The organism is Pseudomonas sp. C7.1 (assembly GCF_056312395.1).
Genome location: NZ_JBWDTL010000002.1, coordinates 255,001 through 366,620, shown reverse-complemented (window position 1 = coordinate 366,620; position 111,620 = coordinate 255,001). Strand labels below are relative to the sequence as shown.

Sequence of the window (111,620 nt, the reverse complement as noted above, 5' to 3'; positions counted from 1 at the left end):
GGCGTCTGATTTCATCCAGGGTCATGTCCAACGTGCGGCAGTTGCGAATAAAGATCAGCCGCTCCAGATGCTCACTGCTGTACAGGCGGTAGTTGCCCTCAGTGCGCGCCGGGGCCGGCAGCAGTCCCTCGCGCTCGTAGTAGCGCACCGTTTCAACGGGGCAATCGGCCAATTTGGCCAGCATTCCAATCTTCATGACGACCTCGCTCGCAGGTGCTTGACCCTGAAGTGGCTTCAGGGTGTTCACTCTACTCCATCGTGTAGCGAGGATACCTTTATGAATGACTGCTGCGGCCAGCATCCCCCGCCCAAAGCGGACGCAATAGACACTGCACCTGCCAGCGAAGGCGTGCTGGACGGCGCCCAGTTCAGCCAGTTTCGCATCGCGCAGATGGACTGCCCGACCGAGCAGACGCTGATTCAGGAGCGACTGCACAAGCTCGCCGGCGTCGAGCGCTTAGAGTTCAACCTGATCAACCGTATTCTTGGCGTCTGGCATCGTCTGCCCTCCACCACGCCAATCGAAGCGGCCATCAGCGCGCTGGGCATGCAAGCCGAACCGCTGAGCGGCGAGCCGACGCCGGCTCAAGAGCAGCCCAAGAAAGCCTGGTGGCCACTGGCGCTGTCCGGGCTGGCGGCGCTGAGCGCCGAGGTACTGCACTTTACCGCGCTGGCCCCGCAGTGGGTGGTTGCCGCCATGGCGCTGCTGGCGATTGTGTTATGCGGCCTGGGCACCTACAAGAAGGGCTGGATCGCTCTGAAGAATCGCAACCTGAACATCAATGCGCTGATGAGCATTGCCGTGACCGGCGCCGTGCTGATCGGCCAGTGGCCGGAAGCGGCCATGGTCATGTTCCTGTTTGCCGTGGCCGAGCTGATAGAGGCGAAATCCCTGGACCGCGCGCGCAACGCAATCCGTGGCCTGATGGACCTGACGCCCGAGCGCGCCACCGTGCAACAGGCCGACGGCAGCTGGCTCGACGTGGAGATCAACAGCGTCGCGCTCGGTGCCCGGGTCAGGGTGCGGCCTGGCGAGCGCATCGGCCTGGATGGCGAAGTGCTCGCCGGCGACTCCACCGTCGACCAGGCGCCGATCACCGGCGAAAGCCTGCCCGTGGAAAAGACCATCGGCGACCCGCTGTTTGCCGGCACCATCAACCAGGCTGGCGCGCTGGAATACCGTGTGCTGGCGGCCGCCGCCAATACCACGCTGGCACGCATCATTCACGCCGTTGAGCAGGCGCAGGGCTCACGCGCACCGACCCAGCGCTTTGTCGATCAGTTCGCCAAGGTCTATACCCCACTGGTGTTTCTACTGGCCCTGGCGGTTGCGCTGCTACCGCCGCTGCTGTTCGGCGAGCCCTGGTATGACTGGATCTACCGTGCGCTGGTGCTGCTGGTGGTGGCGTGCCCCTGCGCCCTGGTGATCTCGACCCCGGTGACCATCGTCAGCGGCCTGGCCGCCGCCGCGCGCAAAGGCATTCTGGTCAAGGGCGGGGTCTACCTGGAAAGCGCCGCCAAGTTGAGTTTCTTGGCGCTCGACAAGACCGGCACCATCACCCATGGCAAACCACTGCAAACCGACTACCTGCCGCTGCAGACGCTGGATGCCGAGCGCCACCGTAGCCACGCGGCGAGCCTGGCCAGCCGCTCGGACCACCCTGTATCCCAGGCGATTGCCAAGCAGGCGCTCGAACAGGGCCTGCCCACGCACAGGGTTGAGGGCTTTGCCGCCCTACCTGGGCGCGGTGTACAAGGCAGCATCGACGGCAACGCGTTCTACCTGGGCAATCACCGCCTGGTGGAGGAGCTGGGTCTGTGCTCAGCCGAGCTGGAAGCCACCCTCGAACGCCTCGAACGTCAGGGTAAAAGCGTGGTGGTGTTGTGTGATAGCAGCCAAGCGCTGGCCCTGTTCGCCGTGGCCGACACGGTCAAGGCGTCCAGCCGCGAGGCCATCGCACAGCTGCATGCCCTCGGGGTGAAAACCAGCATGCTGACCGGCGACAACCCGCACACCGCAGCCGCCATCGCCGAGCAGGTGGGCATCGACGAAGCGCGCGGCAACCTGTTACCGGTGGACAAACTGCAGGCCATCGAAGCGCTGCAAGCACGCGGCGTTGTCGTCGGCATGGTCGGTGACGGCATCAACGATGCGCCAGCGCTGGCCAAGGCGGACATCGGTTTCGCCATGGCCGCAGCAGGCACTGACACGGCCATCGAAACCGCCGATGTGGCGCTGATGGATGACGACCTGCGCAAGATCCCGGCCTTTATCCGCCTGTCGCAGCAGACTTCGACCATCCTCAAGCAGAACATTGTTCTGGCACTGGGGATCAAGGCGCTGTTTCTCGCCATCACCCTGACGGGCCAGGCCACCATGTGGATGGCGGTGTTTGCCGATATGGGCGTCAGCCTGCTGGTGGTGTTCAACGGCCTGCGGCTGCTGAAGAAATAGGAGAGTAACCATGCACATAACACTGCAACAGGCGATTGCCGAGGCGTTCCTGCAGGCCGAACAAGCCAGGCGCGAGCACAGCAGCGCGGCGGCTTTCGCCTGGCTGGAGCGGGCGCACATCCTCACCCAGCGCCTACCACTGCTACATGCCAGGAGCCACTGGCTGATGCTGACGCTCGGCTGGCAGACCGGCGATTACCGCGAGGTGGCCGGCCAGCTGCCACGGATTATCGCCGCTCTGCTGTTCTCGCGAATGTGGGTGCCCCTGGGCAATACCGGGCGGGCGCGGGTCAGCGCCTTGCGGCCAATGCCGGTGCCGGAGGAGTTACAGACACTGCTGACGCGTACTCATGCGACACCGCCCAAGCGCTGATCTTAAGCGGCCCAGGAAGCAGACCTTGGTCGCACTTGGCCAAAGCGGCCACAGGCCTTACCCTGCCGCCTCCACACCAACGAACGAAGCCCCATGTCAGTACCTGATCTACTGCTGCTGGTACTTGCCGGTTTTGCTGCCGGCGCAATGAACGCCCTAGCCGGTGGCGGCACCTTCTTCTCCTTCCCAGCCCTGCTCGCTGCCGGCCTGCCGCCGGTAACGGCCAATGCCACCAATGCCGTGGCGCTGTGGCCAGCCAGCCTTGCCGGAGCCTGGGCGGCGCGGGATTCGCTGCGACCGCTAGGGCGTTATTTGCTGCCTTTATTGGTGGCCGGACTGGCGGGCGGGCTGCTGGGCGGGCTACTGCTGCTGGTCGGCGGCGATGCGGTGTTTGCCAAGCTGATCCCCTGGCTGCTGCTGGCCGCCACCGCGCTGTTTGCCGCCAGCCCCTGGCTGAGTCGCTGGTTGGCCGCACACCGCGCCGAGGCCGCTCAACCGCCGCACGGCCCACTGTCGCTGGCCGCGCATATCGGCGTGTCGATCTATGGCGGTTACTTCGGCGCCGGCATGGGCATTCTGCAATTGGCGGCATTCTCCATCGAAGGCCATCCGCTGGCCCGCGCCAACGCCCTGAAGAACCTGATTTCGGCGGTGATCTACAGCGTAGCCACGGCGACCTTTATCATCGCCGGCCGAGTCAGTTGGTATGAGCTGGCAATTCTGCTGGTGGGTGCCACCGTGGGCGGCTATGTCGGCGGCGCGCTGGGTCAGCGCTTGCCGGCCACGTTCCTGCGGGTGCTGGTGATCAGCGTGGGCAGCGGCATGACGCTGTATTACTTCTGGACGACCTATTTCGCGCAGTAGCCTGCCTGAAAACGTGAGTGCGGCAGTCTGATTTGAAAAATGAGTGACCGCCGTTGGGCTTCGCTGCGCTTAGCGCCAACCTACGGACGGCAAGCAACCGTAGGTTGGGTTGAGGAGCCTGCGACAAAGCCCAACACGGTAGCCCCCATAGATGTTGGGCTTCGGCACGCACGCCCTACTCGGCTTGGCCGCCCTTGCCGCGCTTGCGAAACTCCACTGGCGTCTCACCAACCCAGCGCTTGAAGGCGCGGTAGAAGGTGCTCGGCTCAGAGAAGCCGGTGCGCTCGACTATCACTTCAATGCGCTCGTCGGTGTTGAGCAGCAGGTCCTTGGCCAAACGGCAGCGGTAGTCGGTGACCAGGTCATTGAAGCGCACCCCGGCCATGGCCAGGCGCTCGCGCAAGCGGCGCGCCGGCATGTTCAATCGCGCGGCGACCTGCTCCAGGGTGGCGCCGCTGTCGACCAGCAACTCGCCGATCAATTCGCGCACTTTTCGCACCAGGTCCAGCCGCTCGACCTCAGCCAACTGGCGGCGCGCCAACGACTCGTGCATGCGCAGCAGTTCCGGCGCGGCATGCCGTGAGGTTTTGTCCAGCACCGAGGCATTGAAGATCAGCGCATAGCGCTCGCCGCCCAGTTGCGCCGGGCAGCCGTAGACCTGCTGATAACGCTCGGCCGGCGCGCCATCGACGTGCATAAACTGCACTTCATGGGGGGTGAAATCGCCTTCGGTTAATGCATCGAACAGGCGAATCACTGCACCAGCGAGCATTTCCGGGAAGTGCCGTGGCGTACCCGGAATCAGCCCCAGCTCCAGCACCGCGCGCTCGCCTTGCACGTCCAGCTTGGCGTTCAGGGTGTCAGAGAGCAGGCGCACATAGCGCAGCGCATGGCGCAGGCCTTCACCGAAGGTTTCGCTGGAGAGGAACAGGTATTCCAGCAGCAGGCCGTGGAATGCCGGCAGGTGCTGAGCCAGGTAGAGACCAACATGCTCTTCGCCGCACTCATCGATGGCGGCTTTCCAGAACAGTGCCTGGGCCGCATGGGGAAAGCGCCCGGCAGGCAAGCCACCAGGCGGCAGGCCAACACGCGCCAGCACGCGATCGGGGTCGGTACCGCTGGCACGCAAGGCGTCGATCACCGGGCGCATCAGCGCCACGTCGTCAGTCAGGTCACGCATGTGGAGGAATTCTTATTGTGTGCGAGGCGCGGCCATCTTAGGCAGCTTTAGGCCATGCGCTCAAGGCGTGAATCATGCTGTTAAACGATTGACTGGCCTGCCGCGCTACCAGGCGATGCGGCCAATGCACGGCGGCGCTGGCCGACTAAGCTGCTGCCACCGTTCTGAGGAGTTTACCCATGGCCATCGACTGGCTCGACCTGCCCGCACCACCTGCCCTACCCGCGCTATTTCTACGTGCCGCACTGCGCCGCCGCGTGACTGGCCGCAGCCTGCCCGAGCTGGGCGTGCGCTGTCAGGTCACGGTCGACCCCAAACACCTGGCGCGCTATCGGCAGATCTGCGGCTTTGCCGATGATCATCTGCTGCCCGCACCCTACCCGCACATCCTGGCGTTTGCCCTGCAAATGCAGCTGCTCACCGACAAGCGCTTTCCCTTCCCGCTGCTCGGCCTGGTGCACCTGGAAAACCATATTCGCGTGCTGCGCCCGCTCGGCGGCCTGGGCCCGTTCACCGTCAGCGTGCAGGTGCAGGACCTGCAACCCCACGACAAGGGCGCAACCTTCAGCCTGATCACCCAGCTGCACGACCAGCTCGGCCTGCTCTGGGAGGGCGACAGCCGTATCCTCTGCCGTGCCCTTCGCCTGGACGGCCAGCCCGCCGAGCGCGCAGCCGAAGCCATGCTTGATCAAACCACCCTAGCGCACTGGCAAGCACCGGCGGATATCGGCCGGCGTTATGCGCGCATCGCTGGGGACTACAACCCGATCCATCTGTTTGCCGCCACCGCCAAGTTGTTCGGCTTTCCCCGCGCCATTGCTCACGGCCTGTGGAACAAGGGCCGCGCCCTGGCCGAACTGAGCACGCGCCTGCCCGCTGCGGGTTATGAAGTGAGTGTGCGCTTTCAGAAACCCGTGCTGTTGCCTGCCGAGGTGCGATTACTGGCCAGCGAACCGGCCAGCAGTGGTCAGTTCAGCCTGCTCGGTGAGGGCGAACTGGTGCATATGAGCGGCAGCTGGCGACCGCTCGACTGAAATCTCGCCATAAATAAAGCGGGCGGCTGCCGGTAACCATCCGGCAGCCGCTTGCACCGTGCAGGCGAACCCCCGAAGCTATGCGCTCTTTGCTGGAGTGCCCGATGAACCTCGCCGAACTGACCACCCGCATGCACGCCATTCGTGATCACAACGACTGGCAGCCATTCCACAGCCCGAAGAACCTGGCCATGGCGGCCAGCGTGGAAATGGCCGAGCTGGTGGAAATCTTCCAGTGGCTGACCGAGGCGCAGTCACACCAACTCAGCGCGGAACAACTTGAACATGCCGGCCAGGAAGTGGGCGATGTCGTCCTCTATCTGGTGCTGCTGTGCGCCGAGCTAGGCCTGGATATGCAGCAGGTGGTACGCGCCAAGCTGGCCGATAACGAGCGGCGCTTTCTTGGGGGCGCGCCATGACGGATCGCCACTTCGACGAGCTGGCCACGCGCTTTGCCGAGAAAATCTATGGCGGGGCCAAGGGCGCGATTCGCCTGGCCGTGCTCCAGGCCGACCTGGCCGAAGCCCTGCCCGAGCGCCCATTGCGGGTGCTGGATATTGGCGCGGGGCTTGGCCATATGTCGCTGTGGCTGGCCGAACGCGGCCATCAGGTGACCCTGACCGAACCTGCCGAACCCATGATCAATGGCGCCCGCGAGCGCTTTGCAGCAGCCGGCCAGCAAGCCACCTTTATCCAGGCGCCCTGGCAGGAGCTGCTCGGCCAGCTTGAGCAACCCTATGACCTGGTGATCTGCCATGCGGTGCTGGAATGGCTGGCCGAACCGCACAGCATCCTGCCGGTGCTGCATCAGCTGTGTACGCCCGGCGGCTGGCTGTCGCTGGCCTTCTACAACAAGGATGCGCTGATCTACCGCAACCTGCTCAAGGGGCATTTTCGTAAACTGCGCAAGGCCGAGTTCGCCGGAGAAAAACAAAGCCTGACCCCACAGATGCCGCTTGATCCGCGCGAGCTGGCGGCGCAACTTGAGGCTCATTGGCAGGTCGAAAGCCAGAGTGGCGTGCGGGTGTTTCACGACTACATGCCGCAGCCCTTCCAGGCCAAGGCCGAGCTGCTCGACCTGCTGGAAATGGAGCTGGCCTACCGCCGCCACCCCAGCTTTGCCGGCCTGGGCCGTTATCTACACTGGATATGCCGGCCACGCTGACAGGCCGTTGAAAAACCATGAACCAAGACTGTGTTGCCAGCCGCTTTTGTAGGGTGGGTTAGCGGCGCTGGGCTGGTTACAGGAGTTCCACGCAATTCGAGCGCCGCGTAACCCACCATTGCGGTTTGTCGGTAGACCGCCATGGTGGGTTACGGCGCATTGAGAGTCCGTGGAGTTTTCCTGATCCCGGTTCGCGCCTAACCCACGGATTACCGCACTTTATGCACCGTACAGCTGTGGGACGTTATTTACACTGGAGGCATGCAACGCGGTACAACAGGCCCTGGCGGCGCATCCGCTAAGCTAATTGCTGTATTAACGGTCATGCCGCCCTCATCCGGCGCTTCGCGCCACCTTGACCCACAGGGATGTGACGAATGCGACACTCCCGCCGGCGACCCCATGGATGGGGGAGGTAGGAAAAACGCCGGGAGCGTTTTCGAGAGCGGGAGCCGCCTCCCAGGGGAGAAGGACAAAGGTGGGCGCGGCTATGCGACCTTCACACTAATGGAGAGCCCCATGCGTGCATCATTACTGTTACTGCCCCTTCTGTTGATCCTCAGCGCCTGCCAGACAACGCAGCTGGAGCGCGACTTTGATCCCAGCCGGGATTTCGCCGCCTACCGCAGCTGGGGCTGGCAGGAGCCGGCTGTGCAATACAAACCCGATGACCCACGGATCAACAGCGACCTTACCGACCAGCGAATTCGAGCCGCCGTTGGCGAACAGCTCGACCAGCGCGGCTTGCGCGAGGCAGCCGCGAGCAGCGCGGGCGATCTCAAAGTGCAAGTGTGGATGATCGTCGACAACCGCCAGCAGCAGGTCAGCACCCAATTTGGTGGAGGTTGGGGCGAACCATGGAGTGGCGGTTTCTGGGGCGGCCCGAGTTATGTGGAAACCCGCACCCTGGACTATCAAGTCGGCACCTTGCAGATCGACTTGTTCGACGGCAAAGATGGCAAGCTGGTCTGGCGCGGCAGTGCCGAACAGGTGCTGCGCAGCCGCCAACCCAGCCCCGCTGAGCGCGAAGCATCGATTCGCACAACTGTGGCCGAGGTGCTAGGCCAGTATCCGCCACGCTGAGCGCGCGTCCCTCACTCAACAAGGATGTTGCATGACCCCACACCTCAACCATCGCCCCGCAGCGGCGGCCGACCTGGACGAGATTGTTGGCTTCCCGCAGAACGCCGATGAGCTGTTCTTCTGCTACCCCAAGGCCGACTGGCCGCTAAGTATCGGTCAGTTGGCCGCCGCCATGGCCGAGCGCCGCGACAGCACCGTGGCGCTGCTCGATGGCCGCGTGGCGGGCTTTGCCAACTTTTATCAATGGCACTACGACGACCACTGCGCCCTCGGCAACCTGATGGTCGCGCCCTGGGCTCGCGGCCATGGCGTGGCGCACTATCTGGTGGCGGTGATGGAGCAGCTGGCGCGCGAGCATTACCACGCCAAACGCATGCAGGTGTCGTGCTTTAACGCCAACAGCGCCGGTCTGCTGCTCTACCCCAAGCTTGGCTATGCGCTGAGTGGTGTGGTCGAACGGCGTAATCCTGCAGGGCAGCGAGTGGCGTTGATACAGTTCAGCAAAACGCTCTGAGCCCCTGCTACCTATCCCAATCCGGCCGATCCGCCAGCCGCTCGATCAGAAAATCCAGCAACACCCGTAGCGCCGGCGGCATTTGCCGGCGCGTGCCGTAGAGGGCGTGGATGCCCAGTTGCTGCGGCTCGTAATCGGGTAACAGTTGCACCAGCGCACCAGAGCGCATATGCGCGCTGACCGAATAACGCGGCTGCAGGCTGATGCCGATATTGGCCAGCACCGCCTCCAGCAGCACCATCGATTCATTGGCGCTGAGGTTGCCGCTGACCGCCACGGCATGCGGCTCGCCGGCACGGTTGAACTCCCAGATGCTACGGCCGAAATAGGCGTAACTCAGGCAATTGTGCTGCGCCAGCTCCTCGGGCCGCTGCGGCGTGCCGTGCTTGGCCAGATAGGCCGGGGTGGCGCACACCACCGAGCGGCACACCGCCAACTGGCGGGCGATCAGGTTGGGGTCTAGCTGATTGGTGATGCGCAGGGCCAGGTCGATACGCGCCTCCACCAGATTGACCGCCTGGCTACCTACCAGCAGATCGACGCTGACCTGCGGATACAGCCGGGTGAAATCATCCAGCGCACGCACCAGCCAGGCCTGGGCCAACGACTGGCTGCAGGCGATACGCAAGGTGCCACGCGGCGTTGCCTCATCCGTACGGCTGACGCTCTGCATGGCATCGGCCATGGCCAGCATCTCGCGGCATTGCCCCAGCAGCTGCTCGCCGGCACCGGTCAGGCTCAGCTTGCGCGTGGTGCGGTGCAGCAGGCGCGCGCCGACCCAGGCTTCCAGCTCGCCGAGGTAGCGCGAAACCATCGCCCGCGACATCTCCAGCGCTTCGGCCGCAGCAGTCTGGCTGCCACGCTCCACCACTTCGACAAATACCCGCGTAGCTATCAGCCGGTCCATAACTCGCTCGATTTACGCAACAAAGATGCGCAGATTAAGGGGCTTTTTGATCGATTTAAAGCAACTAAGATCACCTCACTTACCCAACAGGAGATCATCATGTCGATCCTCAATCACTTACGCGCCCTGCTCACCAGCGCCAGCCTGCTTACCCTTGCCACTACCGCGATTGCCCAACCGCTGACCCTGGATGTCTACAACCCAGGCGACAAGGCAGTTTTCCCGGTGACCTCGACGCTGATCAGCGGCGAGCGCGATGCCATTCTGGTTGATGCGCAGTTTTCCACCCGCGAGGCCCAGGAGCTGGTCGAGCGCATCCAGGCCAGCGGCAAGAACCTCACCACCATCTTTATCAGCCATGGCGACCCGGACTTCTACTTCGGCCTGGACACCCTGACCCGCGCCTTCCCCAAGGCCAAGGTGCTGGCCACGCCGCAGACCATCGCCTATATCGAAAAAAGCCGCGAGCCGAAGCTGGCCTACTGGGGGCCGATCCTCAAGGACAGCGCACCGGCCCGCACCCTGGTGCCGCAAGCCCTGCAAGGCGACCACCTGACGCTCGAAGGCCAGACCCTGCAACTGATCGGCCATGACCCTAAGCACACCAGCCTGTGGATTCCGAGCATCAAGGCGGTGGTCGGCGGCGTGCTGACCTACGCCAACATCCACCCCTGGATTGCCGATGCGCAAACCGCAGAAGCGCGGCAGAGCTGGCTGAAATCCCTGGATGAGCTGCAAGCGCTAGAGCCAAAAACCCTGGTGCCTGGGCACTTTATGGGCCAGCCGAAGCTGAACCTGGATGACCTGCGCTTTACCCGCAACTACCTCAATGACCTCGAAGCCGCGCTGCCCAACGCCAAGAACAGCCAGGCGCTGATCGACGTGATGAAGGCCAAGTACCCGGCCCTGCTCGACGCCAGCAGCCTGGAGCTGAGCGCCAAGGTGCTTAAGGGTGAGATGCAGTGGCCTTAAGCGCAGCCGCTGATTAGCAACACACCACACGCAAAAGACCTGGGTCAAAAACCCAGGCCTTTTTGCATGCGCTAAGCGGCAATCTGGCCTAGTTGAGACTGACGAGGCGGACAGCTTTTACGGCATACTCATCCGCCCTTGCCTCCCTGGAGATGCCCCATGCCCGCCCCAATCTGGTGGTTGATGGCCCTGCCATTCGTTGCCGGCGCTTGCTTGCCACTGCAAGCGGGGATCAACGGTCAACTGGCCAAACAGGTATCCAGTGTACTGGCCGCCGCTCTAGTGTCCTTCGCTGTGGGCACCCTGGCGCTGCTGATTCTGGTATTGGTCCAACGCGAGTTCCCCAGCCTTGGCACGCTAAAAGGTCTGACCTGGTGGCACTGGAGCGGCGGCCTACTGGGGGTAATGTTTATCGCCACTGCAGCCTTTGCCGGACCCAAGGTCGGCGCCGTGCTATTTATGGCTCTGGTGATCGCCGGGCAACTGAGCATGGCTCTGACCCTGGACCACTTCGGCTGGGCCGGCTTTCGCGAAGCACCGATTACTGCGGGCAAAGTCGGCGGCCTGCTGCTGATCGCCGCCGGCACCTGGCTGATCCGCCGCAGTTAAGCGCCTGATCGGTCTTCGTGCTTGAAGCGTTAGAACAGGTTGGGGTCAATGAGCAGATAGAGATTGCCCTGATCATCCAGGGTCAGGCCCTCGCCCTGCGGTACGCTGTCTTTCAGACCAGCGAAGCCACTGAGCAGCGAGCGCAAGCTGATCAGCTTGTCATCCGTGGTAGTACCGCGTTCCGCATCCGCTACTCGGGGAGCCACGGGGTGCGGCCGCCGGGGGCTTGTGTTAAGGTACCTGCCCTTTTCGCCCGAATGGATAGAGACAGGTCGCAATGACACTGGCCCAACCATCACGCTGGCTGCCTACGCCGCCATAGCGTTTCGCCCCCTCCCTGCATAGCCCGGCCGGCTCACCCGTTGCCGTAGCTCTGTTTATGCGCGCTGCCCGCAAGGCTGCGTTGCGCTGGTTGCATTCTGCTTTTTATTAGCTCCTCCGCACTGCCCTTGCGTGCATTTGCGGAGCCCAGCCCTTGGAACTCAACATGCTACAAAGCCTCAAGAACACCTGGTTTTTTAACATCCGCGGCGATGTGCTCGCCGGTCTGGTGGTGGCACTGGCGCTGATCCCGGAGGCCATTGCCTTCTCGATCATCGCCGGGGTTGACCCCAAAGTCGGCCTCTACGCCAGCTTCTGTATCGCCGTGGTGATTGCCTTTGTCGGCGGCCGCCCAGGCATGATCAGCGCCGCCACCGGGGCCATGGCCCTGTTGATGGTGACCCTGGTGAAAAACCACGGCCTGGAGTACCTGCTGGCAGCCACCCTGCTGACTGGCGTGCTGCAGATCGGCGCTGGCTACCTCAAGCTCGGCTCGCTGATGCGCTTTGTTTCGCGCTCGGTGGTCACCGGCTTCGTCAACGCCCTGGCGATTCTGATCTTTATGGCCCAGCTGCCGGAGCTGACCAACGTCACCTGGCATGTCTATGCCATGACAGCTGCAGGCCTGGGGATCATTTACTTGTTCCCTTATGTACCGAAGATCGGCCAGCTAATCCCCTCGCCCCTGGTGTGCATCGTCGTGCTGACCGGTGTATATATGTACACCGGCATGGATATCCGCAGCGTCGGTGATATGGGCGAACTACCGGACACCCTGCCGTTCTTCCTCTGGCCGGATGTGCCGCTGACCTTCGAAACCCTGGCGATCATCTTCCCTTACTCAGCCGCACTGGCCATCGTCGGCCTGCTGGAGTCGATGATGACTGCCACCATCGTCGATGACCTGACCGACACCAACAGCGACAAGAACCGCGAATGCAAAGGCCAGGGCGTGGCCAATATCGCCTCCGGCCTGCTCGGCGGCATGGCGGGTTGCGCGATGATCGGCCAGTCGATTATCAACGTGAAATCCGGTGGCCGTGGCCGCCTTTCCTCGCTGTCAGCCGGTGTATTTCTTCTGCTGATGGTGGTGTTTCTCGGCGAGTGGCTAAAACAGATTCCCATGGCCGCGCTGGTGGCAGTGATGATCATGGTATCGATTGGTACCTTTAGCTGGGACTCGCTGCGCAACCTGAAGAAACACCCGCTTTCCACCAATATCGTCATGGTGGCCACCGTTGTGGTGGTAGTCGCGACGCACAACCTGGCCTATGGCGTATTTGTCGGCGTACTGCTGGCGGCGATGTTCTTTGCCAACAAGATCGGCCACTTCCTCTATATCAACTCGCAAACCGACAGCGAGGGCAGCCAGCGCACCTACACGGTGGTGGGTCAGGTGTTCTTCAGCTCCGCCGACAAGTTCATCGGTGCCTTTGACTTCAAGGAAGCCATTGATAAGGTGGTGATCGACCTTTCCCGCGCGCACTTCTGGGACATCACCGCCGTCGCCGCCCTGGATAAGGTGGTGATCAAACTGCGTCGTGAAGGCACCGAAGTCGAGGTGCTGGGCCTTAACCAAGCCAGTGCCACCATCGTCGACCGCTTCGGTGTGCATGACAAAGAAAACGCCAGCGACCTGCTGTCGGGCCACTAAAAGGAAAACCCCATGACCCAAGTAATGGCATGCATTGACGGCTCACAATCCACCCGCGCCGTCTGCGACTACGCTGCCTGGGCCAGCGAGCGCCTGAGCGCGCCGCTGACTCTGCTGCACGTACTGGATGATGTGCAGTACCCGACTAGCCCGGACCTATCTGGCAATATCGGCCTGGGCAGCCGCGAGCACCTGCTCGACGAGCTGGCCAACCTTGATCAGCAGCGTCACAAGCTGGCCATGGAACAAGGCCGACTGATGCTCGAAGCGGCCCGCGAGCGGGTGCAGGCCGACGGCGTGGAGCCGGCGCAGCTGCGCCAACGCCATGGCGATCTGGTCGACTGCCTACACGAGCTGGAAGCTGATATCCGCCTGCTGGTGATCGGCCGTCAGGGCAAGACCAGCGACAGCCTTAGCCAACTGGTGGGCAGCCATTTGGAAAACGTCATTCGCACCCTGCACCGGCCGATTCTGGTCAGTTGCGGCGAGTTCAAGGCGCCGCAAAGCTACATGCTGGCCTATGACGGCAGCACCACGGTGCGCAAGAGCCTGGAAATGATCGCCGCCAGCCCGCTGCTTAAAGGCCTGCCCTGCCACCTGGTGATGATCGGTGCGGATACCAGCGATGCCTGGGAACAGCTCAAAGCCGCTGAACAGGTGGTGCAAGAGTCGGCCAGCGAAGTGCACCTGGCGATTCGCGCCGGAGAGGTGGAGCCCACCCTGCACGCCTATCAACTCGAACAAGGCATCGACCTGCTGGCCATGGGCGCTTACGGTCACTCGCGGATTCGCCAGTTTCTGGTAGGCAGCACCACCAGCCACCTGCTGCGCACCAGCACCACCGCACTACTGATCCTGCGCTGAGGGTTGAGCGATGGCGGCCGCCTCACGGTCGCCTAGCTTACTTTGGCCGACTGCGCCGCAAACAACAGCTCCAGCGGCACCGGCCGGCCGAAGTAGTAGCCCTGAAAACGCGTGCAGCCAAAACTGCTCAGCCGCTCGGACTGCTCCAGAGTTTCCACGCCCTCGGCAATCACATCCAGCTTCAGCGCATGAGCCAGCGAGACGATGGTGCGGGCGATGTCCGCATCCAGCGGATCGCTCAACAGGTCGCAGACAAAGGAGCGATCGATCTTCAGCTGATCCAGCGGCAGGGTCTTGAGGTAGGACAACGACGAGTAGCCAGTGCCGAAGTCGTCCAGGGAAAAGCGCACGCCGTGTGCCTTGAGCCGGCCCATCTTGGCAATCACCTCCGCGCGACCATCGAGCAGCATACTCTCGGTAATCTCCAGCTTTAACCGACTCGGGTCGCAACTGCTGCGCTGCACGATATGCAGCACTTGCTCGACAAAATCGGCTTGCTGCAACTGTTTCGCGCTGACGTTGACCGACAGGGTCAGATGCCGCGTATGCGCCCGCTGCCCCCATTGCGCCAGGGTCGCACAGGCTGTTTCCAGTACCCATTCACCCAGCGGCAGAATCAAGCCACTGCCCTCGGCCACCGGTATTATTTCCCCAGGTGCCAGCAGGCCACGCTCCGGATGCTGCCAGCGCAACAGCACTTCCGCCCCTTGCAGTCCCTCACGTTGGTCGATCTGCGCCTGGTAATAGAGCACAAACTCGCTTTTCAGCAGGCCTTGGCGCAGGTCGCTTTCCAGGCTGGCACGCTGTAATACCCGTTGCTGCATCTGCGGTTCGAAGAAGCAGCAGGTATTTCGCCCCAACGCCTTGGCCTGGTACATGGCCAGGTCAGCCTGTTTCATCAAATCGTCCAGCGGCTCACCGGTGCCGTTAAACATGGCGATGCCGATACTCAGAGTGCTGAAATGCTCAATTTCGCCTATGCGAAATGGCTGGCGCAAAGTCAGGAGAATTTTGCTGGCAATTGCCTCGGCTTGCTGCGCGGCATGCACCGGTTCCTGACCGAGGTTTTCCAGCAGGATGACAAACTCATCACCACCGATGCGCGCTACGCTGTCGCTTTGTCGCACGCAGCTGATCAGGCGCTCGGCGACCTGCTGCAACAGCAGATCACCTATATCGTGGCCACGGGCGTCGTTGAGCGTTTTGAAGTCGTCCAGGTCAATAAACAGAACCGCCCCGCGCTGCTCGCTGTCCTGGCTGGCCAGCAGGGCGCACTCCAAACGCTCACGCTGCAAACGGCGGTTGGGCAAATGGGTCAGCGGGTCGTAATAGGCCAACTGCTCAATGCGTTGTTCGGCCGCCTTGCGCTGCGTGGTATCGGTCAGGGTGATCACATAGTTGATGTGCTGGGCGTCTACGCCGTCGTGCACAACGGCGATACTGACCCATTGCGGGTACTCCTGACCGCTTTTGCGCCGGCCAGCCATCTCCCCCTGCCAGCTGCCCTGGTGAGCGAGCGCGGCCAGCATGGCCTCGCGGGCTACGGTAAAGCTGCCCTGTGCCAGCATGCAGTCGAGGGGCCGACCAATCACCTCATCCTCGCGGTAACCGGTCATGCGGGTAAACGCTGGGTTGGCCCTAAGCACCTTGTGCTCGGCATCGGTTACCACCATGCCTTCTGCTGACTCAAATACCGTGGCGGCGATGTGCAGGTCTTCGACCATTTTCTGCATCGCCGTGCCGACACGGTTGTATTCGTAGACCCCCGTTGGTTCAAAGCGCAAACCGCGCCCACCGGCCTGGGTGGCCTCGATAAACCCCAACAACTGACCAATCGCCCGGTCATGGCTGATACGCAGCAACCAGGCCGCGACAATCAACAGCAGCAGAAAGCCGCCACTGAGCAGCAGAAACGAATGCAGGTAGTTGTCGTAGATAGAGGCAAAGCGTTTATCCGACACGCCGAGCGCCAGCCACAACGGGGCCTCGACACCCGTTAGGCTGATGGCAAACCGTTTGACATAAAGCCCTTGCCCGTCACGCTGCGCAGCACCGAGGGTGGCGTAGCTTTCCGGCGCACGTTCACTCTCGCCCTGCCACACCAAGGCCCGCTCAGCGTGGCCGAGGATCAACAGATCCACCTCAGTGCCTGCAATCAACTCGCTGACAAAACTGCGGTTCTGCCCTAGCGCCAGGCCTACAAATAGGTATCCGCGAAGTTGCACCGTGGCCGGATCGAATATCGGCGTGGCTTTGAGCAAAACACTTTGGGTGGAGTTTTCCACGAGAGTCCAACCCTGCACATAGTGAATCGGTGAGCGCAGGGTGGTGAGTATCGGTTGAATATCAAACAGTGGCAGGCCAGCATCCATGACCAACTTACCGTTGGGTTCAAGCAGGAAAAACACCTCCAACCGAGCATCTATGTTGGCATCTTGAAACATAAAGGCCACGTCAGCGGCTATATCTTCCACCGGCATGGCATCTTCCGACAGCGCGCTGACCGTACGCCGCGCTGCCGCACTGTGCAGATACACCTCAAGCAGCTGTAGACGGTTATTGATCAGACTTACAGTGGTGCGCTGGTTTTGCGCCAGGCTGTTCTTGATTTCACTTTGCAGGTTGACCTCGGCCGTGCGCAGTGCATACACCATCACCACACTGATCGCTACCATACCGAGCATGCCAAACAGCAAGGCAATCCGCGTCGAGAATTTCAGATCCCAACGCGCCGCCTTCGGCATGTGATTCTTGCGGCTACTCATCCACCTTCGCGCCTCAGGGTCACAATACAGTCAGCCAATCCCTGTCGGTGCTTACTGCAATCCGATGTCATCAATCAGTGTTCGGTACTCGTGCATCTGCCTAACCAGCATAGGTTTGATCTCATCGCCGCGCATAAATACCATCGGCTGACGAATGCGCTGTTCGGTCACCTCGATAAAGCGCGGGTCATGGGCTGCGACGGCCAGAGCCTTGGCCAGTATCTCAACCTGTCCGGCCGGGGTATCGGCCGGCACCATGACGATGCGCATGGTATGCAGGCCAAGGCCGTACCCCAGCTCGCGCAGGGTCGGCGCGTCGGGATAACCCAGCAAGCGGGTATCGGCCAGGCTGGCCAGCACGCGCATTTCACCGGATTCGGTGTAACCGGTATGGGTGCCGCCGCTGTAGGCAAACACCGCATCGCCCGAGATCACCAGCGGGGCCATCCCCGCGCCACCCGAGGTGGGTACGGTGCGCAGTTCCAGCCCTTCACGCTTGGCCAGCGCGCGAATAATCAAGCGGTCCTCGGCCGCCTGGCTGACATAAATCTGCCCCGGCGTAGCGCGCAGATAGGCCAGCAAGCCGGGCCAATCCTGAATGCCATGCGGGGCACCAGTGACAAAGGCCGGCTGCTCCAGCGACAGCCCTGCCACATAGATAAAACTGTCCGGACCATAGGAGGCCGGCGATAACAGCGGCGCGAGGCTGACCACCGACGAACCGCCGAACAGGAACACATAACCCTGCTCGGTACTGCTGGCCAACATGGCCGCAGAGGCCGCGCCGCCGGCACCAGGGATATTGCTGACCGTGACCTTCTGTCCCAGCTGTTCCTCCAGCACGGTGGCCAGCACATGCCCCTGCAAATCGGTGCTGCCGCCAGCGGCATAACCGATGATCATGGTCAGCGGCCGCTCGGGAAAGGTCGCCGCCTGGCTGTTCAAGGCCAGCAATGAGCACAACAGCCAAAGACCACACCGACTCATCATCACCTCGCACTCCGGAAATACAACAACCAGGGGCCACAAAAAACTGCTGGCCCATCATTTGGTTTTAGCCCAAGAGCGCGAGATAGCAATCTGACAGCTTTTTCAAAAGCATTCAGCGGTGCCTGGTGTAGTCGGCATCAGCATACTTACCCTGCGGCCGGCCTAAGTGCGGCGACACGAGCGTGCCGCCGGGCATGCTTTACAGACGGAAGCTGCCCATCTGCTTGGCCAGATCATCCGCCAGGCCGCGTAAGGTTTGGCAGTCTTCTTTACACACCTGCACCTCACCGGCGGTGGCATGCGCCAGGTCGGCAATGCCCTGCACGTTGCGGTTAATCTCTTCGGTCACCGACGACTGCTCCTCGGTCGCAGCGGCGACCTGGGTGTTCATATCGCTGATGCGCTCGATCTGATCGGTAATAGCACTGAGTGACTGGCCGGTGCGCTGACTGGCCTCGACCCCAGTGCCGGTGGCCGCCTGGCCCGCATGCATGGAACTCACGGCGGTTTCCGCGCCCTGCTTGAGCCGCTGGATCATCTGCTGGATCTCATCGGTAGAGCTCTGCGTGCGGCTGGCCAAGGTGCGCACCTCGTCGGCCACCACGGCAAAACCACGGCCCATCTCCCCGGCACGCGCCGCTTCGATGGCGGCGTTGAGCGCCAGCAGGTTGGTCTGCTCGGAAATCCCGCGAATTACCGCCAGCACCTGATCAATCGAGGCGACCTGATTGGCCAGCTCGCTAACCGCAGACGCTGCGCTGCCAATATCTGCGGACATGCTCTCGATATGACTGATCGACTGGCCGACCACCTTGCGCGCCTGCTGCGCTTCATCGCGCGCCGATTGCGAGGCATGCGCGGCGCTGCTGGCATTACGGGCAATTTCCTGCACGGTCAAGCCCATTTCATGCACCGCAGTGGCGACCATATCGGTCATTTCCTGCTGCTGACTGGAACGCCCGGCGGTGTTATCGACCACCTGCGCCACCTGGCTGACCGAGGCGCGCAAACGCTCGCTGGTCGCCAGTACATCGCTGATCAGGCTGCGCTGGCCGCCGATAAAGCGGTTGAAGCCGCGCGCCAGATCGCCCAGCTCATCTTCGCGGGACTCATCCAGACGGCGAGTCAGATCGCCACCGCCGCCACCAATTTCCACCAGCGCGGTGGTCACCTGACGGATCGGCCGCACCAGGCCACGCGCCAACAGCACCACCAAACCAAGGAACAGCAAGGCCACGCCAACGCCGATAGCGCTGGTCATGAGCAGCGCCTGGCGTGCTTCGGCATAGATTTCCGCCTCAGGCACTTCGCTGACCAGCAACCAGTCCAGGCTGGAAAGCTTCTGCGCCACCGCAAGGTAGGCTTCACCGTCGCGTTCGAAACGCACCGCCTTGCCACCGCTGCCTAACAGCTCATCGGCCGGCGCCTTGCCAAACAGTTCAGCGAGGCGACCACTGCCGCTCAGTTCGGCCTGCGGATGCACCTTGATCTCGCCCTGGGCATCGATCAGAAACACCTGGCCGCGCTCACCAAAGCGAAAATTGCGGATCATTTCCGACATGGCCTTGAGGCTGAAACCCAGACCAGAAACCCCCAGGATTTTGCCGCCCTGCTTGATCCGCTGGTTGATAAATAGCGTCGGCAGGCGTGTGCCCTTATCAATATCAATTTCCAGCACCTGATCACGGCTACCGTCGACCAGCTTGTAGAACCACTGATTTTCCGGCTGATCACGACTGATCACCCGGGTCAGGCCCTCGCCAGTGAAGTAGTTACCGCTGTCCAGTACGGCAACCGAGGTGGTCATGGCGTTTTGTTGCGCACGCACGCCCTCCAAGTAACGAACCACCGCGCTGCGCTGGCCTTCATCTTCGCCTGCCGCCAGCCAATCCTGAATAAAGACGTTGCCGGCAATCCCGGCGTTGGCGGTAATCGGTGCGGTCAGTACCCGCTCCAGGTCGTTGCGAATCGCCAGCGCCCTGGCCGGCAAGGCCTCTTCAACCAGGAAGCGTTCGGTCAGGCGATTGACCACCGCCGAGTAAACGCCGACCACGATCAGAGTGCTGGCAAGCAGGGCGGCGCCCATACTGAGAATCAGCTGCCACTGAATGCTGCGCTTCCACAAGCCCATGAGGGTTACCTTCTAATTATTATTTGAACACGGCGATTGAATACAACTTTGTATACAAATTCAATTGCCCGGCGACGTATAACCACTATCGGCTCCCTGGCTGCCGACTTTAATCCGCACGGCAAGAGGCTCCAAACCTACCCATCTAGCGTAGCCCTCAGACGTACGCATCATCCAACAAACCTAATCGAAGAGGCTAAAGCTCAGCTTGGCAGTTTGCCCGCTCTCATCCAGCACGCTGAGCTGATATTGCCCGCTGCGTGCGAAGGCGTGATTGAACAGCGCATCGGCGCTGGTTTCGGCAATCGGCTGGCCGTCGACAAACCACCAGCGTCGGCCACTGCCGCCCAGTGCGGAGAGGCGCAAACGCAGTGGTTCGGCGCTGCCAGCCGGGCGGCGCAAACGATCACCTCCGCGCACCCCAACTATCGACAGCGGCGCAGCAACCGGCACATGCCGTGGCGGGCACTGCGGATCAGCCGCCGGCAGGCGCGCACTGCGGCGTTCACGGCGTGGTAGCCAGGGCTCCAACGGCGCCGGCCACAACGTCAAGTGCTGCGCCGCTGCGCCAGGGCAACTGGCATCGACGCGCAATCCGGCGGCATTGACCCAGATGCGTTCCTGCAGCCCCAAGCCCAGCGGCTGGTCCTGTGCCTGCAAAGTCGGCGGCGTGGTGCCATCCAGGGTCCAGGCGAAGCGCTGACGCCGGCAGTTGGGGTCACGGCTGTCGAGTGGCTGGCCCAGGGGCCAGCAGATTGCGGCCACGCCAACTGACAGCGGCTGAGGGTCGATCGGCAGAACGATACCGCGCTGGCTGTCACGGTTGACCAGCAGATCATGCACCTGCAGCAGCAGTGGCGCCGCCGAGGCCAGGCCGAACTGGCCGGACACCGGGGTGCCGTCGGGCCGGCCGATCCAGATGCCGATCAGGTAACGCGGCGCTACGCCAATCGCCCAGGCATCGCGAAAGCCGTAGCTGGTGCCGGTCTTCCAGGCGAGGGTCGGGCGCTGCACCAGTTGCGCGCGCGGGTCGCGATCAGGCCGCGCCTGGCCGCTAAGAATGCGCCGCACGACCCACGCCGAGCCAGGCGACAGCAAGCGCCGCTCATGCAGCCCATCCTGCGGCTGAAACCGCAGACGCGCGGCCATGCCGCCACGGGCAAAGGCGCTGTAACCGCTGACCAGTTCCTCCAGCCGGCTACCGGCACCGCCGAGAATCAGCGCCAGATTGGGCTCGGCCAACGGCGGCAGCAGCAAGGGCACGCCGGCGCTACGCAACTCGCCGGCAAAACGCTTCGGCCCGTAGGCCTCCAGCAGCTGCACGGCAGGCAGATTCAAGGAGGTGGCCAGCGCCTCGCTGGCCGACACCGCCCCACTGAAGCCGGCAGCAAAGTTGCCCGGCCGGTAGTCGCCATAACGCCGTGGCACATCCTGCAGCAGCGATTCGGAATGGATCAGCCCTTCATCCAGCGCCATGCCGTAGAGAAAGGGTTTCAGCGTCGAGCCGGGCGAGCGCACGGCGTTGATCATGTCGACATGGCCAAAGCGCTTGGCATCGCCGATATCCACTGAGCCCAGGTAGGCACGCACTGCCATGTTTGGCTGCTCGACCACCAGAATCGCCGCCGAGGTGCGTTCCGGCAGCCGCGCGCGCCAACCCAGCAGCAGGTCTTCGAGACGGCGCTGCAAGGCGGCGTCGAGGGTGGTGCGAATCAGTGGCGGGCTGCCGCGCGTATTCAGCCGCCGCGCCAGCAGCGGTGCCAGGCGCGGTTCCTGACGTGGCGCCAGCAGCACCGGCTCTTCCAGCGCATCGTTGATCGCCGACTGCGACCACACCTCGAAGCTGGCCAGGCGCTTGAGCACTTTGTCCCGTGCTGCCTGGGCGCGCTCGGGATGACGATCCGGGCGCAAACGACTGGGCGCTTGCGGCAGCACCGCCAACAACGCCGCTTCGGCGCGGGTCAGCTGGCTCGGTGACTTGCCCAGATAGGCCCAGCTGGCCGCCGCCACGCCCTGCAAGGTGCCGCCAAAGGGTGCGCGGTTGAGGTAGAGGGTGAGGATTTCATCCTTGGACAGGTGCCACTCCAGCTGCAGCGTGCGCCACAGCTGCTTGAGCTTGCCGCTGTAACTGCGCGCATGCGGATCGAGCAGCCGCGCCACCTGCATCGACAGGGTGCTGCCGCCCGAGAGCACGCGCCCGCCGCTGAGGTTCTGCCAGGCCGCGCGGCCCAGGGCCAACGGGTTAACTCCAGGGTGCTGGTAAAACCAGCGGTCCTCGTAGGTCAGTAGCGCGTCCAAATAATAAGGCGAGACCTCGTCCGGGCTGACGGGATAGCGCCATACACCATCATGGTCGGCAAACCGCCACAGCGGCGTACCGTCTTCGGCGAGCACCACACGGGCCAGGTCATCACCCGGTAAAGGCAGCGGAAATAGCCGGTCGGCCAGCACCAGAGTCAGCAGCAGGCACAGTGGAATAGCCAGCCAGGGGCGGCGCAAACACCTCAACAGAACGCCACGCGCTGCCCTCAGCTGACCCAACCCAGAACGCATAGCGCCTCACTCAACACACGCCCCTGAAGCGCCGCACTATACGCGGCGCTGTTCGATATTTCTGGCCAACGGTAGCAACTCGCAACCTAACGTACAGATGCTCGGCGCAAGGGAAGAACAGGCCATATCCGCCAGAACATACGAGCAAAAGTACCGTGCTAGAGCTGTTTGCGCCCATTGTTATCTTTTTGCGTCATTTTTTTGATATTCGTATTTTTGACGCCTATACCTTGGGTTCGCTGTTAACGCCTGGCTACCCGCCGCGCCAACAACAGTGAAAAACCGTTACCGCCATAAGGCAACGGGCTATTCACGGAGCCATCCTCCGCCTACCCAATGGAGCTACATCAATGCACAGGAAGATCTTCCCGAAAACCTTGCTACTCGCCGCACTGGTTTCCCCCGCCTGCACCTTCGCCGCAGAACTGATTGATCTCTCAACCCTGCCAACCCGCCCCGGCATTGCCGGCGCCGGCGCCGGCGACATCCATGATGACCTTGGGCTGCAGCCGGACGAGCTGAACGCCACCCTGAGCGCGCAATTGCCTGGTGGTGCCCAGGTCGTGCGCTATCAACAGTTCTATAAGGGCATCCGGGTGTGGGGCGAAGCGATCACCGAGTTTACCGACGGCAGCCAGCCACTGCGCAGTGGCCGCCTGGTGAGTGATATCAGCAGTGACCTGGTACGTGATGCAACACCAACGCTCAGCGCCAAACAAGCCCTGGAAATGGCCAAAAGCCTGAAAGCCAGCGGCCTGCCGAGCGAGAACGAACAGAGCGAACTGGTTGTGCGGCTCGATGCGCAGCAACGCGCACAGCTGGCGTACGTGGTGTCGTTCTTTATCCCTGGGGCCAAACCTTCACGCCCGTTCTTTATGATCGAAGCCAACAGCGGCGAGTTGCTCGATCAATGGGAAGGCCTTAACCATGCCCAGGCAACCGGACCTGGGGGCAATCTAAAGAGTGGCCGCTACCTGTATGGCACGGACTACGGGCATCTGTCAGTCAACAAAAAGTGCCAGATGGACAGCGGTAACGTCATCACCGTCAACCTCAACCACAGCCTGAACAACAGCAGCACCACGCCCTTTCAGTTCGCCTGTTCGTTCAACGACTTCAAGAGCATCAACGGCGCTTTCTCGCCGCTGAACGACGCGCACTATTTCGGCAATGTGGTGTTCCAGATGTATGGCAGCTGGTTTGGCGGCCTACGCCCGCTGCTCAACCGCAAGCTGTATATGAAGGTGCATTACGGCAACGGCTATGAAAATGCCTTCTGGGACGGTCAGGCGATGACCTTCGGCGATGGTCGTAATCGCTTCTACCCACTGGTATCGCTGGACGTTTCCGCCCACGAAGTCAGCCATGGATTTACCGAGCTGCATTCGGGGCTGGTCTACAGCAACCAGCCCGGCGGCATCAATGAGGCGTTCTCCGATATGGCGGGCGAAGCGGCCGAGTACTTTATGAAAGGCAAGAACGACTGGAAGGTCGGCTACGACATCTTCAAAGGTGACGGCGCCTTGCGCTATATGAACCAGCCCAGCCGTGACGGCCGCTCCATTGACCACGCCGAGCAGTACCGCGACGGTATGGATGTACACCACTCAAGCGGGGTCTACAACCGCGCGTTCTATCTGCTCAGCCAGAAAATCGGTTGGAATACCCGCAAGGCATTCGAAGTGTTTGTCGACGCCAACCGTTTCTATTGGACGGAAACTAGCGACTTCAACCGCGGCGCCTGCGGCGTGATCCAGTCGGCGCAGAACCGCAGCTATGGCTCTGCCGATGCTATTGCGGCCTTTGCCGCAGTGGGTGTCAGCTGTCCAACCCTGCTTAACTGAAGCGCGCTACACCACAAGCCCCTGCCTCAATGAGGCAGGGGCTTTTCTATGTCCAGTGCTGGCGAGTGGTGCTCTGTAACGCTGCCAATCTGCCAAATGCCTGGCACACTGGCGCGCGGCAGCAATCAACGCAGCGTCGAGTGGAACAGCAACTATGGGTGTAGAAGGTTTTTTTGAATCCCTGGGCGAGGCGGTCGGCTCGGTGATTCGCTTTATCATCGAAGGCTTAAGCGGCTTTTTCGGCATGCTCGGCGGGGCGGTCAGCAGCTTTATCACGGGCATGTCCAAGGCCTTGGGAGTGACGCCATCATTGCTCAGCATCGTGGTGCTGGTTGCCGGCTTGTGGTTGCTGTCTCTAGCGGTACGCGCCTTTATCCGCCGTTCGATCATTGCAGGGGTGGCCTGGCTGGTGCTGGGGTTGTGGCTGCTAAGCGGGCTGATTGGTTAGCTATGTCTATTTCCCCGGATTACATCCGGGCTACGCTCTGAAAACACCGCCGAATTGGAGACCTGCCCCTCTCCCCGGAGGGGCGAGGGGATGATCGCGTCCACCTGGTGCTTAAGTGAACGGCATTAGCCAATTTGGCGGGCCTTGTGCGTTCTAGGAGCCTGTCGGACTTTCTGACTCTTCCTTGCGCTGAAAGTATTCGCGACAATCAAGGCCCTGCAATCGAGAGCCCCGCTGATGAGCCGTTTTGTCCTTGCTGACCGAGACACTGCGTATTTACTACCGCCTTCGGTGAACGAGTGGTTGCCGGCGGATCACTTGGCGCGGTTCGTGGTCGAGGTCATCGAGCAACTCGATTTGAGCGAGCTGACTGGGCAGTATGCGGGGCGGGGTTCAGCTGCCCACCATCCGGCCGTGCTCCTGGGGCTGCTGATATACGGCTACGCCAATGGCGTGCACTCCAGCCGCAAGATCGAACGCGCGACCTATGACTCGGTAGCGTTCCGTTATCTGGCGGCCAACACCCACCCCGATCACGACACCTTGGCTACGTTCCGTCGACGTTTCCGGCAGCAGGTTGAATCGCTGTTCGTCCAGGTGCTGATGCTGGCGCGCGAGATGAAGCTGCTCAAGCTCGGTCATATCGCTCTCGACGGCACCAAGATCGAGGCCAACGCCAGTAAGCACAAGGCCTTGTCCTGGGCGCACGCCAACAAGATCGAGGCGCAGTTACGCCAGGAGGTCCAGCAGTTGCTGGCGCTGGCCGAGAACAGCGACTGCGCCGCCGTACCCGATGGCATGGATGTGCCGGCGGAGATTGCCCGGCGCGAAGATCGGCTCAGCGCGATAGCCCAGGCCAAAGCGAAGATCGAGCAACGTGCAGCTGAGCGACACGCCATTGAGCAACAGCAATTCGAGGCCAAGACGGCCAAGCGTGAGGCCCAGCGCAAGGCTGGAAAGAAACCACGCGGCAAGGATCCAGAACCGCCCGCAGCGGGCCCCAAAGACAGCGATCAAGTCAATCTGACCGATGAAGAGTCACGCATCATGCCCGTCTCCGGTGGCGGCTTCGAGCAGAGCTATAACGCTCAAGCCGGGGTCGACACCGAGACGATGCTGGTGGTCACACAGCATGTAACCCAGGCCTGCAACGACAAGCGCGAAGTGGTTCCCACGCTACAGCGCATAGCCACCTTGCCCGCCGAATTAGGCGAGGTGAAAAGCCTGATTGCGGACAGCGGCTTCTTCAGCCAGGCCAACGTGAGCGCCTGCCACGAAGCCAAGGTCGAACCGCTTCTGGCGCTCAAACGCGAGTCGCACCACACCCCGGTACTGGAGCGCTTTGCCACCGACTCGCCGCTACCACAGACGAGTAACCCAGTCGAACAGATGGCTCACCGACTGAGCACGCAAGAAGGTCGAGCGCTGTACAGGCTACGCAAACAGACGGTCGAACCGGTGTTTGGCATCATCAAGCGAGTGATGGGCTGGCGGCAGATGAGCATGCGCGGCCTGGCCAACGCCCAGGGCGAATGGAGCCTGGTGACCATGGCCTGGAACATCAAGCGTTTGCATGTGCTACGCGCGATGTAACGCGGCCGAAAAGTACGCCCACCCGCGTCCAGGCAGCTGCTCAGGTGCACGAACGGACCGCCTGGGTTCGCGATAGTCAACTCGGATGCTTAGAAAGAACGACCCCGAGCAATCAAAGACCTAAACCCGCGCTGTCATTCCTTTTCGGGTTAAGTCCGACAGGCTCCTAGCGCTCTTTAACTACCAGGCGCCCTGGCGTTGTGCCCAGTGCCTGCCAATTCGGTCGGTACATAGACTCCACTTGCGGTGGCGGCACGCGGTAGCTGCCGGGGGTAACGGCGCGGGCCAGGTACAGCAAGTGGGTGGTGTCGTAGCCGCTGACATCCAGCGCGGCGACGTAGCGATCACCCCGGAATTCCTGGTGTTTGATCGCCGCGTTCTGCATCGACTCACGCCACTTCTTCACTGCGCTGCTGGCATCGTCCAGGCTGGCCGAGCTTTGCGCCAGGTTCTGGTTTTCCAGCTCTAGGCCCGCCGGTAGCAAATCGACCACCAAAGCATCCGGCACCCGCTGCTTGGCGGATACGGCCAGGTGCACCAGCACCAGCTCGCCGCTTTGCAGATTGCTCAGATCCAGCGCCTGGCCGTCCATGCCCAAGTATTCGCGGTAGATGCTGAGATTTTCACCACCGGCCGCAGGGGCCTGACGCGGGTAGCCGGAGAGGGTCAGCTGCTGATACAGCGGCGTATCGCCCGGATTGCTTGCCGAATTGCGGATAGCCAGCGGCGCAGCCAGATCACTGCCATCAAGCTTCAGGCCTGGCTGGGCATTGCTCAGCTCGAAGGCCAGGCTGCCGCTTTGCAGGGCCGCGCTCCAGCTCGGCTCCGGCTTGCTCAGCAGATTGCGCCCGGCCAGGTACAGCGAGTTGCGTTCCTGGGTCGACAGCCACTGCTGCCCGGCCACTTCATCGGCCAGGTTGAACAGCCGCTCTTCACGACGACTGCCGGCCAGGTCGTGCTCTTCCAGCAGCGCTAGAATCAGCGCCTGGTCGCGCAACGGGCTGCCGTAGTCGGCCAGCCAGGTGTTGCTGTCACGACCACGGGCCAGGCCGGCGGTCAGTAGCTCATCGGCACGCGGCTGGTCGCCCATTTTCTGCAGGGCCACGGCCAGGTGCACCAGCGGCAAGCCGGACAGCGAGTCGCTGCGCCGCTCATACAGGCTGCGCAAGGCACCCAGCGGCGCCTGTTGGCTGCGCGCCAGCACATAACCGGCATAGGCCTGCACGGCAAAACGGCTGTGGTTGGCGTTGTCGCTGTAGTTGACCTCAATCAGCTGGCGCTCCTGCAGATAACGCAGCAGGCGTTCGTTGGCCTTTTTCAGCGCCTCTTGCGGCACACCAAAGCCCTGCTCGCGGGCGCGCAGGAGGAAGTCGCTGACGTAGGCGGTCAGCCAGTATTCCTCATCGCTGTCCGCGCCCCACAGGCCGAAGCTGCCGTTGTAGCGTTGCATGCTCAGCAGGCGCTCGATGCCCAGCTCGATAGAACGCTTGCGCTGCTCATCCGGCTCAGCTTCCACGCCCAGGCGTTTCAGCGTCGTGGCGTCGGCGTACAGCGACGGGTACAGGCCGCTGGTGGTCTGCTCCAGGCAGCCGTACGGATACGCCTTGAGCGCGCGGATCTGCTCACCCAGATTAAGCGGCGGCCGGCTGGAAATGGCCAGACGTGCTTCCAGCCCCGCCGTTTCGAAGGCGCTCAGCACATTGGCCGGCAGCAGCCAGGGCTCGTCTTTCAGCACCGCACGGAAGTGCTGCAGCTGCGCCGGGTAGGCCGGACGAATGCCCAGCGTCCACTCACGGCTAAACGGCGGCAGATCCTCACCCGGCAGGGCCAGGCCATTGACGCTGACCTTAAAGCGCCCTTGCCCGTAACCACCCAGTGCGGTGACTGGGATGCGCAGAATGGTCCGTTGACCATCCGCCAGGGTGATCGGCGCCACCGCCGCCCCTGGGTTCTGCGTCAGACGCAGCTGGCCTTCGGCGCTCAGTTGCACATCGAGTTTCTGCTCACGCCCGGACAGGTTGCTCAGGTCCAGGGCCAGGGTGGTTTTATCGCCCCCGGCGAGGAAGCGCGGTGCGGACAGTTCAGCAATCAGCGGCGCAGCGACCACCGTTTTGCCTTCGCCCATGCCGTAGTGCTCATCGGTCCAGGCTTGCGCCATCAGGCGCAGCTCGCCGTTGAAGTCGGGGATAGCCAGGCTGACTTCGCCTTCACCCTGCTCGTTCAGTTTCAGCGGCTGGCTCTGCAGGGCGACGATCAGCACGCTGGTGTCCGGGCGTTTGCCGCCACCGGCCAGCGCCGCGTCACCACCGAAGGCCAATTTGGCCACCCGGCCTTGGCCGGCTTCGATCAGTTGCCCGTAGATATCCAGCTGGTCCGCGCCATAGGCCTTACGGCCGAAGAAGTTGGCAAACGGATCGGGCGTGGCGTAGTCGGTGATATTGAGGATGCCGACATCCACCGCCGCCACCAGCACCTGCGCCTGTTTCGGGATGCTGCCGTCAGCGTTGCGCGCCTGCACCTTGACCTTGAGCGGCTGGTTGGGGCGCATTTTTTCCGCAGCAGTGAGGGTCAGCGCCAGTTTGCGCGGCGCACGTTCCAGCGGCAGATGCAGCAGGCCGACCGCGCGTTTAGGCGTGGCATTGCTTTTGCGCTCGCCGGGACGAATCACCAGAGCACTGACATACAGGTCATGCCGCGCCCAATCCTTGGCAATCGGGATGTCGAAGCTCTTGCCCTCAGCCGGCACCTCGATCTCTTCCCACCACAACGGCCCTTCGCTGGATTCCACCATCAGGTAGCCCTTGCCCGCAGAAGGCGGAGTGACGGTAACCTGAGCGGTGTCGCCATCGACGTACGCCGGTTTATCCAGCGCCAGCTTGACCTGATCAGGGCGCACGGCGCCGCCGTCGGCGTTGTCCTGCCAGCGGTAGCCGGCCCAGAAGCGCATGCTGCTGAGCATGCCGGTTTGCGCATCGATCACCTCAACGCGGTACGGGCCCCACTCTACGGGGAAGCTGATCTTGGCGGTGCCGCCGGCCGCGACCTTGAGGGTTTCCTCGTTGAGGGTCAGAAATTTCTCGGTGTAGTTATGGCTCCAGCCATCGCTTTCAGAGAAGTTCCAGAAGTAGTCACGGCGCTCACGAATCAAGCGCACGCTGAGTTGATCGGCTGTCAGCTTGTTGCCTTCGGCATCAGCCACCAGCACTTCGAACTCGGCCAGGCTGTCGGCGTCCACTTCTTCGCCGTCAAACAGACCGCGCACCCCCGGCAGACGCTCAGCCGGCCAGACCGGCTGGATAATCCGCCGGGTAATCGCACGGCCACCAGATTCCTGCAGGCTGGCCTGGAGAATCAAACGCAGCGGCGATTTGGCATCAGCCCAGCGGCTTTCGATATCCAGATTAGCCTTGCCCTGCTCGTCGAGGCTGGTTTCATCCAGCTCAATGTCCTCGCTCAGCTCTTCTTCGGTAACCGAGCCGAACTGATAGCCCGGCAGGCTGGCCACCGCCTCACGCAGCGGGCGTACATAAAGCTGGCCACTGAGGCGATTGCCGGCTGCCGGCGCGCCATACAGATAGCGCCCGGTGACTTCGAACTGGGCGTTTTCCGCTGGGGTATAGGGTTCTTCACTGCCCTTGAGTTCCAGCGCCATGCGTTCCGGCAGGAAGTCTTCCACGGAGAATTCATACAGTTGCTGACGGCCGTCACCCAGGTCGAACAGCAGCTGCCAGCGGCCGGTCGGGGCTTCGTCGGCCAGTTGCAGCTGGTATTGATAGAGGCCGGCGTCATCGGCCTGCCAGACGAATTTACGGCTGACCTGCTCATCCGGGCGGCGCACTTCGACATTTACCGGCTGGGCTTTTACTGAACGGCCATCGGCATCACGCAGCAGGCCGTTGAGCAGCACGGTTTCGCCTGGGCGATAAAGATCACGCGGGCCGAACACGAAGAACTGCAACGGATGGGCAACGGGACCTGCGATATCAAACTCGGCCAGGTCCAGCGCTGAGGTGTTCAGGCGTAGCAGGCTGGTCTGTTCGCCCTGATGGGCAAGCAGCACTTCGGCCTTGGGCGGCAACGGCAGTTCGCCATGGCCGGCGCCGTCGGTCTTGCCTTCGACCAGCACCTTGCCTTCAGCATCGAGGATTTCCAGGCGTACATCACCCAGGGCATCACCGCCGGCCAGGGCCTGGGTGAAGACATCGAGTCGGTTCTGGTAGCGCCGCGCGGACAGGCCGATATCACTCAGGGTGAACAGCGTGGCCGGCTGTGAATAGTTGTAGCTGCCGGCTTCACGCATCACCGCCAGGTACACGCCAGGCTCTTTGAACGGTTCCAGGCCGGCAATCGGCAGCAGCAGGGTTTCGCGGGTATTGCGTGCCGGATTCAGGTCGAAACGGCCGCCATAGACCAGATCGGCCATCGGCAGCAGGCTGCGGGCTTCCCAGTTATCCAGATTGCTCGAACGGCCCCAGCGATTGAGGAAGGCCGGCAGTGACTCGGGCTTGATGCGGAAGAATTCGACATTGATCTTGTCGACGTTCAGCGCGATCACCGGCAGGCCTTCGGCGAGGCGTGTGGGCAGCAAGGAGCCACGGCTGGCGAAGCCGACGCTGGCTTGCAGATCACGGGTTTCCAGGCGGGTCACCTGCTCGGCGGCGAGACTCTTGCCGTTCAGCCCGAGCAGACCGGCATCCACGGTCAGCACCAGTTTGCGCTGCGGCTCCAGATGGCGCAGACGCACTTCCATCAGGTTGTCGCTCAGCTCCCAGGCGCCGTCGACCTTGCCATCCTTGCTATCGACCAGGTGCAGGCGCTCGGCGAGTTTCTGCTCGGGGTCGAGCGGCACCGAGAAGCTAATCGACAGCGTGCTGGCGCCCTCCAGCTGCACTTCCGAGACATCCACCACGGTCAGTTCGCGGCCGGCGTAGCGTTCGGCCAGCGCCTTGCGGTCAATCGCTGGCTTGGCCGCCTCGCTGCTCACGGGGGAGGCTTGGGTCGCCGTCACTTCGGCAGGCCCAGGGGTGGATGAATCACAGGCGCTGAGCAGGCTCAGGACAAGTGCCAGAAGCAGTCCATTCTTCGGCATTGCGGGCTCCAACAAGGGTAGGTGCAGAGGGCTGACACTATAGTCGAGGCGATAACCGACGACTAAGGGGCATACACAAAATTGCTCAGCAGCGCACGTCAGTCGATCAGTGTTTAATAGCCGGCCTGTGACACGCGCCAGCGCATTTCGTTGCAGGTACCCAAAATCAAGTTTGAGAGTGCATGTGATAACCGCCGTACGCGATGCCTGGCAGCACAGGCCAACCCATCAACGGGTGTGGGCACTGGCTGCGCCGATGATCCTCTGCAACCTCTCGGTGCCGCTGGTGGCACTGGTCGACAGCGCGGTGATCGGCCATCTACCCTACGCCCACCAACTGGCCGCCGTGGCCGTGGGCGGCAGTCTGTACACGCTACTGACCTGGGCGGTGGGTTTTCTGCGTATGGGCACCACCGGCTTTGCAGCCCAGGCCGCCGGGCGTAATGATGGCGGCGCGCTACGTCAGGTGCTGCTGCAGGGGTTGCTGCTTGGCGTGCTAATGGCGGTGCTGCTGATCAGCCTGGCCATTCCCCTGAGCAGCGCCGCACTCGCGCTGATGCAACCCGCGGCGCAGCTCGATGAGCTGGCGCGTAGCTACCTGTATATCCGCCTGCTCGGCCTGCCCGCAGCGCTGGCCACCTACGCCCTGGTCGGCTGGCTGCTTGGCACACAGAACGCGCGCGGGCCGCTGGCGATTTTGCTGACCACCAACCTGCTAAATGTCGCCCTCGATCTGTTGTTTGTCCTCGGCCTGCACTGGGGCGTCGCCGGTGCAGCCTGGGCCTCGGTGATTGCCGAGTGGAGCGGCGCGTTGCTCGGCCTGTACCTGGCGCGCCGTGCCCTGCGCGCCTATGCCGGCACGCTGGACTGGCCGGCGCTGCGCCGCTGGCTGAGCTGGCGACCGCTGTTGGCGGTTAACCGCGACATTTTTATCCGCACCCTGGCGCTGCAGGCGGTGTTCTTTCTGATCACCGTGCAGGGCACGCGCCTGGGCGATGCCACTGTGGCGGCCAACGCCTTACTGCTCAACGGCCTGCTGCTCGCCGCCCACGCCCTTGATGGCCTGGCCCATGCGCTGGAGGCACTCTGCGGGCATGCGCTGGGCGCGCGTGATCGCAGTGCGCTGCGGCGTACGCTGATTGTCGCAGGCGGTTGGTCGCTGCTCGCCAGCCTGGGCTTTGCGCTGTTTTTCCTGCTCGGTGGGCACTGGTTTATCAGCCTGCAAACCAACATAGCGGTGGTGCGCGAGGCGGCGTTCGCCTACCTGCCGTACCTCGCCCTGCTGCCGCTGATTGCGGTGTGGAGCTACCTGCTCGACGGCCTGTTTATCGGCGCCACCCGCGCCCGCGAAATGCGCGACGCCATGCTCCTCGCCCTGCTGCTCAGTTTGCCGCTGGCCTGGGCCCTGCAACCGCTCGGCAACCAGGGGCTGTGGCTGGCATTTCTGTCCTTTATGGGGCTGCGCAGCCTGTGCCTGGGTGGCTATGCTTACCGCCTGACTAAGGCCGATCAATGGTTCGCCCCCACTCAATCAGGAGCTCCCTATGCTCAGCCCTGAAACACCCAGCGATGAAGAGCTGCGCCAGCACATCCTCGACGATAACGATTTACTCGACACCCCCGCCGACCCCTACTTGGATACCCTGGTGCGGGTGGTACGTGAGGTGTTCGCGGTCAAAACCGTATTGGTCAGCCTGATCGACCATGACCGCCAGTGGTTCAAGTCGCGCATCGGCCTGGATGCCGACCAAACACCCCGCGCGATCTCGTTCTGCGGCCACGCCATTCTCGGCACCCAGCCATTTATCATCGAAGATACCCATAGCGACCCGCGCTTTGACGATAATCCGCTGGTGATCAACAACCCACATATCCGCTTTTATGCCGGGCAACCATTGTTCTCCAAGGAAGGCGTTGCACTGGGCACGCTGTGCCTGATCGATCCGGTACCGCATAAGCTCACCGATAAGCAACAATCCTTATTTAGCGACATGGCCACACTGGTGGAAGGCTACCTGAAGCTACGCAACGACAGTGAGCAGACCGCACAATTGCGCGCCGCGCTGAGCCGCGAACAGCGCAAAGCCATGCTCGACCCGCTGACTCAGCTGTGGAACCGCGCCGGCCTCAACCACTTTCTCCCCAGACAACAGCAGCAGGCTGACGACCTGGGCCGGCAACTGGGCGTGCTGTTCTGCGACCTCGACTACTTCAAGGAGGTCAACGACAGCCACGGCCACGCCGCAGGCGATCAAGCGCTGTGGGAAACCGCGCGGCGCATCAGCGCCGCCGTACGCCCGCAGGACGTGGTGACACGCAGCGGCGGCGAGGAGTTCGTAGTGCTGCTGCCGGTGCATGATCAGCAGGAGCTGCTGCAAATTGCCGAGCGCATTCGCAGCGCATTGAACAAAGCACCCGTGACCATCGACGAGCTGCATCTCAACCTGACCATCAGCATCGGCGCGGCATTGGGCGCCCCTCAGGAACCGCCAACGGCCACCATGAACCGCGCCGATCAGGCGCTGTATCAGGCCAAGGGCAATGGCCGTAACCGAGTCGAATTCACCAACTGATTATCCACTCCAAAAAAGTGACGCCACTATGGGCCACGCCCTTATCGCTTACCTGCATTACCTGTCGATTTTCGTGCTATTCGCCCTGCTCAGTATCGAGCATGTGCAATTCAAATTGCCGCTGGACCTGCGCCGCGCGCGCAGCCTGATCATCACCGACATCGCCTACGGCATCTGCGCTGGCGTGGTGCTGTTCACCGGTCTGGCGCGGATGCTGTGGTACGGCAAAGGCCTGGACTACTACCTGGGCAACAGCCTGTTTCATGCCAAGGTCGGTCTGTTTATTCTGGTCGGGCTGATTTCCGTGGTGCCGACCTTTGTCTTCATCAACTGGCGAAACAGCCTCAAGGCCGGCGAAGTGCCGCAGGTCAGCCCAGCCAAGGCACGCCTGGTGATTACGGCGATTCGCCTAGGAGCCTGTCGGACTTAACCCGAAAAGGAATGACAGCGCGGGTTTAGGTCTTTGATTGCTCGGGGTCGTTCTTTCTAAGCATCCGAGTTGACTATCGCGAACCCAGGCGGTCCGTTCGTGCACCTGAGCAGCTGCCTGGACGCGGGTGGGCGTACTTTTCGGCCGCGTTACATCGCGCGTAGCACATGCAAACGCTTGATGTTCCAGGCCATGGTCACCAGGCTCCATTCGCCCTGGGCGTTGGCCAGGCCGCGCATGCTCATCTGCCGCCAGCCCATCACTCGCTTGATGATGCCAAACACCGGTTCGACCGTCTGTTTGCGTAGCCTGTACAGCGCTCGACCTTCTTGCGTGCTCAGTCGGTGAGCCATCTGTTCGACTGGGTTACTCGTCTGTGGTAGCGGCGAGTCGGTGGCAAAGCGCTCCAGTACCGGGGTGTGGTGCGACTCGCGTTTGAGCGCCAGAAGCGGTTCGACCTTGGCTTCGTGGCAGGCGCTCACGTTGGCCTGGCTGAAGAAGCCGCTGTCCGCAATCAGGCTTTTCACCTCGCCTAATTCGGCGGGCAAGGTGGCTATGCGCTGTAGCGTGGGAACCACTTCGCGCTTGTCGTTGCAGGCCTGGGTTACATGCTGTGTGACCACCAGCATCGTCTCGGTGTCGACCCCGGCTTGAGCGTTATAGCTCTGCTCGAAGCCGCCACCGGAGACGGGCATGATGCGTGACTCTTCATCGGTCAGATTGACTTGATCGCTGTCTTTGGGGCCCGCTGCGGGCGGTTCTGGATCCTTGCCGCGTGGTTTCTTTCCAGCCTTGCGCTGGGCCTCACGCTTGGCCGTCTTGGCCTCGAATTGCTGTTGCTCAATGGCGTGTCGCTCAGCTGCACGTTGCTCGATCTTCGCTTTGGCCTGGGCTATCGCGCTGAGCCGATCTTCGCGCCGGGCAATCTCCGCCGGCACATCCATGCCATCGGGTACGGCGGCGCAGTCGCTGTTCTCGGCCAGCGCCAGCAACTGCTGGACCTCCTGGCGTAACTGCGCCTCGATCTTGTTGGCGTGCGCCCAGGACAAGGCCTTGTGCTTACTGGCGTTGGCCTCGATCTTGGTGCCGTCGAGAGCGATATGACCGAGCTTGAGCAGCTTCATCTCGCGCGCCAGCATCAGCACCTGGACGAACAGCGATTCAACCTGCTGCCGGAAACGTCGACGGAACGTAGCCAAGGTGTCGTGATCGGGGTGGGTGTTGGCCGCCAGATAACGGAACGCTACCGAGTCATAGGTCGCGCGTTCGATCTTGCGGCTGGAGTGCACGCCATTGGCGTAGCCGTATATCAGCAGCCCCAGGAGCACGGCCGGATGGTGGGCAGCTGAACCCCGCCCCGCATACTGCCCAGTCAGCTCGCTCAAATCGAGTTGCTCGATGACCTCGACCACGAACCGCGCCAAGTGATCCGCCGGCAACCACTCGTTCACCGAAGGCGGTAGTAAATACGCAGTGTCTCGGTCAGCAAGGACAAAACGGCTCATCAGCGGGGCTCTCGATTGCAGGGCCTTGATTGTCGCGAATACTTTCAGCGCAAGGAAGAGTCAGAAAGTCCGACAGGCTCCTAGAGCTATTGCTGCTACTGGTCATCCCATTACTGGCGGTGCTGATGGCGCTGGGTTATGGCGTAATCGGCTGACAACCCGGCCCTAATTTGCCCACAGGGCATGGCTCTGCTAGTGTCGCGCCGGTTCCACTTCCCCGATCCACCCCGAGATATCCGCCATGGCCGCCCGCAAAAAAGCCGCGCTCGACTTCGAGCAATCCCTGACCGATCTGCAAAACCTGGTCGAGCGTCTGGAAAACGGCGAGCTGTCGCTGGAAGATTCGCTAACCGCCTTCGAGCAAGGCGTGCGCCTGACCCGCGACTGCCAAGCCGCCCTGGCCCAGGCCGAGCAGAAAGTGCAAATCCTGATGGAACGCGACGGCGAGCTGGAGGAAGCCCCCTTCGACGCGGACCAGCAGGCATGATTGCGGCCTACCAGAGCAGCTGCCAACGCCGCGTCGATGCAGCATTGGAAGCCCTCCTGAGCAGCCCACGCCCGGAGCTGGAACGCCTTTACGCCGCCATGCGCTACAGCCTGTTCAATGGCGGCAAACGAGTACGCCCGCTACTCGCCTACGCCGCCTGCGAAGCCCTCGGCGGTACGCCTGAGCGCGCCAATGCGGCAGCCTGTGCGGTGGAGCTGATCCACGCCTATTCCCTGGTGCATGACGATTTGCCGGCGATGGACGATGACGACCTGCGTCGCGGCCAGCCGACCACCCATATAGCCTTCGATGAAGCCTGTGCGATTCTCGCCGGCGATGGCTTGCAAAGCCTGGCGTTTGAAGTGCTCAGCGATGCCACGCACAACCCGCATGACGCTGAGCTACGCCTCGCCATGCTCAGCGCCCTGGCCCGCGCGGCTGGCCCGGCTGGCATGGTCGGCGGCCAGGCCATCGACCTCGGCTCAGTCGGCCAGACCCTCGACCAGCACGCCCTGGAAATCATGCACCGGCACAAGACCGGCGCCTTGATCGAAGCCAGCGTCCAGCTCGGCGCTCTCGCCAGCGGCCAGGCCGACGTCCACGCCCTCAAGGCCCTGCACAGCTACGCCCGCGCCATCGGCCTGGCCTTCCAGGTGCAGGACGATATCCTCGACGTGGAAAGCGACACCGCCACCCTGGGCAAGACCCAGGGCAAGGACCAGGCCCACGACAAACCCACCTACCCGGCCCTGCTCGGCCTCGACGCTGCCAAAGCCTACGCCCTGGAACTGCGCGATCAGGCCCTGCACGCCCTGCGCCCGTTCGACCAGGCCGCCGAACCACTGCGCGACCTGGCGCGTTATATCGTCGAACGACGCAGCTGATTCCCCTCTTCAGTAGGGCAAAGCCTGCGCAGCTTGCCGCTTGTTGCTTAAAGCTTGCGGCTACTTTCAGGTAAACTGCCGCATCTTTTACACCTATAACGACCCGCACGATGCCGACGACCTTCCACGAGATCCCCCGTGAACGCCCGCTGACGCCCCTGCTAGACCGCGCCAATACGCCGGACGAGCTGCGCCGTCTGGGCGAAGCCGAGCTGGAAACCCTGGCCGACGAGCTGCGTCAATACCTGCTGTATACGGTGGGGCAGACGGGCGGGCATTTCGGCGCGGGCCTGGGCGTAATTGAGCTGACCGTGGCCCTGCATTACGTGTTCGACACCCCGGATGACCGCTTGGTGTGGGATGTGGGCCATCAGGCCTACCCGCATAAAATCCTTACCGGCCGCCGCGAGCAGATGGGCAGCCTGCGGCAGAAGGATGGCATCGCCGCCTTCCCGCGCCGCTCGGAAAGCGAGTACGACACCTTTGGCGTCGGCCACTCCAGCACCAGTATCAGCGCGGCACTGGGCATGGCCATCGCCGCGCGCATCCAGGGTTCGCGGCGCAAGGCCGTGGCGGTGATCGGCGACGGCGCACTGACCGCCGGCATGGCCTTTGAAGCGCTCAATCACGCCAGCGACGTCAACGCCAATATGCTGGTGATCCTCAACGACAATGACATGTCGATCTCCAAGAACGTCGGCGGCCTGTCCAACTACCTGGCCAAGATTATCTCCAGCCGCACCTACACCAACATGCGCGAGGGCAGTAAGAAGATCCTCTCAAGCCTGCCCGGCGCCTGGGAGATCGCGCGTAAGGTCGAAGAACACGCCAAAGGCATGCTGGTGCCAGGCACCCTGTTCGAGGAGCTGGGCTGGAACTACGTCGGCCCCATTGACGGCCACGACCTGCCGACCCTGCTCGCCACCCTGCGCAATATGCGTGACCTCGACGGCCCGCAGTTTCTGCATGTGGTGACCAAGAAGGGCAAGGGCTTCGCGCCAGCCGAAGCCGACCCGATTGGCTATCACGCCATTACCAAGCTGGAGCCGATCAACGCGCCAGCCGCCCCCAAGCAAGCCAGCGGCCCGAAATACTCCAGCGTCTTTGGCCAGTGGCTGTGCGATATGGCCGCCGAAGATCCCCGCCTGGTCGGCATCACCCCGGCGATGAAGGAAGGCTCCGATCTGGTGGCCTTTAGCGAACGTTATCCCGAGCGCTATTTCGATGTAGCCATCGCTGAGCAGCATGCGGTAACCCTCGCCGCCGGCATGGCCTGCGATGGCGCCAAGCCGGTGGTGGCGATCTACTCGACTTTTCTGCAGCGCGCCTATGACCAGCTGATCCACGACGTGGCCGTGCAGCACCTCGATGTGCTGTTCGCCATCGACCGCGCCGGCCTGGTCGGCGAAGACGGTCCGACCCACGCCGGCAGCTTCGATATTGCCTACCTGCGCTGCATCCCCGGCATGCTGGTAATGACGCCCAGCGATGAAAACGAGTTGCGCCGCATGCTCACCACCGGGCACCTGTTCAATGGCCCGGCGGCAGTTCGCTACCCGCGTGGCAGCGGCCCGAATGCCGCCATTGAGCCAGGCCTGGAGCCACTGGAAATCGGTAAGGGCATCATTCGCCGCCAGGGCAGCAAAACGGCCCTACTGGTATTCGGCGTACAGCTGAGTGAGGCGCTTAAGGTTGGCGAAGCACTCGACGCCAGCGTAGTCGATATGCGCTTCGTCAAACCCCTCGACGCGGCCCTGGTGCGCCAACTGGCAGCCAGCCACGAACTGCTGGTCACCATCGAAGAGAACAGCGTGATGGGCGGTGCTGGCAGCGCGGTCAGCGAGTTCCTCGCCCAGGCCGGCATCCTCAAGCCGGTGCTGCATCTGGGCTTGCCTGACTACTACGTCGAACACGCAAAACCGGCGCAAATGCTCGCCGAATGCGGGCTGGATGCCGCCGGTATCGAAGCTGCCGTCCGCGCGCGCCTCGCCAGCCTTTGTGCATGAGCGCCGCTCATCCAGAGCTGAATCAGGCTTGCTTGTAATTCATCCACCCGCGCATTAAGGTGCGCGGCGTTTTACTTCCGCCAAGGTGCGCCCTTCCACAGTGAAGCGGCGTTAAACGGGAAGCCGGTGAGTCCATAACGGACCATTCCGGCGCTGCCCCCGCAACGGTAATCGACCGCAGACCCGTTCTGCACGCTGCCTCAACGCCACTGGGTTACCCCGGGAAGGCGAGGCGGCGCACGTCGAGAGCCCGGAGACCGGCCTTGCTGGATGTGACTGGTGTTGCGGAGGGCATCACCGTCAAGCTCAGGTTGCGTCCGCGCGCCCGTTCTTGCACCTGCCCTCCTCAAAAGTCGTTCGACCTTTTGAGGATTCTCTACGTGAAATTGTCCCGTATTGCCTTGGCTGTGGCGCTGCTGCCGCTGGCTGCTCATGCTGACCCACTCCAATTGCAGCCATTGGTTGTGACCTCCGGGCGGCACGCCGAACCAATCCAGCAGGCAACCGCAGCCACCACGGTTTTTACTCGCCAGGATATCGAACGCCTGCAAGTGCGCAGCGTTGCTGAGCTGCTTGAACGCGTGCCCGGCGTCAGCGTCAGCCGTACCGGCGGCGCGGGCAGCCAGACCGGCCTGTTTGTACGCGGCACCTCGACCGCGCAAACTCTGGTGCTGGTAGACGGCCAACGTATTGCCTCTGCCTCCAGCGGCACCAGCAGCCTGGAGTTCCTCAGCCCGGAGCAGATTGAGCGCGTTGAAGTCGTACGCGGCGCGCGTTCGGCGCTCTATGGCTCGGATGCCATCGGTGGCGTCGTGCAGATTTTCACCCGCCAAGGCAGCGGTGACGGGCTCAAGCCCTACGTCCGCCTTGGCGTCGGCAGCAACCAGACCTTCGAACGCAGCCTTGGCCTGTCCGGCGGCGATGCGCAAACTCGCTTCAATCTGGGCGCCGCACTCGACGAAAGCCAGGGGATCGACGCCACACGCGATAACTTCGGCGCCAACGGCGATGACGATGCCTATCGTAATAAATCGCTGAGTTTGAACCTCTCGCACCGCTTCAATGACGATCTGAAGATCGGCTTCAGCGCCCTCGACCAACGCGGCCAGGCCGAGTTCGAGGACCTCTTCAGCACCTCATTGCCCACTACGGACTTCCAGCTCAGCAGCCTGTCCAGCTACATCGATGGCAATCTCAACGAGACTTGGAATAGCCGCCTGGAAATCGGCCACAGCGAGGACAAGCGCGACACCGGCAACGACCAGCCAAACGCCAACGCATTTTCGTTCTACAGCTTTAATACCTACCGCGACTCGGCCAACTGGGTGAACACCCTGACCCTCAACGAGCGCCACCAAGTGCTGCTAGGTGCCGATTGGTATGAGGATCGTGTGAATGGCAGCGAGGACTTCAATGAGGACTCGCGCTGGAACCAAGCTGCATTTATTCAGCACCGCTACAACGCCGACTACTTCTCGACCGAGCTGGGGCTGCGCCATGACAAGAACCAGCAGTTCGGCAGTAAAAACACCTGGAACGCTGCGTTAACTGTGCCGCTCAATGACAACAATGATGTGATCCTGTCCTATAGCGAAGGCTTTCGCGCGCCGACCTTCAACGACTTGTATTACCCCGACTTCTGTTTCGGCGGTTTTTGCTCCGCCAGCGCGAACCCCGACCTCGAACCAGAAACATCTAAAAGCTACGAAGCCCAGTGGCGCAGCCGTTACAGCGAAAGCGGTGCGCTGGAACTATCGCTGTACCGCATTGATCTACAAGACGCGATTGTTCTCGACCAGAACTTTATTCCGCAGAACGTACAGACCGCGCGCATCAACGGCTTCGACGCTGCGCTAAAGCAGGAACTCTTCGGCTGGCAGGGCAGCCTGGCACTCGCCTTGATCGACCCAAGAGATCGCGGCACTGGCCACACCCTCGCCCGCCGTGCCAAACGCACGCTGAGCCTGGACCTGGATCGTCAATTGGGTGAGTTTGCCGTGGGTGCCAGTTGGCGCGTAGTCAGCGGCCGCTATGACGACGCCGCCAACACCCGTGAGCTGGGTGGTTACGGCCTGCTTAGCCTGCGCGGCACATGGCAAGCGACCAAAGAAGTGGCCCTCGACCTGAAACTGAACAACCTCTTCGACAAGGATTATGCCGAGGCGACTTACAGCACCAGCAACGGACGCTTCGGCTACAACAGCGAAGGACGTACCGCACTGTTTGCCGTGACCTGGACGCCTCAACTTTGAGTCATCAGCTAGGCGCTCAATAGACTGCCCCCAAGACAGAGCCCCGCCATAGTGCGGGGCTTCTTAGTGCGCGTCGCTCAACACCTCACACAACCGCTCGAGCGCCCCCAGCATCTGAAAACTCGGCCGCTCCAGGCCGGCATCCGGCACCAACCACAGCTGCTTACGTTCAACTGCCGCTACCCCAGGCCAGATGCGCCAGGCGTCCAGCTGCCCTTGCACGCCTGCCAGAATCACCTCGGGATTACGCTGCAGCACCGCTTCCACGCTGACCTGCGGTGCAGGCAAGGCAAGCTCGGCAAAGATATTCTCGGCCCCGCAGATACCTAGGGCGTCGCTGATAATCTGCTGGCCGCCGATGGTATACAGCGGTGCATCCCAGACTTGATAGAACAGGCGCAACGGCTGTTCACGCTGATAACGCTGACGTAACGCGGCCAGGCCGCGATTGAATTGCTGATGCAGTTGCTGGCCTTGCTCGGCGCGACCGATACGCGTGCCGATTTCAACGAAATTTTCTGCCAGATCAGCCAGTTTGCGCGGCGCCACAATCAGCAGGGGAATCCCCATACGCTGCAGCTGCTGGCGTTGCGCGCTGCTGATGCTATCGGGCCAGAGCAGCACCAGGTCGGGCTGCAGTTCGAGCAGGCTTTCCAGCTCCAGCTGGCCATAGCGACCGACCGAAGGCAGCTGCGCCACCGCTGCCGGGCGCTCACCACCATCAAGCAGGCCGACCAGCAGATCGCCCGCATCCAGCTCCAGCATGATTTCGGTCAGAGAAGGTGCCAGGGTCACCACCCGCTCAACTGCTGCTACCGGCCAAGCCAGCGCGAGCAGCAAGCAGAGGGGGAATAGGCGCATCAGCCGAGTTGGCGAGGAATGCGGTAGAGATACAGCAAGACGATGCTGGAAATCGCCAGAAGGATCAGCGGAATCGCTTCCAGGCCAGCGAATACCGCAATGGCGGCAATCCAGGCCGGCAGCGCCGCGCCGAGAAAGGCCAGGCGACGCACGCGCGCAAGCTCCAGCCAGGCATCGTGTTCATCTACGGTATCGAGGGCTTTTTCCGTGGCCACCAGTGCGCGTTTGTAGACGCTGAACAGCGGCAGGCTGACAAACATTGAGGCCAGGGCGACGATAAACAGTGGCATGGTCAGCAGGCCGGTTTTCTGCTCAGCGCCAAACAGCAGGTTGAGCACAAACAGCGGCACCAGAGTCACGGCCAATTGCCGCCACCACTCCAGCGCCAACCTCCGGCGCACTTCAGCGCGTGTCACAGGCTTTCCTCAACCTCGCCCTGGTGCAGGCTGCCGAGCATATGCCCAAGCTTGCCGGCCTTGGTGGCGAGGTATTTCTTGTTGTGCGGGTTGTGGTCGATCTGCAGCGGTACACGGATCGCCACATTGATACCCATATCACCCAGCGCCTTAACCTTGCGCGGGTTGTTGGTCATCAGCTTGAGCTGGCTGATGCCCAGATGATCGAGCATCGGCAGGCAGATCGCGTAGTCACGCTGGTCAGCGCCGAAGCCTAGGCGCTCATTGGCCTCCACGGTATCGGCGCCACCGTCCTGCAACTCATAGGCGCGGATCTTGTTCAGCAGGCCAATACCACGGCCTTCCTGACGCAGATACAGCAAAACGCCACGACCTTCACTGGCAATCGCACGCAGCGCCGCTTCGAGCTGGAAACCACAATCGCAGCGCAAGCTAAACAGCGCATCGCCAGTAAGGCATTCGGAGTGCAAACGGCCCAGTACGGGCGCGCCATCGGCCACATCACCAAAGGTCAGGGCTACATGTTCCTTGCCTGTGGCCGTTTCGAGAAAGCCATGCATGGTGAACACGCCAAACGGCGTAGGCAGTTGGGAGGCGGCGACAAACACTACGGACACCGGATGCTCCTAAAGAAAATGGGCAGGGGAAATCAGGCCGGCATTGTAACAGCAGGCCCTGGCAGCCGCTTAGCCTGAATTACTGATGATAAAGATCGAGCCAGCGCGAGGTTAGCCAGGCGCTAGTACTTGGACTCCAGCACCAGCACATCCTGCTCAACCCTCCAGCCAACGCGGCTAAGGAAGCTCATGCCAAGCAAGGCCTCGGTAGGCGAGCCGCCTTCCAGCACTACGGCCTCGACACCCAGCACTTCCAGTTCGCCGATCTTTACCCGGTCCAGCGTCACGCGCCAGCCGCGCGCGGTGCCACTGGCAGTGCTGACCTGCAAGGGCGCACCGATCACTCGGTAATCGATGCCCAGACGGCGCGCATGCTCGTCATTCAAGGCCACCGAGGTAGCCCCGGTATCCACCAGGAACTGGATGGACTGGCCATTCACCGAACCCGCTATCCAATAATGACCGCCGATGCCTTTGGCTACACTGAGCTGCTTCTTCTGCGCTTCGGCAAAGCCTTCGCTGTACTCGCGACTCAGGCTGTAGCTGCGCTCAACACCGTCGACACGTAGCACCGCGCCACGGCTACCGGCACTGACTACCACCACGCCGCCTGGGCCAACCTGGCCAACTTTGACCAGCTTGCGCTGCCCCTCGATATTCAACACCGCCGCACCAGGAAACAGGCCAACAACGCGCACCTGAGTGGCCGCCATCGCTCCACTGCCAAGCAACAGTGGCAGGCTCAATAACAGTATTTTCAAGGCGTACATGGAACGTCTCACACAGGTTAATCAAACGGGTAAGGTTGCTGCCAGTGCAGGAAAATCGGGCGCAGACTGCCGTCCGCCACCAGGCTATCCATACGCGTGTCGAACAGCTCAGCCAGGGTTCGGCCGCGCGGCGTATCGGCAAAGCCCAGGTAGATCGGCAGCTTGGTCAACGGGGTAATGCGATAGCGATCAGGCTGACTGGCCGTGCTCAGCGCAGCCTCAACCTCGCTCAGGGCATCGAGATAAAAATCCACATGGCCCAAATCCAACATGCCGAGGATACCGCTATTGCGCTGCACTTCGCGGTACTGGCGCAAATTTGGCAGATAACGCTGATATTCATAGCCGCGCATCCAAACCAGGCGGAACTCGCCGAGCGAATCCAGACTGGGGATCGGCTTGTCCAGCAGGCCCAGCACGACAATCTGGTCGGCGTCGTAGTTCCAACGCGGATAAAACACGCCCCGCTCGACTTCGTTAAGGTAAGAGCCAGCCCAGGCATCGGCATCGCCGCGCTGCACCAGGCCAATGGAGCGGGTGTAGGGCACACTCTGGATATCCAGCTGCACGCCGACAGGCTCGAATACCGTGCGAAAAATATCCCAGGCCAGGCCACTGCCATCGGCATGGGTGTGCCCTTCCCACACTTCACTGGCAATACGGACCTGCGCCGGCTCTGCGGCGTATACCAATCCACCGGCCAAGCTGATTACCGACCACAGCAACCACCGACAACAGCGGTCCATTAGCGATCCTTTTCTGATTACCAGCCCAACCCAGCGGCCAACCCATTAGCCCAGCCCCAGACGATCAGCTGCAGGGCTATCCAGGCGAAGACGCCGGCGAGCACATCATCGAGCATGATGCCGACACCGCCATGCACGTGCCGATCAATCCAGCGAATCGGCCAAGGCTTGAGGATGTCGAACACACGGAACAATAGAAAGCCTAGCAGCAACCAGCCCCAACCGTCCGGCACCAGCCAGAGGGTGATCCACATACCGACCATTTCGTCCCAGACAATGCCCTCATGGTCATGCACGCGCAGATCATCAGCCACCTTGCCGCACAGCCAAAAGCCAAACAGCATGGTGATGCCGAGCATCAGCCAGTAGCCCCAGTCCGGCAGCATCTGAAACAGCGGGATAAACGGCAGCGCCACCAGCGAACCCCAAGTACCGGGAGCTTTGGGCAAGGTGCCGGAGCCAAAGCCGAACGCGAGAAAATGCCAGGGGTTGCGCCAGACCGAAGGCGGCACGAACTCGGCGGGGACCTGCTTGGGATGATCAGTCACTGGCACTTCCAAAATGTTGATAGCCGCTGCGTGGCAGCTGCACGGGCTGGCCTTGCGAGTCCAACAGAGTAACGCCCTGGCCGGTCGCAACACGACCAATAACACGCACAGGCCAGCCAGCCTGCTGCAAATCCGCCAGATAGGCCACCGGTAGGGTAAAGGCCAGGCGGTAATCATCGCCACCACTTAAAGCACATTGGCGCGCCGCCGACTCTCCGGCAAATGCCAGCAAGGCGGCGGACAGCGGCACCTGAGCCTGTTCGATGATTAACGCCACATCAGAGGCGGCGGCGATATGCCCACAATCGGCCAGGAGCCCATCGGAAATATCCAACGCCGCAGTGGCTTTGCCCCGTAGCGCCAGGCCCAGCTCAAGCTGCGGCATGGGCGACCAGTAGCGCGCCAGCAACGGCTCGGCCACTGCCGGATCGGCTTGGCGCTGGCCAAGCACCAACGGCAAAGCGCCAGCGGCATCGCCCAGCTCACCGCCGACACAGAGCAGATCACCGACCTGCGCGCCCTGGCGGGTCAGCGCCATGCCCGTCGGCACACGGCCGAATACGCTCAGGGTGAGGCTCAAAGGACCACGGGTGGTATCGCCGCCGATCAGGCGAATCGTGCAATGCTGCGCCATTTGATCCAGGCCACGGGCAAACGCCTGCAGCCACTCTGGCTCGGCACTGGGCAGGGTCAAGGCAAGGGTAAAGCCGACAGGCGTCGCGCCCATGGCGGCCAGATCGCTGACCGATACAGCCAGCGCACGCTGCGCCAGCAGAAACGGGTCAGGCGATTCGGGGAAATGCACCCCGGCAACCAGGGTGTCAGTAGAAATGGCCAGCTGCTCGCCAGCCGGCACTTGCAACAGGGCGCAGTCGTCGCCAATGCCTAATGCCACACCTTCGCCAGCTTGCGCACAGGACGCAGCGGCGAAGTAGTGACGGATCAGCTCGAACTCACCCAAAACAGGCTTAACGCTTGTTGGCGCGAACTTCGTCCGCGCGCAGGCGCGGTGCCAGTTTGTCCAGCACGCCGTTGACGAACTTGTGCCCGTCAGTGGCGCCAAACACCTTGGCCAGCTCGATGCCTTCGTTGATCACCACGCGATAGGGGATATCGATGCGGTTTTTCAGCTCGTAGGTCGAAAGACGTAGGATAGACAGTTCAACCGGGTCGATTTCATCCAGTGGGCGGTCAAGCAGCGACTCGAACGCGCCATCGATCTCGGTTTTCTGACGCGGCACGCCATGCAGAATCTCGTGAAAGTAGGCACCGTCCACCGCAGTGAAATCGTTATCGACGCGAAACTGCGCTTCGATTTCGTTCAGCTGCTGCCCGGCCATATGCCAGGAGTACAGCGCCTGCATGGCCAGAGTGCGCGCCTGACGGCGCGCGAGGGTTTTGCTGCTGGGGCCTTTTTTCGGCGCTTGTGGCTGCTGCCCGTTACCGTCGGCCTGGCTCACTTGGCCTCCAACTGCGCCAGCAGGCTGACCATTTCCAGAGCGGACAGTGCAGCTTCCGCGCCTTTGTTGCCGGCTTTAGTGCCGGAACGCTCAATGGCTTGCTCGATGGAGTCAACAGTCAACACGCCGAAGGCAACCGGTACGCCGAACTCCATGGACACCTGGGCCAAGCCCTTGGTGCATTCACCAGCCACGTATTCGAAGTGCGGAGTGCCGCCACGAATCACCGCACCGAGGGCGATGATGGCGTCGAAATCGCCACGCTGGGCGATTTTCTGCGCGACCAACGGGATCTCGAAGGCACCCGGCGCGCGGATGATGGTGATGTCGCTTTCGCTCACGCCATGGCGAACCAGGGCGTCAACTGCGCCGCTTACCAGGCTTTCGACAACGAAGCTGTTAAAGCGGCCGACGACCAGTGCAAAGCGGCCCTTGGGGGCGATAAAAGTACCTTCGATGGTCTTCAGGGTCATAACGCGTCTCGTCTATTTAAAGAGCCGGGCCGCCAGTGGCGACCCTTGGGATTATTTGGAGGGCAGGTATTCTACAACTTCCAGGTCAAAACCGGATATCGCATTGAACTTCATCGGCGAACTCATCAGGCGCATTTTGCGCACCCCGAGGTCACGCAGGATCTGCGAGCCAGCGCCGACAGTGCTGTAGGTCGCCGGGCTGGCCGGTTGTTGCCGGTCCAAGAGGGCCAGCAGTTCAGGCCCGGTGAGCGGATTGCCGAGCAGCAGCACCACGCCGCTGCCATCCTTGGCCACTTCAGCCATGGCCGCACGCAGGCTCCAACGGCCCGGCTGATTGACCAGAAACAAATCGCGCAGCGGGTCCATGTTGTGAACCCGCACCAGGGTCGGCTCTTCAGCGCACACAGTGCCTAAGGTCAGGGCCATATGCGCCGTATCCTCGACGCCATCGCGATAGGTCACCAAATTGAACTGACCCAACTCGGTATCGAGCACCTGCTCGCTGACACGTTCAACCGTGCGCTCATGCATCAAGCGGTAATGAATAAGGTCTGCGATGGTACCGATCTTGATGCCGTGCTCGGCAGCGAATACTTCCAGCTCAGGGCGACGCGCCATGGTGCCGTCGTCGTTCATGATTTCGCAGATCACCCCGCTCGGCTCAAAACCACCCATACGTGCCAGGTCGCAGGCTGCTTCGGTGTGGCCGGCACGCGCCAGTACGCCGCCCGCTTGCGCCATCAGCGGGAAGATATGACCGGGGCTGACGATATCGTCGGCTTTGGCGTTTTTCGCCGCAGCGGCCTGCACAGTGCGCGCGCGGTCAGCGGCAGAAATGCCAGTGGTCACCCCTTCTGCCGCCTCGATGGAGACGGTGAACTTGGTGCCAAAACCGGAACCATTGCGCGGCGCCATCAGCGGCAACTTGAGGGTTTCGCAGCGCTCGCGGGTCATCGGCATGCAGATCAGGCCACGGGCAAAGCGCGCCATAAAGTTGATGTGCTCGGCAGTCACGCACTCGGAGGCGATGATCAGATCACCTTCGTTCTCGCGGTCTTCGTCATCCATGAGGATGACCATCTTGCCGGCGCGGATGTCTTCGACCAGTTCTTCGATACTGTTAAGAGCCATTCGGGCGATTCCTTATGTGTTCAGGTAGCCGTGTTCGGCGAGAAAACTTTCTGTCATGCCCGAGGCTTTCGGCTCGGCGGCCTTGTCACCGAGCAGTAAGCGCTCCAGGTAACGGGCAAGCAGATCCACCTCAAGGTTGACCTGCTGGCCAGGGCGGTAATCGACCATGATGGTTTCGGCCAGGGTGTGCGGCACGATGGTCAGCTCGAATTCGGCGCCGTTAACCGAGTTAACGGTCAGGCTGGTGCCATCAACCGTGATCGAGCCTTTGTGGGCGATGTACTTGGCCAACTCACGCGGCGCGCGAATGGTGAACTGCCAGGCACGGGCATTTTCCGACATGGCGACGATCTCGCCGACCCCGTCGACATGGCCACTGACCAGGTGACCACCGAGGCGACTGGTGGGCGTCAGGGCTTTTTCCAGATTGACCTTGCTGCCGGCTTTCAAACTGATAAAGGCGGTGTGCGCCAGGGTTTCGCGGCTGACATCAGCCCAGAAACCATCACCAGGCAACTCCACAGCAGTCAGGCATACGCCGTTGACCGCGATGCTGTCACCGAGTTTGACGTCAGCGAGGTCGAGCTTGCCGGTCGCCACATACACCCGCACGTCACCGCCCTTGGGCGTCAGTGCGCGAATGCTGCCAATGGCTTCGATTATTCCGGTAAACATGCCACCCCCTGTTTAGCGCCCACGACACAGCACCAGCAGATAACGCCAGAGATGCGCGGCACAAAATAAAAATCAGACATCTAGACCAACTCCTGTTTTATAAAAAAACAGGGCATATGATTGATAGGATCGATAGGGATTTCGAGGCATGCCTAGGCATACCTGATAGAGGCAATCCCGCTCTCTCTTTATCCGGACTTTAACCGTCGGCCCCGGAATCACACCGGGTCTGCTGACCTTGCCCCGTGCTTTACAGCACCAAGGCAAGCGCTCGCGGGCTAGGCATCACGCCATTACCGCCGGTGGGGAATTACACCCCGCCCTGAGAACGTTGCGGCCACTTGCGTAGCCGAGACGCGTTTTACCATAAATTGCCCGCACCATGCATGGCCAAGCGACCGCGTGAACAGCGGCCGATCAAACGGCCGGCTGCGGCACCGCGATAATTCGCCAGTCATCACCGACTGCGCGCATCTCGACAATTTTCAGCGCTGGGGCATCAGCCATCCGCGCCAACGGCAGGTCGAGTAATGGCCGCGCACTGGAGCCAAGCAGCTTGGGCGCCACAAACAACTGGTACTCATCCACTAACCCCAGGCGGGCAAAGGCCCCGGCCAGACGCGGCCCGGCTTCCACCAGCACTTCATTGGCGCCCCGGCTGGCCAGCTCAACCAGCAAGCGACGCAGGTCAACATGCCCGTTGCTGCCGGGCACGGCCAATAGTTCGTGTCCATCGTCCAGATAGCGATCACGCGCCGAAGCGGCCGCGCAGGTTGCCACCATGGCGGCACCGGCCTGGAAAAAGGCGGTGTTCAGCGGCACACGCAAGCGGCCATCCACCAGCACCCTCAGGGGCTGACGCGACAAGGCCATAAAGGTCTGTTCTGGATTCAAGCCCAGCTCACTTTCGCGCAGGGTCAAGCGCGCACCATCGGCCAGCACCGTGTCGGCGCCAGTGAGTACCACGCTGGAACGGGCGCGCAGGCGCTGCACTGCAGAGCGAGCTGCGGCCCCGGTAATCCACTGGCTTTCGCCGCTGGCCATGGCGGTGCGCCCATCCAGGCTCATCGCCAGTTTGACCCGCACAAACGGCAGGCCTTGCTCCATTCGCTTGATAAAGCCTGCGTTCAGCGCACGCGCCTCAGCCTCCAGCACACCGCTCTGCACCGCGATACCGGCGTGCATCAAACGCAGCAGGCCATCACCGCCGACCTGCGGATTAGGGTCCTGCATGGCCGCTACCACGCGGGTGACCCCGGCATTGATCAGCGCATCGGCGCACGGCGGCGTAAGGCCGTGGTGGCTGCAGGGCTCCAGGGTGACATAGGCGGTTGCGCCACGAGCCTGCTCGCCGGCCTGGCGCAGCGCGTGCACTTCGGCGTGGGGCTCGCCGGCACGGGCATGCCAGCCTTCGCCGACAATGAGCCCATCACGTACGATCACGCAGCCAACGCGCGGATTGGGATGGGTGGAGTACAGGCCTTTACGGGCCAGCTCCAGCGCGCGAGCCATAAAGGCGTGATCTGAATTCATCGTCAACCTTTGGCGGGTTCGCGGGACAGGCGGTCGATTTCCTCGCGGAATTCGTTGAGGTCTTGAAAGCGTTTGTACACCGAGGCGAAACGGATATAAGCCACTTCATCGAGCTTCTGCAGCTCGCCCATCACCAGCTCACCCAGCACCAGCGACTTGATCTCGCGCTCACCGGTGGCGCGCAGCTTGTGCTTGATATGGGCGATGGCCGCTTCCAGACGCTCGATGCTCACAGGGCGCTTCTCCAGCGCACGCTGCATGCCGGCGCGCAGCTTGTCCTCATCGAAGGGCTGGCGGCTGCCGTCCTGCTTGATCAGGCGTGGCATCACCAGCTCGGCAGTCTCAAAGGTGGTGAAGCGCTCTTCACAGGCCAGGCATTCACGCCGACGACGCACCTGCTCACCCTCGGCAACCAGGCGCGAGTCGATCACTTTGGTGTCATTGGCGCCGCAGAAGGGACAGTGCATAAATAAGGCCGGCGTTAGAACGAAGATAGCCATGGTAGCGCATCCCGCAGGCAAGACAAGCCGAGGGGTTTGCGGTATACAGGCGCCCATGCAAACCAGCGGAGTCGATACCCACAATGAAAGCCCCTAAGCCGTTACAACCGCTGATTCTAGTGAGCCTGCTTGCCCTGCTAACGGCCTGCGCCAGCGACAGCCCGCCGCCCGCAAAGCCCACCCCGCCCGCACCGATGCAGCGCCCGGCTGAAGCAGCGCCACTGCCGGCCTATCAGCGCGAGCTGAGCGGTAGCCTGTCGAATGTGCCCAACGAAGCGGATGTCGAGCTGGCCCTGCTGGCGGTCGATGAGCGCGGTCGGCCACAGGCGCTGCTGGGTAATATCCAGCTGAGCGGCACCGGCAGCCCGCTAGCGTTTCGCCTGCCGTTCAACCCGCAAACCTTTAACAAGCACAGCCGCATCGAATTGCATGGCCGCGCCAATCAGGCCGGCCGGCTGATTCTGCGTTTGCCGCCGCAGCCGATTGCCCGCGCTGAAACCCAGACCCTCGGTGAGCTGCACCTGGCTCCTGCGCCATGACGGCACCGGCCGCCTTGCAGGCCGCGCTCGGTGAGCGGCTGGGTGACGCCCAGCTCAGTGCGCAAACCCTGCCCGGCACTGCGATCAAACTATGGCTGATCGACCCGGCCAATATGGACCGCTGCTTCAGCCCGGAAGAAACCCGCCTGATCCTCGAAGAACCGCCCTACTGGTGCTTCTGCTGGGCCAGCGGCCTGGTGTTGGCGCGCTGGTTGGCCGAGCACCCCGAGTGGGTGCGCGGCAAGCGCGTGCTGGATTTCGGCGCAGGCTCAGGCGTGGCGGCGATTGCTGCGGCCAAAGCCGGCGCGCTGGAAGTGGTGGCCTGCGACCTTGACCCGCTGGCGATTGCCGCCTGCCAGGCCAATGCCGTACTGAATCATGTAGAACTGAGTTATTGCGCAGACTTTTTCGCCGAGGCCGATCGCTTCGACCTGATCATCGTCGCCGACGTACTCTACGACCGCGCCAACCTGCCGCTGCTCGATCAGTTTCTCAGCCGTGGCCATAAAGCGCTGGTGGCCGACTCGCGAGTACGCGATTTTCAGCACCCGCTGTACCAACGCCTTGGCGTACTCGAAGCCTGCACCTGGCCGGATCTGGCCGAGCCGGCGGAGTTTCGCCATGTCAGCCTGTACCACGCCGAACGCAGCTAAACGCCCTTGTATCCGCCGCGCCGCGCCCGCATTTATAGTTCATCCCATTTTTCGCACCACCGAGAGCGACCATGAGCAACTCCCCTTACATCGTTGATATCGCAGGCAGCGCCAGCTTCGAACAGCTGGTGATCGAGAACTCTTTCCAGAAACCGGTGCTGGTGGATTTCTGGGCCGAGTGGTGCGCGCCGTGCAAGGCGCTGATGCCACTGCTGGCGAAGATCACCGAGGAATATAACGGCGAGCTGCTGCTGGCCAAGGTTAACTGCGATATCGAGCAGGACATCGTCGCTCGCTTCGGCATCCGCAGCCTGCCTACCGTGGTGTTGTTCAAGGATGGCCAGCCGGTGGACGGCTTTGCCGGCGCACAACCCGAGTCGGCGATTCGCGAGATGCTCAAGCCGCATGTCGCCGAACCGGCACCGGCTGCCGCCGATCCGATGGAAGCAGCCCAGGCGCTGTTCAGCGAAGGCCGCTTTGCCGATGCCGAGGCGGTGCTCAAGGTGCTGCTGACGGAAAACAACGAACACTCTGCCGCGCTGATTCTCTACGCGCGCTGCCTGGCTGAGCGTGGTGAGCTGGGCGAAGCTGAAACGGTACTGGGCGCGGTAAAAGGCGATGAACATAAACAGGCCCTGGCCGGTGCCCGCGCGCAGCTGACGTTTCTACGCCAGGCCAGTGAGCTGCCCGATGTCGCCAGCCTGAAGACCCGCTTGGCGCAAAACGCCGAAGACGATGAAGCAAGCTACCAGCTGGCCATCCAGCAACTGGCGCGCCAGCACTACGAACCGGCGCTGGATGCCCTGCTCAAGCTGTTTGTCCGCAACCGTAGCTACGCCGACGGCTTGCCACACAAGACCCTGCTGCAAGTCTTCGACCTGCTCGGCAACGAGCACCCGCTGGTCACCGCCTACCGACGCAAGCTGTACCAGGCGATTTACTGACGCTGACTGTAGGCTGGGTTGAGCTCGCGAAGCCCAACATTGCGTTCGTTAGCCGAACGTCCTGAGCAGCGCGAAACCGAGCGCAACTACGAACCGCACTACCAGACCGTCGGGCGTAGCACTACGCGCTACCTGTTGCTTCGCAGGCTCAGCGCCAACCTACGCCTGCTCGCCAACCCAGTGATAGACCGGCGCATCAACCCCCGCCTCTACTCGCGCCTGCGCGCAATGACGCAGGCGCACCAGCAAGCGCTTGCCTGCGGCCTCGCCGCCCGCCAGAGCCGCCAGTTGTCCGAGCAATTGCGGCCCCTCGATCTGCCCGGCCTGACGCAGCAACTCCAACGTGGTCTGCCATAGCGCATCGTTGGCCACCGGCGCGGCAGCTGCTACCGGCGCAGCGGGCGCTTCAAGGCCCACATGCTGGGCCAACTGCGCCCAATCCTGCGCATCCAGTTCAACCGTCAAATCCACCGGCCAAGCGCCGATCTGCCCACGAATTCGCACCATTAGCCTGCCCTCAACTGATCAGCCGCCATGCTCCCACGTCCGTAGTTGGCCGCCAAGCAAGGCTGGCCAGGCAGACCATAAAGTTGTTATAACGTAACATGTAAATATTTCTGACCGGAGTTCACCATGCGCCGCCTGCTACTTGCCCTGCCGTTTGCCCTGCTGCCCCTTGCCGCTAGCGCTGCCGAACACAGCCATAAACACGACCACGAGCATGATCACGCCGAGCACAGCAGCCTGGATGCCCATGAACATGGTTCGGCGCAACTGAATGTGGTGCTTGAAGGCAAAGTGCTGGAATTGCAGCTGGAAAGCCCGGCGATGAACCTGGTGGGCTTCGAGCACGCTGCCAAGAGCGACGACGATAAAGCCAAGATCGCCGCCGCACGCAGCCAGCTGACGCAACCACAAACACTGTTCGGCCTGAACGCAGGCGACTGCAATATCAGCAAACAAGAGCTGGAAAGCCCGCTGTTTGCTGAACATAAGCACGAAGAGCATGAACATGAAGAACACCATGAGCACGCCGACGACAGCGAGCACAGCGATATCCACGCGCACTACAGCCTCGACTGCCAAAAGCCTGAAGAATTGAAACAACTTAACCTCGGCGAACTGTTCAAGCGCTTCCCCGCCACCGAGAAAATTCAGGTACAACTGATCGGCCCGAATGGCCAGCAGGGCCTGGAGCTGACGCCCGCGCAGCCGACTCTGAGCTTCTAATCACTACTTTGCAGCAGAACGGCCGGGGTAACCCGGCCGCTTACTTTATGAGTTCAGCCCTGATCCAATTGTCCAATCTCGGCTTTGCCTGGCCCGGCCAGCCCGAGCTGCTGGACATCGACACGTTCACTCTGCAGCGCGGCGAAAGCCTGTTTCTCAAAGGCCCCAGCGGCAGCGGCAAGACCACCTTGCTGGGCTTGCTCGGCGGTGTACAGAAACCTAATCGCGGCAGCATCCAGCTGCTTGAACAGGACTTGAGTACGCTGTCCGCCAGCGCCCGCGACCGCTTTCGCGTCGATCACACCGGCTACATCTTTCAGCAATTCAACCTGCTGCCGTTTCTCTCGGTACGTGAGAACGTCGAGCTGCCCTGCCATTTCTCCACACTGCGCGCCAGCCGCGCCGTGCAGCGCCATGGCAGCGTGAGCAAGGCCACCAGCGCCCTGCTCGCCCACCTCGGCTTGCACCAGCCGGAGCTGCTGCAGCGCCGCGCCGGCGATCTATCAATCGGTCAACAGCAGCGCGTCGCCGCCGCCCGTGCGCTGATCGGCCAACCGGAGCTGGTGATCGCTGACGAACCCACCTCGGCACTGGACGCCGACGCCCGCGAAGCCTTTCTCGAATTGCTGTTCGCCGAATGCCGCGCCGCCGGCTCCAGCCTGCTATTTGTCAGCCACGACCAAAGCCTGGCGCGCTTGTTCGACCGCAGCCTGTCGCTGGCCGAGCTAAACCGTGCCACCCGCCTGGCGGAGATTTAACGATGTATCTACTGCGTCTCGCCCTGGCCAGCCTGGGCAACCGCCGCTTTACCGCCTGGCTGACGGTATTCGCCATCGCCCTCTCGGTGTGTTTGCTGCTCGCGGTCGAGCGGGTGCGTACCGAGGCCCGCGCCAGCTTTGCCAACACCATCAGCGGTACTGACCTGATCGTCGGCGCCCGGTCGGGTAGCGTGAACCTGCTGCTGTACTCGGTGTTCCGCATCGGCAACGCGACCAACAATATCCGCTGGGACAGCTTCGAGCAGTTCGCCAAGCACCGTCAGGTTAAGTGGGCCATCCCGATTTCGTTGGGCGATTCGCATCGCGGCTACCGGGTGATGGGCACCAGCCCGGCGTATTTCGAGCACTACCGCTACGCCCGCACCCAGCCGCTGCAACTGAGCAGCGGCCGCGCCTTTGCCGATGACCCGTTTGAAGTGGTGCTCGGCGCGGAAGTGGCCCAGGCGCTCAACTACAAGCTCGATCAGGAGTTGGTACTGGCCCATGGCGTGGCCACCATCAGCCTGGTCAAACATGACGACAAACCGTTCAAGGTAGTCGGCATCCTCAAACGCACCGGTACGCCGGTGGACCGTACCCTGCATATTTCCCTGGCCGGCATGGAAGCCCTGCATGTTGACTGGCAAAACGGCATGCCGGCGCGTGGCGCGGCCAAGGTCAGCGCCGAACAAGCGCGGGCCATGGACCTGCAGCCCAAACAGATCACTGCAGTGCTGCTCGGCCTGAACAGCAAGATCGCCACCTTTAGCCTGCAACGGGAGATCAACGAATTTCGTGGCGAGCCGCTGCTGGCGATCCTCCCCGGCGTGGCCCTGCAGGAGCTGTGGAGCCTGATGGGCACCGCCGAGAAGGCGCTGTTCGTGGTGTCGCTGTTCGTGGTGCTGACCGGGCTGATCGGCATGCTCACGGCGATTCTCACCAGCCTTAACGAGCGCCGCCGCGAGATGGCGATTCTGCGCTCGGTGGGCGCGCGGCCCTGGCATATCGCCAGCCTGCTGATCGTCGAGGCCTTTGCCCTAGCCCTGGCCGGTGTACTGCTCGGCTTACTGTTGCTGTACCTGGGCATCGCCGGAGCGCAGGGCTATGTGCAGGCGAATTACGGCCTGTACCTGCCACTGAATCTGCCAACCCGCTATGAGTGGACGCTGCTCGGCGCTATCCTGAACGCCGCGCTATTGATGGGCTGTGTTCCGGCCTGGCGCGCGTATCGCCAATCCCTGGCCGATGGCTTATCGATCCGTTTATGAGGCTTTTTTGCATGCACCGCTCCCTGCTCGCCACCCTGCTGTTCACCCTGGCCCTGCCCCTGGCGGCCGCCGAGGTGCGCGAGCTGACCTGGTCGGAAATGGTCCCGGCCGACGCACCGCCACAAATCGTTGAACCGGCTCCGATGCATGACCTTTCGCAGCTGGCCGACGCCCTGGCAGAGTCCGGCCCGGCGGCCATGCAGCAATCACCCGCAGCACCCGTGGTGCAGGCGCTGGATGGCCAATCGGTAAAACTGCCGGGCTATATCGTGCCGCTGGATGTCACCGATGAAGGCCGAGTGACCGAGTTCCTGCTGGTGCCGTACTTTGGCGCGTGCATCCATGTGCCGCCACCGCCGTCGAATCAGATCGTCCACGTCACCAGCGAGCTGGGCGTGCTGCTGGATGCGCTGTACCAGCCGTTCTGGATCGAAGGACCGCTCAAAGTCGAACAGACCAGCAGCGAACTGGCCGAAGCGGGCTATCAGATGGAAGCCGAAAAGATTTACGCCTATGAGCTGCCGGAGAGCTGAGACACAGCGCAGCAAGCAGAGCCGTTGGGTGGGTTAGCGACGCAGTACGCCGACTGATCAACCGAACACGATCATGGCGCGGCGCGTAACCCATCACGCGATAGACCGCGTTGCGCCGATGGTGGGTTACGCCGCGTCCCGATTGGCGTGATGTTTGGCAATGGTGGCGCGGCTAACCCACCCTACAAAAGCGGCGTACCACACGCTATGCGTGCAACAAACCAACTAGCCGGCGCGGGCCAGGCGTTTGTCGCGCTGGTAGCTCAACTCACTTTCCGCCCACTGGCGCCAGGCGCGCACTTTGCTGCGCTCGGCGCCGGCACGTTCGGCCTTGGCCAGGGCGTCGAGCCCGGCTTGCCAGCGCGCCTGTTCCAGCTCCAGCTGGGCCAGGTGCAGCCAGTGCTTGGCACTGCCCGAGCGCTGCGCCAGTTCGCGGAAGATCAGCGCCGCCTTGCCGCGTTCACGGGCTTGCCACCAGAGCAACCCCAGACGCTCTTCACGAGCACGGGTGCGTGGCAACAGCCCCTGGTCGAGCATACCGGCGAGCAGCTTGGCACCCTGCCAGGGTTGGTCGGCAGCACCCGCCAGCAGCACCAGGTTATCCAGCTCGCTTTCGCTGAAACGCAGGCCCTTTTGGTACGCCGCGCGCAAGGTCGCTAGCGACTTGTCGTGGCTACCGCTCAGCTGCTGCAAGGCTGCCAACTGACGCCAGCCCCGGGCGTTATTCGGCTTGCGTGCCAGTAGTTGGCGCTGCCAGCGCTCGGCGGCGGCGTATTTCTTCAGGTCCGCGTTCATTGCCACGAGAAACTGCAGCCAGCTATCGGCGGCCTGCGGATTAGCCTGCACATAACGCTCGGCCAGCGGCAGCGCCTTGGCCGGCTGACCAAGCCCCTGATAGGCCTGCACCAGCATCTGCAGCACCTCTTCATTGGCATTCGCCTGGCCTGGCGCGAGCAGAGTCACGACGCGGGCGTAGCGGCGCTCGACCAGGTTTAGACGGGCTAGATTCAACGCTTCGGCGGCCTGCAGTTCGGCGTCCAGCTTGCCGCTTTTCAGTACCTTTTCCAGCAATTCGATGGCCTGGGCATTCCGCCCTTCGGCCCAAGCCAGATAACCTTCGCTGCGCCACAACAGCGCTTCTTCCAGGCTGCCAGACGTGCCCGTGACGCCAGCCAGGGCCCGGCGCGCGGCGGCGTAGTCACCCTTCTTCTGTGCGCTCTGCGCCGTATCCAGCGCGCGAAACACGCTCGGATCAACACTTTGCCCAGCCGCCTGCGCGGCACCAGCGCTACACAGCGCGATCAGCAACAGTAGACGATACATATCAGCGAGCTCCTTCCAGACGGAAGTACAGGGTTTTCACCGCTTCACGGGCCACCGCCAGGCCGCTTTCGGTGCGCGGTGCAAAGCGCCAGCGCACGGCGGCACGGCGGGCTTCGCGCTCGAACACGTTCTGCGGGCTGGCGTCGATAACCCGCACGTTCTCCACCGCACCGGCGCGGTTGATGGTGAACGCCAATTTTACGTGGCCTTCGATGCCACGCTGCAAGGCGTAACGCGGGTATTCCGGGCTGACATCATTGAGCGGCATCACTTCACTTTCCGGGCCGCCCGGCTGACCACCCGCATCGCTGGGGGCTGGCGCGCTTGGCGCCGAGGCGCCTGCAGCCAGGCCCGTGAGGCTCGGTGTCGGCGCGCTATTCACGGCAATGCCGCTGCTCAGGCTCGGCACCGGCAGGTCCAGCGCCGGCAGGTTGGCGCTCGGGGTCGCTGCTATCGGTGTGGGCGGGGTCGGCGTCTGCGGCGTTTGTGCTTGCGGCGGCTGCGGTGCCTGCTGGCGGGTGCGCGTCGCAGTGTCGCTGGAATCGCCGTCGAGGCGGACGAAGTTGGCCACCGTCAGCGGCTCATCAGTCGGCTTGCTGCTGGGCGGCGCGACCATGTAAAGCATCAGGCCGAACAGCGCCAGCGCCATCATGCAGGCCGCGACAAAGGACAGTGGCAAACGCATCAAAGCGCTCCCGCCGTAGCGGCCAGAGCCACATCCTGCACGCCGGCCAGGCGCGCTTGATCCATCACCTGCACCACCAGGCCGGTACGCGCGTCCTGATCGGCCTGCACCACCACGGCGCCATCGGGTTGGTCGACGCGCATGCGCTCGACGTGGGCACGCACGCTGCGCACGTCGACGACTTTCTTGTCCATCCACACCTGCCCATCGGCGGTGATGGCGATGAGGATATTGCCTTTGTCCTGCGGGCTGGCGGTTTGCGCCTGGGGCCGCTGCACTTCGACGCCGGATTCCTTGATAAAGGAGCTGGTGACGATAAAGAAGATCAGCATGATAAAGACCACGTCGAGCATCGGTGTCAGGTCGATGCCAGTGTCTTCGTCTTGCTGGTGGTGACGGCGCATTCTCATGTGTCGAGTCTCATTCGTGACGCAGCTGGTCAGCCAGCCGCTTTAGGGCCCGGCGGGCATCGCGTTCGAGGCGCGCCAGGCTGAACAATCCACTAATCGCCAATACCATGCCGGCCATGGTCGGCAGAGTCGCCTGCCAGACCCCAGCGGCCATGCCGCGCGGGTTGCCGGTGCCATTGATGGTCAGTACGTCGAACACCGCGATCATGCCACTGACCGTGCCGAGCAGGCCCAGCAGCGGGTACATCGCCACCAGGGTCTTGCTGATGCGCAGCGGCCCGAGCAGGTGCTGTTGCGCCTGGGCCAGCCAGGCGCTGCGCACTGCGCGCTGCCAGTTGCCGTTATCGTCCTGCAGCACCAGCTGCCAGGCCTTGCGCCGCTCGCGGCCCCACTGCGGGAACACCCGGCGCACATACCAGAAGCGCTCGAACATCAGGGTCCAGAACACCACGCACAGCCCAGCCAGCGCCCACATCACCACACCACCGGCGCTCATGAAGTCGAGCAAGGCATGGCCGCTGTCCACCAGGCGCAACCATAGCGCCAGCCAATCAGTCACGGCGCGGTGCCCCGGACAGGTGCAGGGCAATCAGCCCGGCGCTTTGTTGCTCCAGCAGCTGAATCAGGCCCTTGCTGCGACTCGCCAGCAGGGTGTGCAGGAACAGCAGCGGAATCGCCACCACCAACCCCAGCACCGTGGTCACCAGCGCTTGCGAGATACCGTCGGCCATCAGTCGCGAATCGCCGCCACCGCCCTGGGTAATCGCCTGGAAGGTGACGATCATGCCGGTCACGGTGCCGAGCAGGCCAAGCAGCGGTGCAACTGCCGCCAGCAGCTTGAGCAGGCCCTGGCCTTTTTCCAGCGGCGGGGTTTCCTGCAGGATCGCCTCGTCGAGCTTGAGCTCCAGGGTTTCCAGATCCGCCAGCTGAGGCTTCGGACCTAGAACACCGATGATCCGGCCCAGCGGGTTGTCGGCACGTGGCGCACTCAAGTTATGCATCTGCACACTGACGCCACGGCCCACTCGAGTCAGATAGACCATGCGCCAGACGGCCAGGAGCAGACCGAACGCGCCGAGTAGCAGAATCACCCAGCCGACCAGACCACCCTGCTGTACGCGATCCCAGAGTTTTGGCTGGCGCTGCAACTGCCCCAGCAAGGTGCCGCGACTCGGGTCTACCGGCAGGCTGGCGACTGCGGCGCTGCTGTCCAGATAATCCGCGACCTGACCCAAACCAGACGGCTGACGCGGCGGCGCCAGCAGCTCGCCGGCATCGGCGTCATAGCGCAGGAAGGCATCTGCGCCATAAACGGAGAACGCGCCAACCCGCAGCACATCCTGCACATTACGTGTGCCGTCGGCCGCGACCACCGGCAATTGCAGTCGCTCAACCCGACCGCTGGCGGTCAGGTCTTCGAGCAGCAGCATCCAGTAGCCATCGAGATCGGCGGCCGAGGGCAACGTGCGGCTTTCGGCCAGCGCCTTAAGGCGCGCCAAGCGCTCGGGGTATTGGGCGTTGAGCAGGCTGTCCTGCCAATGGCCGGCAACATCACCGGCGCTCTGCCGAACCACGCCGAACAGCTCGCCGAGATGACCGACGCGCTGGGTCAGCAGCTTTTCCTGCTCGGCCAGCAGGCTTTCCTGACGGTCGAACTCGGCCTTCAGTTGTTCGGCTTCGGCCTTTTGTGTGGCCAGGGCACTGCGAGCGCTGGCCAGCAGTTGCGCACGCTCGCCGCGCTCGGCAATAAAGGCCTGCTCGCGGCTTTGCATGGCGCTGACTTCAGCCGCGCGCTCGCTGCGAATACGTTGCAGCAGTTGATCCGGGGTCAGCGGTTCGGCAGCGCCTGCCAAGGCAGGCAGCAGGGCCAGGGTAAAGGCGAGAACACGACGATTCATGGCTTGGCCTCCAGCGCCAGGGTCTTCACGGGCAGGTCAAGCACGGCCGGGGCCTGCTCCTGGCGGGCAATTGCAATGGCCTGACGCAACGGGCGGCGGGCGCTGCCGTCGAGGAGCTGCCAGCTGCGGGTTTGCGGGTTCCACCAGCCACTCTCGTGGCCATCCAGGGTCTGGTAATACAGCATCACCCGGCCCAGGCGCAGGAACTCGACGCTGCGCGAAGTGCCTTCACTCGGCAGCTCACCGCGCCAGGCTTCCAGGGTGCGGCCGTAGTCGCTCTCAACCTGATAAGCCTCAAGAATGCGCCGGTATTTCTCGGCCAGGCTGACATCCGCACGCGGCAACAGGTCCTGCAACTGAGCCAAGCGGTCGCTGCGCTCGTCGGGCAGGAACGGCAGGTCGGCAGCGATAAACTCACCCAACACCTCAACCATGCGGCGCATCTGCGGCGTTACCGCCTCCTGAGTGCGCTCGATGCCATCGAGCTGCTGCTGATAGCCGGTCAGTTCTTTGCGCTGCGCCGCCACCAGCTCACGCAACTGGGCGTTATAACCTTGCAAAGCCTCGGCCTGCTGTAAGGCATTACGGTACTCGGTTAGCATTTCCCGGCTGGCGTCATCGAGCTGCTCGATGCGCGCCTGCGAGGCCTTGGCATCGGCGGCCAGTCGCTGACTTTCATCCAGCGCGGCATCCAGAGGGGTGGCCGCGAGCGGCGCACTGGCCAGAACCAGAGCGACTGCCAGCAGGCGCTTCGGCAGAGGGATCATGGGGCATTCCTTGTTAAGAGAACGTACATAAAGAGAACCATTATCAACTGCCTTACTCCCCTCAAGCAACCCGCACTAAGCCCGCCGCTACCCCATCAGCGCCGGATGCTGCGCTTCTCGTGGCCTGGGAAAGAAAAGTTAGATAGCTAGCTACTTTATTGAGCTGGATCAACAGTCGCTTTTTCCGCGCCCCTAACATCGCACTCAGCCAATACGAACCGATGCTTTATGGGAGCACATCATGCGTACCTCACTGTTTACCGCCTCACTGCTGACCCTGGCCATTGCCGCCCCACTGGCGCACGCGCACCAGGCTGGCGACATCATCGTGCGCGCCGGTGCCATCACCGTTGACCCGCAGGAGAGCAGCAGCGACATCTGGGTTGGTGCCCTCGGCACCGATGTGGCCGGCACCAAGGCGACCCTGGACAGCGACACTCAGCTGGGCCTGAACTTCGCGTATATGCTGACCAACAACATCGGCATCGAGCTGCTGGCGGCCACCCCGTTCAGCCATAACGTCGGCGTCAAAGGCATGCCAGGCGGCTTTGCCGGCCTGAACGGCAAACTGGGTGAACTCAAGCACCTGCCGCCGACCCTCAGCGTGGTGTATTACCCGCTGGATGCCAGCTCGGCATTCCAGCCCTATGTCGGCGCAGGCATCAACTACACCTGGTTCTTCGACACCGAACTGAGCAGCGAAGCAGAAGGCAAAGGTTTCAGCGGCCTGGATATGAAGGACTCCTGGGGCCTGGCGGCGCAGGTCGGCATGGATTACATGCTGACTGACAACATCATGCTCAACGCCCAGATGCGCTATATCGACATCGACACCACCGGCACCACCCATATTCTCGGTGACAAGGTCAAAGTCGATGTGGATGTCGACCCATTCGTTTATATGGTTGGCCTGGGCTATAAGTTCTAAGAATCAACAGCCAAACAAAAACCGGCCTATATGGCCGGTTTTTTGTCATCTAGAACAAACTCAAGACTGCGCCAGCAGACGCCGCAGCCCCTCGCGCATCGGCGTTGCCGCAGGTAGCTGGTAATGCGCCTGCAAGCGCCGATTATCCGCCCGCGAATGGCGAATATCACCGGCACGCACAGCCTGGTAATTGACCGCAGGCAGGCCGCCACACAATTCACCAATCTGCACCAGTAACTGATTCAGGCTGACCGCCTGGCTCCAGCCAACATTCACCGCCCCTGCCACTACCTCTGGCGCAGTCAGCGCCTGGGTCAGTAGCGCGAGCAAATCTTCGACATAGAAGAAGTCGCGGGTCTGCTCACCATCGCCAAACACGCTGACTGGCAGACCTTGCTGAACGCGCTGGGTGAAGATGCTGATTACTCCGGAGTACGGCGAGGATGGGTCCTGACGCGGCCCGAATATATTGAAGAAGCGGAAGATCGCAGGTTCCAGGCCATGCTGACGACGATAGAAATCCAGGTACTGCTCGCTAGCCAGCTTGTCGGCGGCATAGGGTGTCAGCGGTGCCTTGGGCGTATCTTCATCAATCGCCAAACCCTCACCGTTATTGCCATAAACCGCCGCACTGGAGGCGAACAGCACGCGCTTGATGCCATGCACGCGCATGGCCTCGCAGACATTCAGGGTGCCGACAAAATTGCTCTGGTGGGTGGCCACAGGGTCATCCACCGAGGCTTGCACCGAAGCCACTGCGGCTAAATGCGCAACGGCCACGCAACCGGCAACTGCTTGCGCCACCACCGCCGAGTTGGCCACATCACCCTGAATAAACTGCAACTGCGGATTATCCAGTGGCAGGTTAGCCAACTTGCCCATCGACAGATTATCCAGCACGCGCACGCTAAGGCCTTGCGCCAACAACGCATCGACCAGGTGCGAGCCGATAAAGCCGGCACCGCCGGTAACCAGAACAGGGCGCAAATCAGACATGACGGTAATAACGATCCAGTAGGCTCGGCAAGCCCGAGCGCCAAGCACGCGGCTTGATGCCGAAGGTGTGAAGAATCTTCTTGCAGGACAGCACGGCATGCTGCGGCTCTTCAGCTGCATCCGGACGGGCGCTGTGCGCCTGCGGTTTGATCTCATCGACCAGGTTGCTGCGGAAGTTGCGCGCCTCGCTGAGCACCGCCTGCCCCAGCACCAGCGAAGTAGTCGCCTCATGCCCGCCGTAGTGATAGGTGCCCCACAGCGGCGTCTGGCAATCGAGCTGCTTGAGCACGGCAAGGATCACCCGCGCGGCATCGTCCACTGGCGTTGGGTTGCCGCGCCGATCATCAGCCAGCAGCAGCGGCTCATCCTGCGCGGCGCGGATGAGAAAGCGCCCGAGCAAACCATTGGCGCTGTCATCCAGCAACCAGCCGAAACGCAGCAGCACATGCCGTGGGCAGATTGCCCGCACACGCTGCTCGAAACGCCACAGTGCCTGCCCACGTACACCCAAAGGCACCGGATCTTCCTTTTCGGTGTAGGCGGTCGCCCGCGAACCATCGAATACCCGATAACTGGAGGGTTGCAGCAGACGGATCTGGTGATACTGACAGAGCTCAGCCAGGCGCTCGACGGAGCGCTCCTGGGCAGCAACATGCGCCTCGCTAACCCCTTCGGCCTGGAACCAGTCGAAGTAGTAGGCAAGGTTAATCAGGGCATCGGGACGGGTGTCATCAAGCAACTGGGTCAGGCTGGCGGGGTCCCAGCCTGATTCCGGCGGCTTGGGTGCGAGAAAGCCAATGTCTTCCTCAGCACCAAGGCGGATCAGGGCTTGCCCCAACGCATTACCGCCACCCAGCAGCATCAGCCGCATACGCATGATCGAACGCTAACTCAGCAGATCAGAACGGGATGTCGTCATCGAAACTGTCGAAATCCGCCGCCGGCTGAGGCGCTTGTTGCGGCGCTGGGCGTGGTGCAGCCTGCTGCTGCGGCTCGCGCTGCGGCGCAGGGCGCTGCTGACGTGGCGCGGAGTCGCCGCCACCGGCGTTATCCGGACGGCCGCCAATCAGCTGCATGGTGCCCTGCATGTCGACGATGATCTCGGTGGTGTAGCGCTTGACGCCGTCTTTTTCCCACTCGCGGGTTTGCAGCTTGCCTTCGATGTACACCTGCGAACCTTTGCGCAGGTATTCGCCAGCGATCTCAGCCACCTTGCCAAACAGCGACACACGGTGCCACTCGGTTTTCTCGACCTTCTGACCGGTCTGCTTGTCGGTCCACTGCTCGCTGGTCGCCAGGCTCAGGTTGGTGACCGCGTTGCCGCTCGGCAGGTAGCGGGTTTCCGGGTCCTGTCCGCAGGTACCGACCAGAATGACTTTGTTAACCCCACGGGCCATAACGTTCTCCTAGGCTTTCAGCACGCCGACGGCACCGGCTCAATGAGGCGCTCGAGGGACGTGCGGTCCAATTGTTGGGTATCCACTTTGATATAAATGGCCGCTTCGTCGCGCACCACTACGGCATCCGCCACTCCGGGCACAGCCTGTAAACGCTCGGCCAACCCTGCCTCTTGCAACGCCGCAGCTGAAAGCGGTAGACGCAGGCTGGTGACATACGGCGGTTCGCGCATAGTAACAGCAAAGGCCAGCCAAAAAAGAGCCAGCAGGGCACAGCCCGCAAACACTCCCGACAGGCTGTAGTGCTGATACAGCCAGCCACCGAGGATGCCGCCGATGGCCGCGCCGAGGAACTGGCTGGTGGAATACACGCCCATGGCCGTGCCTTTACCGCCCGCCGGCGCCACCTTGCTGATCAGTGACGGCAGCGAAGCCTCCAGCAGATTGAACGCGGTAAAGAACACCACAGTGCCGAGCACCAACGCCCGCAGGCTGGTGCCGAACCACCAGAAGAACAACTCGCACAGCAGCAGCACCGTCACCGCGCCGAGCAGCACATGCTTCATCCGGCGCTTTTTCTCGCCGTAGATGATAAACGGCACCATACCGAAGAAGCCCACCAGCAATGCGGTGAGATAGACCCACCAGTGCTCTTCCTTGGCCAGGCCGCCCTGCTCCACCAGCGCCAGCGGTAGGGCAATAAAGCTGGCCATCAGGATTGCGTGCAACACCAGAATGCCGAAATCCAGACGCAGTAGATCAGCGTGCTTGAGCGTCGGCAGCAGCGCCTGTTTGTTCACCCCAGACTCGCGGTGCTGCAACGGCCCGGCAGAACTCGGCACCAGCCCGGCGACGATAACAATACCCAGCAGCGCCAGGGCCGCTGTGGCGAGAAACAGCCCGGACAGGCCAAAAGCACGGGTCAGCAGCGGACCGACCACCATCGCCACGGCAAACGACAGACCGATGCTCATGCCGATCATGGCCATGGCCTTGGTGCGGTGCTGCTCGCGGGTCAGATCGGAGAGCAGCGCCATCACCGCCGCCGAGATCGCCCCGGCACCTTGCAGAATGCGCCCGGCAATCACGCCATAAATCGAATCGGCATTGGCCGCCAGCAAGCTGCCGGCAGCGAAAATCAGCAGGCCGACATAGATCACCGGCCGTCGGCCGATACGATCACTGAGCATGCCGAACGGAATTTGCAGAAACGCCTGGGTCAGCCCGTAGGCACCAATGGCCAGGCCGATCAGCGCCGGCGTGCTGCCCTGCAACTCCATGCCATAGGTTGCCAACACTGGCAGCACCATAAACATGCCGAGCATGCGAAAGGCGAACACCAGCGCCAGGCCACCGGCTGCGCGGGTTTCACTGCCGCTCATGCGCTCGCTGTGCGGATCATGCATGGGAAACGCCCTGTCGAAATAGGCGGCGATTCTAGCAGCACTGAATGAGCGCGGCACAGCAGTGACGCTTTGCCGCGCCCGCCTTCGGGCCCGTATACTCGGTGGTTTTCCGCCCGCCATGCGAGGCCGTTGTTTGTGGACAAGATTCTGATCCGGGGTGCCCGCACCCACAACCTGAAAAACATCGACCTGACCTTGCCGCGCGACAAGCTGATCGTGATCACCGGCCTGTCTGGTTCCGGCAAGTCGTCGCTGGCCTTCGACACCCTCTACGCCGAGGGCCAGCGCCGTTATGTCGAGTCGCTGTCGGCCTATGCCCGGCAGTTTCTGTCGATGATGGAAAAGCCCGATGTCGACACCATCGAAGGCCTGTCGCCGGCGATTTCCATCGAGCAGAAATCCACCTCGCACAACCCGCGCTCCACCGTCGGCACCATCACCGAGATCTACGACTACCTGCGCCTGCTCTACGCCCGCGCCGGTATTCCGCGCTGCCCGGATCACGACCTGCCGCTGGAAGCACAGACCGTTAGCCAGATGGTCGACCAAGTGCTGGCATTGCCCGAAGGCAGCAAGCTGATGCTGCTGGCACCCGTAATTCGCGAACGCAAAGGCGAGCACCTGGCGATCTTCGATGAGTTGCGCGCCCAGGGTTTCGTGCGCGTACGGGTCAACGGAAAGATTTACGAGCTGGACGAACTGCCCAAGCTCGACAAGCAGAAGAAGCACAGCATCGATGCCGTAGTCGACCGCTTTAAGGCCCGTGGCGACCTGCAGCAGCGCCTGGCCGAATCTTTCGAGACCGCGCTCAAGCTGGCCGATGGCCTTGCGCTGATCGCCCCCATGGAGGGAGGGGAAGGTGAAGAAATCATCTTCTCCGCCCGCTTTGCCTGCCCAGTGTGCGGCCACTCGATCAGTGAGCTGGAGCCCAAGCTGTTCTCCTTCAACAACCCGGCCGGCGCCTGCCCGACCTGCGACGGCCTGGGCGTTAAGCAATTCTTCGACACCAAGCGCCTGGTCAACGGCGAGCTGACCCTGGCCGAGGGCGCGATCCGTGGCTGGGACCGGCGCAACGTCTATTACTTCCAGATGCTCGGCTCACTCGCTGCGCATTACGGCTTTAGCCTGGAAGTGCCGTTCGACGAACTCAGCGCCGAACACCAGAAGTGCATCCTGTTCGGCAGCGCCGCGCAAAACGTTGACTTCAAATACCTCAATGACCGTGGCGACATCGTCAAGCGTTCGCACCCCTTCGAAGGCATCGTGCCGAACCTGGAGCGGCGCTACCGCGAAACCGAATCCACCAGCGTGCGCGAGGAGCTGGCCAAGTTCCTCAGCACCCAGGCCTGCCAGGACTGCCGAGGCACCCGCCTGCGCCGCGAAGCGCGCCACGTGTGGGTCGGCGAGAAGACCCTGCCAGCAGTCAGCGGCATGCCGATTGGCGATGCCACCGAGTATTTCGGCAGCCTTGCACTACCCGGCCGGCGCGGCGAAATCGCCGAGAAAATCCTCAAGGAAATCCGCGAGCGCCTGCAGTTTCTGGTCAACGTTGGCCTCGATTACCTGACGCTGGACCGCAGCGCCGACACCCTGTCCGGCGGTGAAGCGCAACGTATCCGCCTGGCCAGCCAGATTGGTGCCGGCTTGGTCGGGGTGATGTATATCCTCGACGAGCCGAGCATCGGCCTGCACCAACGCGACAACGAGCGCCTGCTCGGGACCCTGCGTCACCTGCGCGACATCGGCAACACGGTGATCGTGGTCGAGCACGATGAAGACGCTATCCGCATGGCCGACTACGTGGTGGATATTGGCCCCGGCGCCGGCGTGCACGGCGGGCAGATCGTCGCCCAGGGCACTGCGGCCGAAGTCATGGCCCACCCGGATTCGCTGACCGGCAAATACCTGTCCGGCCGGGTGAAGATTAAAGTGCCGGCCAAGCGCACGCCACGGGACAAGAAGCTCTCGCTGAAGATCAAGGGCGCGCGCGGCAACAACCTGCGTAATGTCGATCTGGACATTCCGATTGGCCTGCTCACCTGCGTCACCGGCGTATCCGGCTCGGGCAAGTCGACGCTGATCAACAACACCCTGTTCCCGCTTAGCGCCACCGCACTGAACGGCGCCACCACCCTGGAAGCCGCCGCTCACGACAGCATCGACGGCCTGCAGCACCTGGACAAGGTGGTGGATATCGACCAAAGCCCGATTGGCCGTACGCCGCGCTCGAATCCTGCGACCTACACCGGGCTGTTCACCCCGATCCGCGAGCTGTTCGCCGGCGTGCCGGAATCGCGCTCGCGCGGTTACGGCCCGGGGCGCTTTAGCTTCAACGTCAAGGGCGGTCGCTGCGAAGCCTGCCAGGGCGACGGCCTGATCAAGGTGGAAATGCACTTCCTGCCGGACATCTACGTGCCCTGCGATGTGTGCAAGAGCAAGCGCTACAACCGCGAAACCCTGGAAGTGAAATACAAGGGCAAGAGCATTACCGAAGTGCTCGACATGACCATCGAGGAAGCGCGAGTGTTCTTCGATGCCGTGCCGGCCCTGGCGCGCAAGCTGCAGACGCTGATGGATGTGGGTTTGTCCTACATCAAGCTGGGCCAGAGCGCGACCACCCTGTCCGGCGGCGAGGCGCAGCGCGTAAAACTCTCCCGCGAGCTGAGCAAGCGCGACACGGGCAAAACCCTGTACATCCTCGATGAGCCGACCACCGGCCTGCACTTCGCCGATATCCAGCAACTGCTCGACGTGCTGCACCGCCTGCGTGACCACGGCAACACAGTGGTCGTAATCGAGCACAACCTGGACGTGATCAAGACCGCTGACTGGCTGGTGGACCTTGGTCCAGAGGGTGGCTCCAAAGGTGGCCAGATCATCGCCGTCGGCACACCCGAAGAAGTCGCCGAAATGCCGCAGTCACACACTGGCTACTTCCTCAAGCCCTTGCTGGAACGTGATCGCGACTAAACCCGCGCACACTAAAAAGCCCCGAATCGTCGGGGCTTTTTATTGATTGCAAAAATGCTTACATCTGCGTCTGCAGGTAGTTCTGCAGACCAATGCGGTCGATCAAGCCGAGCTGAACTTCCAGCCAATAAGCGTGATCTTCTTCGGTGTCTTTGAGTTGCACCAGCAGGATGTCGCGGGTTTGGTAATCCTGATGCTGCTCGCACAGGGCAATGCCTTTGCTTAGCGCTTCGCGCACATGATATTCCAAGGCGAGGTCGAGCTTGAGCATCTCTGGCACGCTCTGGCCGAAGCGGAAGCTGTCAGGGACCATATCCGGCGTGCCCTCAAGAAACAGAATGCGCTTGAGGATGGCGTCAGCGTGCTGAGTTTCCTCTTCCATTTCATGGTTGATCCGCTCATACAACTTGCTGAAACCCCAATCCTCATACAGACGCGAATGCACGAAGTACTGATCACGGGCCGCCAGCTCGCCCTTGAGCAGCATCTTCAGGTAATCGATGACTTCTATATGGCCTTTCATGGGCATCCCCTCAAACACGCGACAAACAAAAATTAACGCTGCCTGTGCACAACCCCTGGGTCAAGCACAGCACATAAGCCCGCATCGAAACACGAACGATGTGCAATACAGGTATAAAAAAACCGGGCCAAGGCCCGGTTTCTTATACAACGTACGACTTACTCAGCATCTACAGCTGCACCAGCGACCGGACGGTCAACCAGTTCAACATAGGCCATTGGAGCATTGTCGCCAGTACGGAAACCGCACTTGAGGATACGCAGGTAACCGCCCTGACGGGTGGCATAGCGCTTGCCCAGGTCGTTGAACAGCTTACCGACGATGGCTTTCGAACGCGTACGGTCGAAGGCCAGACGACGATTGGCAACGCTGTCTTCTTTAGCCAGAGTAATCAGCGGCTCAGCAACGCGACGCAGCTCTTTGGCTTTCGGCAGAGTAGTTTTGATCAGCTCATGCTCGAACAGCGATACCGCCATGTTCTGGAACATGGCCTTGCGGTGTGCGCTGGTGCGGCTGAGGTGACGGCCACTTTTACGATGACGCATGGTTCAATTCCTTACCAAACTCACGTTCGGTGATGATGACGATCAGGCAGTTGCCTTATCGTCTTTCTTCAGACTTGCCGGCGGCCAGTTGTCGAGGCGCATACCGAGGGACAGACCGCGAGAAGCCAGAACATCCTTGATTTCAGTCAGGGATTTCTTGCCCAGGTTCGGCGTTTTCAACAGTTCTACTTCGGTGCGCTGAATCAGATCGCCGATGTAGTAAATGTTCTCTGCCTTGAGGCAGTTAGCCGAACGTACAGTCAGTTCCAGGTCATCAACCGGACGCAGGAGGATCGGATCGATCTCATCTTCCTGCTCGATAACAACAGGCTCGCTGTCACCTTTGAGGTCGACGAACGCAGCCAACTGCTGTTGCAGAATGGTTGCAGCGCGGCGAATAGCCTCTTCAGGGTCCAGAGTACCGTTGGTCTCCAGGTCAATAACCAGCTTGTCCAGGTTAGTACGCTGCTCAACACGAGCGTTTTCCACCACGTACGACACACGGCGTACCGGGCTGAACGAAGCATCCAGCTGCAAGCGACCAATGCTGCGGCTTTCATCTTCATCGCTCTGACGAGCATCAGCCGGCTCATAGCCGCGACCACGAGCTATGGTGAGCTTCATGTTCAGCGCGCCAGTGGAAGCCAGGTTGGCGATTACGTGGTCGCCATTGACGATTTCGACATCGTGATCCAGCTGAATATCGGCAGCGGTAACTACGCCCGAGCCCTTCTTCGCCAGAGTCAACGTCACTTCGTCACGACCGTGCAGTTTGACAGCCAGACCTTTCAGGTTGAGCAGGATTTCAATCACATCTTCCTGAACACCTTCGATGGCGCTGTACTCATGGAGTACACCGTCAATCTCGGCCTCGACTACTGCACAGCCAGGCATGGAGGACAACAGGATGCGGCGCAGCGCGTTGCCCAGGGTATGGCCAAAGCCACGCTCGAGAGGCTCGAGAGTGATCTTGGCGCGGGTCGAACTGACCACCTGCACATCAATGTGACGGGGGGTCAGGAACTCATTTACCGAAATCTGCATGGATGCACCTATTTTCTAGCCCTTACTTGGAGTAGAGCTCGACAATCAGGCTTTCGTTGATGTCAGCCGAGAGGTCACTGCGAGCTGGAACGTTCTTGAAAACGCCCGACTTCTTCTCAGTGTCAACTTCGACCCACTCAACGCGGCCACGCTGGGCACACAGCTCAAGAGCTTGAACAATGCGCAGCTGATTCTTCGATTTCTCGCGGACTGCAACCACGTCGCCAGCTTTAACCTGGTAGGACGGTACGTTGACAGTTTTACCGTTTACGCTGATCGACTTGTGCGATACCAGCTGACGGGATTCAGCGCGAGTAGCACCGTAGCCCATGCGGTAAACCACGTTATCCAGACGGCATTCGAGCAGTTGCAGCAGGTTCTCACCAGTAGCGCCTTTCTTACCGGCAGCTTCTTTGTAATAACCGCTGAATTGACGCTCAAGTACACCGTAGATACGACGAACTTTTTGCTTCTCACGCAGCTGGGTGCCGTAGTCGGACTGACGGCCACGGCGCTGACCGTGAATACCTGGGGCTGCTTCGATGTTGCACTTCGATTCCAGAGCGCGTACACCGCTTTTCAGGAAAAGATCTGTGCCTTCACGACGAGACAGTTTGCATTTGGGACCAATGTAACGAGCCATTTCTCACTGTCTCCTGATTACACGCGACGCTTCTTCGAAGGACGGCACCCGTTATGCGGGATGGGCGTCACATCGGTGATGCTGGCGATCTTATAGCCACAGCCGTTCAAAGCACGGACAGCGGACTCACGACCCGGACCGGGACCCTTGACGTTAACGTCGAGGTTCTTCAGACCGTATTCCAGCGCAGCTTGACCAGCACGTTCTGCAGCCACCTGGGCGGCGAACGGGGTGCTTTTACGCGAGCCGCGGAACCCCGAACCACCAGAGGTAGCCCAGGACAGGGCGTTGCCCTGACGGTCAGTAATGGTCACGATTGTGTTGTTGAAAGAGGCGTGGATGTGGGCGATGCCATCAACCACCGTCTTTTTGACTTTCTTACGAGTACGAGCAGCAGGTTTTGCCATGACTAGATTCCTGTCGATGCGCGAATGCGATTACTTGCGGATCGGCTTACGCGGGCCCTTACGGGTACGCGCGTTGGTCTTGGTACGCTGACCGCGAACCGGCAGACCACGACGATGACGCAGGCCGCGGTAGCAACCCAGGTCCATCAAGCGCTTGATTTTCATGTTCACTTCACGACGCAGGTCGCCTTCGGTATTCACCTTGGCTACTTCGCCACGCAGCTGCTCGATCTGCTCATCAGAGAGATCTTTGATCTTTGCAGCCGGATTAACGCCGGCGGCAGCACAGACTTTCTGTGCAGTTGTGCGACCAACACCATAGATGTAGGTCAACGAGATAACAGTGTGCTTGTTATCCGGAATGTTAACGCCTGCAATACGGGCCATTCAGTGGAACTCCAATTGACAGCTACCTACGCCCCGGAAGCCAAGAAATAGGGCGCAAGATATTAGCGCTGTAGAAACAAATAATCAACCCGGCAGCGCACTAGCTGCCGGGCTTGTCACTTCACTCACACTCAGCCTTGGCGCTGCTTGTGACGCGGTTCCGAGCTGCAAATCACGCGAACAACACCTTCGCGACGGATAATCTTGCAGTTACGGCACAGCTTTTTCACCGATGCACGAACTTTCATCACCAACTCCTCGAACCTTATGAGCTTCAGCGCAGCATGCCGCTGCCGTAGCCCTTCAGGTTGGCTTTCTTCATCAGGGATTCGTACTGGTGCGAAACGAGGTGCGATTGTACTTGCGACATAAAGTCCATCACAACCACCACCACGATCAGCAACGAGGTCCCGCCAAGATAGAACGGTACGTTGGCAGCCACCACCAAGAACTGGGGCAACAAGCATACGGCCGTCATGTACAGAGCACCGAACATGGTCAAGCGAGTCAACACGCCATCTATATAGCGCGCCGATTGCTCACCGGGACGGATACCCGGAATAAAGGCACCGGACTTCTTCAGGTTCTCCGCTACGTCTTTCGGGTTGAACATCAGCGCTGTATAGAAGAAGCAGAAGAACACGATCCCTGCACTAAACAGCAAAATGTTCAACGGCTGACCAGGAGCGATAGCCTGTGAAATATCCTGCAGCCAGCCCATACCTTCAGACTGACCAAACCAGGCACCCAGCGAAGCCGGGAATAACAGAAGGCTGCTGGCGAAAATAGCCGGGATAACCCCCGCCATGTTCACCTTCAACGGCAAGTGGCTGGTCTGCGCAGCAAAGACCTTGCGGCCCTGCTGACGCTTGGCGTAGTGCACCGCAATGCGACGCTGACCACGCTCAATGAACACCACAAAACCGATAATCGCTACTGCCAGCAAACCGATGGCGATCAGGGCAAAGATGTTGATATCGCCCTGGCGAGCAGACTCGAAAGACTGCCCAACCGCCGACGGCAGACCGGCTACGATGCCTGCAAAAATCAGCATCGAAATACCGTTGCCAACACCACGCTCGGTGATTTGCTCGCCCAACCACATCATAAACATCGCACCCGCCACAAATGTGGTGACTGCAACGAAGTGGAAGCCGAAATCGACCGTAAACGCTACGCCCTGACTGGCCAGACCGACGGACATGCCGACAGCTTGGACAAATGCCAGGACGAGGGTGCCGTAGCGGGTGTACTGGCTTATCTTGCGACGGCCAGCCTCACCTTCCTTCTTCAACTGCTCCAGCTGCGGGCTGACAGCGGTCATGAGCTGCATGATGATCGACGCCGAAATATACGGCATGATCCCCAATGCAAAAATGCTCATACGCTCCAGCGCGCCGCCGGAAAACATGTTGAACAAGCTAAGAATGGTCCCCTCATTCTGTCGAAACAGGTCCGCCAGCCGGTCCGGGTTGATGCCTGGAACTGGGATGTGTGCACCTATCCGATAGACGATGATCGCCATGAATAGAAAGCGCAAACGAGCCCAGAGTTCGGACAACCCGCCATTGCTGAGCGCTGAGAGAGCACCTTGCTTAGCCATTTATTCCTCGAACTTACCGCCAGCTGCTTCGATAGCCGCACGCGCACCTTTGGTGACGGCGATACCTTTAAGGGTGACTGCCTGAGTAACTTCACCGCTCAGCATGACTTTCACACGCTGTACGTTTTGGTTGATCAGGTTGGCATCCTTCAGCGACTGCAGAGTAACAATGCCGCCTTCGATTTTATTCAGCTCGGAGGTACGCACTTGTGCGCGATCCATAGCCTTCAAAGAAACGAAACCGAACTTAGGCAGACGGCGGTGCAGAGGCTGCTGGCCGCCTTCGAAACCCGGAGCAATGGTGCCACCGGAGCGGGAGGTCTGACCTTTGTGGCCGCGGCCACCAGTCTTACCCAAACCGCTACCGATACCACGGCCCGGACGGTGCTTCTCGCGGCGGGAACCCGGCGCAGGACTCAAATCGTTCAGGTACATGAATTAACCCTCGACTCGCAGCATGTAGTAAGCCTTGTTGATCATCCCGCGATTCTCGGGAGTATCCAGGACTTCTACGGTGTGACCGATGCGACGCAGACCCAGACCCTTAACGCAGAGTTTATGGTTGGGGATACGGCCGGTCATGCTTTTGATCAGCGTGACTTTTACGGTATTAGCCATGATTAGAGAATCTCCTCGACGCTCTTGCCACGCTTAGCCGCAACAGAACCTGGCGACTGCATAGCTTTCAAACCTTTGAAAGTGGCGTACACCACGTTCACTGGGTTAGTCGAGCCGTAGCACTTAGCCAGAACGTTCTGCACGCCAGCCACTTCCAGCACGGCACGCATAGCGCCGCCGGCAATGATGCCGGTACCTTCAGAAGCAGGCTGCATGTACACCTTGGAGGCGCCATGAGCAGACTTCATTGCGTACTGCAGGGTGGTGCCGTTCAGATCAACCTGGATCATGTTGCGACGAGCAGCTTCCATCGCTTTCTGGATGGCAGCAGGCACTTCACGGGATTTGCCACGGCCGAAACCGACGCGACCCTTACCATCACCCACCACGGTCAACGCGGTGAAAGTGAAGATACGGCCACCCTTAACGGTCTTGGCAACGCGGTTAACCTGTACCAGCTTCTCGATATAGCCTTCGTCGCGCTTTTGGTCGTTATTTGCCATAACTTAGAACTCCAGCCCGCCTTCACGAGCAGCATCAGCCAGCGCCTTGACGCGGCCGTGGTACTTGAAGCCAGAACGGTCGAATGCAACCTGAGTTACACCAGCGGCTTTCGCACGCTCGGCAACCAGCTCACCAACTTTCTTGGCCGCGTCGACGTTGCCAGTGGCGCCGTCACGCAGTGCTTTGTCCAAGGTAGAGGCACTGGCCAGAACCTTGCTGCCGTCGGCCGAAATGACCTGGGCATAGATGTGCTGCGAAGAGCGATACACGCAGAGACGCACGGCTTCGAGCTCGTGCATTTTCAGGCGTGCTTTGCGAGCGCGACGCAGTCGAGTAACTTTTTTGTCGGTCATTTGCTATGCCCTACTTCTTCTTGGCTTCTTTACGGCGGACGACTTCGTCAGCGTAACGAACACCTTTGCCCTTATAAGGTTCAGGACGACGGAAGTCACGAATCTCCGCAGCGACCTGACCAACCAGTTGTTTGTCGACACCCTTGATCAGGATCTCGGTCTGGTTCGGGGTTTCAGCAACTACACCGTCCGGCAACTCATAGTCGATCGGATGGGAGAAGCCGAGAGCGAGGTTCAGCACCTGACCTTTGGCTTGCGCTTTGTAACCAACACCAACCAGCTGCAGCTTACGCTCGAAGCCTGTGCTAACACCGATCACCATATTGTTGACCAGGGCGCGAGTGGTACCGGCCATTGCACGAGTCTGCTGATCGCCATTGCGAGCAGCGAAACGCAGCTCACCAGCTTCTTGCAGAACTTCAACGGACGAGTGAACGTTCAGTTCGAGAGTGCCCTTGGCACCCTTTACCGAAAGCTGTTGGCCGGCGAGTTTGATCTCAACACCAGCGGGCAGCTTAACGGGGTTCTTAGCAACGCGAGACATGCTTATCCCCCCTTAGAACACTGTGCAAAGCACTTCGCCGCCGACACCGGCAGCGCGCGCAGCGCGGTCCGTCATCACACCCTTGTTGGTGGAGACGATGGATACACCGAGACCGCCACGAACTTTCGGCAGATCATCGACGGATTTGTACTGGCGAAGGCCTGGACGGCTCACGCGCTTAACTTCTTCGATGACCGGACGGCCTTCGAAGTATTTCAGCTCGATGGACAGCTGCGGCTTAACTTCACCGCTGATCTGATAACCCGCAATATAACCTTCGTCTTTCAAAACTTTGGCTACAGCCACCTTCAACGTGGAAGACGGCATGCTTACGACGGACTTTTCAGCCATCTGGGCATTACGGATACGAGTTAGCATGTCCGCTAACGGGTCCTGCATACTCATGGGCTAGACGCTCCTGATACAAAAAGAATTAGCCTTGCGGCTACAGTCGCTGAGAATTCTGAGAAAAATTGAACCCAGGCTCAGGCGAGCCGAGCATTCTAGAGACTGATCAAAAATGAATCAAGCCCCAAAGGGGCTTGATGCACACATAACACGCAGATAAGACAAAGCCGGCGCTAGGCCGGCTTTGTTTTTTACCAGCTGGCTTTAACCAGACCTGGTACATCACCACGCATTGCAGCTTCACGCAGCTTGATACGCGACAGACCGAACTTGCGATAAACGCCGTGCGGACGACCGGTAATGCGACAGCGATTACGCAGGCGCGAGGCGCTGGCGTCACGCGGCTGCTTCTGCAGTGCAACCTGAGCTTCCCAACGCGCTTCCGGACTGGCGTTCAGATCGGCGATGGTAGCTTTCAGCTCGGCACGCTTCTTAGCGTACTTGGCTACCGTCTGCTGACGCTTCAGCTCGCGGTTTTTCATGCTGGTTTTGGCCATGATCCAACTCCAATCAGTTGCGGAACGGGAATTTGAAAGCACGCAGCAATGCGCGACCTTCATCATCCGTACGGGCAGTGGTGGTCAGGGTAATGTCCAGACCACGCAGGGCATCGATCTTGTCGTAGTCGATTTCCGGGAAGATGATCTGCTCTTTCACGCCCATGCTGTAGTTGCCACGACCATCAAAGGACTTGGCATTCAGGCCGCGAAAGTCACGCACGCGCGGCAGGGAGATGGACAGCAGACGATCCAGGAACTCGTACATACGCTCACGGCGCAGAGTTACTTTAACGCCGATCGGCCAGCCCTCACGAACCTTGAAGCCTGCAATCGACTTACGGGCATGAGTCACAACGACTTTCTGACCGGTAATCTTTTCCAGGTCGGCAACAGCGTGCTCGATGATTTTCTTGTCACCGATTGCTTCGCCAAGGCCCATGTTCAGGGTGATCTTGGTGATACGCGGAACTTCCATCACGTTAGCAAGCTTAAGTTCTTCCTTAAGCTTGGGAGCGATTTCTTTCCGATAAATCTCTTTTAGTCGTGCCATGGTCTTCTACCTAGCAGTGTTCAAGCATCAACCGCTTTTTGGGTCGACTTGAAGACACGAATTTTTTTACCTTCTTCTACTTTGAAACCAACGCGGTCAGCCTTGTTGGTTTCGCCATTGAAGATGGCCACGTTAGAAGCGTGCATTGGCGCTTCTTTCTCGACGATACCGCCCTGAACGCCCGACATCGGGTTCGGCTTGGTATGGCGCTTCACCAGGTTGATCCCACCAACGACCAAACGGTCGTCAGCGAGAACCTTGAGCACCTTGCCACGCTTACCTTTGTCTTTACCGGCGATCACGATGATCTCGTCGTCACGACGAATCTTTTGCATGTCGGATCTCCTTAGAGCACTTCAGGGGCGAGCGAGACGATCTTCATGAACTTCTCAGTACGAAGCTCACGAGTCACTGGCCCAAAAATACGAGTGCCAATTGGCTCTTGCTTGTTGTTCAGCAGAACAGCAGCGTTGCCATCAAAGCGAATGATCGAGCCATCAGGGCGACGAACGCCGTGACGCGTGCGGACTACAACAGCAGTCATCACTTGGCCTTTTTTCACTTTACCGCGCGGAATTGCTTCCTTAACGGTGACTTTGATGATGTCGCCGATGCCAGCATAACGGCGATGCGAACCGCCCAGCACCTTGATACACATAACGCGACGAGCACCGCTGTTGTCAGCGACGTCGAGCATGGATTGAGTCTGAATCATATAATTTCTCCGACCCTTAGCCCTTAGACTTCCACTGCGCGTTCGAGGATCTCAACCAGCGCCCAAGATTTAGTCTTGGCAACGGGACGAGTTTCGCGAATGGAAACTTTGTCACCGATCTTGCTCTGGTTGGTTTCGTCGTGCGCGTGCAGCTTGGTCGAACGCTTGACATATTTGCCGTAAATCGGGTGCTTAACGCGACGCTCGATCAATACGGTGATGGTCTTGTCCATCTTGTCGCTGACGACACGGCCGGTCAGCGTACGGACTGTTTTTTCGGCTTCAGCCATGATCACTTACCTGCCTGCTGGTTGAGCACAGTTTTCACACGAGCGATGTCGCGCTTAACTTGCGAGAGCAGGTGAGACTGCCCCAACTGGCCAGTTGCTTTCTGCATACGCAGATTGAACTGGTCGCGCAGCAGGCCGAGCAGTTGCTCGTTCAGCTGCTGTGCTGATTTTTCACGAAGTTCATTCGCCTTCATCACATCACCGTCCGCTTAACAAAAGTGGTGGCGAGTGGCAGCTTTGCAGCAGCCAGGGCGAAAGCCTCACGCGCCAACTCTTCGGAAACGCCTTCGATCTCATACAGGACTTTGCCTGGCTGGATCTGGGCTACCCAATATTCAACGCTACCCTTCCCTTTACCCATCCGCACTTCAAGAGGCTTCTTGGAGATCGGCTTGTCCGGGAAAACGCGAATCCAGATTTTCCCGCCACGCTTAACGTGACGAGTCAGAGCACGACGAGCGGACTCAATCTGACGGGCGGTGAGACGACCACGGGCAACAGACTTCAGCGCAAACTCGCCGAAGCTGACTTTGCTACCGCGCTGAGCCAGACCACGGTTGTGGCCGGTCATCTGCTTACGGAACTTCGTACGCTTTGGTTGCAACATTTTGCGTACTCCTTACTTAGCAGCTTTTTTACGAGGCGCAGGCGCTTGGGGTTTCAGTTCTTCTTTAAGGCCACCAATAACTTCGCCTTTGAAGATCCAAACCTTGACACCGATCACACCGTAAGTGGTGTGCGCTTCGTACGTGGCATAGTCGATATCGGCACGCAGGGTGTGCAACGGCACACGACCTTCGCGATACCATTCGGTACGTGCAATTTCAGCACCGCCGAGACGACCGCTCACTTGGATTTTGATGCCCTTGGCACCAATACGCATGGCGTTCTGTACAGCACGCTTCATAGCGCGACGGAACATCACACGACGCTCCAGCTGCTGAGCTACGCTCTGCGCAACCAGCATACCGTCGAGCTCCGGCTTGCGGATCTCTTCGATATTGATGTGCACAGGCACACCCATTTGCTTGGTCAGGTCCTGACGCAGTTTCTCAACATCTTCACCTTTCTTACCGATAACGATACCGGGACGAGCAGTGTGGATGGTGATACGTGCAGTTTGAGCCGGGCGAGCAATGTCGATACGGCTTACGGACGCGCTTTTTAGTTTGTCTTGGAGATACTCGCGCACCTTCAGATCAGCGAACAAATAGTCCGCATAAGTCCGACCGCTGGCGTACCAGACGGAGGTGTGCTCCTTGACGATTCCCAGGCGAATGCCAATGGGATGTACTTTCTGACCCATCTGATCGACTCCGTTACTTGTCCGCAACCTTGACAGTGATATGGCAAGACCGCTTGACGATGCGATCAGCGCGGCCTTTGGCACGCGGCATGATGCGCTTCAGCGAACGCCCTTCGTTGACGAAAACGGTGCTGACCTTCAAGTCATCAACGTCTGCGCCTTCGTTGTGCTCGGCGTTGGCTACAGCCGACTCCAGCACTTTCTTAATGATCTCGGCGGCTTTCTTACTGCTGAAAGCCAGGAGGTTGAGCGCTTCGCCCACCTTCTTCCCGCGGATCTGGTCGGCGACCAAGCGGGCTTTTTGGGCGGAGATGCGAGCGCCCGACAACTTAGCGGCTACTTCCATTTCCTAACCCCTTAACGCTTGGCTTTCTTGTCAGCCACGTGCCCACGATAGGTACGAGTGCCGGCAAATTCGCCTAGTTTGTGGCCGACCATGTCTTCGTTCACGAGAACTGGGACATGTTGACGACCGTTATGTACAGCGATGGTCAAACCGACCATTTGTGGCAGGATCATCGAACGGCGCGACCAGGTTTTCACCGGCTTGCGATCATTCTTTTCCACCGCCACTTCGATCTTCTTCAGTAGGTGAAGATCAATAAAAGGACCTTTTTTCAGAGAACGTGGCACTGTCGTATCCCTCTATTTACTTGCGACGACGGACGATCATATTGTCGGTGCGTTTGTTACCACGAGTCTTCGCGCCCTTCGTCGGGAAGCCCCATGGAGACACCGGATGACGACCACCAGAGGTACGACCTTCACCACCACCGTGTGGGTGGTCAACCGGGTTCATGGCAACACCACGAACGGTTGGGCGAACGCCACGCCAGCGTTTGGCACCCGCTTTACCCAGCGAACGCAGGCTGTGCTCGGAGTTCGAGACTTCACCCAGGGTCGCACGGCATTCAGCCAGGACTTTACGCATTTCACCGGAACGCAGACGCAGGGTCACGTAGACACCTTCACGCGCAATCAGCTGAGCCGAAGCACCAGCGGAACGAGCGATCTGAGCACCTTTACCCGGCTTCAGTTCGATACCGTGAACAGTGCTACCAACTGGGATGTTGCGCAGTTGCAGACTGTTGCCCGGCTTGATCGGAGCCATGATGCCAGCTACCAGCTGATCGCCAGCACTCACGCCTTTAGGGGCGATGATGTAGCGACGCTCGCCGTCTGCATACATCAGCAGAGCGATGTGTGCGGTACGGTTCGGATCGTATTCAATACGCTCGACAGTGGCTGGAATGCCATCTTTGTCGTTGCGACGGAAATCGACCAGACGGTAATGCTGCTTGTGGCCACCACCGATATGACGGGTGGTGATACGACCATTGTTGTTACGACCGCCAGTCTTCGACTTCTTCTCAAGCAGCGGAGCGTAAGGAGCGCCTTTATGCAGCTCCTGATTGACCACCTTGACCACAAAACGGCGGCCAGGGGAAGTCGGTTTGCATTTAACGATTGCCATGATGCACCCCTTCCTTACTCAGCACTGCTGGCGAAATCGAGATCTTGGCCTGGCTGAAGCGAAATGATCGCCTTCTTCCAGTCGTTACGCTTGCCCAGGCCGCGAGCGTTGCGCTTGGTCTTACCGAGAACATTCACGGTATTAACAGCAGCAACATTCACACTGAACAGGCTTTCGACGGCCTTCTTGATTTCCAGCTTGGTTGCATCGGTTGCAACCTTGAAAACGAACTGACTTTTCTTGTCAGCGAGAACCGTGGCCTTCTCGGAGATGTGCGGGCCAAGCAGCACTTTAAATACGCGTTCCTGGTTCATCCCAGCAGCTCCTCGAATTTCTTCACGGCAGAAATGGTGACCAGCACCTTTTCATACGCGATCAGACTAACTGGATCGGAACCTTGCACGTCACGAACATCAACGTGTGGCAGGTTGCGAGCAGCCAGGTACAGATTCTCATCAATAGCATCGGACACGATCAGCACATCGGTCAGACCCATGCCATTCAATTTGCCCAACAGTTCTTTGGTCTTCGGAGCTTCAACGCTGAAGTCTTCGACGACGATCAGACGATCAGTACGAACCAGCTCGGCAAGAATCGAACGCAATGCAGCGCGATACATTTTCTTGTTCAGCTTTTGATCGTGATTCTGCGGACGAGCCGCGAAGGTCACACCACCGCCACGCCAGATCGGACCACGAGTGGTACCTGCACGAGCACGACCAGTACCCTTCTGACGCCAAGGGCGCTTACCGCCACCGGATACGTCGGAACGAGTCTTCTGCTGCTTGCTGCCCTGACGGCCGCCGGCCATGTAGGCCACAACTGCTTGGTGAACCAGGGTCTCGTTGTATGCGCCGCCAAAAGTGGCTTCGGATACTTCGATTGCTTGAGCGCCATTTACATTTAATTGCATGTCAGCTTCCCCTTAACCGCGAGCCTTGGCCGCTGGACGTACAACCAGGTTGCCGCCAGTAGCGCCAGGAACAGCACCTTTGACCAACAACAGATTGCGTTCAGCGTCAACCCGCACTACTTCCAGGGACTGCACGGTCACGCGCTCAGCGCCCATATGACCGGACATTTTTTTGCCCTTGAATACGCGACCCGGAGTCTGGCACTGGCCAATGGAGCCCGGAACACGGTGGGACACGGAGTTACCGTGAGTATTGTCTTGGCCGCGGAAATTCCAACGCTTGATGGTACCGGCAAAGCCTTTACCTTTGGACTGACCGGTGACATCCACCAGTTGACCAGCTTGGAATATTTCAGCGTTGATCAGATCACCTGCCTGGTACTCGCCTTCTTCAAGACGGAATTCCATAACAGTGCGACCCGCCGCGACATTCGCCTTAGCGAAGTGACCGGCTTGCGCCTTGCTGACACGTGAAGCACGACGCTCGCCGACAGTGACCTGCACTGCACGATAGCCATCGGACTCTTCAGTTTTGAACTGAGTGACGCGATTCGGCTCGATCTCAATGACCGTAACCGGAATGGAGACACCTTCTTCGGTGAAAATACGGGTCATACCCGCTTTTCGACCGACTACACCAATAGTCATGTTGTAACCTCATGAGTGTACGGGGCTTTCACCCGCTATGGCCGCCCATTTCAGAGCGTTACACGACTAAAACCTAAAGCGGTCTTAGCCGAGGCTGATCTGCACTTCCACGCCAGCCGCAAGGTCAAGCTTCATCAGCGCGTCAACGGTTTTATCCGTTGGCTGGACGATGTCCAGAACACGCTTATGAGTACGGATCTCGAACTGATCACGCGCGTCTTTGTTGACGTGTGGCGAGGTCAGTACAGTGAACCGCTCTTTGCGGGTAGGCAGAGGAATAGGACCACGCACCTGAGCACCAGTACGTTTCGCGGTTTCCACGATTTCCTGGGTTGATTGATCGATCAGGCGATGGTCAAAAGCCTTCAACCGAATACGGATTTGTTGGTTTTGCATTTTGACCTCAGATTCCAAGCTGCTATTCCCAACGGGCGCAATACGCCCGTTAAAAGGAGGCGTGATTCTATAGACGCCCCTAGCAGGTGTCAACCCAATAAGGAAATGACCCAGAGGGCGACCACCAGGGATGGCGGACATAAAAAAATTGCCGGGAGCAATTTTTAACGTCGCGCAGCGACGGCCCGAAGGGTGACCGCCAGGGATGGCGGGCATAAAAAAGCCCCCGCAAGCGGAGGCTTTTTCTTAAACCATCACTTACGCGATGATTTTGGCTACGACGCCGGCGCCGACGGTACGACCGCCTTCACGAATGGCGAAACGCAGACCTTCTTCCATTGCGATGGTTTTGATCAGAGTGACAGTCATCTGGATGTTGTCACCTGGCATTACCATCTCAACGCCTTCCGGCAGTTCGCAGTTACCGGTTACGTCAGTAGTACGGAAGTAGAACTGAGGACGGTAGCCTTTGAAGAACGGAGTGTGACGACCGCCTTCTTCTTTGCTCAACACATACACTTCTGCAGTGAAGGTGGTGTGCGGCTTAACCGAACCTGGCTTGACCAGAACCTGGCCACGCTCTACGTCGTCACGCTTGGTGCCGCGCAGCAGCACGCCGCAGTTCTCGCCAGCACGACCTTCGTCGAGCAGCTTGCGGAACATTTCAACACCGGTACAGGTGGTCTTGGTGGTATCACGCAGACCAACGATCTCGATTTCTTCCTGGATCTTGACGATACCGCGCTCGATACGGCCAGTTACCACGGTGCCACGACCGGAGATCGAGAACACGTCTTCGATTGGCATCAGGAACGGCTTGTCGATCGCACGAACCGGCTCAGGGATGTAGCTGTCCAGAGTCTCAACCAACTTCTTGACGGCAGTGGTGCCCATCTCGTTGTCGTCTTGACCATTGAGCGCCATCAGAGCGGAACCGATGATGATCGGCGTGTCGTCGCCTGGGAAATCGTAAGTGCTGAGCAGGTCACGCACTTCCATTTCCACCAGCTCCAGCAGCTCGGCGTCGTCAACCATGTCAGCCTTGTTCAGGAAGACCACGATGTACGGAACACCTACCTGACGGGACAGCAGGATGTGCTCGCGAGTCTGCGGCATCGGACCGTCAGCAGCGGAGCAAACGAGGATAGCGCCGTCCATCTGCGCAGCACCGGTGATCATGTTTTTTACGTAGTCGGCGTGACCTGGGCAGTCAACGTGTGCGTAGTGACGCACGGACGAATCGTATTCAACGTGAGCGGTGTTGATGGTGATACCACGAGCTTTTTCTTCTGGGGCGCTGTCGATCTTGTCGAAGTCAACCTTGGCCGAACCGAATACTTCGGAGCAGACGCGGGTCAGAGCAGCGGTCAGAGTGGTTTTACCGTGGTCAACGTGACCGATAGTGCCAACGTTGACGTGCGGCTTGTTACGTTCAAATTTTTCTTTAGCCACGACAATTAACTCCTAGCTTAAAGGGCTGAATCAGCCTTGTTTTTTGGTTACAGACTCGACGATGTGCGACGGGGCTGTGTTGTATTTTTTGAATTCCATGGAGTAGCTTGCGCGACCCTGAGACATGGAGCGGACGTCGGTTGCGTAACCAAACATCTCACCCAGCGGTACTTCAGCACGAATCACCTTACCGGAGATTGTGTCTTCCATACCCAGGATCATGCCGCGACGGCGGTTAAGGTCGCCCATCACGTCACCCATGTAGTCTTCTGGGGTAACAACCTCTACCGCCATGATCGGCTCAAGCAACTCACCACCGCCCTTCTGGGCCAGTTGCTTGGTCGCCATCGAAGCAGCCACCTTGAACGCCATCTCGTTGGAGTCGACGTCGTGGTAGGAACCATCGAACACGGTAGCCTTCAGGCCGATCAGCGGATAACCGGCAACAACGCCGTTCTTCATCTGCTCTTCGATACCCTTCTGGATAGCCGGGATGTATTCCTTCGGAATCACACCACCCACAACTTCGTTCACGAACTGCAGACCTTCCTGACCTTCGTCGGCAGGTGCAAAGCGAACCCAGCAGTGACCGAACTGACCACGACCACCGGACTGACGCACGAACTTGCCTTCGATTTCACAGCTCTTCGTGATGCGCTCACGATAGGAAACCTGAGGCTTGCCGATGTTGGCTTCGACGTTGAACTCGCGGCGCATGCGGTCGACCAGGATATCCAGGTGCAACTCGCCCATACCGGAGATGATCGTCTGACCAGTCTCTTCGTCAGTTTTGACGCGGAAAGACGGGTCTTCCTGAGCAAGTTTGCCCAGAGCGATACCCATTTTTTCCTGGTCGTCCTTGGTCTTAGGCTCTACGGCAACCGAAATAACCGGCTCCGGGAAGTCCATACGAACCAGGATGATTGGCTTGTCAGCGTTGCACAGAGTCTCACCGGTGGTGACGTCCTTCATGCCGATCAAGGCTGCGATGTCACCAGCGCGTACTTCCTTGATCTCTTCGCGGGCGTTTGCGTGCATTTGCACCATACGACCCACGCGCTCTTTCTTGCCTTTAACCGAGTTGATCACACCGTCACCGGAGGCCAACACGCCCGAGTAAACGCGGACGAAGGTCAAGGTACCCACGAATGGGTCGGTAGCGATCTTGAACGCCAAAGCCGAGAACGGCTCGTTGTCGTCAGCATGACGCTCCAGCTGAATTTCCTCGTTATCCGGGTCAGTACCCTTGATCGCAGGAATGTCAGTCGGCGCAGGCAGGAAGTCAATAACGGCGTCGAGAACCAGGGGAACACCCTTGTTCTTGAAGGAGGAACCGCAAACAGCCAGAACGATCTCACCAGCGATAGTACGCTGACGCAGAGCCGCCTTGATTTCTTCGATGGTGAGTTCTTCACCTTCGAGGTACTTGTTCATCAGCTCTTCGTTGGCCTCGGCCGCAGCCTCAACCATGTTACCGCGCCACTTCTCGGCTTCTTCCAGCAATTCAGCTGGAATGTCCTTGCGAACAGGGACCATGCCTTTGTCAGCATCGTTCCAGTAGACCGCTTGCATGTTGATCAGATCGATCTGACCCTGGAAGTTGTCTTCAGCACCGATAGCCAACTGAATCGGCACCGGAGTGTGACCCAGACGCTGCTTGATCTGAGCGATCACGCGCAGGAAGTCAGCACCGGCACGGTCCATCTTGTTGACGTAAACAAGACGCGGGACACCGTATTTGTTGGCCTGACGCCATACGGTTTCCGACTGAGGCTCAACGCCCGAGGTACCGCAGAACACCACGACCGCGCCGTCGAGTACACGCAGCGAACGCTCAACTTCAATGGTGAAGTCAACGTGGCCGGGGGTATCGATGACGTTGAAGCGGTGCTCGTCTTTGTACTGCTTCTCGGAACCTTTCCAGAAGGCAGTGATGGCAGCAGAAGTAATGGTAATACCACGCTCCTGCTCCTGCACCATCCAATCTGTGGTCGCGGCGCCATCATGCACCTCGCCCATTTTGTGGCTTTTGCCTGTATAGAACAGGACACGCTCAGTGGTCGTGGTTTTACCCGCGTCCACGTGAGCCACGATACCGATGTTACGGTAACGGTTAATCGGTGTAGTACGAGCCATAAAGCCCTCGCAAATTTAGAAGCGCAATAATTAGAAGCGGTAGTGCGAGAAAGCCTTGTTGGCTTCAGCCATACGGTGCACGTCTTCACGCTTCTTAACTGCAGCACCTTTGCCTTCAGCGGCATCCAGCAATTCGCCAGCAAGGCGCAGAGCCATGGACTTTTCGCCACGCTTACGGGCGTAATCCACTAACCAACGCATGGCCAGAGCATTACGACGGGACGGACGAACCTCGACCGGAACCTGGTAAGTAGCACCGCCTACACGGCGCGACTTCACTTCGACCAGCGGAGCGATGGCGTCGAGAGCTTTCTCGAAGATTTCCAGGGGGTCGCTGTTCTTACGCTCTTTAACCTTGTCCAGAGCACCATAAACGATACGCTCGGCAACGGCTTTCTTGCCGCTTTCCATCACGTGGTTCATGAACTTGGCCAGGATTTGGCTTCCGTATTTTGGATCATCAAGCACTTCGCGCTTGGCTGCTACACGACGTCTTGGCATGTGATAAGCCCTCAAACGGTCTTCAGGTTAGCCCGGGACTACATCGCAAGATGGATGCCCGACCTTACTCTTATCGACTCAGATAAATAAAAAACTGCAATTCGGCGCAAGCACCGGGTATTTCAGGCGCCTATTACTTCGGACGCTTAGTACCGTACTTCGAACGACCCTGCTTACGGTCTTTAACGCCAGAGGTATCCAGCGAACCGCGCACGGTGTGGTAACGCACACCTGGCAAGTCTTTTACACGGCCGCCACGAATCAGTACGACGCTGTGCTCTTGCAGGTTGTGGCCTTCACCGCCGATGTACGAGGAAACCTCGAAACCGTTGGTCAGACGCACACGGCATACTTTACGCAGTGCCGAGTTAGGTTTTTTCGGCGTAGTGGTATACACGCGAGTGCACACACCACGACGCTGCGGGCAGTTCTGCAGCGCAGGCACGTCGGACTTCTCGACGATACGCTTGCGCGGCTGACGTACCAGCTGGTTGATAGTTGCCATCTATAAGCTCCACTGTTGTCTTTCGACGCTATTACCCTACTAAGGAAAGCAAAATGGCAGAGCGCGTGCCCTGCCAAATTTAGGGGTGCATGAGTCTAAAGAGACTCACCGCCCCAGTCAAGACAAAGCCCCGCTAGCGAACTAGCGGGGCTTTGTACTTAATTACTGCTGGAGTTCAGCGCTTCGGTCAGTGCGGCTTCCACTTCACTGGCGCTGACACGTACTGGCTGAGCCGCTTCACGCTTGCGCTTGCGCTCACTGTGATAGGCCAAACCGGTACCGGCAGGGATCAGACGACCCACAACCACGTTTTCTTTCAGGCCACGCAGGTAGTCGCGCTTGCCAGTCACTGCCGCTTCGGTAAGCACGCGGGTGGTTTCCTGGAAGGAGGCCGCCGAGATAAACGACTCGGTGGACAGCGACGCCTTGGTGATACCCAGCAGAACACGGGTGTACTTGGCAACGAACTTGTCTTCTGCAGCCAGGCGCTCGTTCTCACCCAGCACGGCGGTCAACTCCATCTGGTCGCCCTTGATGAAGGTGGAATCACCCGACTCAGCCACTTCAACCTTGCGCAGCATTTGGCGCAGGATGGTTTCGATGTGCTTGTCGTTGATCTTCACGCCCTGCAGGCGGTACACGTCCTGAATCTCGTTGACGATGTACTTGGCCAGCGCGCTGACACCCAGCAAACGCAGGATATCGTGCGGGTCGCTCGGACCGTCGGAAATCACTTCACCCTTGTTGACCTGCTCACCTTCGAACACGTTCAGGTGGCGCCACTTCGGAATCAGCTCTTCGTACGGATCGCTACCGTCGTTCGGGGTAATGACCAGACGGCGCTTGCCTTTGGTCTCTTTACCGAACGCGATGGTGCCGCTGATTTCAGCCAGAATCGAGGCTTCTTTCGGACGACGCGCTTCGAACAGGTCAGCAACGCGCGGCAGACCACCGGTGATGTCGCGGGTCTTGGAAGTCTCTTGCGGGATACGGGCGATAACATCACCGACCGCTACCTGAGCACCGTTCGCCACACCCACCAGGGCGTTTGCCGGCAGGAAGTACTGAGCCAGTACGTCGGTACCCGGCAGCAGCAGATCCTTGCCATCTTCGCCAACCATCTTCACCGCAGGACGGATGTCCTTGCCGGCAGCCGGACGATCTTTCGGATCGAGGACTTCGATGTTGGTCAAACCCGTCAATTCGTCGGTCTGACGCTTGATGGTGATGCCTTCTTCCATGCCCACGTAGGTCACGGTACCTTTCATTTCGGTAACGATTGGGTGGGTGTGCGGGTCCCACTTGGCCACGATAGCCCCAGCTTCGACCTTATCGCCTTCCTTCACGGAAATCACCGCACCATACGGCAGCTTGTAGCGCTCGCGCTCACGACCAAACTCATCGGCAATCGCCAGCTCACCGGAACGCGATACCGCGATCAGGTTACCGTCCAGGCGCTCAACGTGCTTGAGGTTGTGCAGACGAACCGCGCCGCCGTTCTTCACTTGTACGCTGTCAGCAGCCGAGGTCCGGCTAGCCGCACCACCGATGTGGAACGTACGCATGGTCAGCTGGGTACCCGGCTCACCGATCGACTGGGCAGCAATAACGCCGACTGCCTCACCGATGTTGATCTGGTGACCACGAGCCAGGTCGCGACCGTAGCACTTGGCGCAGATGCCGTAGCGTGTTTCACAGCTGATCGGCGAACGCACGATCACTTCGTCGATGCTGTTCAGCTCGATGAATTCAACCCACTGCTCATCAACCAACGTACCGGCTGGAACGATGACTTCTTCGGTGCCTGGTTTGAACACGTCACGGGCGATCACTCGACCCAGTACGCGCTCACCCAGCGGCTCAACCACGTCACCGCCTTCAATGTGCGGTGTCATCAGCAGGCCGTGCTCGGTGCCGCAATCGATTGCGGTCACTACCAGGTCCTGCGCCACGTCTACCAGACGACGGGTCAGGTAACCGGAGTTAGCGGTTTTCAACGCGGTATCCGCAAGACCTTTACGTGCACCGTGCGTCGAGATGAAGTACTGCAGAACCGACAGACCTTCGCGGAAGTTCGCGGTGATCGGCGTCTCGATGATCGAGCCGTCCGGTTTGGCCATCAGGCCACGCATACCAGCGAGCTGACGGATCTGCGCAGCAGAACCCCGCGCACCGGAGTCGGCCATCATATACATCGAGTTGAACGACTCTTGCTCGACTTCTTTGCCGTCGCGGTCGATGACTTTCTCTTTCGAGAGGTTGGCCATCATCGCCTTGGACACTTCGTCGTTGGCCTTGGACCAGAGGTCGATCACCTTGTTGTACTTCTCGCCCTGGGTGACCAGGCCGGAGGCGTACTGCGATTCGATCTCTTTAACTTCCTCGGTGGCGGCGTCAATGATGCGCGCCTTCTCATCCGGGATAACGAAGTCGTTCACACCAATCGACACACCGGAGATGGTCGAATAGGCGAAACCGGTGTACATCAGCTGGTCAGCGAAGATCACGGTGTCTTTCAAGCCAACGGTGCGGTAGCACTGGTTGATCAGCTTGGAGATCGCCTTCTTCTTCATCGACTGGTTGACCACGTCATAGGACAGGCCATCCGGCACGATCTGGAACAGCAGCGCACGGCCGACAGTGGTGTCGACGATACGGGTGTTTTTGGTGATGGTGCCGTCGCGGTCACGGATTACTTCGTTGATGCGCACTTTTACGCGAGCATGCAGCGAAGCTTCGCCACCACGGAAAACCCGGTCGACTTCCTGCAGGTCAGCGAATACGCGACCTTCGCCCTTGGCGTTTACCGCTTCACGGGTCATGTAGTACAGACCCAGTACCACGTCCTGGGACGGTACGATGATTGGCTCACCGTTGGCAGGCGACAGGATGTTGTTGGTCGACATCATCAGCGCACGCGCTTCCAGCTGGGCTTCCAGCGTCAGCGGTACGTGCACAGCCATCTGGTCACCGTCGAAGTCGGCGTTGTACGCGGCGCAGACCAGCGGGTGCAGCTGAATCGCTTTACCTTCGATCAGCACCGGTTCAAACGCCTGGATGCCCAGACGGTGAAGAGTTGGCGCGCGGTTAAGCAGCACGGGGTGTTCGCGAATCACTTCGGCGAGAACGTCCCACACCTCTGGCAGCTCGCGCTCGACCATTTTCTTCGCAGCTTTGATGGTGGTCGCGAGACCACGCATTTCCAGCTTGCCGAAAATGAACGGCTTGAACAGCTCGAGGGCCATCTTCTTCGGCAGACCGCACTGGTGCAGACGCAGAGTCGGGCCCACGGTAATTACCGAACGACCGGAGTAGTCCACGCGCTTACCGAGCAGGTTCTGACGGAAGCGACCTTGCTTACCCTTGATCATGTCAGCCAGGGACTTCAGCGGACGCTTGTTCGAGCCAGTGATGGCGCGACCGCGACGGCCGTTGTCGAGCAGGGCGTCGACCGCTTCCTGCAGCATGCGCTTTTCGTTGCGCACGATGATGTCCGGCGCGGACAAATCGAGCAGGCGCTTGAGGCGGTTGTTACGGTTGATGACGCGGCGATACAGATCGTTCAGATCCGAAGTCGCGAAGCGGCCACCGTCAAGCGGAACCAGCGGACGCAGGTCTGGCGGCAGAACCGGCAGAACGGTCAACACCATCCACTCAGGCAGGTTGCCCGAACCGAGGAAAGCTTCCATCAGCTTCAGACGCTTGGACAGCTTCTTGATCTTGGTTTCCGAGTTGGTTTGCGGAATTTCTTCGCGCAGACGGCCAATCTCGTGCTCCAGGTCGATCGCGTGCAGCAGTTCGCGAACGGCTTCAGCACCCATGCGGGCGTCGAAGTCATCACCGAACTCTTCGAGGGCTTCGAAGTACTGCTCGTCGTTCAGCAGCTGGCCTTTTTCAAGGGTGGTCATGCCTGGATCGATAACGACATAGCTCTCGAAGTAGAGAACGCGTTCGATATCACGCAGGGTCATGTCCATCAGCAAACCGATACGGCTTGGCAGCGACTTGAGGAACCAGATGTGGGCAACCGGCGAAGCCAGTTCGATGTGCGCCATGCGCTCACGACGAACCTTGGCCAGTGCAACTTCAACGCCGCACTTCTCGCAGATCACACCGCGATGCTTCAAGCGCTTGTACTTACCGCACAGGCACTCGTAATCCTTTACCGGGCCAAAGATCTTGGCGCAGAACAGGCCGTCACGCTCAGGTTTGAACGTACGGTAGTTGATGGTTTCCGGTTTTTTAACTTCACCGAACGACCACGAACGGATCATCTCAGGCGAAGCAAGGCCGATGCGAATAGCATCGAACTCTTCGACTTGACCCTGGTTTTTCAGCAAATTCAGTAGGTCTTTCAAGGCCTTTCCTCCTGGCGGAGCAGAGAGCGGGCTAAACAGCCCCGCTCTCGATTCGCGTCACGTGTTATTCGGTTTCCAGATCGATGTCGATACCCAGCGAACGGATTTCTTTGATCAGTACGTTGAAGGACTCGGGCATGCCCGGCTCCATACGGTGATCACCGTCCACGATGTTTTTGTACATCTTGGTACGGCCGTTCACGTCGTCCGACTTCACGGTCAGCATTTCCTGCAGGGTGTAGGCGGCGCCGTAGGCTTCCAGTGCCCAGACCTCCATCTCACCGAAGCGCTGACCACCGAACTGCGCCTTACCACCCAGCGGCTGCTGAGTAACCAGGCTGTAGGAACCCGTGGAACGCGCATGCATCTTGTCGTCCACCAGGTGGTTCAGTTTCAGCATGTACATGTAGCCAACGGTGGTCGGACGCTCGAACTGGTTACCCGTACGGCCGTCGATCAGGCGCATCTGGCCGCTTTCTGGCAGGTCTGCCAGTTTCAGCATGGCCTTGATTTCGCTTTCCTTGGCACCGTCGAACACCGGGGTAGCCATTGGAACACCACCTTTGAGGTTGTGCGCCAATTTCAGGATTTCCTGATCGCTCAGCTCATCCAGGCTTTCCTGACGACCGCCGATCTCGTTGTAGATCTGCTGCATAAACTTGCGCAGCTCGGCGACCTTGCGCTGCTCTTCGAGCATGCGGTTGATCTTCTCGCCCAGACCTTTAGCCGCGAGGCCCAGGTGGGTTTCAAGGATCTGACCGACGTTCATACGCGAGGGTACGCCCAGCGGGTTGAGGACGATGTCGACCGGCGTGCCATGCACGTCGTGCGGCATGTCCTCAACCGGCATGATCACCGAGACCACACCCTTGTTACCGTGACGACCGGCCATCTTGTCGCCCGGCTGGATGCGGCGACGGATTGCCAGGTAGACCTTGACGATCTTCAGCACGCCTGGAGCCAGGTCATCGCCCTGCTGCAGCTTGCGCTTCTTGTCTTCGAACTTGTCGTCGAGCAACTGACGGCGGTCGGAGATGTAGGCCTGGGCCTTTTCCAACTGCTCGTTCAGGGCATCGTCAGCCATGCGCAGCTTGAACCACTGACCGCGCTCAAGGCCGTCGAGGAACTCGTCGGTGACTTCTGCGCCTTTCTTCAGGCCAGCACCGCCTTCGGCTTTCTTGCCAACCAGAGCCGAACGCAGACGCTCGAAGGTTGCACCTTCAACGATGCGGAACTCTTCGTTGAGGTCCTTACGGATCTCGTCGAGCTGGCTCTTCTCGATCGACAAAGCACGAGCGTCACGCTCAACGCCATCGCGGGTGAAGACCTGCACGTCGATAACGGTGCCTTTGGTGCCAGTCGGCACGCGCAGGGAGGTGTCTTTAACGTCAGACGCCTTCTCACCGAAGATCGCACGCAGCAGCTTCTCTTCTGGCGTCAGCTGGGTTTCGCCTTTTGGCGTGACCTTGCCGACCAGAATGTCACCTGGGCCCACTTCAGCGCCGACATACACGATGCCTGCTTCGTCCAGCTTGTTCAGCGCAGACTCACCGACGTTCGGGATGTCGGACGTAATTTCTTCCGAGCCGAGCTTGGTGTCACGCGCCACACAGGTCAGTTCCTGAATGTGGATGGTGGTGAAACGATCTTCTTGCACCACGCGCTCGGAGAGGCAGATGGAGTCTTCGAAGTTGTAACCGTTCCACGGCATAAACGCGACGCGCATGTTCTGACCCAGAGCCAGCTCACCCATATCGGTGGACGGACCGTCGGCCAGGATGTCGCTGCGCTCAACCTGATCACCCTTGCTTACCAGCGGACGCTGGTTGATGCAGGTGTTCTGGTTGGAGCGGGTGTATTTGGTCAGGTTGTAGATGTCGACACCGGCTTCGCCAGTTTCAACTTCGTCGTCATTGACGCGAACAACCACACGGCTGGCATCGACCGAGTCGATCACACCGCCACGACGAGCCACGACGCAAACGCCGGAGTCGCGCGCTACGTTGCGCTCCATGCCGGTACCGACCAGCGGCTTGTCAGCGCGCAGGGTTGGCACAGCCTGACGCTGCATGTTCGAACCCATCAACGCACGGTTGGCGTCATCGTGCTCGAGGAACGGGATCAACGAAGCAGCAACCGACACTACCTGCTTAGGCGATACGTCCATCAGGGTGACGTCTTCAGGCGCTTTAACGGTGAATTCGTTGAGGTGACGTACAGCCACCAACTCATCAACCAGCTGACCTTTGGTGTTCATGGTCGCCGAAGCCTGGGCGATCACGTGATCGGCCTCTTCGATGGCGGACAGAAACACGATTTCGTCGGTCACCAGGGTGTCTTTCACCACACGGTACGGGCTCTCGAGGAAGCCGTACTGGTTGGTGCGCGCATAGGCGGCCAGGGAGTTGATCAGACCGATGTTCGGACCTTCCGGGGTCTCGATCGGGCACACGCGGCCGTAGTGAGTCGGGTGTACGTCACGGACTTCGAAGCCGGCACGCTCACGAGTCAGACCGCCCGGGCCAAGAGCCGAAACACGGCGCTTGTGGGTGATCTCGGAGAGCGGGTTGTTCTGGTCCATAAACTGCGAGAGCTGGCTGGAACCGAAGAACTCTTTAACGGCAGCCGCAACCGGCTTGGCGTTAATCAGGTCTTGCGGCATCAGGCCTTCGCTTTCAGCCATCGACAGACGCTCTTTGACCGCACGCTCAACACGCACCAGGCCAACGCGGAACTGGTTTTCAGCCATTTCGCCTACGCAGCGAACACGGCGGTTACCCAGGTGGTCGATGTCATCGACGATGCCCTTGCCGTTACGGATGTCGACGAGGGTCTTGAGAACCGCGACGATATCTTCCTTGCTCAGCACGCCCGAACCTTCGATCTCGGTGCGACCGATACGACGGTTGAACTTCATCCGGCCCACGGCCGACAGGTCGTAACGCTCGGCGCTGAAGAACAGGTTGTTGAACAGGGTCTCGGCAGCATCCTTGGTTGGCGGCTCGCCAGGACGCATCATGCGGTAGATCTCAACCAGCGCTTCCAACTGATTGGTGGTGCTGTCGATCTTCAGGGTATCGGAGATAAACGGACCGCAATCGATGTCGTTGGTGTACAGCGTCTCGATGCGCACAACCTGAGCCTTGACCACTTTGGCCAGGATCTCGACGTTCAGCTCGGTGTTGCACTCAGCGATGATTTCGCCGGTAGCCGGGTGCACGATGGCCTTGGCCGAGGTGCGACCGATCAGATAGTCGATCGGCACTTCCAGCTCTTTGATGCCGGCTTTGTCCAACTGGTTGATATGGCGCGCAGTAATACGGCGGCCTTGCTCAACGATGACCTTGCCCTTGTCGTCGAGGATGTCGAGGACAGCAATTTCACCACGCAGACGCTGCGGCACCAGTTCCAGGTTGAGGGATTCGCCCTTAACGTGGAAAACGTTGGTCGCGTAAAAAGCGTCCAGCACTTCTTCAGTGCTGTAGCCCAGCGCGCGCAGCAGCACGGAAGCCGGCAGCTTGCGGCGACGGTCGATACGCACGAACACGGCGTCCTTCGGGTCGAACTCGAAGTCCAGCCAGGAGCCGCGGTAAGGAATGATTCGCGCCGAGTACAGCAGCTTACCCGAGCTGTGGGTCTTGCCACGGTCGTGGTCGAAGAACACGCCTGGGGAGCGGTGCAGCTGAGAAACGATAACGCGCTCGGTACCGTTAATAACGAAGGTACCGTTCTCGGTCATGAGCGGAATTTCGCCCATATACACTTCTTGCTCTTTAATGTCCTTGATCGCTTTGTTCGACGATTCTTTGTCGAAAATGATCAGACGGACTTTTACCCGCAGCGGCACGGCATAGGTCACACCACGCAGCGTACATTCCTTGACATCAAAAGCCGGCTCGCCCAAGCGATAACCAACATACTCCAAAGCAGCATTGCCGGAGTAGCTGATAATCGGGAAAACAGACTTGAAGGCCGCATGCAGGCCAATGTCACGGAACTGGTCCTTGGTCGCCCCTGCTTGCAGGAATTCGCGATACGAATCCAGCTGGATGGCCAGGAGATAAGGCACATCCATGACATCCGGCAACTTGCTAAAGTCCTTGCGGATACGTTTTTTCTCAGTATATGAGTAAGCCATCAGCGTTCCCCAGCTTGGTCACCTGCTTATTTGGCCCCTCCGACGGGAGTTGCCAGAAACTCTTGCAAACCCTAAGTTTGCGCCGCCACATCGAGCGGGTATTTCGCGCCCCAGGCCAGCCAATGATTAGCCAATCTAGAACGGAAAAAGGCCGGTGGCAAAAGCCACCAGCCATCAGCCTGTCGCTTAACGCTTGGGCTGTAGACGCAAGGTCGTCGCTTACTTGAGCTCGACTTTGGCGCCAGCTTCTTCCAAAGCAGCTTTGGCTTTGTCAGCTGCGTCTTTTGCAACAGCTTCCAGAACCATGGCAGGAGCGCCGTCAACCACAGCCTTGGCTTCTTTCAGGCCCAGACCGGTCAGTTCACGAACTGCCTTGATCACGTTTACTTTCTTCTCACCGGCTTCAAGCAGCATCACGTTGAATTCGGTTTGCTCTTCAACAACAGCGGCAGCAGCAGCTGGGCCAGCAGCGGCAACAGCAGCGGTAACGCCGAAGGTTTCTTCCATTGCTTTGATCAGTTCAACAACTTCCAGAACGGTTTTCTGGCCGATTGCTTCGATGATTTGTTCGTTAGTCAGAGACATGACTTTAAATCCTGTATTGGGGTGACAGCCTACGCAGCCATCAAATTAAACATATGATTTTGAAAGAGTTTGCGATGCCTTAAGCAGCGGTAGCTTCTTTCTGGTCGCGAATGGCCGCCAGAGTACGAGCCAGCTTGCTGGTAGCGCCTTGAATCACGCTCATCAGCTTAGCAATAGCTTCGTCGCGAGTTGGCAGCGAAGCCAACACGTCGATCTCGTTTGCTGCGAGGAACTTGCCCTCAAACGCAGCTGCCTTGATCTCGAACTTGTCCTGACCCTTGGCGAACTCTTTGAAAATACGAGCAGCAGCGCCCGGATGTTCCTTGGAGAATGCAATCAGGGTCGGGCCTTTGAACACGTCGTTGAGGACCGAGTAATCAGTGCCTTCAACAGCGCGCTTGAGCAGGGTGTTACGTACAACACGTACGTACACGCCAGCTTCGCGGGCCTCTTTACGGAGTCCGGTCATAGCGCCTACAGTCACACCACGGGCATCAGCCACGACAGCGGACAGGGCAACTTTGGCAGCCTCGTTGACTTCAGCGACGATGGCCTTCTTGTCTTCGAGTTTAATTGCCACGGGTTTAACTCCTGCTTGTTACCGTTTCATCTGGCCGAAGCCGGATGTCGTTTTGGTGTCTGATTCGGTAAGAATCGGGAGCACCATCTGCGTAGGCGACCTCAGATTTCTCTCAGGGTTTAAGGCTTGCGCCACCTACGGTCTTGGATAGCCCCCGCAAAGCAGGGACCCCAAAGTGTCGAAGCAGCGCAATCGCTTGCGCTGCTTCTATGTATTACGCGTCGAGCGAGCCTTGATCGATGATCAGACCTGGACCCATGGTAGTGCTCAGGGTTACGCGCTTGACGTAAATGCCTTTCGAAGTCGATGGTTTCAGACGCTTGAGGTCAGAAATCAGCGCTTCAACGTTCTGCTTCAGCTTCTCGGCGTCAAAACCAACCTTGCCAACGGAACCGTGGATGATGCCGTTCTTGTCAGTACGGAAACGTACTTGACCAGCTTTGGCATTCTTCACAGCGGTAGCCACGTCAGGGGTAACGGTACCGACTTTCGGGTTAGGCATCAGGCCACGTGGACCGAGCACTTGACCCAACTGACCGACAACGCGCATTGCATCCGGGGAAGCAATTACTACGTCATAGTTCAGGTCGCCACCTTTCATTTCAGCAGCCAGATCGTCCATACCTACGCGGTCAGCGCCGGCAGCCAGAGCGGCTTCAGCAGCTGGACCCTGGGTGAACACCGCAACGCGAACGCTTTTGCCCGAGCCGTTCGGCAGCACGGTAGCGCCACGAACAACCTGGTCAGATTTACGCGGATCAACACCGAGGTTAACGGCGATATCGACCGACTCAGAGAACTTAACTGCGGACAGCTCAGCCAGCAGAGCGGCTGCTTCAACAAAGTTGTAAGCCTTGCCAGCTTCAACTTTCTCAGCGATTGCCTTTTGACGCTTGGTCAACTTAGCCATTACACACCCTCCACGTTGAGGCCCATGCTGCGAGCGGAGCCGGCGATAGTACGCACAGCTGCATCCATATCAGCGGCAGTCAGATCAGCCTGCTTGGTCTTGGCGATCTCTTCCAGCTGAGCACGAGTCACAGTGCCAACCTTAACGGTGTTCGGACGAGCCGAACCGCTGGTCAGGCCAGCAGCCTTCTTCAGCAGAACCGAAGCAGGGGTGCTTTTGGTTTCAAAGGTGAAGCTACGGTCGCTATAAACAGTGATGATCACTGGAGTCGGCAGACCAGGTTCCATGCCCTGGGTACGGGCGTTGAACGCCTTGCAGAATTCCATGATGTTCACGCCGTGCTGACCCAGAGCCGGGCCGACGGGTGGCGACGGGTTGGCTTGCGCAGCCTTTACTTGCAGCTTGATATAAGCCGTAATTTTCTTAGCCATGAGCTACTCCAGTTTTGGGTTCTAGCGCCTTTAGGCTCCCCAGTTATTACCTATATATCCCAGTGACGACAAAACCCCACAGCCCAGGGCTGCGGGGTAAGGGATGCTTATGTCAGTTATGCCTTCTCGACTTGACTGAACTCCAGCTCGACCGGCGTAGAGCGACCAAAGATAGTCACTGCCACCTGGATGCGGCTCTTTTCGTAATTCACTTCTTCGACAACACCGCTGAAATCAGCAAACGGACCATCGGTCACGCGAACCATTTCGCCCGGCTCGAACAATGTTTTCGGCTTTGGCTTGTCACCGCTATCGGCAACACGACGCAGGATGGCATCAGCTTCTTTCTCAGTGATCGGCGCAGGCTTATCTGCAGTACCACCAATGAAGCCCATAACGCGCGGGGTGTTCTTGATCAAATGCCAAGTTGCCTCGCTCATTTCCATCTGCACCAGGACATAGCCCGGAAAGAACTTACGCTCGCTTTTGCGCTTCTGGCCATTGCGCATCTCTACCACTTCTTCAGTAGGGACCAGAATTTCACCAAAAACGTCTTCCATACCAGCGAGCTTCACACGCTCCAACAACGAGCGCATAACATGCTTCTCGTAACCCGAGTAAGCATGCACAACGTACCAACGCTTAGCCACGGGACACCCTTAGCCGACAATCAACGAAACAAGCCAACCAAGCAGGGAATCTAAACCCCACAACAACAGCGCCATCACCAAAACAACAGCCACAACGATTAAAGTTGTCTGCGTGGTTTCCTGGCGGGTTGGCCAAACGACCTTACGAATTTCAACGCGAGCTTCTTTTGCCAACACCCAAAAGGCTTGACCTTTTGATGTCTGCAGGGCAATCACACCAGCCAATGCTGCAACAACCAGCAAAGCCAGAACGCGATACAGAATAGGCTCAGCAGAGAAATACTGATTACCGACTACGCCTGCGATTACCAGAGCAGCTACAACCAGCCACTTAAGCAGATCGAAGCGAGAGTCTTTGGCTTCAGCCTTAACATTCATCTACTAATATCCTGTAAAAAGACGCGCCAAATTCTAGGGAAAATGGCAGGTCAGGAGGGAATCGAACCCCCAACCTACGGTTTTGGAGACCGTCGCTCTGCCAATTGAGCTACTGACCTAAAAACTGAATCAGGCCGACCATTATGCCGGCCCAATCAAAACAGATCAATCACTTACGCGATGATCTTAGCTACGACGCCGGCGCCGACGGTACGACCGCCTTCACGAATGGCGAAACGCAGACCTTCTTCCATTGCGATGGTTTTGATCAGAGTGACAGTCATCTGGATGTTGTCACCTGGCATTACCATCTCAACGCCTTCCGGCAGTTCGCAGTTACCGGTTACGTCAGTAGTACGGAAGTAGAACTGAGGACGGTAGCCCTTGAAGAACGGAGTGTGACGACCGCCTTCTTCTTTGCTCAACACATACACTTCTGCAGTGAAGGTGGTGTGCGGCTTAACCGAACCTGGCTTGACCAGAACCTGGCCACGCTCTACGTCGTCACGCTTGGTGCCGCGCAGCAGCACGCCGCAGTTCTCACCAGCACGACCTTCGTCGAGCAGCTTGCGGAACATTTCAACACCGGTACAGGTGGTCTTGGTGGTATCACGCAGACCAACGATCTCGATTTCTTCCTGGATTTTGACGATACCGCGCTCGATACGGCCAGTTACCACGGTGCCACGACCGGAGATCGAGAACACGTCTTCGATTGGCATCAGGAACGGCTTGTCGATCGCACGGACTGGCTCAGGGATGTAGCTGTCCAGAGTCTCAACCAACTTCTTGACGGCAGTGGTGCCCATCTCATTGTCGTCTTGACCGTTCAGAGCCATCAGAGCGGAACCGATGATGATCGGAGTGTCGTCGCCCGGGAAATCGTAAGTGCTGAGCAGATCACGCACCTCCATTTCCACCAGCTCCAGCAGCTCGGCGTCATCAACCATGTCAGCCTTGTTCAGGAAGACCACGATGTACGGAACACCTACCTGACGGGACAGCAGGATGTGCTCACGGGTTTGCGGCATCGGGCCGTCAGCAGCGGAGCAAACCAGGATAGCGCCGTCCATCTGCGCAGCACCGGTGATCATGTTTTTTACGTAGTCAGCGTGACCTGGGCAGTCAACGTGCGCATAGTGACGCACGGCCGAATCGTATTCAACGTGAGCGGTGTTGATGGTGATACCACGAGCTTTTTCTTCTGGGGCGCTGTCGATCTTGTCGAAGTCAACCTTGGCCGAACCGAATACTTCGGAGCAGACGCGGGTCAGAGCAGCGGTCAGAGTGGTTTTACCGTGGTCAACGTGACCGATAGTGCCAACGTTGACGTGCGGCTTGTTACGCTCAAACTTTTCTTTAGCCATTTTGACTGCCTCCCAGAGAAGAATTTACTCAGTATCACCGCCATAAAACAAAGGCAGATACTTGCATATCTGCCTTTATTAAATGGAGCTCATGAGCGGACTCGAACCGCTGACCTCACCCTTACCAAGGGTGTGCTCTACCAACTGAGCTACATGAGCAAAACACATTGCAAAAACAACAATGCTGGAGCGGGTAGCGGGAATCGAACCCGCATCATCAGCTTGGAAGGCTGAGGTTCTACCACTGAACTATACCCGCGGAGCCTGCAGCTCTCGCTAAATCTGGTGGAGGGAGAAGGATTCGAACCTTCGAAGTCGATGACGTCAGATTTACAGTCTGATCCCTTTGGCCACTCGGGAATCCCTCCAAACGGGGCGGCATTCTCATTCGATGCCGACCTACTGTCAAGCAATTTCTCATTAAAAAACCTGAGGTTAGCTACATTGACAGCAGCTTCGCAGAAAACTTGTTAGCGCCACCCTGCGAAGCGGGCGCCATTCTATGCATTCTACTGAGGGCTTGCAACCCCTTCGCATGGCATTAATTGCTGCTCTAAGCCTTTGAAGTCAAAAGCCAAACGCTGCAGCAAGGAATCATCGGCAAGGCGTCGACTTTGCGGCGAAATACGCACCCAGAAACTGCGATGCGCGCGCGTTAGCTCGCGCAAAGACGGCTCATAACCAGCATCGCGCAAGCGCTGCATCACACTCTGCGCCGAATCACTACGCGGAAAGATACCCAGGGAAATGCCATTAGCCAAATCCCCCTGAGTAATGATGTAGCTATCAATCTTGCGCGCTTGCAGCTCACGTAACTGGCGCAGCGACGCCTGCCGAGAGGCTAACGGCGGCAGATACACCCAGTAATCAACACCGGCTGCCGCGTCCATGCTTTGCACCCGCGACTGAATATCCAGGCTCAGCAACCGCTGCTCAACAGCAGATGCATCCGCCATCTGCTCAAAACTACCGAGAAACAAACACACCGCCTCAGCAGGCTGCGCCACGACGACCTCTCGATGCGCAGGCGCGCCTGATTCACTGAGCAAGCGAATATCACGCTTACTATCCTGCGCCATATTCAGCGGTGCAATTTCAGTAACCCGCAAAGGCGCCTGCTGTTGATGCCAGACGTAATAGAACAAATTCAGCACAACCAACCACAAGAACATCCAGCGCATGCATGACCTCAATCTATGGGGCAAGCGATCGCCAAGCCGATAAACACCAGATCCGGCACAACCCGCGCCCCCGGAATAACATCCACCACCAGCGGAGCATCCCCACCGGTAAGAAAAATATCAACGTCACGGCCCAGCAACTCGGTCGCCATCGCTACCTGACCACTGACAAACCCGCGAAGCATCAGCAGGCAGCCGCGCTCAACCGCCTCGGCAGTAGCGCGCCCCGGCACAAGATTTTCTAATGCCTTGGCTACTTCATCGGTGTCATAGCGCGTTCGCCGGGTATGGGCTCGCAACTGCGTACGCATCAGTGGCACACCAGGGCAGATAAACCCGCCCAGATGCCCGCCATCCGCTGCCACGAAATCCGAAGTGACCGCAGTGCCAAGATCAATGATCAGCGCAGCTTTACGCGACAATTGATAAGCCCCCACTACCGCGAGCCAGCGATCAAGCCCAAGACGCTCGTGCTTCTCATAACCATTGCGCACACCTGCCAACGAAACAGCAGAGCACGCAGCACGGCATTCGACGGCAAAAGCCTGCTCAAGTTGCGAAATCAACTGCGCAGTCTCTTCGTCGCTGCGCACACTAACCAAGCGACAAGCACGCAAGCAAACGGCCTGCTCGCGAACGACCTCTATAAGCGCCTGATCCGAGTCAACGAAACCACTTACGTCCGTCACGGCCGAGCCATCACCCAACAAACGCCACTTAATAAAGGTATTACCGCAGTCGAGCTCAAGAATCATCACGCAACCTCAGGCTGAGCTCACCACCGCTAAAGCATTTCTCAAGTCCATTAACGCGCAGACGAACGGCACCGGAATGATCCACACCCACAACCTCACCCTCGATGGGGTCGCCGCCTGCCGTTAACGCAACGGCCCGGCCCTGCCACAGGTGACAAGCCTGCCACTCATCCTGCAAAGCGGCGAACCCCTCACGTAGCTGTATCTCCAGATAGCGCGACAACTGCCGGTTCAACTCAGCAACCAACTCATTGCGATTCAACAAACAGCCCAGTTCAGAACGCATTGAAGTCCACGGCTGACCGATAACGCCAGACTCAGCCGTAAGCATATTCACATTCAAACCAATACCGATAACCACATGGCAAACATCCGCCGGATCACCAGACAGCTCTAAAAGAATGCCCGCCAGCTTGCGCTCACCCACCAACACATCATTGGGCCACTTCAACCCGGCCTCAGCCACGCCAGCGCCGCGGATAACCTGCAGCAGCGCCAGGCCGACAGCCAGACTCATGCCCTCAAGCTGACGCATGCCACCTTCGACGCGAACAACCAGGCTGTAATACAGATTCTCGCCGAAAGGGCTTACCCAACTACGCCCTCGCCTCCCTCGCCCACTGGTTTGCCGCTCGGCAAGCACGTAATACGGTAGCGATTGCGCCTCTGGCAACAGCCGCAGCGCCTCAGCATTGGTCGAATCCACACTTGGTATAACGCAAGCCTGCCACTGTGGCGCACTTACTTGAGCATTCAGCCAATCTGCATCTAACAGCTGCAACGGCGCCTCCAGCCGATAGCCGCGCCCGCGCACTTTGTGCAAGGGCAACGACAGCTCCGCTTGCAGAGCCCGCAGCTGCTTCCATACAGCCGAACGGCTAACGCCCAAGGCAGCGCCAAGCGCCTCCCCAGAGTGGAATCGCCCGTCTTGAAGAAGCTTTAACAATGCAAGCATGTGAGTCCCGCCAAGCAATAAGGCACGCATGATAACGATGCACTGTTTAGTTGCCTATCAAAGGCTCATCTAAGCTGAGTATGTTTTTCGCTGCACAAAGTAAAACCCCCGATCAGTTTCCTGATCGGGGGTTTTGGTGTAGGTGCTTGACGATGACCTACTCTCACATGGGGAAACCCCACACTACCATCGGCGATGCATCGTTTCACTACTGAGTTCGGGATGGGATCAGGTGGTTCCAATGCTCTATGGTCGTCAAGCGATTCAGCTGGGATGTCGCGTTAAGCGCTATCCCGAATTGGGTATGTGATAGATGGTTTTGCAGTGCTTACAAATTTTCGGCTGTTGCAGTCTTCATAGAGACACACAAACATCAAATTGTTTGGGTGTTATATGGTCAAGCCTCACGGGCAATTAGTATTGGTTAGCTCAACGCCTCACAGCGCTTACACACCCAACCTATCAACGTCGTAGTCTTCGACGGCCCTTTAGGGAACTCAAGGTTCCAGTGAGATCTCATCTCGAGGCAAGTTTCCCGCTTAGATGCTTTCAGCGGTTATCTTTTCCGAACATAGCTACCCGGCAATGCCACTGGCGTGACAACCGGAACACCAGAGGTTCGTCCACTCCGGTCCTCTCGTACTAGGAGCAGCCCCTCTCAAATCTCAAACGTCCACGGCAGATAGGGACCGAACTGTCTCACGACGTTCTAAACCCAGCTCGCGTACCACTTTAAATGGCGAACAGCCATACCCTTGGGACCGGCTTCAGCCCCAGGATGTGATGAGCCGACATCGAGGTGCCAAACACCGCCGTCGATATGAACTCTTGGGCGGTATCAGCCTGTTATCCCCGGAGTACCTTTTATCCGTTGAGCGATGGCCCTTCCATACAGAACCACCGGATCACTAAGACCTACTTTCGTACCTGCTCGACGTGTCTGTCTCGCAGTCAAGCGCGCTTTTGCCTTTATACTCTACGACCGATTTCCGACCGGTCTGAGCGCACCTTCGTACTCCTCCGTTACTCTTTAGGAGGAGACCGCCCCAGTCAAACTACCCACCATACACTGTCCTCGATCCGGATAACGGACCAGAGTTAGAACCTCAAGGTTGCCAGGGTGGTATTTCAAGGTTGGCTCCACGCGAACTGGCGTCCACGCTTCAAAGCCTCCCACCTATCCTACACAAGCAAACTCAAAGTCCAGTGCAAAGCTATAGTAAAGGTTCACGGGGTCTTTCCGTCTAGCCGCGGATACACTGCATCTTCACAGCGATTTCAATTTCACTGAGTCTCGGGTGGAGACAGCGCCGCCATCGTTACGCCATTCGTGCAGGTCGGAACTTACCCGACAAGGAATTTCGCTACCTTAGGACCGTTATAGTTACGGCCGCCGTTTACCGGGGCTTCGATCAAGAGCTTCGCGTTAGCTAACCCCATCAATTAACCTTCCGGCACCGGGCAGGCGTCACACCCTATACGTCCACTTTCGTGTTTGCAGAGTGCTGTGTTTTTAATAAACAGTCGCAGCGGCCTGGTATCTTCGACCGGCATGGGCTTACGCAGTAAATGCTTCACCCTCACCGGCGCACCTTCTCCCGAAGTTACGGTGCCATTTTGCCTAGTTCCTTCACCCGAGTTCTCTCAAGCGCCTTGGTATTCTCTACCTAACCACCTGTGTCGGTTTGGGGTACGGTTCCTAATTACCTGAAGCTTAGAAGCTTTTCCTGGAAGCATGGCATCAACCACTTCGTCATCTAAAAGATAACTCGTCATCAGTTCTCGGCCTTAAGATCCCGGATTTACCTAAGATCTCAGCCTACCACCTTAAACACGGACAACCAACGCCGTGCTGGCCTAGCCTTCTCCGTCCCTCCATCGCAGTAATTAGAAGTACGGGAATATTAACCCGTTTCCCATCGATTACGCATTTCTGCCTCACCTTAGGGGCCGACTCACCCTGCGTCGATTAACGTTGCGCAGGAAACCTTGGTCTTTCGGCGTGGGAGTTTTTCACTCCCATTGTCGTTACTCATGTCAGCATTCGCACTTCTGATACCTCCAGCAAGCTTCTCAACTCACCTTCACAGGCTTACAGAACGCTCCTCTACCGCTCATCCTAAGATGAACCCGTAGCTTCGGTGTATGGTTTGAGCCCCGTTACATCTTCCGCGCAGGCCGACTCGACTAGTGAGCTATTACGCTTTCTTTAAAGGGTGGCTGCTTCTAAGCCAACCTCCTAGCTGTCTAAGCCTTCCCACATCGTTTCCCACTTAACCATAACTTTGGGACCTTAGCTGACGGTCTGGGTTGTTTCCCTTTTCACGACGGACGTTAGCACCCGCCGTGTGTCTCCCGTGCTGACACTTGTTGGTATTCGGAGTTTGCATCGGTTTGGTAAGTCGGGATGACCCCCTAGCCGAAACAGTGCTCTACCCCCAACAGTGATACACGAGGCGCTACCTAAATAGCTTTCGAGGAGAACCAGCTATCTCCGAGCTTGATTAGCCTTTCACTCCGATCCACAGGTCATCCGCTAACTTTTCAACGGTAGTCGGTTCGGTCCTCCAGTTAGTGTTACCCAACCTTCAACCTGCCCATGGATAGATCGCCCGGTTTCGGGTCTATACCCAGCGACTGTCGCCCTATTAAGACTCGCTTTCGCTACGCCTCCCCTATTCGGTTAAGCTCGCCACTGAATATAAGTCGCTGACCCATTATACAAAAGGTACGCAGTCACCCAACAAAGTGGGCTCCCACTGCTTGTACGCATACGGTTTCAGGATCTATTTCACTCCCCTCTCCGGGGTTCTTTTCGCCTTTCCCTCACGGTACTAGTTCACTATCGGTCAGTCAGTAGTATTTAGCCTTGGAGGATGGTCCCCCCATATTCAGACAAAGTTTCTCGTGCTCCGTCCTACTCGATTTCATTGATAAGAGAATTTCGTGTACGGGGCTATCACCCACTACGGCGGCACTTTCCAGAGCCTTCCACTATTCTCAAATCAACTTAAGGGCTAGTCCCCGTTCGCTCGCCACTACTAAGGGAATCTCGGTTGATTTCTATTCCTCAGGGTACTTAGATGTTTCAGTTCCCCTGGTTCGCCTTACACACCTATGTATTCAGTGTGTAATAACCAGCTTATGCTGGCTGGGTTCCCCCATTCAGAGATCTCCGGATCAAAGTCTGTTTGCCGACTCCCCGGAGCTTATCGCAGGCTACAACGTCTTTCATCGCCTCTGACTGCCAAGGCATCCACCGTATGCGCTTCTTCACTTGACCATATAACCCCAAGCAATCTGGTTACTGTCTCTAACGTGAAGACGACATTCGCCGAAAATTTGCAATTGAGAACTACAAATTTTACCTTGACCAAATTAATTACCAGTGAAAGTAATTAATCAGTCACTTCTATCACATACCCAAATTTTTAAAGAACGATTTTCTTACTGGCCAAAGACCAGAAATCAACATTCATCTGCTTTAGCAGGAACGCTCATTTCTGAACTCTCAACGCGTCTGTATATGGTGGAGCCAAGCGGGATCGAACCGCTGACCTCCTGCGTGCAAGGCAGGCGCTCTCCCAGCTGAGCTATGGCCCCATATTCGTACAAGGCCAAACCCCACAACAATTGGTGGGTCTGGGCAGATTCGAACTGCCGACCTCACCCTTATCAGGGGTGCGCTCTAACCAACTGAGCTACAGACCCAATCGTCTTTCGCAATGAATCAAGCAATTCGTGTGGGAACTTATGAAGAAGCTGAAGTCTTCGATTAAGGAGGTGATCCAGCCGCAGGTTCCCCTACGGCTACCTTGTTACGACTTCACCCCAGTCATGAATCACACCGTGGTAACCGTCCCCCCGAAGGTTAGACTAGCTACTTCTGGTGCAACCCACTCCCATGGTGTGACGGGCGGTGTGTACAAGGCCCGGGAACGTATTCACCGTGACATTCTGATTCACGATTACTAGCGATTCCGACTTCACGCAGTCGAGTTGCAGACTGCGATCCGGACTACGATCGGTTTTATGGGATTAGCTCCACCTCGCGGCTTGGCAACCCTTTGTACCGACCATTGTAGCACGTGTGTAGCCCAGGCCGTAAGGGCCATGATGACTTGACGTCATCCCCACCTTCCTCCGGTTTGTCACCGGCAGTCTCCTTAGAGTTCCCACCATTACGTGCTGGTAACTAAGGACAAGGGTTGCGCTCGTTACGGGACTTAACCCAACATCTCACGACACGAGCTGACGACAGCCATGCAGCACCTGTGTCAGAGCTCCCGAAGGCACCAATCTATCTCTAGAAAGTTCTCTGCATGTCAAGGCCTGGTAAGGTTCTTCGCGTTGCTTCGAATTAAACCACATGCTCCACCGCTTGTGCGGGCCCCCGTCAATTCATTTGAGTTTTAACCTTGCGGCCGTACTCCCCAGGCGGTCAACTTAATGCGTTAGCTGCGCCACTAAGAGTTCAAGACTCCCAACGGCTAGTTGACATCGTTTACGGCGTGGACTACCAGGGTATCTAATCCTGTTTGCTCCCCACGCTTTCGCACCTCAGTGTCAGTATCAGTCCAGGTGGTCGCCTTCGCCACTGGTGTTCCTTCCTATATCTACGCATTTCACCGCTACACAGGAAATTCCACCACCCTCTACCGTACTCTAGCTTGCCAGTTTTGGATGCAGTTCCCAGGTTGAGCCCGGGGATTTCACATCCAACTTAACAAACCACCTACGCGCGCTTTACGCCCAGTAATTCCGATTAACGCTTGCACCCTTCGTATTACCGCGGCTGCTGGCACGAAGTTAGCCGGTGCTTATTCTGTCGGTAACGTCAAAGTAGCAACGTATTAAGTTACTATCCTTCCTCCCAACTTAAAGTGCTTTACAATCCGAAGACCTTCTTCACACACGCGGCATGGCTGGATCAGGCTTTCGCCCATTGTCCAATATTCCCCACTGCTGCCTCCCGTAGGAGTCTGGACCGTGTCTCAGTTCCAGTGTGACTGATCATCCTCTCAGACCAGTTACGGATCGTCGCCTTGGTGAGCCTTTACCTCACCAACTAGCTAATCCGACCTAGGCTCATCTAATGGCGCGAGGCCCGAAGGTCCCCCGCTTTCTCCCGTAGGACGTATGCGGTATTAGCGTCCGTTTCCGAACGTTATCCCCCACCACCAGGCAGATTCCTAGGCATTACTCACCCGTCCGCCGCTCTCAAGAGAAGCAAGCTTCTCTCTACCGCTCGACTTGCATGTGTTAGGCCTGCCGCCAGCGTTCAATCTGAGCCATGATCAAACTCTTCAGTTCAATACTGCTTGGGTTTTGAGAAAACCCTAAACTTAGCTCAGCAATCGTTGGTTACATCTTTGATTTCTCGCGGAGTAACTTGTGATGCTGATAATCTTGCGACTAGCAGTCTTACCTCACAAGCACCCACACGAATTGCTTGATTCAGTTGTTAAAGAGCGGGTGGTTAAGTCTTTCGTCTCAACCGAGGCGCGCATTCTACAGCAGCCTCATCTTACGTCAAGCTGTTTTTCGAAGTTCTTTCCGAAGAAGTTCTTTTTACTCAACTACTTGCATTACATAACTTGTCAGCAGTGATTTTTGATCGCTCAAAAACCTCATGCTTGTACTAATAGTAAAACCCCCGACCAGTTTCCTGATCGGGGGTTTTGGTGTAGGTGCTTGACGATGACCTACTCTCACATGGGGAAACCCCACACTACCATCGGCGATGCATCGTTTCACTACTGAGTTCGGGATGGGATCAGGTGGTTCCAATGCTCTATGGTCGTCAAGCGATTCAGCTGGGATGTCGCGTTAAGCGCTATCCCGAATTGGGTATGTGATAGATGGTTTTGCAGTGCTTACAAATTTTCGGCTGTTGCAGTCTTCATAGAGACACACAAACATCAAATTGTTTGGGTGTTATATGGTCAAGCCTCACGGGCAATTAGTATTGGTTAGCTCAACGCCTCACAGCGCTTACACACCCAACCTATCAACGTCGTAGTCTTCGACGGCCCTTTAGGGAACTCAAGGTTCCAGTGAGATCTCATCTCGAGGCAAGTTTCCCGCTTAGATGCTTTCAGCGGTTATCTTTTCCGAACATAGCTACCCGGCAATGCCACTGGCGTGACAACCGGAACACCAGAGGTTCGTCCACTCCGGTCCTCTCGTACTAGGAGCAGCCCCTCTCAAATCTCAAACGTCCACGGCAGATAGGGACCGAACTGTCTCACGACGTTCTAAACCCAGCTCGCGTACCACTTTAAATGGCGAACAGCCATACCCTTGGGACCGGCTTCAGCCCCAGGATGTGATGAGCCGACATCGAGGTGCCAAACACCGCCGTCGATATGAACTCTTGGGCGGTAT

General features: G+C 59.6%; 110 protein-coding genes, 6 tRNA genes, 5 rRNA genes, 1 pseudogene and 2 riboswitches (2 of these 124 only partly in view). Of the genes and pseudogenes, 31 read left to right on the top strand and 91 right to left on the bottom strand.

Going from position 1 to position 111,620, the window contains the following annotated elements; translation table 11 throughout:
- Positions 1 to 196 carry the 5' portion of a Cd(II)/Pb(II)-responsive transcriptional regulator gene (gene cadR, locus AC0T4W_RS02940; protein WP_476315842.1) on the bottom strand. The gene continues 257 nt to the left of window position 1, outside the view, so 196 of the gene's 453 nt are visible here — the first part of the coding sequence; it begins with the start codon at positions 194 to 196; the stop codon falls past the left edge of the window.
- Between the two features lie 195 nt (positions 197 to 391).
- On the opposite strand from cadR, the gene AC0T4W_RS02935 reads away from it, so the two are divergent.
- From AC0T4W_RS02935 to AC0T4W_RS02925, 3 genes are all read left to right on the top strand, one after another.
- Entirely contained in the window at positions 392 to 2,455 is a 2,064-nt protein-coding gene (locus tag AC0T4W_RS02935; RefSeq protein ID WP_476316078.1) for a heavy metal translocating P-type ATPase, read from the top strand.
- Positions 2,456 to 2,465: 10 nt separating this feature from the next.
- Positions 2,466 to 2,828: a DUF3703 domain-containing protein gene (locus AC0T4W_RS02930; protein WP_476315839.1), complete on the top strand. Its 363-nt coding sequence runs from the start codon at positions 2,466 to 2,468 to the stop codon at positions 2,826 to 2,828.
- Between the two features lie 93 nt (positions 2,829 to 2,921).
- Positions 2,922 to 3,692, top strand: coding sequence for a sulfite exporter TauE/SafE family protein (locus AC0T4W_RS02925; RefSeq protein ID WP_476315836.1), 771 nt, complete (start codon positions 2,922 to 2,924; stop codon positions 3,690 to 3,692).
- 175 nt (positions 3,693 to 3,867) lie between these two features.
- On the opposite strand, the gene AC0T4W_RS02920 is transcribed toward AC0T4W_RS02925, so the two are convergent.
- Positions 3,868 to 4,872 carry an AraC family transcriptional regulator gene (locus tag AC0T4W_RS02920; protein ID WP_476315833.1) on the bottom strand — a complete coding sequence of 335 codons (1,005 nt, stop codon included), beginning with the start codon at positions 4,870 to 4,872 and terminating at the stop codon, positions 3,868 to 3,870.
- 179 nt (positions 4,873 to 5,051) lie between these two features.
- Between AC0T4W_RS02920 and AC0T4W_RS02915 the strand changes: the two genes are divergently transcribed.
- From AC0T4W_RS02915 to AC0T4W_RS02895, 5 genes are all read left to right on the top strand, one after another.
- Positions 5,052 to 5,906, top strand: a complete 855-nt coding sequence (locus tag AC0T4W_RS02915; RefSeq protein WP_476315830.1) for a MaoC family dehydratase — start codon at positions 5,052 to 5,054, stop codon at positions 5,904 to 5,906.
- A 104-nt stretch (positions 5,907 to 6,010) separates the two neighbouring features.
- Complete coding sequence (locus AC0T4W_RS02910; protein WP_476315828.1) at positions 6,011 to 6,325, top strand: nucleotide pyrophosphohydrolase; 315 nt, start codon at positions 6,011 to 6,013, stop codon at positions 6,323 to 6,325.
- Positions 6,322 to 7,071 (top strand): methyltransferase, encoded by a 750-nt coding sequence (locus AC0T4W_RS02905; RefSeq protein ID WP_476315825.1) that lies wholly within the window; start codon positions 6,322 to 6,324, stop codon positions 7,069 to 7,071. Before AC0T4W_RS02910 ends, AC0T4W_RS02905 begins: the two co-directional genes overlap by 4 nt.
- Before the next feature lie 519 nt (positions 7,072 to 7,590).
- Complete coding sequence (locus tag AC0T4W_RS02900) at positions 7,591 to 8,154, top strand: DUF4136 domain-containing protein (protein WP_476315823.1); 564 nt, start codon at positions 7,591 to 7,593, stop codon at positions 8,152 to 8,154.
- 31 nt (positions 8,155 to 8,185) lie between these two features.
- Positions 8,186 to 8,668 (top strand): N-acetyltransferase family protein, encoded by a 483-nt coding sequence (locus AC0T4W_RS02895; RefSeq protein ID WP_476315820.1) that lies wholly within the window; start codon positions 8,186 to 8,188, stop codon positions 8,666 to 8,668.
- Between the two features lie 7 nt (positions 8,669 to 8,675).
- Here the strand turns inward: AC0T4W_RS02895 and AC0T4W_RS02890 are convergent, their stop codons facing one another.
- The gene (locus AC0T4W_RS02890; RefSeq protein WP_476315818.1) at positions 8,676 to 9,575 is read right to left on the bottom strand and encodes a LysR family transcriptional regulator; all 900 of its coding nucleotides are present in this window, start codon (positions 9,573 to 9,575) and stop codon (positions 8,676 to 8,678) included.
- Between the two features lie 99 nt (positions 9,576 to 9,674).
- Between AC0T4W_RS02890 and AC0T4W_RS02885 the strand changes: the two genes are divergently transcribed.
- Both AC0T4W_RS02885 and AC0T4W_RS02880 read left to right on the top strand, forming a co-directional pair.
- A complete protein-coding gene (locus AC0T4W_RS02885) occupies positions 9,675 to 10,547 on the top strand; it encodes an MBL fold metallo-hydrolase (RefSeq protein WP_476315815.1) in 873 nt (290 codons plus the stop codon).
- A 159-nt stretch (positions 10,548 to 10,706) separates the two neighbouring features.
- A complete protein-coding gene (locus tag AC0T4W_RS02880; protein WP_476315812.1) occupies positions 10,707 to 11,156 on the top strand; it encodes a DMT family transporter in 450 nt (149 codons plus the stop codon).
- Between the two features lie 29 nt (positions 11,157 to 11,185).
- Here AC0T4W_RS02880 and AC0T4W_RS02875 read toward each other — a convergent pair whose 3' ends face one another.
- The gene (locus AC0T4W_RS02875) at positions 11,186 to 11,362 is read right to left on the bottom strand and encodes an SdiA-regulated domain-containing protein (protein WP_476315809.1); all 177 of its coding nucleotides are present in this window, start codon (positions 11,360 to 11,362) and stop codon (positions 11,186 to 11,188) included.
- Between the two features lie 281 nt (positions 11,363 to 11,643).
- On the opposite strand from AC0T4W_RS02875, the gene AC0T4W_RS02870 reads away from it, so the two are divergent.
- Both AC0T4W_RS02870 and AC0T4W_RS02865 read left to right on the top strand, forming a co-directional pair.
- The gene (locus tag AC0T4W_RS02870) at positions 11,644 to 13,131 is read left to right on the top strand and encodes a SulP family inorganic anion transporter (protein ID WP_476316075.1); all 1,488 of its coding nucleotides are present in this window, start codon (positions 11,644 to 11,646) and stop codon (positions 13,129 to 13,131) included.
- Positions 13,132 to 13,143: 12 nt separating this feature from the next.
- Positions 13,144 to 13,995: a universal stress protein gene (locus AC0T4W_RS02865; RefSeq protein ID WP_476315806.1), complete on the top strand. Its 852-nt coding sequence runs from the start codon at positions 13,144 to 13,146 to the stop codon at positions 13,993 to 13,995.
- A 32-nt stretch (positions 13,996 to 14,027) separates the two neighbouring features.
- Here AC0T4W_RS02865 and AC0T4W_RS02860 read toward each other — a convergent pair whose 3' ends face one another.
- The 5 genes and pseudogenes from AC0T4W_RS02860 to pbpC all read right to left on the bottom strand — a co-directional run bounded on the left by AC0T4W_RS02860 (position 14,028) and on the right by pbpC (position 22,434).
- Positions 14,028 to 16,760 (bottom strand): EAL domain-containing protein, encoded by a 2,733-nt coding sequence (locus tag AC0T4W_RS02860; protein ID WP_476315804.1) that lies wholly within the window; start codon positions 16,758 to 16,760, stop codon positions 14,028 to 14,030.
- A 51-nt stretch (positions 16,761 to 16,811) separates the two neighbouring features.
- On the bottom strand, positions 16,812 to 17,750 hold the full coding sequence (locus AC0T4W_RS02855) for a tripartite tricarboxylate transporter substrate-binding protein (RefSeq protein WP_476315801.1): 939 nt from the start codon (positions 17,748 to 17,750) through the stop codon (positions 16,812 to 16,814).
- A gap of 199 nt (positions 17,751 to 17,949) precedes the next feature.
- A complete protein-coding gene (locus AC0T4W_RS02850; RefSeq protein ID WP_476316072.1) occupies positions 17,950 to 18,678 on the bottom strand; it encodes a methyl-accepting chemotaxis protein in 729 nt (242 codons plus the stop codon).
- Between the two features lie 141 nt (positions 18,679 to 18,819).
- A pseudogene (locus AC0T4W_RS02845) lies at positions 18,820 to 19,836 on the bottom strand (HAMP domain-containing protein); the annotation flags it as partial.
- A gap of 228 nt (positions 19,837 to 20,064) precedes the next feature.
- Entirely contained in the window at positions 20,065 to 22,434 is a 2,370-nt protein-coding gene (gene pbpC, locus AC0T4W_RS02840; RefSeq protein WP_476315798.1) for a peptidoglycan glycosyltransferase PbpC, read from the bottom strand.
- Between the two features lie 350 nt (positions 22,435 to 22,784).
- Between pbpC and AC0T4W_RS02835 the strand changes: the two genes are divergently transcribed.
- The 3 genes from AC0T4W_RS02835 (at position 22,785) to AC0T4W_RS02825 (ending at position 26,319) form a co-directional block, all read left to right on the top strand.
- The gene (locus tag AC0T4W_RS02835; RefSeq protein ID WP_476315795.1) at positions 22,785 to 24,278 is read left to right on the top strand and encodes a M4 family metallopeptidase; all 1,494 of its coding nucleotides are present in this window, start codon (positions 22,785 to 22,787) and stop codon (positions 24,276 to 24,278) included.
- 154 nt (positions 24,279 to 24,432) lie between these two features.
- Complete coding sequence (locus AC0T4W_RS02830; RefSeq protein WP_476315792.1) at positions 24,433 to 24,726, top strand: hypothetical protein; 294 nt, start codon at positions 24,433 to 24,435, stop codon at positions 24,724 to 24,726.
- 237 nt (positions 24,727 to 24,963) lie between these two features.
- A complete protein-coding gene (locus AC0T4W_RS02825; protein ID WP_476315485.1) occupies positions 24,964 to 26,319 on the top strand; it encodes an IS1182 family transposase in 1,356 nt (451 codons plus the stop codon).
- 166 nt (positions 26,320 to 26,485) lie between these two features.
- Here AC0T4W_RS02825 and AC0T4W_RS02820 read toward each other — a convergent pair whose 3' ends face one another.
- On the bottom strand, positions 26,486 to 31,408 hold the full coding sequence (locus AC0T4W_RS02820) for an alpha-2-macroglobulin family protein (RefSeq protein WP_476315789.1): 4,923 nt from the start codon (positions 31,406 to 31,408) through the stop codon (positions 26,486 to 26,488).
- Between the two features lie 187 nt (positions 31,409 to 31,595).
- Between AC0T4W_RS02820 and AC0T4W_RS02815 the strand changes: the two genes are divergently transcribed.
- From AC0T4W_RS02815 to AC0T4W_RS02805, 3 genes are read left to right on the top strand one after another with little or no spacing between them, the layout of a single operon-like run.
- The gene (locus tag AC0T4W_RS02815) at positions 31,596 to 32,966 is read left to right on the top strand and encodes an MATE family efflux transporter (RefSeq protein WP_476316069.1); all 1,371 of its coding nucleotides are present in this window, start codon (positions 31,596 to 31,598) and stop codon (positions 32,964 to 32,966) included.
- Positions 32,953 to 33,981, top strand: coding sequence for a sensor domain-containing diguanylate cyclase (locus AC0T4W_RS02810; RefSeq protein WP_476315787.1), 1,029 nt, complete (start codon positions 32,953 to 32,955; stop codon positions 33,979 to 33,981). Before AC0T4W_RS02815 ends, AC0T4W_RS02810 begins: the two co-directional genes overlap by 14 nt.
- Before the next feature lie 28 nt (positions 33,982 to 34,009).
- A complete protein-coding gene (locus tag AC0T4W_RS02805; RefSeq protein ID WP_476315784.1) occupies positions 34,010 to 34,411 on the top strand; it encodes a DUF2214 family protein in 402 nt (133 codons plus the stop codon).
- A 149-nt stretch (positions 34,412 to 34,560) separates the two neighbouring features.
- On the opposite strand, the gene AC0T4W_RS02800 is transcribed toward AC0T4W_RS02805, so the two are convergent.
- Positions 34,561 to 35,916 carry an IS1182 family transposase gene (locus AC0T4W_RS02800; protein WP_476315485.1) on the bottom strand — a complete coding sequence of 452 codons (1,356 nt, stop codon included), beginning with the start codon at positions 35,914 to 35,916 and terminating at the stop codon, positions 34,561 to 34,563.
- Positions 35,917 to 36,157: 241 nt separating this feature from the next.
- Between AC0T4W_RS02800 and AC0T4W_RS02795 the strand changes: the two genes are divergently transcribed.
- The 4 genes from AC0T4W_RS02795 (at position 36,158) to AC0T4W_RS02780 (ending at position 41,545) form a co-directional block, all read left to right on the top strand.
- Positions 36,158 to 36,403 (top strand): exodeoxyribonuclease VII small subunit, encoded by a 246-nt coding sequence (locus AC0T4W_RS02795; RefSeq protein WP_090255704.1) that lies wholly within the window; start codon positions 36,158 to 36,160, stop codon positions 36,401 to 36,403.
- Positions 36,400 to 37,287: a (2E,6E)-farnesyl diphosphate synthase gene (ispA, locus tag AC0T4W_RS02790; RefSeq protein WP_476315781.1), complete on the top strand. Its 888-nt coding sequence runs from the start codon at positions 36,400 to 36,402 to the stop codon at positions 37,285 to 37,287. The genes AC0T4W_RS02795 and ispA overlap by 4 nt, the downstream gene beginning before the upstream one ends.
- 110 nt (positions 37,288 to 37,397) lie before the next feature.
- Positions 37,398 to 39,293 (top strand): 1-deoxy-D-xylulose-5-phosphate synthase, encoded by a 1,896-nt coding sequence (gene dxs / locus AC0T4W_RS02785; protein WP_476315778.1) that lies wholly within the window; start codon positions 37,398 to 37,400, stop codon positions 39,291 to 39,293.
- Positions 39,294 to 39,359: 66 nt separating this feature from the next.
- Positions 39,360 to 39,573: riboswitch (cobalamin riboswitch) on the top strand.
- Positions 39,574 to 39,673: 100 nt separating this feature from the next.
- Positions 39,674 to 41,545, top strand: coding sequence for a TonB-dependent receptor domain-containing protein (locus AC0T4W_RS02780; protein ID WP_476315776.1), 1,872 nt, complete (start codon positions 39,674 to 39,676; stop codon positions 41,543 to 41,545).
- A gap of 63 nt (positions 41,546 to 41,608) precedes the next feature.
- Here AC0T4W_RS02780 and AC0T4W_RS02775 read toward each other — a convergent pair whose 3' ends face one another.
- From AC0T4W_RS02775 to nrdR, 13 genes are all read right to left on the bottom strand, one after another.
- Positions 41,609 to 42,406 (bottom strand): cobalamin-binding protein, encoded by a 798-nt coding sequence (locus AC0T4W_RS02775; protein ID WP_476315774.1) that lies wholly within the window; start codon positions 42,404 to 42,406, stop codon positions 41,609 to 41,611.
- Entirely contained in the window at positions 42,406 to 42,822 is a 417-nt protein-coding gene (locus tag AC0T4W_RS02770) for an MFS transporter (RefSeq protein ID WP_476315772.1), read from the bottom strand. Before AC0T4W_RS02770 ends, AC0T4W_RS02775 begins: the two co-directional genes overlap by 1 nt.
- On the bottom strand, positions 42,819 to 43,439 hold the full coding sequence (ribA, locus tag AC0T4W_RS02765; RefSeq protein WP_476315770.1) for a GTP cyclohydrolase II: 621 nt from the start codon (positions 43,437 to 43,439) through the stop codon (positions 42,819 to 42,821). Before ribA ends, AC0T4W_RS02770 begins: the two co-directional genes overlap by 4 nt.
- Positions 43,440 to 43,561: 122 nt before the next feature.
- Positions 43,562 to 44,209, bottom strand: coding sequence for a retropepsin-like aspartic protease family protein (locus AC0T4W_RS02760; RefSeq protein WP_476315768.1), 648 nt, complete (start codon positions 44,207 to 44,209; stop codon positions 43,562 to 43,564).
- Between the two features lie 17 nt (positions 44,210 to 44,226).
- Entirely contained in the window at positions 44,227 to 44,955 is a 729-nt protein-coding gene (locus tag AC0T4W_RS02755) for a substrate-binding periplasmic protein (protein ID WP_476315766.1), read from the bottom strand.
- 17 nt (positions 44,956 to 44,972) lie between these two features.
- The gene (locus tag AC0T4W_RS02750) at positions 44,973 to 45,503 is read right to left on the bottom strand and encodes a phosphatidylglycerophosphatase A family protein (RefSeq protein ID WP_476315764.1); all 531 of its coding nucleotides are present in this window, start codon (positions 45,501 to 45,503) and stop codon (positions 44,973 to 44,975) included.
- Positions 45,496 to 46,464 carry a thiamine-phosphate kinase gene (gene thiL / locus AC0T4W_RS02745; RefSeq protein ID WP_476315762.1) on the bottom strand — a complete coding sequence of 323 codons (969 nt, stop codon included), beginning with the start codon at positions 46,462 to 46,464 and terminating at the stop codon, positions 45,496 to 45,498. Before thiL ends, AC0T4W_RS02750 begins: the two co-directional genes overlap by 8 nt.
- A 7-nt stretch (positions 46,465 to 46,471) precedes the next feature.
- Entirely contained in the window at positions 46,472 to 46,963 is a 492-nt protein-coding gene (nusB, locus tag AC0T4W_RS02740) for a transcription antitermination factor NusB (RefSeq protein ID WP_476315759.1), read from the bottom strand.
- The gene (ribH, locus tag AC0T4W_RS02735; RefSeq protein WP_476315757.1) at positions 46,960 to 47,436 is read right to left on the bottom strand and encodes a 6,7-dimethyl-8-ribityllumazine synthase; all 477 of its coding nucleotides are present in this window, start codon (positions 47,434 to 47,436) and stop codon (positions 46,960 to 46,962) included. The genes nusB and ribH overlap by 4 nt, the downstream gene beginning before the upstream one ends.
- Positions 47,437 to 47,487: 51 nt before the next feature.
- Positions 47,488 to 48,567 (bottom strand): bifunctional 3,4-dihydroxy-2-butanone-4-phosphate synthase/GTP cyclohydrolase II, encoded by a 1,080-nt coding sequence (gene ribBA / locus AC0T4W_RS02730; RefSeq protein WP_476315754.1) that lies wholly within the window; start codon positions 48,565 to 48,567, stop codon positions 47,488 to 47,490.
- 12 nt (positions 48,568 to 48,579) lie between these two features.
- Positions 48,580 to 49,242 (bottom strand): riboflavin synthase, encoded by a 663-nt coding sequence (locus tag AC0T4W_RS02725; RefSeq protein WP_476315752.1) that lies wholly within the window; start codon positions 49,240 to 49,242, stop codon positions 48,580 to 48,582.
- Positions 49,243 to 49,417: 175 nt separating this feature from the next.
- Positions 49,418 to 49,576, bottom strand: a riboswitch (FMN riboswitch).
- Between the two features lie 83 nt (positions 49,577 to 49,659).
- Positions 49,660 to 50,775: a bifunctional diaminohydroxyphosphoribosylaminopyrimidine deaminase/5-amino-6-(5-phosphoribosylamino)uracil reductase RibD gene (gene ribD, locus AC0T4W_RS02720; RefSeq protein ID WP_476315749.1), complete on the bottom strand. Its 1,116-nt coding sequence runs from the start codon at positions 50,773 to 50,775 to the stop codon at positions 49,660 to 49,662.
- A 2-nt stretch (positions 50,776 to 50,777) separates the two neighbouring features.
- Positions 50,778 to 51,242: a transcriptional regulator NrdR gene (nrdR, locus tag AC0T4W_RS02715; protein ID WP_311090449.1), complete on the bottom strand. Its 465-nt coding sequence runs from the start codon at positions 51,240 to 51,242 to the stop codon at positions 50,778 to 50,780.
- A 116-nt stretch (positions 51,243 to 51,358) separates the two neighbouring features.
- On the opposite strand from nrdR, the gene AC0T4W_RS02710 reads away from it, so the two are divergent.
- From AC0T4W_RS02710 to trxA, 3 genes are all read left to right on the top strand, one after another.
- Positions 51,359 to 51,814: a YbaY family lipoprotein gene (locus AC0T4W_RS02710; protein ID WP_476315746.1), complete on the top strand. Its 456-nt coding sequence runs from the start codon at positions 51,359 to 51,361 to the stop codon at positions 51,812 to 51,814.
- Complete coding sequence (locus AC0T4W_RS02705) at positions 51,811 to 52,467, top strand: class I SAM-dependent methyltransferase (RefSeq protein ID WP_476315743.1); 657 nt, start codon at positions 51,811 to 51,813, stop codon at positions 52,465 to 52,467. The genes AC0T4W_RS02710 and AC0T4W_RS02705 overlap by 4 nt, the downstream gene beginning before the upstream one ends.
- A gap of 71 nt (positions 52,468 to 52,538) precedes the next feature.
- Positions 52,539 to 53,411, top strand: a complete 873-nt coding sequence (gene trxA / locus AC0T4W_RS02700) for a thioredoxin (protein WP_476315740.1) — start codon at positions 52,539 to 52,541, stop codon at positions 53,409 to 53,411.
- Positions 53,412 to 53,570: 159 nt separating this feature from the next.
- Here trxA and AC0T4W_RS02695 read toward each other — a convergent pair whose 3' ends face one another.
- Positions 53,571 to 53,918: a hypothetical protein gene (locus AC0T4W_RS02695; RefSeq protein WP_476315737.1), complete on the bottom strand. Its 348-nt coding sequence runs from the start codon at positions 53,916 to 53,918 to the stop codon at positions 53,571 to 53,573.
- A gap of 126 nt (positions 53,919 to 54,044) precedes the next feature.
- Here AC0T4W_RS02695 and AC0T4W_RS02690 point away from each other — a divergent pair, with 126 nt between their 5' ends.
- From AC0T4W_RS02690 to AC0T4W_RS02675, 4 genes are read left to right on the top strand one after another with little or no spacing between them, the layout of a single operon-like run.
- Positions 54,045 to 54,641 (top strand): DUF2796 domain-containing protein, encoded by a 597-nt coding sequence (locus AC0T4W_RS02690; protein WP_476315734.1) that lies wholly within the window; start codon positions 54,045 to 54,047, stop codon positions 54,639 to 54,641.
- 47 nt (positions 54,642 to 54,688) lie between these two features.
- Entirely contained in the window at positions 54,689 to 55,399 is a 711-nt protein-coding gene (locus tag AC0T4W_RS02685; RefSeq protein WP_476315732.1) for an ABC transporter ATP-binding protein, read from the top strand.
- Positions 55,400 to 55,401: 2 nt separating this feature from the next.
- Entirely contained in the window at positions 55,402 to 56,667 is a 1,266-nt protein-coding gene (locus tag AC0T4W_RS02680) for an ABC transporter permease (protein WP_476315729.1), read from the top strand.
- A gap of 11 nt (positions 56,668 to 56,678) precedes the next feature.
- Entirely contained in the window at positions 56,679 to 57,200 is a 522-nt protein-coding gene (locus AC0T4W_RS02675) for a DUF3299 domain-containing protein (protein WP_476315726.1), read from the top strand.
- Between the two features lie 225 nt (positions 57,201 to 57,425).
- On the opposite strand, the gene AC0T4W_RS02670 is transcribed toward AC0T4W_RS02675, so the two are convergent.
- Genes AC0T4W_RS02670 through AC0T4W_RS02645 form a run of 6 tightly spaced genes read right to left on the bottom strand, consistent with a single transcriptional unit; the run spans position 57,426 to position 62,283 of the window.
- Entirely contained in the window at positions 57,426 to 58,523 is a 1,098-nt protein-coding gene (locus AC0T4W_RS02670; protein WP_476315724.1) for a tetratricopeptide repeat protein, read from the bottom strand.
- Position 58,524: 1 nt separating this feature from the next.
- Complete coding sequence (locus tag AC0T4W_RS02665; protein WP_476315721.1) at positions 58,525 to 59,208, bottom strand: energy transducer TonB; 684 nt, start codon at positions 59,206 to 59,208, stop codon at positions 58,525 to 58,527.
- Positions 59,208 to 59,618, bottom strand: a complete 411-nt coding sequence (locus AC0T4W_RS02660) for an ExbD/TolR family protein (protein ID WP_476315718.1) — start codon at positions 59,616 to 59,618, stop codon at positions 59,208 to 59,210. The genes AC0T4W_RS02665 and AC0T4W_RS02660 overlap by 1 nt, the downstream gene beginning before the upstream one ends.
- Positions 59,619 to 59,628: 10 nt before the next feature.
- Positions 59,629 to 60,177 carry a MotA/TolQ/ExbB proton channel family protein gene (locus AC0T4W_RS02655; protein ID WP_476315715.1) on the bottom strand — a complete coding sequence of 183 codons (549 nt, stop codon included), beginning with the start codon at positions 60,175 to 60,177 and terminating at the stop codon, positions 59,629 to 59,631.
- On the bottom strand, positions 60,170 to 61,516 hold the full coding sequence (locus AC0T4W_RS02650) for a MotA/TolQ/ExbB proton channel family protein (protein WP_476315712.1): 1,347 nt from the start codon (positions 61,514 to 61,516) through the stop codon (positions 60,170 to 60,172). Before AC0T4W_RS02650 ends, AC0T4W_RS02655 begins: the two co-directional genes overlap by 8 nt.
- Positions 61,513 to 62,283 (bottom strand): DUF3450 domain-containing protein, encoded by a 771-nt coding sequence (locus tag AC0T4W_RS02645; RefSeq protein ID WP_476315709.1) that lies wholly within the window; start codon positions 62,281 to 62,283, stop codon positions 61,513 to 61,515. The genes AC0T4W_RS02650 and AC0T4W_RS02645 overlap by 4 nt, the downstream gene beginning before the upstream one ends.
- 241 nt (positions 62,284 to 62,524) lie before the next feature.
- Between AC0T4W_RS02645 and AC0T4W_RS02640 the strand changes: the two genes are divergently transcribed.
- A complete protein-coding gene (locus AC0T4W_RS02640) occupies positions 62,525 to 63,211 on the top strand; it encodes an OmpW/AlkL family protein (RefSeq protein WP_476315706.1) in 687 nt (228 codons plus the stop codon).
- A 60-nt stretch (positions 63,212 to 63,271) separates the two neighbouring features.
- On the opposite strand, the gene AC0T4W_RS02635 is transcribed toward AC0T4W_RS02640, so the two are convergent.
- The 4 genes from AC0T4W_RS02635 to AC0T4W_RS02620 are packed head-to-tail and all read right to left on the bottom strand — an operon-like array spanning position 63,272 to position 67,010.
- Complete coding sequence (locus tag AC0T4W_RS02635; RefSeq protein ID WP_476315703.1) at positions 63,272 to 64,207, bottom strand: NAD-dependent epimerase/dehydratase family protein; 936 nt, start codon at positions 64,205 to 64,207, stop codon at positions 63,272 to 63,274.
- Positions 64,200 to 65,084: a sugar nucleotide-binding protein gene (locus AC0T4W_RS02630; RefSeq protein WP_476315700.1), complete on the bottom strand. Its 885-nt coding sequence runs from the start codon at positions 65,082 to 65,084 to the stop codon at positions 64,200 to 64,202. Before AC0T4W_RS02630 ends, AC0T4W_RS02635 begins: the two co-directional genes overlap by 8 nt.
- Before the next feature lie 22 nt (positions 65,085 to 65,106).
- Positions 65,107 to 65,604: a single-stranded DNA-binding protein gene (locus AC0T4W_RS02625; RefSeq protein WP_476315697.1), complete on the bottom strand. Its 498-nt coding sequence runs from the start codon at positions 65,602 to 65,604 to the stop codon at positions 65,107 to 65,109.
- Between the two features lie 17 nt (positions 65,605 to 65,621).
- Positions 65,622 to 67,010: an MFS transporter gene (locus tag AC0T4W_RS02620; protein ID WP_476315694.1), complete on the bottom strand. Its 1,389-nt coding sequence runs from the start codon at positions 67,008 to 67,010 to the stop codon at positions 65,622 to 65,624.
- A gap of 135 nt (positions 67,011 to 67,145) precedes the next feature.
- Here AC0T4W_RS02620 and uvrA point away from each other — a divergent pair, with 135 nt between their 5' ends.
- Positions 67,146 to 69,980, top strand: a complete 2,835-nt coding sequence (uvrA, locus tag AC0T4W_RS02615) for an excinuclease ABC subunit UvrA (RefSeq protein WP_476315691.1) — start codon at positions 67,146 to 67,148, stop codon at positions 69,978 to 69,980.
- 58 nt (positions 69,981 to 70,038) lie between these two features.
- Here uvrA and bfr read toward each other — a convergent pair whose 3' ends face one another.
- The 56 genes from bfr to AC0T4W_RS02335 all read right to left on the bottom strand — a co-directional run.
- Entirely contained in the window at positions 70,039 to 70,503 is a 465-nt protein-coding gene (gene bfr / locus AC0T4W_RS02610; RefSeq protein WP_476315689.1) for a bacterioferritin, read from the bottom strand.
- 158 nt (positions 70,504 to 70,661) lie between these two features.
- Positions 70,662 to 71,048, bottom strand: coding sequence for a 50S ribosomal protein L17 (rplQ, locus tag AC0T4W_RS02605; protein WP_069519894.1), 387 nt, complete (start codon positions 71,046 to 71,048; stop codon positions 70,662 to 70,664).
- 42 nt (positions 71,049 to 71,090) lie between these two features.
- The gene (locus AC0T4W_RS02600; RefSeq protein ID WP_090255780.1) at positions 71,091 to 72,092 is read right to left on the bottom strand and encodes a DNA-directed RNA polymerase subunit alpha; all 1,002 of its coding nucleotides are present in this window, start codon (positions 72,090 to 72,092) and stop codon (positions 71,091 to 71,093) included.
- 22 nt (positions 72,093 to 72,114) lie between these two features.
- Positions 72,115 to 72,735 (bottom strand): 30S ribosomal protein S4, encoded by a 621-nt coding sequence (gene rpsD / locus AC0T4W_RS02595; protein ID WP_160016246.1) that lies wholly within the window; start codon positions 72,733 to 72,735, stop codon positions 72,115 to 72,117.
- Positions 72,736 to 72,752: 17 nt separating this feature from the next.
- Positions 72,753 to 73,142 carry a 30S ribosomal protein S11 gene (gene rpsK / locus AC0T4W_RS02590; protein ID WP_013789773.1) on the bottom strand — a complete coding sequence of 130 codons (390 nt, stop codon included), beginning with the start codon at positions 73,140 to 73,142 and terminating at the stop codon, positions 72,753 to 72,755.
- A gap of 30 nt (positions 73,143 to 73,172) precedes the next feature.
- Positions 73,173 to 73,529 (bottom strand): 30S ribosomal protein S13, encoded by a 357-nt coding sequence (rpsM, locus tag AC0T4W_RS02585; protein ID WP_090377333.1) that lies wholly within the window; start codon positions 73,527 to 73,529, stop codon positions 73,173 to 73,175.
- Positions 73,530 to 73,660: 131 nt separating this feature from the next.
- Complete coding sequence (gene rpmJ, locus AC0T4W_RS02580) at positions 73,661 to 73,777, bottom strand: 50S ribosomal protein L36 (RefSeq protein ID WP_046788135.1); 117 nt, start codon at positions 73,775 to 73,777, stop codon at positions 73,661 to 73,663.
- A gap of 26 nt (positions 73,778 to 73,803) precedes the next feature.
- Positions 73,804 to 75,132 (bottom strand): preprotein translocase subunit SecY, encoded by a 1,329-nt coding sequence (gene secY, locus AC0T4W_RS02575; RefSeq protein WP_476315683.1) that lies wholly within the window; start codon positions 75,130 to 75,132, stop codon positions 73,804 to 73,806.
- The gene (rplO, locus tag AC0T4W_RS02570) at positions 75,133 to 75,567 is read right to left on the bottom strand and encodes a 50S ribosomal protein L15 (protein ID WP_090243121.1); all 435 of its coding nucleotides are present in this window, start codon (positions 75,565 to 75,567) and stop codon (positions 75,133 to 75,135) included.
- A 3-nt stretch (positions 75,568 to 75,570) separates the two neighbouring features.
- Positions 75,571 to 75,750, bottom strand: coding sequence for a 50S ribosomal protein L30 (rpmD, locus tag AC0T4W_RS02565; RefSeq protein WP_079204534.1), 180 nt, complete (start codon positions 75,748 to 75,750; stop codon positions 75,571 to 75,573).
- Between the two features lie 2 nt (positions 75,751 to 75,752).
- Positions 75,753 to 76,253, bottom strand: a complete 501-nt coding sequence (gene rpsE, locus AC0T4W_RS02560; RefSeq protein WP_090255789.1) for a 30S ribosomal protein S5 — start codon at positions 76,251 to 76,253, stop codon at positions 75,753 to 75,755.
- Between the two features lie 3 nt (positions 76,254 to 76,256).
- Positions 76,257 to 76,607: a 50S ribosomal protein L18 gene (gene rplR, locus AC0T4W_RS02555; RefSeq protein WP_003293038.1), complete on the bottom strand. Its 351-nt coding sequence runs from the start codon at positions 76,605 to 76,607 to the stop codon at positions 76,257 to 76,259.
- A gap of 10 nt (positions 76,608 to 76,617) precedes the next feature.
- Positions 76,618 to 77,151 carry a 50S ribosomal protein L6 gene (rplF, locus tag AC0T4W_RS02550; protein WP_160089362.1) on the bottom strand — a complete coding sequence of 178 codons (534 nt, stop codon included), beginning with the start codon at positions 77,149 to 77,151 and terminating at the stop codon, positions 76,618 to 76,620.
- Between the two features lie 12 nt (positions 77,152 to 77,163).
- Positions 77,164 to 77,556 carry a 30S ribosomal protein S8 gene (rpsH, locus tag AC0T4W_RS02545; RefSeq protein ID WP_069519903.1) on the bottom strand — a complete coding sequence of 131 codons (393 nt, stop codon included), beginning with the start codon at positions 77,554 to 77,556 and terminating at the stop codon, positions 77,164 to 77,166.
- Positions 77,557 to 77,750: 194 nt separating this feature from the next.
- Positions 77,751 to 78,056: a 30S ribosomal protein S14 gene (rpsN, locus tag AC0T4W_RS02540; protein ID WP_090243102.1), complete on the bottom strand. Its 306-nt coding sequence runs from the start codon at positions 78,054 to 78,056 to the stop codon at positions 77,751 to 77,753.
- A 13-nt stretch (positions 78,057 to 78,069) separates the two neighbouring features.
- Positions 78,070 to 78,609 (bottom strand): 50S ribosomal protein L5, encoded by a 540-nt coding sequence (rplE, locus tag AC0T4W_RS02535; protein WP_090255796.1) that lies wholly within the window; start codon positions 78,607 to 78,609, stop codon positions 78,070 to 78,072.
- Positions 78,610 to 78,629: 20 nt separating this feature from the next.
- Positions 78,630 to 78,944, bottom strand: coding sequence for a 50S ribosomal protein L24 (rplX, locus tag AC0T4W_RS02530; protein ID WP_167147115.1), 315 nt, complete (start codon positions 78,942 to 78,944; stop codon positions 78,630 to 78,632).
- An 11-nt stretch (positions 78,945 to 78,955) separates the two neighbouring features.
- Positions 78,956 to 79,324 carry a 50S ribosomal protein L14 gene (gene rplN, locus AC0T4W_RS02525; RefSeq protein ID WP_003281831.1) on the bottom strand — a complete coding sequence of 123 codons (369 nt, stop codon included), beginning with the start codon at positions 79,322 to 79,324 and terminating at the stop codon, positions 78,956 to 78,958.
- A 23-nt stretch (positions 79,325 to 79,347) separates the two neighbouring features.
- Positions 79,348 to 79,614, bottom strand: a complete 267-nt coding sequence (gene rpsQ, locus AC0T4W_RS02520) for a 30S ribosomal protein S17 (RefSeq protein ID WP_090243097.1) — start codon at positions 79,612 to 79,614, stop codon at positions 79,348 to 79,350.
- Between the two features lie 2 nt (positions 79,615 to 79,616).
- Entirely contained in the window at positions 79,617 to 79,808 is a 192-nt protein-coding gene (gene rpmC / locus AC0T4W_RS02515; protein WP_002555481.1) for a 50S ribosomal protein L29, read from the bottom strand.
- Positions 79,808 to 80,221: a 50S ribosomal protein L16 gene (gene rplP / locus AC0T4W_RS02510; protein WP_090255798.1), complete on the bottom strand. Its 414-nt coding sequence runs from the start codon at positions 80,219 to 80,221 to the stop codon at positions 79,808 to 79,810. The genes rpmC and rplP overlap by 1 nt, the downstream gene beginning before the upstream one ends.
- Before the next feature lie 12 nt (positions 80,222 to 80,233).
- Entirely contained in the window at positions 80,234 to 80,920 is a 687-nt protein-coding gene (gene rpsC, locus AC0T4W_RS02505; protein ID WP_069519907.1) for a 30S ribosomal protein S3, read from the bottom strand.
- Between the two features lie 13 nt (positions 80,921 to 80,933).
- Entirely contained in the window at positions 80,934 to 81,266 is a 333-nt protein-coding gene (gene rplV, locus AC0T4W_RS02500) for a 50S ribosomal protein L22 (RefSeq protein ID WP_003210077.1), read from the bottom strand.
- Positions 81,267 to 81,277: 11 nt separating this feature from the next.
- The gene (gene rpsS / locus AC0T4W_RS02495) at positions 81,278 to 81,553 is read right to left on the bottom strand and encodes a 30S ribosomal protein S19 (protein WP_010486981.1); all 276 of its coding nucleotides are present in this window, start codon (positions 81,551 to 81,553) and stop codon (positions 81,278 to 81,280) included.
- Positions 81,554 to 81,569: 16 nt separating this feature from the next.
- Positions 81,570 to 82,394 carry a 50S ribosomal protein L2 gene (gene rplB / locus AC0T4W_RS02490; protein ID WP_090255801.1) on the bottom strand — a complete coding sequence of 275 codons (825 nt, stop codon included), beginning with the start codon at positions 82,392 to 82,394 and terminating at the stop codon, positions 81,570 to 81,572.
- Positions 82,395 to 82,408: 14 nt separating this feature from the next.
- On the bottom strand, positions 82,409 to 82,708 hold the full coding sequence (gene rplW / locus AC0T4W_RS02485; RefSeq protein WP_160089364.1) for a 50S ribosomal protein L23: 300 nt from the start codon (positions 82,706 to 82,708) through the stop codon (positions 82,409 to 82,411).
- Positions 82,705 to 83,307: a 50S ribosomal protein L4 gene (gene rplD, locus AC0T4W_RS02480; protein WP_430696769.1), complete on the bottom strand. Its 603-nt coding sequence runs from the start codon at positions 83,305 to 83,307 to the stop codon at positions 82,705 to 82,707. Before rplD ends, rplW begins: the two co-directional genes overlap by 4 nt.
- A gap of 12 nt (positions 83,308 to 83,319) precedes the next feature.
- On the bottom strand, positions 83,320 to 83,955 hold the full coding sequence (gene rplC, locus AC0T4W_RS02475) for a 50S ribosomal protein L3 (protein ID WP_090255807.1): 636 nt from the start codon (positions 83,953 to 83,955) through the stop codon (positions 83,320 to 83,322).
- Positions 83,956 to 84,039: 84 nt separating this feature from the next.
- Positions 84,040 to 84,351 (bottom strand): 30S ribosomal protein S10, encoded by a 312-nt coding sequence (gene rpsJ / locus AC0T4W_RS02470; RefSeq protein ID WP_010486970.1) that lies wholly within the window; start codon positions 84,349 to 84,351, stop codon positions 84,040 to 84,042.
- 258 nt (positions 84,352 to 84,609) lie between these two features.
- Entirely contained in the window at positions 84,610 to 85,803 is a 1,194-nt protein-coding gene (tuf, locus tag AC0T4W_RS02465) for an elongation factor Tu (protein ID WP_160089368.1), read from the bottom strand.
- A 30-nt stretch (positions 85,804 to 85,833) separates the two neighbouring features.
- Positions 85,834 to 87,939: an elongation factor G gene (gene fusA, locus AC0T4W_RS02460; protein WP_476315668.1), complete on the bottom strand. Its 2,106-nt coding sequence runs from the start codon at positions 87,937 to 87,939 to the stop codon at positions 85,834 to 85,836.
- Between the two features lie 30 nt (positions 87,940 to 87,969).
- Positions 87,970 to 88,440: a 30S ribosomal protein S7 gene (gene rpsG, locus AC0T4W_RS02455; RefSeq protein WP_073269011.1), complete on the bottom strand. Its 471-nt coding sequence runs from the start codon at positions 88,438 to 88,440 to the stop codon at positions 87,970 to 87,972.
- 133 nt (positions 88,441 to 88,573) lie between these two features.
- Positions 88,574 to 88,945: a 30S ribosomal protein S12 gene (gene rpsL, locus AC0T4W_RS02450; RefSeq protein ID WP_003463319.1), complete on the bottom strand. Its 372-nt coding sequence runs from the start codon at positions 88,943 to 88,945 to the stop codon at positions 88,574 to 88,576.
- Positions 88,946 to 89,103: 158 nt separating this feature from the next.
- Positions 89,104 to 93,303 (bottom strand): DNA-directed RNA polymerase subunit beta', encoded by a 4,200-nt coding sequence (gene rpoC / locus AC0T4W_RS02445; protein WP_476315663.1) that lies wholly within the window; start codon positions 93,301 to 93,303, stop codon positions 89,104 to 89,106.
- A gap of 64 nt (positions 93,304 to 93,367) precedes the next feature.
- Positions 93,368 to 97,441: a DNA-directed RNA polymerase subunit beta gene (gene rpoB / locus AC0T4W_RS02440; protein ID WP_476315660.1), complete on the bottom strand. Its 4,074-nt coding sequence runs from the start codon at positions 97,439 to 97,441 to the stop codon at positions 93,368 to 93,370.
- A 219-nt stretch (positions 97,442 to 97,660) separates the two neighbouring features.
- On the bottom strand, positions 97,661 to 98,026 hold the full coding sequence (gene rplL / locus AC0T4W_RS02435; protein WP_069522395.1) for a 50S ribosomal protein L7/L12: 366 nt from the start codon (positions 98,024 to 98,026) through the stop codon (positions 97,661 to 97,663).
- Between the two features lie 79 nt (positions 98,027 to 98,105).
- Entirely contained in the window at positions 98,106 to 98,606 is a 501-nt protein-coding gene (rplJ, locus tag AC0T4W_RS02430; protein WP_090377397.1) for a 50S ribosomal protein L10, read from the bottom strand.
- 214 nt (positions 98,607 to 98,820) lie between these two features.
- Positions 98,821 to 99,516, bottom strand: a complete 696-nt coding sequence (rplA, locus tag AC0T4W_RS02425; protein WP_274087698.1) for a 50S ribosomal protein L1 — start codon at positions 99,514 to 99,516, stop codon at positions 98,821 to 98,823.
- A complete protein-coding gene (gene rplK / locus AC0T4W_RS02420) occupies positions 99,516 to 99,947 on the bottom strand; it encodes a 50S ribosomal protein L11 (protein WP_069522401.1) in 432 nt (143 codons plus the stop codon). The genes rplA and rplK overlap by 1 nt, the downstream gene beginning before the upstream one ends.
- A gap of 116 nt (positions 99,948 to 100,063) precedes the next feature.
- Positions 100,064 to 100,597 carry a transcription termination/antitermination protein NusG gene (nusG, locus tag AC0T4W_RS02415; protein WP_298184568.1) on the bottom strand — a complete coding sequence of 178 codons (534 nt, stop codon included), beginning with the start codon at positions 100,595 to 100,597 and terminating at the stop codon, positions 100,064 to 100,066.
- A 9-nt stretch (positions 100,598 to 100,606) separates the two neighbouring features.
- Positions 100,607 to 100,975 (bottom strand): preprotein translocase subunit SecE, encoded by a 369-nt coding sequence (secE, locus tag AC0T4W_RS02410; RefSeq protein ID WP_090256277.1) that lies wholly within the window; start codon positions 100,973 to 100,975, stop codon positions 100,607 to 100,609.
- 43 nt (positions 100,976 to 101,018) lie between these two features.
- Positions 101,019 to 101,094 (bottom strand) — tRNA-Trp (locus AC0T4W_RS02405).
- A 54-nt stretch (positions 101,095 to 101,148) separates the two neighbouring features.
- Positions 101,149 to 102,342, bottom strand: a complete 1,194-nt coding sequence (gene tuf / locus AC0T4W_RS02400) for an elongation factor Tu (RefSeq protein ID WP_275963612.1) — start codon at positions 102,340 to 102,342, stop codon at positions 101,149 to 101,151.
- An 83-nt stretch (positions 102,343 to 102,425) separates the two neighbouring features.
- Positions 102,426 to 102,501, bottom strand: a tRNA-Thr gene (locus tag AC0T4W_RS02395).
- 26 nt (positions 102,502 to 102,527) lie between these two features.
- Positions 102,528 to 102,601, bottom strand: a tRNA-Gly gene (locus AC0T4W_RS02390).
- Positions 102,602 to 102,625: 24 nt separating this feature from the next.
- Positions 102,626 to 102,710: transfer RNA gene (locus tag AC0T4W_RS02385), tRNA-Tyr, on the bottom strand.
- Between the two features lie 141 nt (positions 102,711 to 102,851).
- Positions 102,852 to 103,523 (bottom strand): SPOR domain-containing protein, encoded by a 672-nt coding sequence (locus AC0T4W_RS02380; protein WP_476315651.1) that lies wholly within the window; start codon positions 103,521 to 103,523, stop codon positions 102,852 to 102,854.
- Between the two features lie 8 nt (positions 103,524 to 103,531).
- The gene (locus tag AC0T4W_RS02375) at positions 103,532 to 104,278 is read right to left on the bottom strand and encodes a pantothenate kinase (RefSeq protein ID WP_476315648.1); all 747 of its coding nucleotides are present in this window, start codon (positions 104,276 to 104,278) and stop codon (positions 103,532 to 103,534) included.
- Positions 104,268 to 105,233, bottom strand: a complete 966-nt coding sequence (birA, locus tag AC0T4W_RS02370) for a bifunctional biotin--[acetyl-CoA-carboxylase] ligase/biotin operon repressor BirA (protein WP_476316065.1) — start codon at positions 105,231 to 105,233, stop codon at positions 104,268 to 104,270. Before birA ends, AC0T4W_RS02375 begins: the two co-directional genes overlap by 11 nt.
- 144 nt (positions 105,234 to 105,377) lie before the next feature.
- Positions 105,378 to 105,493, bottom strand: a 5S ribosomal RNA gene (rrf, locus tag AC0T4W_RS02365).
- Positions 105,494 to 105,626: 133 nt separating this feature from the next.
- Positions 105,627 to 108,516 (bottom strand): 23S ribosomal RNA (locus AC0T4W_RS02360).
- Between the two features lie 244 nt (positions 108,517 to 108,760).
- A tRNA-Ala gene (locus tag AC0T4W_RS02355) sits at positions 108,761 to 108,836 on the bottom strand.
- A gap of 31 nt (positions 108,837 to 108,867) precedes the next feature.
- Positions 108,868 to 108,944 (bottom strand) — tRNA-Ile (locus tag AC0T4W_RS02350).
- Between the two features lie 65 nt (positions 108,945 to 109,009).
- A 16S ribosomal RNA gene (locus tag AC0T4W_RS02345) occupies positions 109,010 to 110,546 on the bottom strand.
- 379 nt (positions 110,547 to 110,925) lie between these two features.
- A 5S ribosomal RNA gene (gene rrf, locus AC0T4W_RS02340) occupies positions 110,926 to 111,041 on the bottom strand.
- Between the two features lie 133 nt (positions 111,042 to 111,174).
- Positions 111,175 to 111,620 (bottom strand): 23S ribosomal RNA (locus AC0T4W_RS02335); it runs 2,444 nt beyond the window's last position.
- The 16S, 23S and 5S rRNA genes sit together here with 2 tRNA genes alongside, the layout of an rRNA operon.

What these genes read in the sequence shown, in the direction of transcription:
- rpsK (WP_013789773.1), bottom strand. Translation starts at nt 73,142, where the DNA reads ATGGCAAAACCTGCTGCTCGTACTCGTAAGAAAGTCAAAAAGACGGTG.
- rpsQ (WP_090243097.1), bottom strand. Translation starts at nt 79,614, where the DNA reads ATGGCTGAAGCCGAAAAAACAGTCCGTACGCTGACCGGCCGTGTCGTC.
- AC0T4W_RS02380 (WP_476315651.1), bottom strand. Translation starts at nt 103,523, where the DNA reads ATGCGCTGGATGTTCTTGTGGTTGGTTGTGCTGAATTTGTTCTATTAC.
- rpoB (WP_476315660.1), bottom strand. Translation starts at nt 97,441, where the DNA reads ATGGCTTACTCATATACTGAGAAAAAACGTATCCGCAAGGACTTTAGC.
- AC0T4W_RS02850 (WP_476316072.1), bottom strand. Translation starts at nt 18,678, where the DNA reads ATGGTCGCCACTGCGGTGCATGAAATGGGCTTGACCGTGCAGGAAATT.
- ribD (WP_476315749.1), bottom strand. Translation starts at nt 50,775, where the DNA reads ATGAATTCAGATCACGCCTTTATGGCTCGCGCGCTGGAGCTGGCCCGT.
- rpsM (WP_090377333.1), bottom strand. Translation starts at nt 73,529, where the DNA reads ATGGCCCGTATTGCAGGCGTTAACATTCCGGATAACAAGCACACTGTT.
- AC0T4W_RS02935 (WP_476316078.1), top strand. Translation starts at nt 392, where the DNA reads ATGGACTGCCCGACCGAGCAGACGCTGATTCAGGAGCGACTGCACAAG.
- rpsE (WP_090255789.1), bottom strand. Translation starts at nt 76,253, where the DNA reads ATGGCAAATAACGACCAAAAGCGCGACGAAGGCTATATCGAGAAGCTG.
- rpsH (WP_069519903.1), bottom strand. Translation starts at nt 77,556, where the DNA reads ATGAGTATGCAGGACCCGTTAGCGGACATGCTAACTCGTATCCGTAAT.
- ispA (WP_476315781.1), top strand. Translation starts at nt 36,400, where the DNA reads ATGATTGCGGCCTACCAGAGCAGCTGCCAACGCCGCGTCGATGCAGCA.
- AC0T4W_RS02805 (WP_476315784.1), top strand. Translation starts at nt 34,010, where the DNA reads ATGGGCCACGCCCTTATCGCTTACCTGCATTACCTGTCGATTTTCGTG.
- AC0T4W_RS02755 (WP_476315766.1), bottom strand. Translation starts at nt 44,955, where the DNA reads ATGGACCGCTGTTGTCGGTGGTTGCTGTGGTCGGTAATCAGCTTGGCC.
- AC0T4W_RS02865 (WP_476315806.1), top strand. Translation starts at nt 13,144, where the DNA reads ATGACCCAAGTAATGGCATGCATTGACGGCTCACAATCCACCCGCGCC.
- ribH (WP_476315757.1), bottom strand. Translation starts at nt 47,436, where the DNA reads ATGACCCTGAAGACCATCGAAGGTACTTTTATCGCCCCCAAGGGCCGC.
- AC0T4W_RS02725 (WP_476315752.1), bottom strand. Translation starts at nt 49,242, where the DNA reads ATGTTTACCGGAATAATCGAAGCCATTGGCAGCATTCGCGCACTGACG.
- AC0T4W_RS02375 (WP_476315648.1), bottom strand. Translation starts at nt 104,278, where the DNA reads ATGATTCTTGAGCTCGACTGCGGTAATACCTTTATTAAGTGGCGTTTG.
- AC0T4W_RS02820 (WP_476315789.1), bottom strand. Translation starts at nt 31,408, where the DNA reads ATGCCGAAGAATGGACTGCTTCTGGCACTTGTCCTGAGCCTGCTCAGC.
- AC0T4W_RS02835 (WP_476315795.1), top strand. Translation starts at nt 22,785, where the DNA reads ATGCACAGGAAGATCTTCCCGAAAACCTTGCTACTCGCCGCACTGGTT.
- AC0T4W_RS02650 (WP_476315712.1), bottom strand. Translation starts at nt 61,516, where the DNA reads ATGAATCGTCGTGTTCTCGCCTTTACCCTGGCCCTGCTGCCTGCCTTG.
- AC0T4W_RS02925 (WP_476315836.1), top strand. Translation starts at nt 2,922, where the DNA reads ATGTCAGTACCTGATCTACTGCTGCTGGTACTTGCCGGTTTTGCTGCC.
- AC0T4W_RS02710 (WP_476315746.1), top strand. Translation starts at nt 51,359, where the DNA reads ATGAAAGCCCCTAAGCCGTTACAACCGCTGATTCTAGTGAGCCTGCTT.
- rpmC (WP_002555481.1), bottom strand. Translation starts at nt 79,808, where the DNA reads ATGAAGGCGAATGAACTTCGTGAAAAATCAGCACAGCAGCTGAACGAG.
- rpmD (WP_079204534.1), bottom strand. Translation starts at nt 75,750, where the DNA reads ATGGCTAATACCGTAAAAGTCACGCTGATCAAAAGCATGACCGGCCGT.
- rplE (WP_090255796.1), bottom strand. Translation starts at nt 78,609, where the DNA reads ATGGCACGACTAAAAGAGATTTATCGGAAAGAAATCGCTCCCAAGCTT.
- AC0T4W_RS02920 (WP_476315833.1), bottom strand. Translation starts at nt 4,872, where the DNA reads ATGCGTGACCTGACTGACGACGTGGCGCTGATGCGCCCGGTGATCGAC.
- rplK (WP_069522401.1), bottom strand. Translation starts at nt 99,947, where the DNA reads ATGGCTAAGAAAATTACGGCTTATATCAAGCTGCAAGTAAAGGCTGCG.
- AC0T4W_RS02870 (WP_476316075.1), top strand. Translation starts at nt 11,644, where the DNA reads ATGCTACAAAGCCTCAAGAACACCTGGTTTTTTAACATCCGCGGCGAT.
- bfr (WP_476315689.1), bottom strand. Translation starts at nt 70,503, where the DNA reads ATGAAAGGCCATATAGAAGTCATCGATTACCTGAAGATGCTGCTCAAG.
- AC0T4W_RS02855 (WP_476315801.1), bottom strand. Translation starts at nt 17,750, where the DNA reads ATGATGAGTCGGTGTGGTCTTTGGCTGTTGTGCTCATTGCTGGCCTTG.
- AC0T4W_RS02695 (WP_476315737.1), bottom strand. Translation starts at nt 53,918, where the DNA reads ATGGTGCGAATTCGTGGGCAGATCGGCGCTTGGCCGGTGGATTTGACG.
- AC0T4W_RS02660 (WP_476315718.1), bottom strand. Translation starts at nt 59,618, where the DNA reads ATGAGAATGCGCCGTCACCACCAGCAAGACGAAGACACTGGCATCGAC.
- rplW (WP_160089364.1), bottom strand. Translation starts at nt 82,708, where the DNA reads ATGAACCAGGAACGCGTATTTAAAGTGCTGCTTGGCCCGCACATCTCC.
- AC0T4W_RS02690 (WP_476315734.1), top strand. Translation starts at nt 54,045, where the DNA reads ATGCGCCGCCTGCTACTTGCCCTGCCGTTTGCCCTGCTGCCCCTTGCC.
- rpsD (WP_160016246.1), bottom strand. Translation starts at nt 72,735, where the DNA reads ATGGCTCGTTACATTGGTCCCAAATGCAAACTGTCTCGTCGTGAAGGC.
- AC0T4W_RS02930 (WP_476315839.1), top strand. Translation starts at nt 2,466, where the DNA reads ATGCACATAACACTGCAACAGGCGATTGCCGAGGCGTTCCTGCAGGCC.
- rplP (WP_090255798.1), bottom strand. Translation starts at nt 80,221, where the DNA reads ATGTTGCAACCAAAGCGTACGAAGTTCCGTAAGCAGATGACCGGCCAC.
- AC0T4W_RS02825 (WP_476315485.1), top strand. Translation starts at nt 24,964, where the DNA reads ATGAGCCGTTTTGTCCTTGCTGACCGAGACACTGCGTATTTACTACCG.
- AC0T4W_RS02900 (WP_476315823.1), top strand. Translation starts at nt 7,591, where the DNA reads ATGCGTGCATCATTACTGTTACTGCCCCTTCTGTTGATCCTCAGCGCC.
- secY (WP_476315683.1), bottom strand. Translation starts at nt 75,132, where the DNA reads ATGGCTAAGCAAGGTGCTCTCTCAGCGCTCAGCAATGGCGGGTTGTCC.
- AC0T4W_RS02645 (WP_476315709.1), bottom strand. Translation starts at nt 62,283, where the DNA reads ATGATCCCTCTGCCGAAGCGCCTGCTGGCAGTCGCTCTGGTTCTGGCC.
- rplA (WP_274087698.1), bottom strand. Translation starts at nt 99,516, where the DNA reads ATGGCTAAGTTGACCAAGCGTCAAAAGGCAATCGCTGAGAAAGTTGAA.
- rplC (WP_090255807.1), bottom strand. Translation starts at nt 83,955, where the DNA reads ATGACTATTGGTGTAGTCGGTCGAAAAGCGGGTATGACCCGTATTTTC.
- AC0T4W_RS02860 (WP_476315804.1), bottom strand. Translation starts at nt 16,760, where the DNA reads ATGAGTAGCCGCAAGAATCACATGCCGAAGGCGGCGCGTTGGGATCTG.
- rpsN (WP_090243102.1), bottom strand. Translation starts at nt 78,056, where the DNA reads ATGGCCAAAACCAGCATGAAAAACCGCGAGCTGAAGCGTCAGCAGACG.
- rpsJ (WP_010486970.1), bottom strand. Translation starts at nt 84,351, where the DNA reads ATGCAAAACCAACAAATCCGTATTCGGTTGAAGGCTTTTGACCATCGC.
- AC0T4W_RS02665 (WP_476315721.1), bottom strand. Translation starts at nt 59,208, where the DNA reads ATGCGTTTGCCACTGTCCTTTGTCGCGGCCTGCATGATGGCGCTGGCG.
- ribBA (WP_476315754.1), bottom strand. Translation starts at nt 48,567, where the DNA reads ATGGCTCTTAACAGTATCGAAGAACTGGTCGAAGACATCCGCGCCGGC.
- AC0T4W_RS02890 (WP_476315818.1), bottom strand. Translation starts at nt 9,575, where the DNA reads ATGGACCGGCTGATAGCTACGCGGGTATTTGTCGAAGTGGTGGAGCGT.
- AC0T4W_RS02625 (WP_476315697.1), bottom strand. Translation starts at nt 65,604, where the DNA reads ATGGCCCGTGGGGTTAACAAAGTCATTCTGGTCGGTACCTGCGGACAG.
- AC0T4W_RS02630 (WP_476315700.1), bottom strand. Translation starts at nt 65,084, where the DNA reads ATGCGTATGCGGCTGATGCTGCTGGGTGGCGGTAATGCGTTGGGGCAA.
- rplF (WP_160089362.1), bottom strand. Translation starts at nt 77,151, where the DNA reads ATGTCTCGCGTTGCTAAGAACCCCGTTAAGCTGCCCGCTGGTGTTGAG.
- AC0T4W_RS02905 (WP_476315825.1), top strand. Translation starts at nt 6,322, where the DNA reads ATGACGGATCGCCACTTCGACGAGCTGGCCACGCGCTTTGCCGAGAAA.
- fusA (WP_476315668.1), bottom strand. Translation starts at nt 87,939, where the DNA reads ATGGCTCGTACTACACCGATTAACCGTTACCGTAACATCGGTATCGTG.
- AC0T4W_RS02810 (WP_476315787.1), top strand. Translation starts at nt 32,953, where the DNA reads ATGCTCAGCCCTGAAACACCCAGCGATGAAGAGCTGCGCCAGCACATC.
- AC0T4W_RS02635 (WP_476315703.1), bottom strand. Translation starts at nt 64,207, where the DNA reads ATGTCTGATTTGCGCCCTGTTCTGGTTACCGGCGGTGCCGGCTTTATC.
- AC0T4W_RS02705 (WP_476315743.1), top strand. Translation starts at nt 51,811, where the DNA reads ATGACGGCACCGGCCGCCTTGCAGGCCGCGCTCGGTGAGCGGCTGGGT.
- AC0T4W_RS02895 (WP_476315820.1), top strand. Translation starts at nt 8,186, where the DNA reads ATGACCCCACACCTCAACCATCGCCCCGCAGCGGCGGCCGACCTGGAC.
- pbpC (WP_476315798.1), bottom strand. Translation starts at nt 22,434, where the DNA reads ATGCGTTCTGGGTTGGGTCAGCTGAGGGCAGCGCGTGGCGTTCTGTTG.
- AC0T4W_RS02620 (WP_476315694.1), bottom strand. Translation starts at nt 67,010, where the DNA reads ATGCATGATCCGCACAGCGAGCGCATGAGCGGCAGTGAAACCCGCGCA.
- secE (WP_090256277.1), bottom strand. Translation starts at nt 100,975, where the DNA reads ATGAATGTTAAGGCTGAAGCCAAAGACTCTCGCTTCGATCTGCTTAAG.
- AC0T4W_RS02600 (WP_090255780.1), bottom strand. Translation starts at nt 72,092, where the DNA reads ATGCAGATTTCGGTAAATGAGTTCCTGACCCCCCGTCACATTGATGTG.
- rplL (WP_069522395.1), bottom strand. Translation starts at nt 98,026, where the DNA reads ATGTCTCTGACTAACGAACAAATCATCGAAGCAATCGGCCAGAAAACC.
- rpsG (WP_073269011.1), bottom strand. Translation starts at nt 88,440, where the DNA reads ATGCCAAGACGTCGTGTAGCAGCCAAGCGCGAAGTGCTTGATGATCCA.
- AC0T4W_RS02830 (WP_476315792.1), top strand. Translation starts at nt 24,433, where the DNA reads ATGGGTGTAGAAGGTTTTTTTGAATCCCTGGGCGAGGCGGTCGGCTCG.
- AC0T4W_RS02880 (WP_476315812.1), top strand. Translation starts at nt 10,707, where the DNA reads ATGCCCGCCCCAATCTGGTGGTTGATGGCCCTGCCATTCGTTGCCGGC.
- rplV (WP_003210077.1), bottom strand. Translation starts at nt 81,266, where the DNA reads ATGGAAGTAGCCGCTAAGTTGTCGGGCGCTCGCATCTCCGCCCAAAAA.
- rpmJ (WP_046788135.1), bottom strand. Translation starts at nt 73,777, where the DNA reads ATGAAAGTTCGTGCATCGGTGAAAAAGCTGTGCCGTAACTGCAAGATT.
- rplN (WP_003281831.1), bottom strand. Translation starts at nt 79,324, where the DNA reads ATGATTCAGACTCAATCCATGCTCGACGTCGCTGACAACAGCGGTGCT.
- AC0T4W_RS02885 (WP_476315815.1), top strand. Translation starts at nt 9,675, where the DNA reads ATGTCGATCCTCAATCACTTACGCGCCCTGCTCACCAGCGCCAGCCTG.
- AC0T4W_RS02795 (WP_090255704.1), top strand. Translation starts at nt 36,158, where the DNA reads ATGGCCGCCCGCAAAAAAGCCGCGCTCGACTTCGAGCAATCCCTGACC.
- rplX (WP_167147115.1), bottom strand. Translation starts at nt 78,944, where the DNA reads ATGCAAAAGATTCGTCGTGACGACGAGATCATCGTGATCGCCGGTAAA.
- dxs (WP_476315778.1), top strand. Translation starts at nt 37,398, where the DNA reads ATGCCGACGACCTTCCACGAGATCCCCCGTGAACGCCCGCTGACGCCC.
- rplQ (WP_069519894.1), bottom strand. Translation starts at nt 71,048, where the DNA reads ATGCGTCATCGTAAAAGTGGCCGTCACCTCAGCCGCACCAGCGCACAC.
- birA (WP_476316065.1), bottom strand. Translation starts at nt 105,233, where the DNA reads ATGCTTGCATTGTTAAAGCTTCTTCAAGACGGGCGATTCCACTCTGGG.
- rplR (WP_003293038.1), bottom strand. Translation starts at nt 76,607, where the DNA reads ATGACCGACAAAAAAGTTACTCGACTGCGTCGCGCTCGCAAAGCACGC.
- AC0T4W_RS02800 (WP_476315485.1), bottom strand. Translation starts at nt 35,916, where the DNA reads ATGAGCCGTTTTGTCCTTGCTGACCGAGACACTGCGTATTTACTACCG.
- AC0T4W_RS02910 (WP_476315828.1), top strand. Translation starts at nt 6,011, where the DNA reads ATGAACCTCGCCGAACTGACCACCCGCATGCACGCCATTCGTGATCAC.
- AC0T4W_RS02675 (WP_476315726.1), top strand. Translation starts at nt 56,679, where the DNA reads ATGCACCGCTCCCTGCTCGCCACCCTGCTGTTCACCCTGGCCCTGCCC.
- rplO (WP_090243121.1), bottom strand. Translation starts at nt 75,567, where the DNA reads ATGTACCTGAACGATTTGAGTCCTGCGCCGGGTTCCCGCCGCGAGAAG.
- rpsL (WP_003463319.1), bottom strand. Translation starts at nt 88,945, where the DNA reads ATGGCAACTATCAACCAGCTGGTACGTCAGCCGCGCAAGCGTATCGTC.
- rplB (WP_090255801.1), bottom strand. Translation starts at nt 82,394, where the DNA reads ATGGCAATCGTTAAATGCAAACCGACTTCCCCTGGCCGCCGTTTTGTG.
- nrdR (WP_311090449.1), bottom strand. Translation starts at nt 51,242, where the DNA reads ATGCACTGTCCCTTCTGCGGCGCCAATGACACCAAAGTGATCGACTCG.
- trxA (WP_476315740.1), top strand. Translation starts at nt 52,539, where the DNA reads ATGAGCAACTCCCCTTACATCGTTGATATCGCAGGCAGCGCCAGCTTC.
- AC0T4W_RS02670 (WP_476315724.1), bottom strand. Translation starts at nt 58,523, where the DNA reads ATGTATCGTCTACTGTTGCTGATCGCGCTGTGTAGCGCTGGTGCCGCG.
- AC0T4W_RS02680 (WP_476315729.1), top strand. Translation starts at nt 55,402, where the DNA reads ATGTATCTACTGCGTCTCGCCCTGGCCAGCCTGGGCAACCGCCGCTTT.
- AC0T4W_RS02685 (WP_476315732.1), top strand. Translation starts at nt 54,689, where the DNA reads ATGAGTTCAGCCCTGATCCAATTGTCCAATCTCGGCTTTGCCTGGCCC.
- AC0T4W_RS02915 (WP_476315830.1), top strand. Translation starts at nt 5,052, where the DNA reads ATGGCCATCGACTGGCTCGACCTGCCCGCACCACCTGCCCTACCCGCG.
- rpsC (WP_069519907.1), bottom strand. Translation starts at nt 80,920, where the DNA reads ATGGGTCAGAAAGTACATCCCATTGGCATTCGCCTGGGAATCGTCAAG.
- AC0T4W_RS02640 (WP_476315706.1), top strand. Translation starts at nt 62,525, where the DNA reads ATGCGTACCTCACTGTTTACCGCCTCACTGCTGACCCTGGCCATTGCC.
- tuf (WP_275963612.1), bottom strand. Translation starts at nt 102,342, where the DNA reads ATGGCTAAAGAAAAGTTTGAGCGTAACAAGCCGCACGTCAACGTTGGC.
- AC0T4W_RS02775 (WP_476315774.1), bottom strand. Translation starts at nt 42,406, where the DNA reads ATGCGCCTATTCCCCCTCTGCTTGCTGCTCGCGCTGGCTTGGCCGGTA.
- AC0T4W_RS02760 (WP_476315768.1), bottom strand. Translation starts at nt 44,209, where the DNA reads ATGTACGCCTTGAAAATACTGTTATTGAGCCTGCCACTGTTGCTTGGC.
- rplD (WP_430696769.1), bottom strand. Translation starts at nt 83,307, where the DNA reads ATGCAATTAAATGTAAATGGCGCTCAAGCAATCGAAGTATCCGAAGCC.